Source organism: Providencia sp. PROV236 (assembly GCF_033676985.1).
In the GTDB taxonomy this organism is placed as follows: domain Bacteria; phylum Pseudomonadota; class Gammaproteobacteria; order Enterobacterales; family Enterobacteriaceae; genus Providencia; species Providencia manganoxydans.
This window is the reverse complement of sequence record NZ_CP096297.1, coordinates 1,672,474-1,787,816: the sequence shown is the minus strand read 5'-3', so window position 1 is coordinate 1,787,816 and position 115,343 is coordinate 1,672,474. Positions and strand designations below refer to the sequence as shown.

The window sequence follows — 115,343 nt, the reverse complement described above, 5'->3', positions numbered from 1 at the left end:
ATATCTTTTTGCCGACAGGAACGTCCACCAGAATATGTACAGACAATCATTAATAAAAACAACACGGCTTACACGTCTATTCTATCTCTTTATCCTCTTACTGGTGGTGATGCTCTCACTATCGCTATTTAACTCCTATAATTCATGGTTACTTAGCCGACAAGCCGCTTTAAACACCATGGCGAAGCAGTTAGCTTATCAATTAGAAGATTATCGCTATCAAGCCAATTTGATTTATAAGCTAGTTAATGAAAAATCAAGTGAATCCCCCCCTTCCTATGCAGCAAACTCGCCATCCCATACCACCAAGATCCGTCATGACGTATTTTGGTTAAGTAGTGCGAATCAAACTATTGATGCTATTTTGTTTGGCAGCGATAAGCCCAAAAATACTCAACTTGCCAGTAAACTTGCTGATTATATGGAGATTGTTTGGGGGGCTCGAAATGAATATAACTCAATGTATTTTCTTAACGGCTCAGATAACACATTAGTTTTAGTCACTACACATTCAATTTTAAAACCAGAGTTACGCTATAAAGAAAGCTATTTGACATTAACTGCGGAAGAAAAACGCACTGATATGTTAACGCAGTCAACTTTACTGGATAGAAGAGAGATTGTTTCTAATCTACAAAAGTTAACACCAGATAATATTTATTATTACACGTATCGCTTGATGTTCAATTCACCGGGTCAGCTCACTAGCGTGATCTCTTTTGACATTTCAATAAATTCAATCTTACCTTTTAACTTAAAAGGTGATTATTTATCTATCTCACCACGTAATATTGATACCAGCAAAAGCGAAGATGTTGAAACACGTGGCACGAGCCTCGTCTTTTCTCATCAAATCGAAGGCAGTAATTATCAAATTTATTATAAAGTTCCCCTAAAAGATTTAGTCGTTGGTGTGATTGGCTATAATCTCTGGCTATTAGTCTGCATGTTAGTGATTATAGTATTGGTGCTTTCTACCAGTATTTTCATCCGTAAACGCATCATTTCACCCAACTCCGCTATGCTACACGAGCTAAATCTCAAAGATAATCTCAATCACGATATTATTAATAATATTAGTTATGGTATTTTGGTTTATGATTTCGCCAGCAACAAAAAACTCCTAAGTAATAGTGTGGTTAATCCCCTGCTTTCTTCAATGGATCTCAATCATATTAAGGAATTAGCAATCAACAACCATGATATGATCCAAGTTTCGATTGAGAATAATATTTATGAAGTTGTTTTAGTCCATATCACTATGCTGGAAGACACCTATCTCTTTATTATCATTGATAAAGATAAGGAGGTGTTAACTCAACGGCGCCAAGAACTTGCTAATCGTGAATATAAAAAGAATATTCAGCTCAGAAAAGTCGTTTTTGAAAATATGCAGTCTGAAATTCAGCCATCACTGAATGAGCTAAATAAAGCTGTTGAAGGGCTACTTCATGCATCTGAAACGACTAAGCAAGAATTTATTGAGACTATTCTGCTGCAAACAGGCTATATTAATCGTTGGTTTAATAACATTAATTTATTAAATTCAATTGAATCTTCAACGGGTAAATTACAGTTAGATAAAGTTTCAGTCTCTTTGCTAGTGAGCCAATTTTTAAAAAAAAGCCTTGGGAAGTTAAAACATAAAGGGCTGTCTCTTTACTTTCATAATAATATTAATCCTGACTCATTATTCAGTTTAGATACAAGCTGTCTTGAACATTTATTACAGCTAGTTCTGGATTACTCAATTGATACCACAGCATTTGGCAAAGTATCTGTCACCCTTAATTATCAAGAAGATATAAAAAGTATTGTGATTGATATCAAAGATAGTGGGAATGGTTTAACTAACCAAGAATTGAGTAACTTGCAGCACCCATTCTCTGGTCAAGTATTAAACTCCTCTCAATTTGCACGTTCAGGGGTGACTTTTTACTTGTGTAGGGCAATCAGTAAAAAGATGGGCGGTAATTTTACAATTAATAGTAGTTCTGCTATTGGTTCTCATTACCAAATCACCCTACCCATAAAAACGGCATTAATAGAGAAAAACTATCCGACCTTACTGGAAGATGTTCATATACGTCTAGATATTCACAATCTTGATGCATCCCGCATTGTTAGAAATATCCTAACTAATTATGGTGCCATTTTTCTAGAATTGCATGAAAGTTCGCCTCATACTGATTGGGATTTATTGATAACAGATAATGATGACAGTACATTTAAGAACCTAATAAAAATTTCAGGAACGGCTTCAGGTGTCAACTCAGTCACATCGCGCAACCTTGAAGTAAACTATAACTTTGCAGATGAGCTGATTGATGCTATATCTTTGCTAATTGAATACTCAGAATCTGGAAGCAATAGTTTAGATCACTCTGGTAGCATATCATTTTCCGATTACGATCATGCACCAGCTTCTGATAATTCAATAGAAAACATACTACACACTTATCAAAATATTTTATCAAATAGCGATTATAAGGATTTGTTCATCACGACAGTACCGATAGATATTAATAAACTGTATAATAGCGAAAGTGTTGAGGATTTAACCGAATTGAAAAACACAGCACATCGTTTAAAAGGAGTTTTTGCTATGCTGGATTTTAGGTTCCTTCATAAACTTTGTGAAGATTTGGAACTATACATAGCAGAAGAAAACAGCTTGAAAATAAGTAATTGCATTAGAGAACTGGATATCTCAGTGAGAAGACTAATGCCAGAAGGTAACCAATAATATGAATAACCTAAATGTCATTGTTGCCGATGATCATCCTATTGTTCTTTTCGGTATCAGAAAATCACTCGAACAGATTGAATGGGTCAATATCGTTGGTGAATTTGAAGACTCTACATCTTTAATTAATAACTTAGCACGTTTAAACGCTGACGTTTTAGTCACTGATTTATCAATGCCAGGCGATAAGTACGGTGATGGTATTACGTTGATTAAATATATTAAGCGTCACTACCCTGATCTTTCTGTCATTGTTCTAACAATGAACAATAACCCTGCGATTTTAAGTGCTATTCTTGAATTGGATATTGAAGGGATCGTACTAAAGCAAGGTGCACCTGCTGACTTACCTAAAGCATTAGCCGCATTACAAAAGGGTAAAAAATTCACCCCAGAGAGTGTGAGTAAACTGCTAGAAAAAGTGAATGCAAGTGGCTATGGAGACAAACGTTTATCACCTAAAGAAAGTGAAGTATTACGTTTGTTTGCAGAAGGCTTCTTGGTAACAGAAATCGCTAAAAAGTTAAATCGCAGTATCAAAACAATCAGTAGTCAAAAGAAATCAGCCATGTTGAAGCTCGGTGTCGATAATGATATCGCCTTGCTCAACTACCTGTCTTCTGTCAGCATCGATAATTCATCTTCCGATTAATGGATTGATGTATTATGAATAGTGGCGAAAAACCCGGTTGCACGGGTTTTTCTCTTTCTAAGCTTAACATTAGTTAGAAATACATCTCAGTAAAGTCTCTTTTAACACCGTAATCTTTGTTGGCTTAGATAAGCACTCATCCATACCCGCATCAATACAACGCTGTTTTTCTTCTGCCATCGCATTCGCCGTCAAAGCAATAATGGGTATTGTATGCCCAGACTTTCGTAGCGCTTTAGCTAACTCATAACCATCCATATTTGGCATGTTCACGTCTGTCAATACGATATCAACAGAATGATTTTCTATGTATTTCAGTGCATCAAGGCCATCTACCGCAGTACAAGTGTTAAAACCAATATTGGAAATTTGGTCACTCAATAAAACTCGATTAATTGGATGATCGTCCACTATCAATACTTGATAAGAGCATAGCGAAACATCGATTTCATGTGAGTTTACTTTATTGGTTTCTTCTTTCTGTACATTCCCTAATGCCACTTTTGAAATAATCTTATCGATAACAAAAGGTAATTTTTCATTTTGATAAGTATTGTACAACCACTTATTTATTGAAATCTCGCGCAAATCACCAACATATAGGTTGCATAACTGGATCTCATTTTTACCTTTGACCCCATGCGACTCTTGGTTATCGGTGATCACTAAATCATAACCGGCTGTTTTATCAATTTCATCGTCAATAAATACCATGAAATGGCTATGTTTGAGCAATCTAGCTAAAAAATTGGCTAAAAAGCTGTTTTGACAGACAATCGCTATACGGTAACTCAGACGATATTCAGGAATATTGTGCTCAACATATTTTTGTCCATAAAGGGGAATTCGGACGATAAATGAACTTCCTAAGCCTGTTTGTGAATTAACTTCGATATCGCCATCCATTAAATTAATCAGTTTTTCACAAATCGCTAGCCCTAAACCTGTTCCTTTATGCCCTACATTGTTTTGGTCATAAACTTGAAAGAATGGATCAAATAATTGCAAAACAACTGCATGGGACATGCCTATCCCTGAATCTTTGACTTCAATTTTTAAGTAATTTTGATCACGCCATACATAAAATACGACAAATCCTGAGTCTGTGAATTTAATACTATTATTGATAATATTTGAGATCACCTGCTGTAAGCGTACTGTATCATTAAATAATAAATCAGGTACATCAGGTTCAATGTAGGAATATAGTGCAATACGTTTCTTAGCAATGAGCGGTAAGTAGTTCGCCAAAACAAAAGCAAATACATCGCGGCAGTTGAATAACTTTTTTTCGATCTTCAACTGTTTGGATTCTATTTTTGAAAAATCTAATATATCACTGATTATTTGCAATAACAGCGATGATGAGTTGTCCATTGTCGTGACAAGGCTATTCGCTTTATCAGATAATTCAAGTCGTTGTAATAATTCGATATTACCAATAATCCCATACAATGGTGTTCTTAATTCATGGCTCACCGTCGCTAAAAACATAGATTTAGCATGGTTGGCTTGTTCTGCGGCATCAGCGACATCTTGTAGTGATTTTTCCATTTGCACACGTATGCTAATGTCAATCAAAACACAAATTGCGACATCTTCATTTTGATAGCGTGAATTGACAAAGCTAATTTGTAAATGGGTGCTGCTACTCGTCACTACATCAATATAGTTACTTGATTTTTGACGAATGATAGTCAGTATCCGTTGTTTATCATCTTCGCTTAATAAACGAAAATAATCATGAGCCAGTTCATTACTTAAAATATTCCCACCATCACTCAAGCGTAAAATAATGATACCAACAGGTGCTGAAGCGACGATTTTATGGTTAAACTGTTCATGTTCTTCAAGTCGAATAGCCGTGTTTGCTGCTGGAACTAACATTTTCTTTTCAAGCAACCAGATCAAAGAAAAGATCAAACAGCCGGTAAATATATTAATAATCGTGCTATAAAATATGGTAACTTTAAGCTCAGACAATATCTCAATGGTTGGTACAGCATAAATTACCGTCATCAATGATGGCGTTAGACGTTTTTTGAATATCAGCTTTGAGTAATCTGAGTTAAAACCAAAAAAACTTGGTTCTGTTATTGATAGTAAACTTGAGTTTTTAGGATTCGAATCTGAAGGATAATACAAAACAGGCTGGTTATAAGCATTTACCACTACAGCTTCAATTGATTTGTTATACCGCGGATTAAATTGGTTTAAATTGATCGTTCTTTCTAAACCAATAAACCCTAAAAGCTTACCTTCTGAATAGATAGGTTGAATAAGATACAGCTGCCCCGTATCGGTTTGAACGCCATGGACAATCGTATATAAACTACGTTCCTGACCTTGTAACCTTAAGCTTTGATAAGAACGAACATTTTCATAACCAATTTTTTTGAGTACCTCAATATCTGATACCGTTGTACGGATAGGATAATCCATCATACAGTAGCTTTTAGAGCCAATTACATAAATATGATTGAGCCCTTGCGGAGCCGCAATACTGTCTTTCCAAAAATAGATCAGCTGCTCAAATGCCGTTAAATAAGCACTGGTTTGCGTTTTAAAATATTCGCAATTTGCTTCAGATGATAGTGGATACAGTGAGTAAGAACCTGTTGCTGGCAATCTGACGAAGTCTGGTTGGCTTTCTAACTTATCTTCATGCTGCTCAGTCATAAACTGGATTGACCGCAATGTTGTGCCGGTTTGTAAAATAAACGCCTGCATATTTTCAAAGCCTGAATAAAACTGCTGGCGGATATCAGATTTGCTTTCATTAAACTGAGTGTAGAGAAAGAATAAAGTGATAAAAACACCCATTCCCCATAGCATTAAGCCTAGGATGCGGAATAAATCACGGGATAACCTTAATGATGTCCTAAATGATGGTAAATATCTCAATCTTTATCCTAAATAGGGGCTATATCACTGTTATTGAGTATACTCGTCGTGCTCCAAGTTGCAGCGCTTTGCGTTGAGGTATGGTGACGCCGCACATTCACGCCAGTCATCTACTTTTGTAGGCTCCTAGCGACTCATTCACTTGTCGCCTAGCTGCACCTCGAATAATTTAAAGTATACCTGATACAACTTACAAAAAGCGATAACTGTTAAAGAGGCTGATAGTAGATAGCAAAACGGGCGCCAAAATAGCCGCCCGTTAATTGTAAGCTAATAACCTGATAACTTACTCAGATGTGTTAGCATCTACATCGTTGCTAGAGGTTTCATCTCCCCCTTCTTCATCAGAAGTTTCATCATCCTCTGTTTCTGCGACACGTTGTAGACCAACAACTTTCTCGTCTTCTGCCGTTCTAATCAGGGTAACCCCTTGAGTATTACGACCAACGACACTTACCTCAGCCACGCGTGTACGAACCAATGTACCCGCGTCAGTGATCATCATAATTTGGTCAGTTTCATCAACTTGGATAGCACCAACCACATTACCATTACGCTCACTCACCTTAATAGAGATAACACCTTGAGTTGCACGTGATTTTGTTGGGTACTCTTGCTCCGCAGTACGTTTACCATAACCATTTTCAGTGACTGTCAGAATATGGCCTTCACCTCGTGGAATGATCAGTGAAACGACTTTGTCTTCATCGACTAAACGAATACCACGAACCCCGGTTGCTGTACGACCCATAGGGCGAACCGCATCTTCAGCAAAACGTACAACTTTACCTTGAGCAGAGAACAGCATGACTTCGTTTGAACCATTAGTTAAATCAACACCAATGAGTTCATCGCCTTCATTAAGATTAACGGCAATAATACCGGCGCTTCTTGGGCGGCTAAAGTCTTGCAGAGGCGTTTTCTTCACAGTACCGCTAGCGGTTGCCATAAAGACATAATAACCCTCTTCATATTCGCGAACAGGTAAAATAGCGGTGATACGCTCATCCTGCTCAAGAGGCAGCAAGTTGACGATTGGTCGACCTCGAGCACCACGGCTAGCTTCTGGTAATTGATAAACCTTCATCCAATAGAGACGACCACGACTTGAGAAACATAAAATAGTGTCATGGGTGTTCGCCACCAGTAAACGCTCAATGAAATCTTCTTCTTTGATACGGGCAGCGGATTTACCTTTACCACCACGGCGCTGAGCTTCGTAATCAGACAATGGTTGATATTTCACATAGCCTTGGTGAGATAACGTCACAACAACATCTTCTTGGCTAATCAAGTCTTCGATATTGATATCAGCTGTATTCTCTGTGATTTCAGTGCGGCGGGCATCATTATATATATCACGAATCGCTTCTAACTCTTCGCGGATCACTTCCATCAGACGCTCTGGGCTACGTAGAATAAACAGTAACTCTTCAATTTGTTTCAGAAGGTCACGATACTCTTCTAGCAGTTTTTCATGCTCAAGCCCTGTTAGTTTTTGCAAACGCAAATCCAAAATTGCCTGCGCTTGTTGTTCTGTTAGATAGTACTTACCATCATGAACCCCAAACTGTTCTTCAAGCCATTCAGGACGAGCAGCATCATCACCAGCACGCTCTAACATTGCAGCAACATTGCCCAGATCCCAAGGACGTGCAACTAATCCAGCTTTCGCTTCCGCTGGTGTAGGTGCTTGACGGATCAATTCAATAATTGGGTCAATGTTTGCTAGTGCAACCGCTAATGCTTCGAGGATATGCGCACGATCACGTGCTTTGCGTAGTTCGAAAATGGTACGACGAGTGACCACTTCGCGACGGTGACGGACAAAAGCAGCAATAATGTCTTTTAAGTTAAGGATCTTAGGTTGGCCTTGATGTAAAGCAACCATGTTGATACCAAAAGACACTTGTAGCTGAGTCAATGAGTATAGATTGTTAAGTACAACCTCACCCACCGCATCACGCTTAACTTCAATCACAATGCGCATACCATCTTTATCAGACTCGTCACGCAGTGCGCTGATGCCTTCGACACGTTTTTCTTTAACTAGCTCGGCGATTTTTTCAATCAGGCGTGCTTTGTTTACCTGATAAGGGATTTCATTGACAATAATAGTTTCGCGACCATTTTTTTCGTCAACTTCGACTTCGGCACGAGCACGAATATAAACTTTACCGCGACCTGTTCGATAAGCATCGATAATGCCACGACGACCATTAATGATGGCAGCCGTAGGGAAATCAGGCCCAGGAATGTGTTCCATGAGACCTTCGATGCTGATATTTTCATCTTCAATGTAAGCTAGGCAACCGCTGATCACTTCTCCTAAATTATGTGGAGGAATGTTAGTTGCCATACCCACGGCAATACCTGACGATCCGTTAACCAAAAGGTTAGGGATTTTCGTCGGCATCACTTCTGGGATTTGCTCAGTACCATCATAGTTTGGGACGAAATCAACGGTTTCTTTTTCAAGATCCGCCAACATTTCATGGGCAATTTTCGCCATACGGATTTCCGTATAACGCATCGCAGCTGCGGAGTCTCCGTCAACTGAACCAAAGTTCCCCTGACCATCTACCAACATATAACGCATAGAGAAAGGCTGAGCAAGACGAACAATTGTCTCGTAAACAGCGATATCACCATGTGGATGGTATTTACCGATAACGTCCCCGACTATACGGGCAGATTTTTTATAGGGTTTATTCCAATCATTTCCCAATACATTCATCGCAAATAAAACTCTGCGGTGTACTGGCTTCAGTCCATCTCGAACATCTGGAAGTGCGCGACCGACAATAACGGACATCGCATAATCCAAATACGAACTCTTCAGCTCTTCTTCGATATTGACCGGTGTGATTTCTCTGGCAATGTCGCTCATGGAACCACTGTCCCTCATAACTTCGGATTCAAAGGTTTAGAACTATACCACAATTCGCCAATTTAATAAAAAAAATGAGAAGTGAGTATTTGTCTTTCAAGCCATGTATAATAGCCGAAAAATATCCTTATGTGTCCGCAAGCATCGAGTTTATTGCGTAAGAGCAACAAAAAACCGTTTATGGTACCAATAAATGCCTATTTTATACTCTAAATAATTCAACGTGCCACGAAGTGCTACAAATTGAATATGGTGAGTATAACGTTCGGACAGCTATCTAGAAACAGGAGCTCCACTCATGAATGAGACATCAACCCCAAGCTATCAAAACGTCGACCAACAGGAAATTGAAAAATTTGAAGCTATTGCTTCTCGCTGGTGGGATTTAGAAGGCGAATTTGCACCACTTCATCGTATCAATCCACTGCGTCTTGGCTATATCATGCAGCGTGTCGATGGTTTGTTTGGTAAAAAAGTGTTGGATGTGGGTTGTGGTGGTGGAATTTTATCGGAAAGCATGGCGCGTGAAGGTGCAAATGTCACAGGCCTTGATATGGGTGCAGAACCATTGATGGTCGCTCGATTACATTCATTAGAATCGGGGATCCCTGTTGAATATGTTCAAGAGACCGTTGAACAACATGCCGATAAATATCCACAAGCCTATGATGTAGTCACCTGTATGGAGATGCTTGAGCATGTTCCAGATCCTGAGTCTGTCGTTCGTGCTTGCGCTAAATTAGTCAAACCCGGTGGGCATGTCATTTTTTCCACGATTAACCGCAACAAAAAAGCATGGCTAATGGCGGTTGTTGGGGCTGAATATGTAATGAAAATGGTGCCAAAAGGAACCCATGATGCGAAGAAATTCATCCGTCCTTCTGAACTCATTGGCTGGGTTGATAACACGCAACTAAAAGACAATCATATCATTGGGTTACATTACAACCCTTTGAAGGATAAATTCTATTTAGGACCGAATGTAGACGTCAATTATATGTTGCATACTGTCAGCGAATAAATAGCAAGCGTTGCGTTTAAGAAACCAGCAAACAAACTCCATTTACAAAATTTATTTTTATCACCATGTATCGAGCTTCGATTAATAGAATTCCTTTTCTAGTGCAGCTTACCGACATGGTGATTTTTTTTATCCCAAAAGTTATCCACAGAAGACTCAGATTTGTGCACTTGCTAAAAATGTACATTAACATTATCTTGTTATTGTAAAATCAACAAACCACTACATATAGTATGTAATTCAGTTCTAACACTACAAGCCTCATAGGGTCACACCATGAGTTTTTTTATTGTTAGGGATGTGCTATTTCTATTTGTAGGCCAACCAAGGTGTACTTGCTCATGAACCAGAGTCTGTTAGTCACAAAACGTGATGGACATAAAGAACGCATTGATCTCGATAAAATCCACAAGGTAATAACCTGGGCCGCTGAGGGCCTAAGTAACGTATCTGTTTCACAGGTGGAGTTACGTTCACAGATTCAGTTTTATGATGGAATTAGAACCTCCGATATTCATGAAACCATGATCAAAGCAGCAGCAGACCTGATTACTGGTGATACCCCTGATTATCAGTACCTTGCCGCGCGTCTTGCTATTTTCAACTTGCGTAAAAAAGCGTACGGTCAATTTGAACCGCCAACACTGTATAAACACGTCAAACGCCTAGTTGAAATGGGCAAATATGATAAGCATTTGCTGGAAGACTACTCACAAGCAGAGTTCGAGCAAATGGATGGTTTTATTGACCATTGGCGTGATATGAATTTCTCCTATGCTGCCGTCAAACAACTTGAAGGTAAGTACTTGGTTCAGAACCGTGTTACGGGTGAAATTTATGAAAGCGCGCAATTCCTGTATATTTTAGTTGCGGCATGCCTGTTTTCACATTATCCGAAAGAAACACGCCTTGACTATATTCGTCGTTTCTATGATGCGGCATCAACATTTAAAATCTCATTGCCAACCCCTATTATGGCTGGTGTACGTACTCCTACTCGCCAATTCAGCTCTTGTGTACTGATTGAATGTGGCGATAGCCTAGATTCAATTAACGCAACCTCAAGTGCGATTGTTAAGTATGTTTCACAACGTGCTGGGATCGGTGTTAACGCAGGCCGTATCCGTGCGCTAGGCAGCCCAATTCGTGGTGGTGAAGCATTCCACACAGGTTGTATTCCTTTCTATAAGCATTTCCAAACAGCGGTTAAATCGTGCTCGCAAGGTGGTGTTCGTGGCGGTGCAGCGACACTGTTCTATCCACTGTGGCATTTGGAAGTTGAAAGCTTATTAGTCCTGAAAAATAACCGTGGTGTTGAAGGTAACCGTGTACGCCATATGGATTACGGTGTTCAAATCAACAAGCTAATGTATGAGCGTTTGATCAAAAACCAAGACATCACTCTGTTTAGCCCATCAGATGTACCGGGACTATATGATGCATTCTTTGCTGATCAAGATGAATTTGAGCGCTTATATGTGACTTATGAGCAAGATGAAACTATCCGTAAAACTAGCGTCAAAGCGGTTGAACTGTTTTCATTGATGATGCAAGAACGCGCCTCAACTGGCCGTATCTATATTCAAAACGTAGACCATTGTAATACGCATAGCCCATTTGATCCTCAAGTGGCACCGGTACGTCAATCTAACCTTTGTTTAGAAATTGCATTACCAACTAAGCCATTGAATAACATCAATGATGAAGAAGGCGAAATTGCGCTCTGTACGCTATCTGCCTTTAACTTAGGCGCGATTGATAGCCTTGACGAATTAGAAGAGCTGGCAGTATTGGCTGTACGTGCTCTGGATGCGTTATTAGATTATCAAGACTACCCGATCATTGCTGCGAAAAAAGGTGCAATGGGTCGTCGTACGTTAGGTATTGGCGTTATCAACTATGCTTATTATTTAGCTAAGCATGGCGTGCGCTATTCTGATGGCAGTGCCAATAATTTGACACATAAAACGTTTGAAGCCATTCAATATTATCTATTGAAAGCCTCTAACGAGCTGGCAAAAGAACAAGGGGCTTGCCCTTGGTTCAATGAAACCACTTATTCACAAGGTATTTTACCAATCGATACCTATAAAAAAGAGTTGGATAAACTGACCAATGAACCTCTACATTTTGATTGGGAAACATTGCGTAAAGATATTCAACAATATGGCCTGCGTAACTCAACATTGTCTGCGTTGATGCCATCTGAAACATCATCACAGATTTCTAACGCAACGAATGGTATCGAGCCACCTCGTGGTTATATCAGTATTAAAGCATCGAAAGATGGTATTTTACGCCAAGTTGTTCCTGATTATGAGAATCTGAAAGGCGCTTATGAGTTATTATGGCAAATGCCTTCAAACAGCGGCTATTTGCAATTAGTCGGTATTATGCAGAAATTTATCGATCAGTCGATCTCTGCCAATACTAACTATGACCCAACGCGTTTTACCACTGGCAAAGTACCAATGAATCAATTGCTAAAAGATTTATTGCTCGCCTATAAGTTTGGTGTGAAAACACTTTACTACCATAACACCCGTGATGGCGCGGAAGATGTTCAAGGTGATCTGGAAGAAGTTGTTGAGTCAGCTGATTCAGATTGTGAAGGCGGCGCGTGTAAAATTTAATAGGAATTGTCATGTCACATACATACACAACCTTCTCTCAAAAGAGAAATGACCAATTGCTGGAGCCGATGTTTTTCGGCCAGCCTGTTAACGTAGCTCGCTTTGATCAGCAAAAGTATCCGATTTTCGAAAAGTTAATCGAAAAACAGCTTTCGTTTTTCTGGCGCCCAGAAGAAGTTGATGTTTCACGCGATCGCATTGATTACAATGCACTGCCTGATCATGAAAAGCATATTTTCATCAGTAATTTGAAATACCAAACGCTGCTTGACTCTATTCAGGGTCGCAGCCCTAACGTAGCACTGCTGCCTTTGATTTCAATTCCTGAATTAGAGACTTGGATTGAAACTTGGGCATTCTCAGAAACTATTCATTCACGCTCTTACACTCATATTATTCGTAATATCGTGAATGATCCGGCACTGATTTTCGATGATATCGTTGAAAATGAAGAAATTCTGAAGCGTGCTCGTGATATTTCAGCGTACTACGATACACTGATTGAAATGACTAATTATTACCATATGTTTGGTGAAGGCACTCACACCTGCAATGGTAAGCAAATTACGGTGTCATTACGCGCTCTGAAAAAACAGCTGTATCTGTGCCTAATGAGTGTTAACGCACTGGAAGCCATTCGCTTCTATGTCAGTTTTGCCTGTTCATTTGCTTTCGCAGAGCGTGAACTGATGGAAGGTAATGCTAAAATCATCAAATTGATTGCCCGTGATGAAGCATTGCATCTCACTGGTACACAGCATATGCTAAATTTACTGCGTTCAGGTCAAGACGATCCTGAAATGGCAGAAATTGCCTTAGAATGTGAAGATGAATGCTATAAACTGTTTGTGGATGCGGCTGAGCAAGAAAAAGAGTGGGCTGAATACTTATTTAGCGAAGGCTCAATGATTGGCTTGAACAAAGACATTTTGTGTCAATATGTTGAATATATCACCAACATTCGTATGCAAGCTGTTGGTTTAAAACTACCATTCGAAGCACGTTCAAATCCAATTCCTTGGATCAATGCATGGTTAGTTTCTGATAACGTTCAAGTTGCGCCACAAGAAGTTGAAGTCAGCTCCTATCTGGTCGGTCAGATTGACTCTGAAGTCAATACTGATGACCTGAGTGATTTTGAACTCTAATCATGGCTAGCCATAAAGTCACCCTGCGGCTTTCGCAGGGTGTGCAAGTCCCCTACCATACCGAGATCCACACTAGCTTGCTCGATGCACTTGAAGACAGCCGTATACCTGTCGAGTTTCAATGCCGAGAAGGTTACTGTGGTTCATGCAAGGTCATGCTTCTAAAAGGGAAAGTGGGTTATAAACAAAAGCCTTTGGCCTTTGTCCAAAATGGAGAAATCCTACCTTGTTGCTGCCACCCTCTTTCTGATATTGAAATCAATCAATAAGTAGCACACTGACAGAACCAAGTAAAAAAGTGTTTGATTGTCACCATCGCACTATCCATCGAGCAGTCAAACCTTTCTTAAGGGCACGCTAAAAAACAGCAAAAATTTTGTTTGAGATTAAAGAAATCCCATTAAAATCAATTTATCAAAAAATTAAATGACTACCGTAAAATATCATTTATTCAACGGTAGTCTGACATACTCATATCACTTTAGAAGTGATTATTTTATGCATTATAGGTAGCCGTACAAACCCGCAAATACCCAGCCAAACACACAAGAAACACCCACACCAATCAAACCCGGTAAAATGAAACTGTGGTTAATCACAAATTTACCAATCCGAGTTGTTCCTGAACGGTCAAATTGAATGGCAGCAAGATCGCTCGGGTAAGTTGGTAAAATATAATAACCATAACAAGCAGGCGCAGATGCAATAATATAGGCGGGATCAACACCAATACCTAACGCAATCGGCACTACCGCAGCTAATGCTGCCGCTTGTGAGTTAACAAATTTAGAAACTAATAATAGAATGACTGCGTAAGCCCATGGAAAATCTTTGACTAATGCGCCAAGGGTGCCTTTTATCTCATCCATATGTGCGCCGAACATGGTTTCTGCCATCCATGCGATACCATACACCGCAACAATTGCTATCATCCCTGAACGGAATACTTCGTTTTTAGATATTTGCCCCGGGTTTGTTTTACAAATAATGATAATCAGTGCACCAGCCAACAGCATAAACATTTGGATCACGAGTACCATGGAAAGTGGCTTACCATTAACCAAAGGTCTTAATTCAGAAACTGCGCCCAAAATGGCAACAACAGCGATGGATGCTAAAAAAATCCACATCGCAACCCAATTAATTTTTGGTAATTTCTTATCAAGTAAAGTCGCGCTGTCACCATAAACATACTCATAGTTTTCTGGCACTGAGATGAATTTTTGGAATTCAGGATCTTTATCTAAATCCTTACCTCTAAACCAGCTAAAAATACCAATAGCCAGTATCCCGATCAGCGTAGATGGAATGGTAATTGCTAATAAATCTAAAAATTCTAATGATTTGCCATTAATAGTGACACCATTAAGCATCGCTACTAATGATACCACTGCAACAGAAACAGGACTGGCGATGATCCCCATTTGTGCACCAATGCTACTGGCCGCCATCGGTCTTTCTGGACGGATATTATTTTTGATCGCGGCATCATAGATAATCGGTAAGATGGTATACACCACGTGCCCTGTACCACACAAAATGGTTAAGATACATGTCACAAAAGGTGCCACAATAGAAATGTATTTTGGATTTTTACGTAGTAGTCGTTCTGCAATTTGCAGCATGACATCCAAACCGCCTGATGCTTGTAAGGTTGCTGATGCGGCAACAACAGCAATAATAACAAGCATAACATCAACAGGCGGTTTTCCAGGCGGTAGACCAAAACCAAACACCAGTATTACCAACCCAACACCACCTAACAGCCCTAATGCCATCCCCCCTTTTCTTGCTCCGTAGAACAAGCAGACAAGAATAATGGCGAGTTGTATCAGAAAGTCCATAAGTTCATCCTTTAATTAATGTTTATCTACATTATCAGGATGAAAGATTGGCAAATTGTTGATTTATATTAATTAGTAAAAGAATTTAATCTTATTTTTCAATGCGATTTCGGCATTACATCACAATATTTATCTTAAGTTACTGCCATACTGTTCTGTTAAGTTAAAATATCCATATAAATCAGTCGATTAATAAAGACATATTAACATTATAAACCATATATATTCACCTTTAATGATCTAATTTCATAACTCTAATTAATTAGTTACCTAAAACTATTCGCAGTTATTTTCATCACTTAAGCTCAATAAACCCCATCATCGTAAATATATGTTTACATCAAATGTAATTTAGATTTGACAGAAAAAAGCAGATCGCATAATCTGCACAGCTTATTAATCTATGACTTTTAATCAGAGGAATTTGTGAAAAATCGCACGCTAGGTAGCGTTTTAATCGTTGCAGGAACAACAATAGGTGCAGGGATGCTGGCAATGCCACTAGCCGCTGCGGGTGTCGGTTTCACAGGTATCGTTTGCTTACTTGTAGGCTTATGGATGTTAATGAGTTATACCTCATTACTGTTGGTTGAAGTTTATCAACATAATCCACCTGATATGGGTTTAGGCTCTATCGCTAAAAAATACCTAGGTCCAATAGGCCAAATCGTCACTGGCCTTAGCATGCTATTATTAATGTATGCACTCACGACCGCTTATATTGGCGGTGCAGGCGTATTAATTTCCGACAGTCTTTCGTCTTGGTGGAATATTCAAATTTCAACCGAAAGCGCAATCATTCTATTTACCGTGATTGGTGGTACGGTAGTTTGTATCGGTACCCATTCTGTCGATTTTATTAACCGCTTACTATTTACTGCTAAAATTATTTTTCTGGTAATTATGTTAGCCGTTATGATGCCTCATGTTGAATCTGTCAACTTAGCGTCGATGCCTGTCGAGAAAGGGATGCTCCTAGCCGCTGTTCCTGTGATTTTTACCTCTTTTGGTTTTCATGGCAGTGTGCCTAGTCTAGTTAATTACATGAATGGTGATGTACGTAAATTACGTCTCATTTTTATTACAGGAAGCGCGATCCCTCTGATCGCCTATATTCTGTGGCAAATCGCCACATTAGGTTCAATCCCATCTAGCACCTTTTTAGGTATTTTGGCTCAAGAGGCTGGACTTAATGGCCTATTGACGGCAATCCGAGATGTTGTCGCAACACCACGAGTCAACATTGCAGTGAGCCTGTTTATGGATCTTGCTCTCGCCACTTCATTCTTAGGAGTCGCACTCGGCTTGTTTGATTATTTAGCTGACTTATTCAAGCGTAGTAATCATTTCTTTGGTCGGATGCAAACGACGTTATTAACCTTTTTGCCACCACTACTTGCCGCATTATTTTTCAGTAGTTTTGTGCAAGCGTTAACTTATGCAGCAGTGGCATTGTCAGTATTAGCACTGATCATCCCTGCATTATTAACCATGCGAGTCAGAGCAACAGAAAAGCCAACGGACAAACCTCACTATCAGGTCAAAGGTGGTTCGGCTGTTTTAGGTGTTGTGCTACTTTGTGGTATCGCTGTGATTGTGATCCAATTTGCTATTGTGGCCGGTTTTTTACCTAATGTAGGTTAAATATCTCTCCCATAAAAAAACCTGTACCGTTAATAAAACGGTACAGGTTTTTTCTTTTAGAACAGATTTATTAGAAACTTAAACCTGCACCAACATACCAACCATCAGCAATTTTGTTGTTTGGGTTGTTGTGATTACCTTTAATATCGATGATACGGTAACCTGCATCAACGGATAAAGGTTTAAATACCGTGTAACGAGCACCCACTTTTGCTTCAGTATAAGCATCACTACCCGAAGTTAACGAAGCAGGCGCACCATAAGCTTCGCCATAGATATTTAATGAAGGTAGAGCTTGCCAGCCTAAACCTGCACCAGCCGCTAGTGCCATACCGTTTTTATTATCTTCAGGAGATAAATATAGCGCTTTACCGCCAACATAAGCAGAGAATGGCCCCAGTGGTAAACCAAAAGTTGCACCTAAGCTACCCATTTGACCGTTATGATCACTGCGCGCCCATGAACCATCAAATGCTAGGCCAGAACCTTTAGTACCAATACCAGCGCTTAATTCAGTATAATGTTCACCTGCACTTGCATTTACCGAGATTGCTTGTGCTGTCCCAACAAACATCAGTGATGACGCCGCAGCAGCAGCGAGAAATAATCCTTTACGCATATTATTGCCCCATAAATAGAAGTTATAGTAATAATATTACAATATATAATCACTATTCTCAGCAGTTATTACTGTTTTTTACTTTATGATTACTAAAAAACAACCAATAACTACTGAAATGAGTATCACTTAGCTCAAGCCAATCTCTATTTATAATCATTTTTAATTAGTTATCACAGCAATCGATACGACAAATTAGTTATACTTCAACCAATCAACTATAATTGAATGATAATAATGCATAATTTATCAATTTATATGATATAAACTGCATTAAAAGGATTTATTGGTTTTATTGTCTATAACTCACTGGAGAGTATTGTGATGAAAAAGAAAGGCCTAACGACTGCGTCTGGCGCACCTGTTGTCGATAATAATAATGTAATGACCGCTGGCCCACGTGGCCCAATGTTATTGCAAGATGTTTGGTTCTTAGAGAAATTGGCTCACTTTGACCGCGAAGTGATCCCTGAACGCCGTATGCATGCTAAAGGTTCAGGTGCATTTGGAACTTTCACCGTAACTCATGACATTACCCGCTATACCCGCGCTAAAATCTTTGCTTCCGTTGGTAAGAAAACCGATATGTTTGCACGTTTTTCAACAGTCGCAGGTGAACGAGGCGCTGCTGATGCTGAACGCGATATCCGTGGTTTTGCACTGAAGTTCTATACCGAAGAAGGGAACTGGGATCTGGTTGGTAATAATACCCCTGTTTTCTATTTACGTGACCCTCTAAAATTCCCTGACTTAAACCACGTTGTTAAACGTTGTCCGTATAGCAATATGCGCTCAATGGCTTATAAGTGGGATTTCTTCTCTCACTTACCTGAATCTCTCCACCAGCTAACCATTGATGTCAGTGACCGTGGTTTACCACGTAGCTATCGTAATATGCATGGTTTTGGTAGCCACACCTATAGCTTTATCAATAATGATAATGAACGTTTTTGGGTTAAATTCCATTTCCGCTGTCAACAAGGCATTGCTAACCTAATGGATGAAGAAGCCGAAGCCATTATTGGTAAAGATCGTGAAAGCTCACAACGAGACCTGTTTGATGCGATCAACAAAGGTGATTACCCACGTTGGAATTTGCAGATCCAAATTATGCCAGAAAAAGAAGCATCAACAGTACCTTATAATCCATTTGACCTCACTAAAGTTTGGCCACATAAAGATTATCCACTGATTGATGTTGGTTATTTTGAATTAAACCGTAACCCTGCCAATTACTTCTCGGATGTTGAGCAAGCTGCATTTAGCCCAGCGAACATCGTTCCAGGTATTGGTTTCTCACCTGATAAAATGCTGCAAGGTCGTCTGTTCTCATATGGTGATGCACATCGCTATCGCTTAGGTGTTAACCACCATCAGATCCCTGTTAATACCCCACGCTGCCCGTTCCATAATTACCATCGAGATGGTGCAATGCGTGTTGATGGCAATAGTGGTAATGGTGTGACTTATGAGCCAAACAGTGCTGGCTTATTCCAAGAACAGCCTAATTTCAGTGAACCACCACTGACGATTGAAGGCGCTGCTGACCATTGGAACCATCGTGAAGATGAAGACTACTTTAGCCAGCCTCGTGCTTTATATGAATTACTGGATGATGCAGAACATCAACGCATGTTCAAACGCCTAGCAGGTGAATTAATTGAAGCGTCTGAAGAAACACAAAAACGCCAAATTGATTTGTTTAAAAAGGTGCATCCTGAATACGGTGCAGGTGTTGAAAAAGCGCTTAATGCACTTAAATAACGTTAGATAAAAATTAAGTTCGGGCTCTATGCTCTAAATAGTTCGAGATGCAGGAAGAAGACAAGCGAAGGCTGCTGGGCTGCATAGATAACTCTATGCCTCGGTGAGCGTAGCACGGTCAGCTCCCTGCAACTTGAAATATAAAGAGTATATATTAGAGCCCTAATTATTTAACTCTCATTATTGATTGTATACCCAGTCTCTGACCTGCTTTCGAGAGACCTTAATGCCACTGCTTTTTAACTGACTTTCAAGTCGATAGAAATGTACAGGAAATTGATATGGCGTGAGTTTGTCTTTTAACCAATCCGCAATCTCACTTAATATCTGTGTCTCGCTGACATCCACCACTGCCACTCCTCGTTGCCCAAATTCTTTATCATCAATTGGTATAATAAAGCTCTGTTTTACCGCAGGATGGCTATTAATAACGGCTTCAATATCTTCTGGTTGGACACATTCACCACCACTGATAAACAGATTATCTAATCGCCCAAGCACTTGATATTCACCATCAATATAAGCTCCTTTATCATTAGTTTTCAACCAACCCTCAAGCGTATTGAGTGGTTTTATTTTCCCATCAAACCAATAACCAAGGGCTTGGCTATGCGACTTAATTTGAATTTCATTGTCGACTAATCTGACTTGTTTACCACTAAGAGGCTGGCCGACCCCTTTTCTGCCATCGGCACGTTTAGCACACACCGTTGAAGCCATTTCTGTCATGCCATAACCACTCCAGCAATCAATTCCTTTGCTTGCGGCTAAATCAGTTAATGATGTCGGTATTGTCGCACCACCTAACAAAACTTGTTTTAGGGTTAATGAACGACTTTCTGTTTGCTCAAGCAGTCGCCATAATTGTGTTGGCACCAAAGAGGCATGACTGACCCCTTGTAACGATTCAATTAAACATGCTGATTTAACTGCTAATTTAGCGCCACGCAATAACCAACGCCATAAAATACCTTGCCCAGAAACATGAAATAGCGGTAACGATAACAACCAACAATCATTCATTTGGTAGTCCATTGCCTGTAACACACCATTAGCGCTATCAAAATGCGCATGCATACTATGCAGCGCCGCTTTGGGCAATCCTGTCGAGCCTGACGTTAAGATCAGGGTGGCGGGCTGTTCTATCACATGATCAAAACATGGCAAATGGCTTATCTGCTGCGGATAAGAAGGATTCGTCTCTATAAATTGTAATTCGGGATATGAAAATAAATTGAGTAATCCATCATCAAAGTCAATAACGAAATCAATATCGAGGTGCGGTAATAAATCTTTCAGTAATAATTCAGGTTGTCGTGGATTCAGAGGTAACACCTTTGCACCACAACGTAATATAGCCAATTGGCTTAAGAGCAGTTGTGGACTATTTTTCCCGCGTAAGATAACAGTCTGGCTATTACGTAGCCCCTGCTGATAAAAACACTCAGCAAGCGCGGTAATTTTTTCGGATAACTGCAACCACGTCAAAGCGCTATCATCCGTTAGCAATGCAATAGCACTAGGTTGTTGACTGGCCCAGTGCTGCCAAGGCCAGTCATTAAAACGTGTTAACTCTGCCATTCGATTGTTAATTCATCAAGCTGTGTAACCGGAAGTGAGCTATTAGGCCAAGTTCTAATTAATTGAGATTGAATTAAATCAAGTGTATCTAACCCCGGTATCGTATGCGGTGTTAGCTGATGTGCGATACGAGCTAATTGTGTTAGCCCAAAGCTCGTTTCTATTGATGAGCTGATCACCGCTTGCAAACCATGTTGATGTGCCTCAGTCACCAATTGGCGACAATAGGTTAAACTCCCAGTGAGCGTAGGCTTGATCACTATCGCAGCTACCCCTGCTTGCGCTTCGACTTTGAAATTAGCTTCTCTAACACTTTCATCCCACGCAATGGCAATACCCGTATCTGCGGCATATTGCAGTGACTCTTCCCGAGTTTTGCAAGGCTCTTCAAGAAAGTCGATGCGGTGACGATATTCAGGATTAACGTATTTCGCAAAACCCTCCGCTTTGGCTCTTGTCCAACTGCGGTTTGCATCAAGACGTAATTTCAAGTCAGGTACCGCTTCTAGCAGCAAGTTAGTGACCATACCGTCACGTACCGCTTCATACAACCCAACTTTGACCTTAGCAATCTTTTCACCTTCCATTGCATCAAGGCGTAAAATAAGGTCGTCAGGATCACCACTACACAGTGGCGCTTTACGGTAGTCTGCTTGCTCGGGTAGTTCACCTGACAATTCAGCTAAGGCGCAACTGCAACCAAAAGCAACCGATGGTAAAAGGCTATCTATCAAAAGCTGCCCACTTACCCACTCCGTCAACTTTTGTTTTGCTTCTTCGGTGGCTTCAGCTAATGTTTCTCGACTAAACTCAGGAAGGGGCGATATCTCTCCCCAACCTACGTTCTCCCCATCCTCTAAGCGAACCAGCAACCCATCACGAGTTTTTAGGCGTTGGTAACGCAGGATAACGCCTGCCTCCATCGGCAGGCTAAACGCGTAAAGTGTTGCCTTACGCATTATGGGTTACGCTTATATTTAGAGAAGTCAGGCGCACGTTTTTCATTAAAGGCATTACGGCCTTCTTGACCTTCTTCGGTCATGTAAAACAGCATAGTTGCATTACCTGCAAGTTCTTGTAAACCAGCTTGTCCATCACAATCTGCATTTAAAGCTGCTTTCAAACAACGTAATGCCATTGGGCTATTTTCTAACATTTCACGGCACCAACGCACTGTTTCTTTTTCCAGTTCAGCGTAAGGAACAACCGTATTCACCAGCCCCATATCTAATGCTTCTTGTGCATTGTACTGACGGCATAAGAACCAAATTTCACGAGCTTTTTTCTGGCCAACAATACGTGCCATGTAAGAAGCGCCCCACCCACCATCAAAGGAGCCGACTTTTGGCCCTGTTTGACCAAATACGGCGTTCTCTGCGGCAATCGTCAGGTCACACATCATGTGCAGTACGTGACCGCCACCGATGGCAAAGCCTGCCACCATCGCAACAACCGGTTTAGGGCAAGTACGAATTTGGCGTTGAAAATCCAATACGTTAAGGTGGTGTGTACCACTTTCATCACGGTAGCCGCCGTAGTCACCACGGATTTTTTGATCGCCACCAGCACAGAAGGCTTTTTCACCTGCGCCAGTCAAAATAATGGTGCCTACCGTGTCATCATAACGTGCATCAGACAACGCTTGGATCATCTCTTTCACGGTTTGTGGGCGGAATGCATTACGTACTTGCGGACGGTTAATGGTAATTTTTGCAATCCCTTCAGGTGATTTATGATACAGAATATCATCAAACCCCTCAGAGCAATCTTGCCATTCAATCGGAGCATAGAGCTTTTCTTCGCTAGGATAAATCATTATCAGGTTCCTTTAACCACAAAGTGATAAAAAATGGTGAAGCGCAGTTGCATAGTCATGCGGATTTTCACGATGAGCATTATGCCCTGCATTGTTAATTAGCGTAATCGGCAAAGCATATTGTTGCGAAACGCTTCGAAATTTTTGGTCTCGTTCGCCACAAAAATAGCGAAATGGTATCGAGAGCTCAGATAGCTTGTCGGCTAAAAAAGGTTGTTTGGCTAATGAGGTATTTTCTAAAATATTCGCAACCGATTGAGGATTGTTTTGCTGGCGTAATAATACTAATTGTTGGCGTTCATTAGCGGTTAAATGAGCAAAAACCGCTTGTTGATACCAATCATTTAGCACTATTTCAATCGGCTCAAAACGAAAACGTTGCGCCCATTGATGATCGTTTTTCTCTCTTTGAGCACGCAGAGCAACCTCATTTAGCCCGACATTTCCGCCTTCAATAATCAAACCACATAGTCCATCAGTCTGATAGTAACATGCATAGTGCATTGCTAAACGCGCACCCAATGAGTAACCAATAAGATAATATTGTGAAATACCATGATGTTGTATTACCTGAGCTAGCTGCTGATCAAAATCAGCAAAACCATGACAATCTATGGAGCTAGAGGCTCCGTGCCCCGGTAAATCTATACGCAGAGAGGGATAATTTGGACAGAGATCAACAATAGGTTGCCATTCATCAGCACTGCCTAGTAATCCATGTAGCCAAATCAGCCACGGTCCTGATTGGTGTTGATTATCACGGTAGGCCGCTAACATCAAAGGTTACCTACTTCATCAAGTAACTGTTTGAATGTGCGCGCCCCTTCATCACTATCGACAACTAATTCGATCAATAACGTACCTTGTTGATTATGCCAAAACTGCTCAACAACATTGAGTAATGATAACCAATCTTTTGGTGCCTCATATTGCAAGCCAAACATCAAGGCCGCGTGCTGAAAATGAACGTTTTGTGGCATGCAGTAGTAATCTTGTCGTGTTTTTTCAGGCGTTGGCAGCATCGAAAAAATTTGCCCTCCATTATTGTTCACTACAATCAAAATGGTTGGAGCAGAAGGTTCTCGCAATAATGCTAAACTGTTGAGATCATACAGAGCAGAAAGATCACCAACAATGCCCAATGTCGGTTTTGCTGTTGCTCGTTGTACGCCCGCCATCGTGGCAATTAGCCCATCGATACCACTCGCACCTCGATTACTATAAACCGGATATTCAGCAGGTAATTGAGCAAATGCATCAATTAGCCTAACAATAAGGCTATTACCAACAAATAATTGCCCTTTTGGTGCCAAAAGTTGTGGTAGCTGATGCGCAACCGCAGCTTCAGAAAATTGATGTTGTAATTGCTCTGTGACATGCTGTTGCGTACGTTCTGCTAATGCTAATAAACCATCACACCAAGTACCGCGCGGTTGTGCAGGATGTTCATCAAGCCAGCCTTTGATAGAGCAGGTTAATTTTCGACCATAATGATTTGCTGGGTCAAGACGCCCTTGGATCGTATCAATGATCCAGTATTCTTGTGGATGGCATTGAGCCTGCCATTGAAGTAAGCGTTTACCGGTTAAACTTGAACCAAATTGCACCACTAATTCCGCTTGCTTCAGCCAATCTTGAGCTTGAGGATGAGCTAACCAGAGATCTGCACATGGGTAAGGCTGCCCTGTTTGCGAAAGAACATCACCAATTAATGGCCAGCCAAGCATTTTAGCCCAGTCAGCAACGCGTTGGCCGTCCTGTTCATTCATTCTACCGGCTATCACGACACCTTTTTTTTGGCGCCAAAAGTACCAATCTGAAATATGCGCAACGGTATTTGTTAAAGGTTCACTTAACCAAGGTAAATTTGAATGCCACCAATCACCTAACTGTTGTTGCCACTCATAGGCTCCGTCTGTCTCACCGTATAATGGCTCTGCAAATGGGCAATTAATATGAAATGCACCTTGGTGTAACAAGTTCATGCCATTATCAATAGCACTGACTAGCCATTTTGCAGAAATATCTTCTGTTGGCCTTGGCAACATCAAGCTTTGCGTAGGATGCGAAGCAAATATATGTGTCTGACGAATAGCTTGGTTTGCGCCGCAATCAATGAGCTCTGGTGGTCGATCTGCGGTGAGAAAAACGATTTTTTCACCCGTTAAGCCTGCTTCAATCAAAGATGGATATAAGTTAGCCACTGCGGTGCCTGAAGTTACGATCACACCAACAGGCGCTAAACTCGCTTTTGCTAAACCTAATGCAAGATGCCCTAACCCTCTTTCATCAAAATGCGTGTGACAATGTAATTTGTTATTCTTTGCCGCAGTTAAAGTCAAAGGGGTAGAACGCGAGCCGGGCGCAATACAAATATGTTTCATGCCATGACGGGTCAGCGCTTCGATAATAATCTCAGCCCAACGCATATTAAAAACAGAATTCGACATAATAAGCTCAGTAAGTTATTTATTATCAACAAGTGTAATGCGCTTAATAAAAATTTCTTGATCTTAGAACAATTTTTAGTGAACTAATTGAAAGCAAAAGAAAATAACCACTCTATGAATAAGGATATTAATCCTGTTCAAGCAATGATTTTAAACCCGCAGCCTTATTTTCAATTTCAATCCATTCTTGTTCAGGATCAGAATCGCTGACGATACCTGCACCAGAAAATAGTGACAATTTTTGATGTTCAATTTGAGCGCAGCGTAATGAAACTGCAAATTCACTTTTATTAAGACTAACGAAGCCTCCCGTTCCGGCATACCAACGCCGAGAAAAAGGCTCATGTTCAGTTAAAAATTGTCGTGCAACTGCGCGAGGTAAGCCACACACTGCTGCGGTAGGCTGTAATCGTTGAAGGCATTCGCTATCTGATGAAGAGATCAGCGTTGCCGCAATCGAACGGTATAGATGTTGGATCTTACGTAAGCGAATTATTTTCGCTGGAGAGACGTCAATTCCTGTGACAATACCTTGTAGTTGTTGGCAAATATCATCAACGACAACTAAGTTTTCATGCTGGTTTTTACTGTCTTCCATCAACCATTTTGCATTTTGTGCCGCAATATTGTCATCCATATCATTAGCGACGGTACCTGCTAATGCCTCAGAATTTAATTGGGTTCCTTGACGCAAATACAGGCGTTCAGGTGTAGATGATAAAAAACCCGACTGTTTATCAAACGCCATCATAAAATGATAACATTGATGATTCACTTGTTGGCTAGCCAATAAAAATTCAGCCACTGATACGGATTTTGACAAAGTGAGCTTAGTCTCCCGTGCCATCACCACCTTTTCCATATGGCCAGATTTCATGCGGGTAATTGCATCGCTCAACAATTCACACCATTGTTTTTTTTCTGGTGAATGCTCATAGCTTATGATTCGTGCATCTAAAGGAAGAACTGATGATGTAACAGGTTTAAGCTGCTTTAGAAATTCTATCGCAGCCAAGCGATCCTGTTCCCCCACGATATTAATAGTGATGGTGATTGATGAACGTTGACGAAAAATTTCTAAACGCGGTAAAAAATAATAAGCTGCATTCTGTTTATCAGCTTTTGTGATGCCATCGCCAAATGCATTCCAGCCATTTAGCCCCCATAGACGCATATCAGGGTAATCTGCATTAGCGGAGAGAAAAGCTTCTGCTGCATCAATATCATTAAATTCACATGCAGTGCCAATTGCACTACATTCATCAGTACCAGTACGTTGATACCAGTAAAATTGTGGGTAGCAAGGCTGTTCAGATAGCCATTCAAGCCCTGGAAAAGCTGATTGCCCCTCAACTTTCCAGCATAAACGAGTCAAATTTTGATTATTCAATACCAATTCTGACAGTTGTTGAAGAATTCCAGTTACTAAATTATCTATTTTTTTATATGCCACTTTAGATCCCTACTGCCATCCCCACAAAGACTGTAGGTAATTATATAGTGCAATATAATTTATTGACACATTCATTATTCCTGACAATAGGTGTTACCAATAAAAAAATCAAATTTGCTTTAACAATAGCTTCCTATTTTATCAACAAGATATAGTCTATCTATTTGTATATTATGGCTAAATTTAAAATTGAATCTCTTTGATTTATATCAAATTTCATCACTAACTTAGCATTTATTACCCCAATAAACATGAAAATACGATGACTAATTAATACGCATATCGTAATAAGAATGAGCATTAACCTCCCCTAAATCAAATTAAGTTATCGCTATTAACAATTTTGACAACGATAGCGATTTGCACAATTCAAATAAATCTCAATTATGTTGAGATAAATTATTCAGTGGATGAAGAAAAAATAGACATTTTCATTTTTAAATTAAAATAATAGAGATCTGAGTTAAGTATCACTAACTATATTATAATATATACAATACTCTATTGATTGATTGGAAGTAAAACCAATGATGATTATATTAATACGTCAATTTCTAATATATATTCTCATATTTTATTATCTTCTATTCTACAAACATTCAAGTAGCTTAGTCACTACTCACTGGGTATAAATAAATCTAAATTAATACATTACGTCATAGAGCATAGAATATTAATGTTTTTCTATTTTATTTTTAAATAATAAATAAAAAAACGATTCAAATACAAACTTAAAATATGACGAGTCGCTATGAGTTAAGAGATTATATACCTATTATATTAACCCGTTATTAAATTGGAAACCAATCATTATGAGTGATACAAACTATGATAAAATAATTGAAAAAGAAAATATAGGAAATGTAACGCTTGCATTATTAACTAACCAAGATCCTCTTTCTGCCCGTGCCCCCGGAATTTTCACTCAACTCGATCTTATCAATATTCATAAATACATCAACTTTGCATTAACATTACCCACTTCTTCTCACGATATCTTGTCATGGTTTAAAATTAGTAGCTCAGCAAACTTTCCGCTTGAAATCAGCCACCTCACAAATACTATCCAACTAATTAATAGTCATGCAAAAACTTGGGATAATGTTGAACAACAAGTAAAACAGCAAGCGATTAATCTATCATTAACTAGCCGAAATATTGTTCAAACAGGTAATCAAATAGTCGATTATATTAATCACATGCCAATTGTCCAACAAATAGCAAACAGCTTAGATGAACTCTCTGCGGAAGAACTACGAAATATAAGATATCAAAATGACGATCAGCAAATTGCTACAGAATTACTCAGCATTCTAGGTTTTATAAAAGATGATATTTTAAATCAAGCAGATAAAACATCAAAGATAAAAAATATTATTTCTGATTTTCGAGTACATATTATCGGAGGGAATTTATCTAACAATCAAGAAGTCGATTCTTTACTTTTTAAAATTAAATCGATTTATATGCAATTAGATTCTACTGATGATACTCATACAGAATCTAATCTAATTGAAAAGATCTCAGCGCTTAAACACGAAGTGATGATCCTCGAAAAAGAATATAAACATTTTGTTAAACTCAGTTTTACAGGGCTTGCTGGTGGTCTTATCGGTTTAATCATCACAGGAGGAATATTTGGTAGCCAAGCAGAAAAAGTTCGCCACAGGAAAAATGGGTTAATAAATCAAATTAGTGAATTAAATGAAAAAATTAACCGTGACCGTTTTATGAAGAAAACAATCCTTGATATTCAAATTAATCTACAAAAAATTGAAGGCCATTTTAAAGATGCCCGCTTAGCCATTGACCATTTAGATTATATGTGGCTCGTGATATTAACAGAAATTAACCAATCGATAGAGACATTCTCTCGTATCGATAATGCTGAAAATCTTCTTAAATTCATTGCCCGTTTTAAAAAAATTATCACTGCATGGGTCTCAGTTCAAATATATGCAGATCAACTAGTCGAACTATTTGATGTTCAGCTAACTAAATCTTCTCAGGTTTAATAAAGGTAATCATATGTATACTATTGCAACGACTCCTGTTTTACCTAAAATTGAAATTTATCAAGTAAGAATGCTAACTAATAAAATTAAAAATTATAATCAAAGCATTATTAATTATGACCCTATTATTTTCAATCAAATAAAAAGAATATCTAACCAAGCCAGTCATCTAAATGAGTTAGTTAGAAACTCACTCCCTATCATGAAATTAAAAACTCGCTACATCATAAACAGTACTATGTACAATAGTTTCGCATATCATGAAACCAATCAATATCAAAAAAGCCTCAATGAACTAGAAACCATCGAGTTTATTGATGACCTTGCTGATCTTAAAGATGAAATTATCAAATTAAAGACACCATTGCGTACAACTATCGATTTTCTATCAGTATTGGAACTTGATGAAATAAATCAACTAAAACACCATTATTATACTCAGAAAAAAGCAAATCTTTTAATATCCATTGAAAACAATAATAAAAAGATAGAAGAATTCACTCAAGATATGAATATTATTATTAAAGCTGAAGAAGTCATATTAAATTATCGACTTTCTGATATGTTTGATAAAATTTTTCCAGAGATTTCTGTCATTGAGTCAATGGATATCCCACCGTCCAAGAAAGATTTGATAAAATTAGCGATCGACTGTGCCAAACGTCTTTTAGTTATTATTGATAATGGCTTAGATTTCATGAAACTCGTTGATGCTCGATTATATTTAACCGACCAGTTATTTGTTTTAAGGGAACAAGCTAGAGAATATAGTGAACGTAGTAATAAACTGGATTATTTACTGACATTAGCCGGTGATGTCACGAAAATAGAAAAAAATAAAAACAGTATTATCGAAAACTTCCAACAGCTACAGAGTTATTTACAACAATGGATTGATTATATAAATCATTGTTTAAATGAAGAAATAATGGATATTCATAAAGCGATAAAATCTTGTAATACTTTTATGGATTTTATCCTTGAGACAGAATATCAATATCAGCGCCAATTAGCCGATTAAAAAAAAGCGGCTACTCAAAGGTAGCCGCTCTGTTTAGCAATAATCAACTGTATTAATTACAAACTAATTACTGCTAATGCACTTGAAGCGATATTGATCAGAGGTTGTGGCCATACACCCATTAGGATAACGATGATAGCGCAAATTACTGCTACAACAGTACCAAAAGTGGCTTTTGCAGGACCAGTATAACGATCTGCATGCTCTGCATCACGGCTATATAAGCTTGCCATAAAGCGTAGGTAATAGAACAAACCAATAGCGCTACCAACAACGACTGCACCAGTTAACCACCATAGTTCCGCATTCACCGCAGAGATAATCACATAGAATTTACCAATAAATCCTAATGTAATCGGCACCCCTGCTAAAGAAAGCATCATCACGGTTAGCACAGTGGCTAATACTGGCTTGTGCCAGAACAGACCACGGAAAGCACTTATATCGTCTTGGTCATCACCACGGTACGGGCTAGATACAATACTAATCACACCAAACGCACCTAAACTTGCAAATAAATAGCCTGCTAAATAAATAGCCACTGTCACTTGCGATGCAATTGGGTCAACGCGTAATGCAACTAACGCAACAAGCAGGTATCCCATATGCGAAATTGATGAGTAACCAAGCAGACGTTTTGCACTTTTCTGAGTGATAGCCAACAAGTTACCAAACAGAATAGATGCTATCGCTATCACACTTACCACAATCGCTAAGGTATTACTTTGCGCTGCTGGTGCTTCCATAAAGATACGCATCAATACGGCAAAGATCCCTATCTTACTGCCTGTTGCTAAGAATGCCGCTACAGGAGCTGGTGCGCCTTGATAAACATCAGGTGTCCATAATTGGAATGGGAACAGAGAGAGTTTGAAACCAAACCCAACGATCAGCATACCTAGACCGACTAATACAAGTGGGGCATGGATTTGGCTGTCAGTGAGGCTCTGGCCCACCGCAGAGAAGCTCAGGCTACCTGATTCTGCATACAGTAACGCGATACCAAACAACAAGAAAGAAGAAGCGGCAGCAGATAGCACCATATACTTGATACCTGCCTCCAGCGAACGTTTACGCTCAAATGTGTAAGCCACTAAGCCGAACAGAGGTAACGAAATCAGCTCGATACCAATGAACATTGATGCCATGTGGTTAGACATTGAAAGTAATACGCCACCTGCCACTGCAATTGTCAGCAGCAAATGAAATTCATCTCTGTTGTCGTTGAAACCTTCCAACCAATGGAAGGCGAAGATGCTTGTTGCCATACCCGCAATCAAGACTAGTGCAGTGTAGAACATTGCATAGCCATCAACACGAATAAGCTGAGTGACTTCCATTGGCAAACTATCAGCAATAAAGAACAGTGATAGCAGCGCAACTGCGAAGCCAAATACTGTCAATGTGGCACTTGTTAGATGATCGCGTCGCCACGCAATGGACAGCATCACAACCACCGCCGTCAATCCGACGATCAACAGCGGGAGTATTGCGATCAATTGTTGAGGTGTTATTGTCATGGCGAATTACGGCCTTAATGTTGTAAGTGAAGCAGTGTACAGGTTATGTAATGTTTCCATCGCACCCGCTGAAGTATCTAACAGCGGTTGAGGGAAGAAACCGATGATAACCAGTAATACAGCCAGAGCTAGCAGCACACCAAATTCACGTGCAGTTAACCCTTTCATTTCGCTTTCGGACTTTGGTGTACCATAGTAAGTTTGTTGCATCATCCACAATGAGTAAACAGACGCAAACACCACACCAAAGACCATAATGCAAGTCACTAAGGTGAACTGGCTGAATGTACCGAACAGGATCATAAATTCACCGATAAAGTTACCTGTTCCCGGCATACCTAATGTTGCAGCAGCAAAAAACAGTGACAAACCCGGTAACCATTTGATCCGTTTCCACAAGCCGCCCATCATGCGCATATCACGAGTCTGTGTGCGTTCATACAGCTGGCCACTGATAATAATCAATGCCGCACCTGACAGACCATTGGTGATCATTTGGATCACCGCACCTTGGTACGCAAGTACTGAACTTGCATAGATAGCAACAGTGACAAATCCCATGTGAGACAAGCTACTGTAGGCAGCTAATCGTTTGATATCCGTCTGTTTAAACGCTAACCAAGCACCATAGAAGATGCTGATCACACCGAGTGTCATCGCAATTGGTGTGAATTCAATAGACGCTTCAGGGAACAGAGGTAAAGTGAAGCGCAGCAAGCCATAAGCGGCTGTCTTCAACATGATACCTGAGATATCAACAGAACCCGCCGTTGGAGACTGTTCTTGCGTATCTGCCATCCACCCATGGAATGGAACTAACGGCATTTTCACTGCAAAGGCAATAAAGAAACCTAACATTAGCATAAAGCCAACAGTGCTAGACATCTGAGTGCCAAGCAACTCATTGTAGTTAAATGTCCACACGCTAGTATCACCGAAGTGGACTAATGCTAATCCAACAATCGACACTAACATAATCAAGCCGCTGGCTTGTGTGTAGATAAAGAACTTAGTTGCTGCATTAATATGTTGTCTGTTTTCTGCCCCTTTGTGCCCCCAGTTCGCAATCAGGAAGTACATTGGGATCAACATCATTTCCCAAAAGAAGAAGAATAAAAACAGGTCAACAGCCGTAAAGATCCCCATCACCCCTGCAATAATCCACAACAGGTTAAAGTGATAAGCACCTTGGTTAGCTTGGTTTTCGCTCCATGAACTGAGTACTGAGAAAGCACCCATAATCGCGGTCAATACCACCATCAGTAGCGATAAACCATCAATAGCAAGATGGAAATTAATCCCCAGCGATGGGATCCACGGCATAAAGAATACGGCTTGCCATTGTGGGATGCCTTGTGGGTTTGCCAGAGAATAATCTCCCTGCAACCACAGCTGGATTGATAATATTAATGTTATTCCCATTGAAGCCAGCGCAACCCAACGAGGTGCACGATGGCTGAATCGGTCAGCCTGCCAACTTAGCAGGCCTCCGATGAAGGGAATGAGTATTAGCCAAGGTAATAGCATGGCGCAATGTGTCCCTTAATTAAACCAAAAGCAGCAGAGCAAGAATCAGCACTGCACCCAGCCCCAATGAGGCAACATACCAACGGACTTGACCGTTTTCACTCACTGCTAACCCTTTATTTGCCCAACGAGACAAACAAGCAGGTAAATTCATCAATGAGTTAATTGGATCGCTTTCCAGCAACCATGCTACACCTTTGAAAGGTTTCACAAAGACAACATCGTACAGCCAATCAAAGCCCCACGCGTGATACCACCACGTAGAGAAGAAACGGCCCGGCGCGCTTTTAGCGATGCCTGTTGCGATAGAACGTCTGAACAGATAAATGAATGTCACAATCAACAGACCGATAACCGCGAGACTACCTGAAAGGATTTCCAACTGTAGTTTGCCAGCTTCATGCTCTAGCGGGTTAACAGGGAAAACACCTTCTAGCGGCTGGTGGATTTGTGCACCAATAAATGTTGCTAGAATAGCTAAAATGCCCAGTGGTACAGAGTGAGTAAAGCCTTTGACCTTGTGCGCTTTGATTTTCGCTTCGCCGTGGAAGGCGATGAAAATCATACGGAAGGTATACATTGCGGTTAGCAGTGCACCGATGAGGCCGGCCCATAACAGAACGGTTTGCCCATCAACTTCAGCACCCCATAAAATCGCATCTTTACTGTAGAAACCAGCGGTAAACAGAGGCAATGCCGCCAATGCACTTCCACCAATTAACATCACAGCGTAGACGTAAGGGATTTGCTTACGCAACCCACCCATTTTGAAAATATTTTGTTCGTGATGACATGCAATGATCACCGAACCCGCTGACAAGAACAGTAACGCTTTAAAGAAAGCGTGAGTCATCAGGTGGAAAATTGCCGCATCCCATGCTTGCACACCAAGCGCCAAGAACATATAACCGATTTGACTCATGGTTGAATAAGCAAGTACACGTTTGATATCGGTTTGTACCAATGCAGCACAGCCTGCAAATAGCAGCGTCACACCACCAACAATACCGACTAAATGTAGAATTTCAGGTGCCATCAAGAACAACGCGTGAGTACGCGCGACAAGATATACACCCGCAGTCACCATGGTTGCTGCGTGGATCAGTGCAGAAACTGGAGTTGGACCTGCCATCGCATCAGCTAACCATGTCTGTAGTGGTAACTGGGCAGATTTACCTACCGCACCACCTAAGATCATTAAGGTTGCCCATGTGATTGCTGTGCCGCCTTCCGCCATTTTTTGTGGTGCCAGAACAGCCATTTCGCTGAAATTCAAGGTACCCAGTTCATTCCACAGAATAAACATACCGATAGCTAAGAACACATCACCAACACGGGTTACAAAGAAAGCTTTCATCGCGGCTTTGCCGTTATCTGGATTGGTATAGTAGAAACCAATCAATAGGTAACTGCACAGCCCTACCCCTTCCCAACCTAGATACATCAGCATCATATTATCAGCGAGGACTAAAACCACCATACTCGCGATAAACAGGTTCGTGTAGGTAAAGAAACGTGAATAGCCTTCTTCGCCACGCATATACCAAGAAGCGTACACGTGGATCAAGAAGCCAACCCCTGTCACAACACCTAACATTGTCAGTGAGAGGCCATCAAGGCGAAGACTAAATGGGATATTAAAGTCACCCACTGACATCCAAGTCCAAAGCAGCTCGGTATACGGAGGATATGCGCCGTTTGCAAGTACAGGTTGTTCTAAAAACTCAATACCCACATACAGTGCAACAACTGCTGCAAGGCCGACTACCCCAGCACCAATAATAGCTGAAACATTTTCTGACCAACGACCGCGGGAAAATGCGAGTAGCACAGACCCCAGTAGTGGCAGCAAAATGGTTAAATAGAGTAAGTTCATCCGCGCATCTCACTGACTTTATCAATATTCAGGTTCTGACGATGACGATGGAGTTGCAGTAACAACGCCAATCCAATACTCGCCTCCGCAGCAGCCAGCGCAATGGCCAAAATGTACATAATTTGGCCGTCTGGTTGCCCCCAGAAACTCCCTGCGACAACGAAAGCTAACGCAGTTGAGTTAATCATGATTTCCAGTCCGATCAGCATGAACAGCAAATTACGGCGGATAACAAGACAGCTTAGTCCCATTACAAATAAAATCGCCGCTAAAATCAGACCATGTTGAAGAGGTATCATTATTGTTCCTCCGCATTTGCATTGGCATTGCTAACAATGTCAGCGCCGTTTTCGTAGCGGTCACGACCGACGTGGAACGCAACCACGAGACCAGCAAGCAACAGCAGTGACGCTAATTCAACCGCGAGGACATAAGGTCCAAACAGGCTGATAGCCACTTCTTTTGCACTGATCACCGTACCTGCAATACCTTCTTGGTATGACAAGCTAGTGATGCCATAAATCAGTAGCGCTAATAGAACCAGAGACAAAATTGCCGGCCCGATCCAATTTTTTGGCGCTAACCACTCACGCTCTTGCTCTTGTACAGAGCGTCCGAGGTTGAGCATCATCACGACGAACACAAACAACACCATAATGGCACCTGCATACACGATGATTTCTAATGCACCCGCGAAGTACGCGCCGAGTGAAAAGAACACCATGGACAGTGCCAGCAAAGAAACAACCAGATACAACAACGCATGTACCGGGTTAGTATTGGTTATCACCCTCAAAGTTGCTAATACAGCAACCAGACCGGCGATATAAAATGTAAATTCCATGAATATCGCTCCTTATGGCAACAGGTCTTTGACGTTAATCGGTTTGGCTTCGTTATCCGCTTCACCTTTGTCTTTACCTGCAATCGCCATACCCGATTTACGGTAAAAGTTATAATCAGGATATTTACCCGGACCTGAAATTAATAAGTCATCTTTCTCGTAAACAAGATCCTGACGACGCCATTCACCCATTTCAAAGTCAGGCGTTAATTGGATAGCCGTTGTCGGGCAAGCCTCTTCACACAAACCACAGAAAATGCAGCGTGAGAAGTTAACGCGGAAAAATTCAGGATACCAGCGTCCATCTTCATGTTCTGCTTTTTGCAATGAGATGCAGCCTACAGGGCAAGCAACCGCACACAAGTTACAAGCAACACAACGCTCTTCGCCATCTGGATCACGAGTTAGTACAATCCGACCACGGTAACGGGGTGGCAGGTACACAGGCTCTTCAGGATACATTTGTGTTTCACGTTTTTGGAACGCATGTAATCCAACTAACCAAATACTGCGTACTTGAGTGCCGAAACCGACCAATAAATCTTTCAATGTCATGGTTCAATCACCCCTTACTGAGCATTATATAAAATGACTGCTGCGGTACCCAGCAGGTTAAGCAGCGTCAGTGGCAGACAAATTTTCCAGCCAAAGGACATCACTTGGTCATAACGCGGACGCGGTAAAGATGCACGGATCAAGATAAACATCATCATGAAGAAGGCAGTCTTAATCGCAAACCACAGGAACGACGGCAAGAATGGACCATGCCAGCCACCAAAGAACAGTGTCACGATCAGCGCAGAAACGGTCACAATACCGATATACTCACCCACGAAGAACAGGCCGAATTTCATACCTGAATATTCTACGTGGTAACCATCGGCGATTTCTTGCTCTGCTTCTGGTTGGTCAAATGGATGACGGTGACATACCGCAACACCGGCTATCGCAAAGGTCACAAAACCGAAGAATTGTGGAATAACGTTCCACATGCCTTCTTGTGAATTGACGATATCAATCAGGTTAAATGAGCCTGCTTGAGCAACCACACCCATCAGTGATAGACCTAAGAACACTTCATAACTCACCGTTTGTGCAGATGCACGCATTGCACCGAGCAGTGAGTATTTGTTGTTACTTGACCAACCCGCGAATAGCACCGCATAAACAGCCAGACCTGCCATCATCAGGAAGAATAAGATCCCGATATTCAAGTCTGCAACGTGCCATGTTGGGCTAACCGGAACGATAGCAAACGCAAGGAACAGTGAGCAGAATGCAATCACTGGCGCTAGCGTAAAGATTTTTTTGTCCGCAAACTGTGGGATCCAGTCTTCTTTGAACAACATTTTGAACATGTCGGCAATTAATTGCCCCATGCCAAAAGGTCCAACACGGTTAGGACCGTAACGGTTTTGGAATAAGCCGAGAATACGACGTTCACCCAAACTCATGTACGCACCACAGGTAACGACAACCAATAGGATGACAATCGACTTAAGAATGGAAATTAACACTTCCATCACTTCTGGGGATATCCAATCCATCATGCACCCCTCCGTAGATTATTGACTGACACACCCGCCATTGCTGGTGCAATACCTGGCATCCCCAAAGGCAGACCGATTTGACCACTCGACAGATTTTGGCTTAAACGTACAGTCAAATTGAAAGCTTGACCTTGATGACTGAATTCCGCTTTAGCGCCAGCACCCAAACCGAGAGCTGCTGCATCTTGTGCATTCAACATCACATAAGGCTCAGGCATACGCTCTTGGATCACCTCTGAACGTTGTGACATTTCATCACTGCCGAACAGATGATAATAAGGCGCAACCACCCACTGTGCTTCAGTTGCATGATAAGCCGCTGGAATATCAGTGAAATAAGCCAATTTAGCTTCAGTTGAATTAAACAGACGCACACCCGGATCACCGAAACGTAGATGCCCACCGACTTCGCTTTGGAATTTGTTCCAAGCTTGTGGTGAGTTCCAACCAGGTGCCCATGCAAATGGAATTTGCTGACGTGGTGCCGTTGGGCTGTTGTTACCTTCCATTGAGAAGGCAAACGCAGTGTCTTTATCTTGCGGTTGACGTTGCTCATGGACTGATTGATTTGCCAACATTGCAGTACGACCACTGTAACGATGTGGTTCACGTGCTAACTTCTGGCCACGAATGCGGAAAGACGCTTTCGGTGCTGCATCAACAATACCGGCGAACTGTGGCAGTGCCGCAACACAATCCGCAATCACATGATCAAGTTGAGACCAGTCAGCGTCACGTTCTTGTGCTTCCGTTTGCAGAGAATGCAACCAACGCCAGCTTTCGTTCATCACGATAGATTTGTCGTAGAAAGATGGATCAAACACTTGGAAGAAACGTTGTGCACGGCCTTCTTGGTTGATTAAAGTCCCATCGGCTTCTGCGAAGCTTGCAGCTGGCAAAATCAATGACGCTTTATCCATGATGTCAGTGTGTTGATGATCAGCAACAATCAAGTGTTTCAATTTAGCCAGTGCACTATCAACGACATTGACACTGCTATGACGATAAAGGTCATTTTCCATTACGATAGCAACGTCAGCTTCGTTCGCGTTAATACGCGCAAATGCGCTATCTAATGATTGCGCTTTCATCATGGCTAAACCGAAGCTATTTGCATGCGATGCAAGGTAAGATAAACCAACTTGTGCACCTTTCGCTTTCAGTGCAAAGGCAACGTTTGCAGCGGCTTGGATCATGGCATCACTTGCCGAGTGGCTACCACTGATAATCAATGGTTTTTTAGCCCCTGCCAGCGCTTGTGCGATGGTTTCTACTTTGGCTTTTAAATCAGCTGGTAAATCAGCAACTGCGGGTGCATCACCATTGATCATATTCGCAATGGCGAAACCAAAGCGCGCTTGATCAGCGACTGGCGCACGATAGTTAAATGCCGCAATATCATCTAAGCGAGTATCATCAACGTTAGTGATAAACAGTGGATATTTAGCATGTTGACCGATATTCATGATCGCGGCGATTTGCCAATCAGCGACTTTCTGTGCTGCTGCCATTTCGCGTGCTTTGCCTTTTACAGCTTGGCGAACGGAAAGTGCCATGCGCGCACCAGTTTGAGTTAAGTCTTCACCCAATACCAGCACCGCATCATAGCCTTCAACTTCACGTAGGCTAGGCGTATAAACACCACCGTTTTGTAAGATATTTTGCATCAACTCAAGGCGACGTTGTTCATCAGCCGAAACACCTGAGTAGAAGTTTTCTGCACCCACTAATGCACGTAAAGCATAGTTGCTTTCGATGCTCGCGCGCGGCGAACCAATACCAATCACTTTTTTCGCTTGATTGATTATTTGTGCACCACTTTGCATTGCTTCGATTGCAGAAACAACTTGCTTAACACCTTCTTTATTTAAGAGTGGCTGACGTGGTCTGTCTTTGCGGTTAACGTAGCCGTAACCAAAACGACCGCGGTCACATAAGAAATAGTGGTTTACTGAACCGTTATAACGGTTTTCGATACGGCGAAGTTCACCATAGCGCTCACCTGGGCTGGTATTACAGCCGATACTGCACTGTTGGCAAATACCCGGTGCGAACTGCATATCCCATTTACGGTTATAGCGTTCTGAGTGAGTTTTATCGGTAAAGACACCTGTAGGACAAACTTCAACGAGGTTACCGGAGAATTCGCTCTCTAACGTACCATCTTCCGTACGTCCGAAGTAAACATAGTTATGTGCACCATATACGCCTAAGTCAGTGCCATCAGCGTAGTCTTTATAATAACGCACACAACGATAACAGGCGATACAGCGGTTCATCTCATGACTGATGAAAGGCCCTAGATCCTGATTAATGTGAGTACGTTTCGTGAAACGATATTTACGCATATTATGACCGGTCATCACCGTCATATCTTGCAGATGGCAGTTACCACCTTCCTCACAGACTGGACAGTCATGTGGGTGGTTGGTCATTAACCATTCAACGACACTTTCACGGAATTGTTTGGCTTCTTCATCGTCAATAGAGATGTAAGTACCTTCCGTTGCGGGTGTCATACAGGACATAACGAGACGACCGCGGGTGTCATCCGCGTTTTGATATTGCTTAACCGCACACTGGCGGCAAGCGCCAACGCTTCCCAGCGCCGGATGCCAGCAAAAATAAGGAATATCTAGCCCCAGAGAAAGGCAGGCTTGTAACAGGTTTTCAGACCCGTTTACGTCATATTCTTTGCCGTCTACATATATTGTAGCCATAGTCAGCATGCTTCCCAAAGGCCCGCTCAAAGCAGGCGTTAATCAAAAATACGTTCTTCGTGAAAAATAACTTTTGCGGTTGCTCATTCGCAAAAGCGTTACCAACGCTGTTTCAGCAAGTTGGGTTGGATACCGGCTATCTGGGCAATATTGCGCAGATCTTTTTGCGAGATACCCGCTTCAAATTCTTCACGGAAATATTTGATGGCGCTCTGTAAAGGCTCAACCGCACCCGGTGCGTGAGCACAGAAGGTTTTACCCGGACCTAAGAAACGACACAACTGCTCTAACGTTTCAATATCCCCCGGTTGCCCTTCTCCTTTTTCCAACGCTTGTAAAATTTTCACGCTCCATGGCAAGCCATCGCGGCAAGGTGTACACCAACCACATGACTCACGAGCAAAGAAAGTTTCAAGGTTGCGAACTAAAGAGACCATGTTGATTTCGTTATCAACAGCCATAGCTAATGCAGTACCTAAACGGCTCCCTGCTTTACCGATAGATTCAAAATCCATTGGTAGATCAAGGTGATCACCTGTCAGGAAGTCCGTACCTGCACCACCCGGTTGCCATGCTTTTAGGGTCAAACCATCGCGCATGCCACCCGCGTAGTCCTCTAGCACTTCACGTGCTGTGGTGCCAAATGGCAGCTCCCACAACCCCGGATTTTTAACGCGACCAGAGAAGCCCATCAATTTGGTGCCGGCATCTTTGCTCTTACCTGCGCTTAAGTTGATATACCACTGGTCACCATGCTCTAAAATCGCAGGTACGTTACAGATAGTTTCAACGTTATTTACACAGGTTGGCTTGCCCCATGCACCGGATGTCGCAGGGAATGGTGGTTTTGAGCGAGGGTTAGCACGACGACCTTCAAGGGAGTTAATCAGTGCGGTTTCTTCACCACAAATATAACGACCGGCGCCTGTATGCACAAACAGTTCGAAATCAAAGCCAGAACCCAAAATGTTTTTGCCAAGCAGCCCCGCAGCTTTTGCTTCTTCGATGGCATGACGCAGATGTTTTGCTGCCTCAACATATTCGCCACGCAAGAAGATATAACCACGGTAAGCTTTGAGTGCAAATGCCCCGATGATCATGCCTTCAACTAATAAATGTGGCAGTTGTTCCATCAAAAGGCGGTCTTTATATGTGCCCGGTTCCATTTCATCTGCATTACATAAAAAGTAACGTAGTTTCATGTTTTCGTCTTTTGGCATCAGGCTCCATTTCAGACCAGTGGAGAAACCTGCACCACCGCGACCTTTTAAGCCAGCGTCTTTGACTAAGTTAACCACTTCATCAGGAGCCATGCCTTTAAGTGCACGCTCTACACCTTTATATCCGTTTTTACTGCGGTACTCATCCAACCAAACAGGTTGATTGTCATCGCGCAAGCGCCATGTCAACGGATGTGTCTCGGCAGTACGGATCACGGGTTGAAAGGAGTTTGTCATGGATACTGCTCCAGTAACTTTTTAATATCTTCAGGCTGTACGTAACTGTGGGTATCCTCATCAATCATCATGGTAGGACCTTTATCACAGTTACCCAAACAACAGGTTGGTAGTAATGTAAAACGACCATCTTGTGTTGTTTGACCTGGGCGAATATTGAGCTGGTTAATAATTTCAGCTTCTAATCCCTGATAACCCGTGATGTGACAGACCACACTGTCGCAATAGCGAATAATGTGGCGACCAACAGGTTGACGGAAAATTTGGCTATAGAATGTCGCTACGCCTTCGACGTCACTTGCAGGGATGCCCAGTACTTCAGCAATCGCGTGGATAGCGCCATCTTCAACCCATCCACGATTTTTTTGCACAATTTTCAGTGCTTCAATTGAGGCAGCACGTGCATCTTCATAGTGATGTTTTTCACCTTCAATTTCAGCACGCTCAGCCTCTGTTAATACGAAGCCGTGCTGAGGTGTTGGTTCAAAAACATTAACACCATCAAGACTGGTCTGCTTATTATGTTCATTATGCATGGTTAGCGATCCACATCCGACATTACAAAATCGATACTACCCAGATAGACAATCAAGTCAGAAACCAGACTTCCGCTGATCACCGCTGGAATTTGCTGCAAATGCGCATAACTCGGTGTACGGATACGGGTACGATAGCTCATGGTGCTACCATCACTCGTCAGGTAATAACTGTTGATCCCTTTGGTTGCTTCAATCATCTGGAATGATTCATTGGCAGGCATCACTGGGCCCCAAGACACTTGCAAGAAGTGATTAATCAAGGTTTCAATGTGCTGCAACGTCCGCTCTTTTGGTGGCGGAGTTGTCAATGGGTGGTCAGCTTTGAAAGGTCCTTCAGGCATATGCTTCAAGCATTGTTCAAGAATGCGAATACTTTGACGCATCTCTTCCACTTTAATCATCACACGATCATAACAGTCACCGTTGTGAGCAATTGGAATATCGAACTCAAAGTTTTCGTAGCCTGAATATGGACGCCATTTACGCACGTCGAAATCAACGCCTGTCGCACGCAAGCCAGCACCTGTTACACCCCACGCCAATGCTTCTTCTTTAGTGTAAGAAGCAACGCCGATAGAACGGCCTTTCAAAATGGAGTTTTTCAGTGCGGTCGTCACATAAGATTCAAGACGTTTTGGTAGCCAATCTAATAGCTCGCGTAGCAACTTATCCCAACCACGCGGCAGATCATGAGCTACACCACCGATACGGAACCATGCAGGGTGCATGCGGAAACCCGTAATGGCTTCAACGACGTTATAAACTTTCTGACGATCAGTAAATGCAAAGAATACAGGTGTCATCGCACCAGTATCTTGAATATAAGTACTGATATACAGCAGGTGACTGTTGATACGGAACAGTTCCGATAACATAACACGGATCGTTTTCACGCGATCAGGTACTTCAATACCTGCTAGTTTTTCAACGGCCAATACGTATGGCATTTCATTGACACAGCCACCGAGGTACTCGATACGGTCAGTGTAAGGAATATAGCTATGCCATGATTGACGCTCACCCATCTTCTCAGCACCACGATGGTGGTAACCAATATCAGGTACGCAGTTAACGATTTCTTCACCATCAAGTTGTAACACAATGCGGAAAGCACCGTGTGATGATGGGTGGTTAGGTCCTAAGTTTAGGAACATGAAGTCTTCGTTTTCGTTGCCGCGAGACATGCCCCACTCTTCTGGTTTGAAAGTCAATGCTTCCATTTCCAGATCTTGTTTTTGCTTAGTTAACTCAAACGGGTCAAACTCGGTCGCACGTGCGGGATAATCTTTACGGAGTGGATGACCTTCCCAGCTTGGTGACATCAGTAAGCGACGTAAGTTCGGATGACCTTGGAAGGTGATACCGAACATATCCCATACTTCACGCTCATACCAGTTAGCATTTGGGAACAGTGAAACAAGAGAAGGCACATTGAGATCTTTTTCACTCAATGCCACCTTCAACATAATATCACGATTGCGGTCTATCGAGATTAGGTGATAGAAAACACTAAAGTCCGCCTCTGGCAAACCTTGTCTGTGTATTCTTTGACGCTCATCAACCCCATGTAAGTCAAATAACATGACATACGGTTTTGGCAATTTTTTCAAAAAATCTACAACTTCAAGTAACTGTTCGCGTCTTACCCAGATAACTGGCATGCCAGTACGGGTTGCTTGAACAGAAAAGGCATCCGGCCCAAATTGGTTGCGCAACTCCAGAAGCACAGGATCACTTAAGTGATCTTGTGTCTGCCATCCTGGCTGGGTACTCTCTTGCGCTATCTGATCTGTCATCATTCTTCACCATAACGCTTGATCAGGTTTATTATTTCGCAACACATTGCTCTGTTACGCTGTATGGCTTTAAGCCTTAAATTTCGTCTGGGGTACGCAGGTTAGTCACTGCGATACGTTCACCGTGTTTTCTTTCTCTTTCTGACTGCATATTGGCACGGTAAACGCCCTGATCACCAACAACCCACGAAAGAGGACGACGCTCTTTACCGATAGATTCTTGTAACAGAAGCAGTGCTTGCATATAAGCTTCAGGGCGCGGCGGACAACCTGGGATATATACATCCACAGGAATAAATTTATCAACGCCTTGAACGACAGAGTAAATATCGTACATACCACCAGAGTTGGCACATGAGCCCATTGAGATGACCCATTTTGGTTCTAGCATCTGATCATAAAGACGCTGAATAACAGGTGCCATTTTTGTAAAGCAGGTTCCTGCTACGACCATAAAGTCGGCTTGACGAGGTGAAGCACGAAGTACTTCTGCCCCAAAGCGGGCTACGTCATGAACTGCTGTGAACGACGTTACCATTTCGACATAGCAACATGAGAGACCAAAGTTATATGGCCAAAGAGAATTTTTGCGGCCCCAGTTAACCACATCATGTAATGCATGAGAAAGTTTTCCCATATACACGCTGTTTTTGACTTGCTGCTCAAGTGGATCTGTAACGATTTCTTGAGTTTGCAGGGGGTAACGGTCGTTCTCACCGTTCGGATCTATGCGGGTGAGCGTATAATCCATTGTATAATGCCTCGCTTTTTACTGCGGATGACGATTGCTGATTTTAATAACTTCACTAGGACCTTTAACTGCGCGACGTGAACGGACAGGAGTCCAATCCAATGCACCGACGCGGATCAGGTAAAATAGTCCCGCCAACAATACCAAAATAAAGATTGCTGCTTCGATAAAGCCTAACCAGCCAACTTCACGGACGGCAACGGCCCATGCAAACAGGAACATAGCTTCAACATCGAAAACAACGAAGAACATGGCAACCAGATAAAATTTGGCTGACATACGAAGACGGGCACTCCCTACCGAATCGATACCGGACTCATAAGGTACGTGTTTTGTTCTGGCTTTGGCGCGACTGCCGAGGAAATGACCAGCGACCAACATAAACGAACAAAGGGCGATGGCGCCGACAAAGAATATCGCAAACGCCCAGTTATGGGCTAACGCTAGGATAGATTCAGACATACTCGTTGCTTACTCATTACATATGGTGCGTAAATCTGCTCTTTTTAACATCACGGCAGTATTGCACCATAATTGCCCAGTTAATTGAGAAGAAAGACCAAAAATCATCACCAAACATAAAAATCAGCCTGAAGACTGCGTTTGGTTTGTCCTCTCTCTGACTATTTATTTTGCTTAACTTAAGCAAAATAACCCGTATTTGTTACAAATCCTTGACATTTTAAAAACAAGGTTGAAACAAAAAACACTCAAAAGCAGCTAAAACGTGTCAGTGTGATAATACACCTAGTAAACACAATGACTAGTTTAACTGATTATTCGCTTTTACTACACTATTATCTCAGGAAAAACCTGTCTTACTAGATGAAAACTTGCTCTTTTTATTTGATCTAACGCACAGTTTTATTGAAAATATACTTAGATTGTTTACAGAACATTCAAATTTAGTCTAAGTCGTATTAACTATTTTTTACTCACTAAATCAAGTAACTGTCTGACTAAGCAGCCCAATTTTAGCAATTATTCAAAATATGATTGTTAACAACATAACAACTTCTTAACGAAAAAATGAAATTTCTGTTCTGCCATCCACATCACAATTATTTCACGTTATAATTATTTTAACCATACTTATTAAGTGGTTAATTCGCTTTTTTTACCTACAAACTGCTCAAAAAAAAAGCCGCGACATCATCGCGGCATTCTTATTAGATATATTCTAAATAATTCGAGATACAGGTAGGTGACCCGTGAAGATAGATATTGAACAATTTATAATTAATATAAACCTTCACTTTCACTGACAACTGTATCATCGGCTGTAGGTGCAACTGCGTAAGGAATTTTTTTATTCTCTATGGCACTAAACACCGTCAGCACAAAATCCTTTTGCTCATCCGCATTTTTATATAGCCAATACTGAATATCAGGTAAACGTGGTAAGCCATCTGCTTCATTTAAAATACGTAAATCCGCATTTTGCATTTCCATCGGTCGTGCCGTGACGCCAACTTCTGCATTCACAGCAGCTCTGACAGCTGGCAATGATGCAGCTTCATAGGCAACATGCCAAGACAATCCAGCATCATCTAATGCATCTGTACTCATTTTACGGAATGGGTTTGATTCATCCATTACCACTAATGGGATAGGTTCATTAGCACGCAATTGGAAATCAGGTGCGCTGTGCCATAATACAGGCACTGTTCTCAATGCTGTTTTAGGGTGATGACTAATACGTGCAGTTGTCAATGCTAAATCGATTTCATGATTATCTAACATCGATTCAATAAAATGCGCACGTTTAATTCTTACCTCAACAGCAAGGCGAGGGAAAACAGACGCAATACGATTTAATAAGAATGGCAATAAAATATCGACAGTATCATCCGATGCACCAATGCGCAGCTCACCTTCAGCGTCATTGTAGGTCAATGATGCTGTCGCATCATCGTTAGCACGTAAGATTTGTCTCGCATAGCCAAGAAGCTGTAAACCATGAGCGGTAAGTAATTTATTTCGCCCATGGCGAGCGAATAATTCACGACCTACCAGCTGTTCTAGACGTTGCATTTGCTGGCTCACAGCAGACTGTGTGCGACATACAGCGGCAGCAGCAGCAGCAAATGTATTGAGATCGGCTACCGCAACGAATGTGCGCAGTAAGTCCAGATCGAGATTCATTATTGGACGATTGGAATTTATCATCATTATTCTCTTATATAATTTTATGGTACCTGGTGTTCCTGCTCTCCTCCTTGAGATCAGCTTGTTTAATAACTTAAAATAACTTGCTTAGTGCTTTCCAATCCCTAGGATCGCATTGACTACTCTTTAAATGTGTTGATAGCTCGTAAAACGACAATACCAACCTACGACAAAAAAAGTTTACTAAGTGAGCGATTTAATTTAAATCCCAAATACAACCTTCTTATTTTGTCGCTCCGCAAATAGTAACATATTTAATGTAATTGCAATTATTTTAATGTAAATGCCTATAGGTACATACTCAAAAAGACAATTTTATCATTTAAAATCAATGAATTGAAATCATTTGATTTAATATTTGTGGCTGCTTTTTTACTAGAACAATCAATATTACTAACAAAAAGAGCTCGTTTTTGCTGAAATTTCGTGGAAATTTATTTCTAAACATCTAATTTCGTCATCAATCTTACAATTTGATACAAATTTTTTATTTCTTACTTAACTACATGAAGATTTTTTGTTTTTTCCTCCAAAACTGCGATATTTGACGATATATAAACCCAACTTAACAAATACAAACAGATAACTAGTTTGATATAATAAAAATATTTAGTATTCATCTATCGCATTACGGTATTAGCCAACCTTTTACACCAAAAATTATCTACTATCTTCAAAAGCTTCCGAGGTAGGAGTAGAGTAGAACTGTTCGCCGGAATCCCCCTACTTAAAGCATCCCAAATAGGGTAATGAGAGAAACAATGAATACGATAAAGAAATCTAACAAGCTTGATAATGTCTGCTATGACATTCGCGGGCCTGTCTTAAAAGAAGCAAAACGCTTAGAAGAAGAAGGTAACAAAGTCCTCAAGCTCAATATCGGTAATCCGGCACCGTTTGGCTTCGAAGCCCCAGACGAAATATTGGTTGATGTTCTACGCAATTTACCAAGCTCACAAGGTTATTGTGATTCAAAAGGCTTATATTCAGCCCGTAAAGCCATCGTTCAACACTATCAAGCACGTAATATCCGTGAAATGACGGTTGAAGACGTCTATATTGGCAATGGTGTTTCTGAATTAATTGTGCAGGCGATGCAAGCCCTGTTAAATAATGGCGATGAAATGTTAGTGCCTGCCCCTGATTACCCGCTGTGGACTGCGGCAGTTTCTTTATCAGGTGGTAATGCAGTGCATTACATGTGTGATGAGCAACAAGGTTGGATGCCAGATATTGAAGATATTCGTAAAAAAATTAGTCCTCGTACCCGCGGGATTGTTATCATCAATCCAAATAACCCAACAGGTGCGGTATACAGCAAAGAGCTATTATTAGAAATTGTTGAGATTGCTCGTCAACATAATCTGATTATTTTTGCTGATGAGATTTACGATAAGATCCTTTATGACGATGCTGTCCACCATTCCATTGCTGCTCTTGCCCCTGATTTGTTAACAGTGACCTTTAACGGGTTATCTAAAACATACCGCGTAGCCGGTTTCCGTCAAGGTTGGATGGTTTTGAATGGTCCAAAACAGCAAGCTAAAGGCTATATTGAAGGTTTGGAGATGCTGGCATCTATGCGCCTTTGCGCAAACGTCCCAATGCAACATGCTATCCAAACCGCTTTAGGGGGTTATCAAAGTATAAGTGAGTTTATTCAGCCGGGTGGCCGATTGTATGAACAACGTGAGCGTGCATGGGAACTTATCAACCAAATTCCTGGCGTCTCTTGTGTGAAACCACAAGGTGCTCTATATATGTTCCCTAAAATTGATATTAAGCGCTTTAATATTCATGACGACCAAAAAATGATCCTAGACCTACTACTACAAGAAAAAGTGCTTTTAGTGCAAGGAACCGCATTTAATTGGCCGGAACCTGACCATTTCCGCATCGTTACGCTACCTTATGCAGATGATCTTGAAATGGCAATTAATAAATTTGGCCGTTTTATTGAAAACTACCGTCAATAATCCCCTATATACTCTAAATAATTCGAGATGCAGGTAAGCGACAAGTGAAGATAGGCGGGGAGCATAGATAAACTCTATGACTCGACTAGCTGAATGTAGTCAACAACCCTGCAACTTGAAGTATAACGAGTATATACTCTAAATAATTCGAGATGCAGGTAGGCGACAAGTGAAGATAGGCGGGGAGCATAGATAAACTCTATGACTCGACTAGCTGAATGTAGTCAACAACCCTGCAACTTGAAGTATAACGAGTATTTAACGCTCTTACCACAATGAGAGCATTGCCCCTTTCACACTATAAAGTTCTACAATAACGGTATCAACAATATATAATGTAATGCCCTATTTTATTAATTTAATATAAATGAAATAGGGCATCAATAAAAACATACTGCTATAAACATTCGAAATTTACTTTTATAAACCATCGAGAAAAGATGGTTTTAAATGAAAATTTAAAGTATAGAAATAAAATAAACTGCTGCTAAGAAAAATAGCAATAAAATAATGGGGAAGTATTTCATGGCATTCCTTACTATTATTGAATAATAATGACCTTTTCATTATAGTTTTTTATCACGTCAAATCAAACACTAATTATAAACTTATATAGTTGCAGAACATTATAATCTTAATTTGATTATCCATATTAAACAGACAATGATAATTCTCTTATTATTCCCTCGCAATAAATAAGTTGCCATCACGTCATCAAGCAAAACCTGACAACAACGTTACCTTTTAAAATAATAAGTTAACTAAACACTTCCGATTAAAATCATCTATTTTTAGATTATATTTTTCATCCTCTATATCTGGAAGCACATACTCCATATATGCAGATATTTCATAAAAAGGCATACCTTGCTTATTTTTAGTTTGTAATCACCTCATAAATATCAATGTAAATAATTTATCGACTATCTATCCTATAAAAAATAAATATTCAGCCTTAATCATCGCTATGTTTATTTCTACTAACATTACACGCTTATGCATGTCTTAGGTTTACTTTCACTTATCAGTAAACTGTAACCAATAAATTAATTAATAAGTTCAATAGGATTGATATATAATTTTAAAATTATACATATCAATTTTGAGCCTTCTCCACTACAATATAGCTTTAGCCAATAGGGAGTAATCATGAGCTACTTTTTTGCCCACCTTGCTAGAATGAAACTGATCCATCGCTGGCCATTGATGCGCAATGTACGCACTGAAAACGTTTCAGAACATAGCTTGCAGGTTGCAATGGTTGCCCATGCACTCGCTATCATCAAAAATAAACGATTTGGCGGAAATGTTAACCCTGAGCATGTTGCCTTACTCGCGATGTATCATGATGCCAGTGAGGTGATTACAGGTGATCTACCAACACCCATTAAATATCATAACGAGCAAATTGCTCATGAATATAAAAAAATAGAAAAGTTTGCTCAACAGAAGCTGTTAGATATGTTACCTGAAGAACTCCGAGAGGATTTTAAAGAACTTATCATTGAAGAATTACAAACTGAAGAAGAGCACTTTATTGTCAAGCAAGCGGATTCACTTTGTGCTTATTTAAAATGCTTAGAAGAGCTATCTGCTGGAAATAGTGAATTTAAATTGGCTAAAAAGCGTCTTGAAAAAATTCTATCTGACAGAAAAAGCCCTGAAATGGACTATTTTATCGAAATATTTGTTCCTGGTTTTAAACTTTCCCTTGATGAAATTAGCAACTAATTTACAAGAAGGAATAACATTTTTATTCCTTCCTTGCTGAATTTAATTTATTTCGTTCAATTCGGTATTACATCCTGATGATACCGGAAATGCGACATAAAAAGTTTTAGCATCACCATTGACACCTAATATTACCCTACCATCATCCTGTTCACCTAATGAACAATAAAATCGTCTTTTGCTTTGATACATTTTACCACTTTTTGTGTGTATTTTAATGGTCCAATAATCATAGCGATCCCAAGGCCCCACAGCGTATCGAAACACAAATGCATCCGTTATTTTTGTTTTATCAGGAACATTATGGATGATTTTACTTGTTCCATAGACTTCAGATTGGTCAATAAGTCCCGATACAAAATGAGTAAACTCAACCTCTATCAATTCCTCTCCCCAATAATTTTCGAAGTCACAATAACCTGTAAGATATTCATATTCACCAAAACTTTGTTCTTTTTTCATTTATCCTCACTAAAAAGTGTATTCCAAACAGAATTCATCATCGATGAAATATCAACAATACAGGATAAATTCAAATGTAATATCATAATTGGTATCATAGAATAATAAAAATAAAATTCTGGTAACTGACTAAATAAATGAGTCAGTCACCTTTTATTAAAAATAATTTAGAAGGGAAATAAAATAGGAACAATTAATATACTGATAATCATGACAATAACAGTAAATGGAACGCCGATCTTAATAAAATCACTAAATTTATATCCTCCAGGCCCCAGCACTAAGGTATTAACGGGTGAAGAAACCGGTGTCATAAAGGCTGCCGATGCGGCTATTCCTACTATCATAGCAAACGGTAACGGCGACACATCCATATGACGAGCTGCTGCAATGGCAATTGGCGCCATCAAAACAGCAGTGGCTGTATTAGAAATAAATAAGCCAATTGAGGCGCAAAGTATAAATAAACACAACAACATAACGTGCGGCCCTAACCCACCCGCAATTTTCATGAGAGCGTCAACCGCTAAAGCAATACCACCTGTTTGTTGTAGTGCGATAGCAAATGGCATCATCCCTACAATTAAAATAATACTCGGCCAGTGAATTGACTTATACGCACTCTCCATATCAATACAACGAAATTTACCCATCAATAAACAGGCAATGAGCGCGGCAATAAAATTGGGGATCTCATTGGTTACCATCATGGCAACCATCAAGGCGAGACAAAATAAAGCATGTGGGGCTTGAGATGATGCAGGAGCAACAGCTTCAACTTCCGCGGCTAAGTTTAATACAATAAAATTACGAGGCTTAGTTGAAAGAATACGAATTAATTTCCAGTCACCAATCACTAATAAAATATCACCAAGCCTTAGTGGTTCATCAACTAATTTCCCCCCTATCGCCTTACCATCACGTCGAATACCAACAACGTTTAGACCATAACGAGTACGAAATTTAATATCTCGGAGGCTTTTGCCCAATAGTTCGGAATCCGGGTTCATCGATACTTCAGCCATCCCCACATCACGCGACTGGTCGGAAAAATAATCGCCACGTAAGATCATCGGTTCAAGCTTTTGCTCAAAACAAAACTGTCGCAGAGCATCATCACTCACCGCAATATCCACTAATAAAACATCTTGCTCTCTTAATTCCGTCCCTCCCGTTGCACTCACCATAACACGCCGAAATTTACGCCAACGTTCAATACCAACCACGTTAGCTTCATAACGCGAACGTAAATGTAATTCATCGAGGGAGTGTCCAATTAATGGTGAACCTTTACGAATAGCAAGACGACGAGCCCTACCCGTTAATTTATAATCACGAATTAAATCACGGAAAGTACGCTGATAGCGCTCAGGTAATTTATTAGGCTCACTACTCCCTAGCCAACGACGAGCAACCCACATGTAAGCGATCCCTGCCAGTAAGATCACAATACCTATTGGGGTGATTGAAAAGAATTGGAAGCCTCTGATACCTTCTCGAACTAACTCACTGTTGACCACCATATTTGGCGGTGTTGCGACTAATGTCATCATGCCGCTGATCAAACCAGCAAATCCTAATGGCATCATTAGACGACTTGGGGAAATTTTCATGCGCCCAGCAACGCTAAGCACAACAGGGATAAAGATAGCAACTACACCAGTCGAACTCATAAAAGCCCCGAGCCCAGCAACGGTGATCATCAAAAACACTAACATTTTACTTTCACTGCTACCCGCGACACGAACCAGCCAATCGCCCATTTGGTAGGCTATACCCGTTCGCACTAAACCATCACCAATCACAAATAAAGCCGCAATCAATAATACGTTAGGGTCAGCAAAGCCTGCTGTCGCCTGCTCTAAAGAAAGTGTATCGCTTAGCACAAACGCGACAATCACCAGTAATGCCACCACATCCATCCGTATTTTATTTGTGGTGAACAAAACTATCGCGATCAATAAGAGGGTTAACACCCACAGCAATTCTCCGTTCAAAAACGTCCCCTTTCAACGAAAAAAATAGTGTTAGATATTCCCTTAGTTAACCATGTTTTACGGAGAATTACTTTGATTTAATCGCTGTTAGACATTTTTTGATACATGGAGTGTAAAAACACCATTTTTATCTGGGCCAGTCACCGTAATCTGCGTTAATGAACTGATAATTGCATCAATTTGTTGTCTTCTTGGCATACTCTCTGGCGCGTGCACAGCTACAACTTGACAGCCTGCATCAAGTGCTGAATAAATCCCTGCTTGAGCATCTTCAAAAGCCAGACAATCGTTTGGTGATAAATTGAGGGATTGTGCCCCTAAGAGGAAAGGTTCTGGGTCAGGTTTACCTTTTGATACCTTTTCAAAAGTAACCCAATGTTTTGGTTCAGGTAAACCCGAAGCTTTTTGGCGTCCATGTGCTATTGGTACCGTTCCTGAAGTCACAATCGCCCAAGGTGCACCTATCTCTTCTAAACGTGTCAATAAAGCCACTGCTCCGGGTAATGCGACGACACCTTCCATATCGGAAGCTTCCATTTTTTCTAACCAGCGAAAGCGAGACATAATTTCGTCTTCGCTGGCTTCAGGCATAAAGTGACGTAAGCTAGTTAGCGCAGGTTTTCCATGGATATAGCTAATGATTTCTTCGGGTGAAACCCCTATTTCTTCACCAAATAAACACCAGCAACGTTCAACTACCGCTAATGAATCGGCTAAAGTACCATCAAGATCAAACAGAAAACCTTTTGCTTTTAACTCCACATTTACCCCTTAGAAACACATTTATGCGTTAATAACCTGATTAATTTCCACGGCAGACAAATGGTATTGACGAGGACAAGCACGCCAAATACCTAGCATCCGCACATATTTATCCCACATTGGTGTTTGAGAATTAAAGCCATGAGTTCCACTATCAAAATGGGTATAGCGGCCTTCGGTATTGACCATAAAGCGTACATAGCTCAAGTAACGCGCTTCTGTCGCTGCGTCAAAGCCTAAGAACTGCACACGGCGTCCATCGATACCTTGAGGATCACTCATATTGCCATAAGACACTTGTAATGCATGATACATTTCCATGATATCAATCACGGTGCGACAAGTGCTCTCACTTAATTCGCCGAAGTCTCTATCTAGCTCACGCATTTGTAAGCCGAAGCCACGCTCAATAATAGTTTGCAAACGACGGTAGCGATCTGCATTATCAGGATCCAACATCGTCATCATTTTGTATTGATTTGATAAAATCAGGCGTTGTGCATTAGTCATTTCCATCATGATCCTCCTCGGAAAATTTTTAGCTCATCTTCGCATTCAAAATTCATGATGGACAGTGAAAACACCACTTTTATTGATCTAAACAACCTTTTTACATTACTTGTTGTTAAATCGAACTTTTAATTTAAATATCTTCAATAAAAGACTTATCTAACTGCTTAAATGCGCGTTGTAACAACTGCGCTAATGCCAAGTAATCAGGTTGATGTTCGATAGGCGCCATAGCAATGCCTGCTTGGGTAAATTTGTCGCGGATTTCATAAAACCAACTGAGCAAACTGGCAGGCAGTGGAGTTGCCGCCCTTTTTCCTAACCACCATAGGCCTTGCATTGGTAAACTACAGGCAAACAGAGCTGTTGCGACCGCAGGTCCGAGCTGCCCGCCAAGCGCGATTTGCCAAGCGAGCGTAAAAATAGCGATCGGTGGCATAAAGCGGATACCAAAGCGCGTTGCTTTGATCATGCGTAATTCGGGGAATATTGGAGATAACTTTTTCTCCATTGGAAATGTTTTTAGGTACAGGTTCCCCAGCCTAAATCGTTTGAAAAAACCTGGCGGTGAGTTTTGTAATGTACTCATGGATACCTTCCTATTAAATCTTTGCTTCGCCATCACCATACGCCATTTTATCCGTAATGCCTATACTCATGATACTTCAAATAGCAACACCTTTCGTTAAGGCATAATGACCACGCTCATTCGCACTCATCACCTAGTTATTTTGCCGAAATCAGCTATTCTGATGGATAGGTAATTTTGCATAAAATGCGTATTTTATAGGGCTGTTATGATTTCAATCAATCAAAGCTTCTATTTATAAAAAAAACATACAAAATATAAAATATTTTTAGTAGAATTAGCCGCATTTAGTATTGCTGTCGAAATTTGCTAGCCGAGTAAGGTTATCAATGTTCAACAGGCTTGTTATATATTGGGGTTCTGACGTGTTATTTCAACACCAATGGCTGAATGCATTAAACTATGCACTTAGCCAATAAAAGATACACTCTAAATAATTCAAGATGCAGGTAGGCGACAAGTGAAGATAGGCGGGGAGTATAGATAAACTCTGTGATTCGGCGAGCGTAGCGTAGTCACTTATATCTCAACGAAAGCCCTGTAACTTGAAGGATGACGAGTATAAACACATATAACGTCCCCCTTTTATTGTATCCAATAAATTTTAAATGATTTGAAGTATCACAGACTGTTTACTTCTAAATAATTCGAGGTGCAACTAGGCGACAAGTGAATGAGTCGCTAGGAGCCTACATAAGTAGGTGACTAGTGCGAGTGAACGCAGTCACCATACCTTAACGAAAGGCGTTGCAACTCGAAGTATGACGAGTAAATGACTTGAATCATAAAATTAGGGTACAAAATACGCTAGGCTCTAGCACATTAGATTTTTACAAAGTCTTTTTAGGCAATTTTGCATTTTAAAGGCTTCACTACAACAATTAACAATAGGTATTTCCATGTCAAGTAAGCTGGTACTGGTTCTAAACTGCGGTAGCTCCTCACTGAAATTCGCCATCATCGATCCATCTAATGGCGATGAATATTTATCTGGTTTAGCTGAGTGCTTTAATCTGCCGGAAGCCCGTATTAAGTGGAAAATGGATGGCGCTAAGCATGAAGCTGAATTAGGCGCAGGTGCTGCACACAGTGAAGCGCTGAATTTCATTGTTAACACGATCTTAGCAGAAAAACCTGAGTTGTCTGCACAAATCGCCTCTATCGGTCACCGTATTGTTCACGGTGGTGAGAAATTCACTTCATCGGTATTAATCAATGATGAAGTTGTTGAAGGCATTAAAGCAGCCATCCCATTTGCTCCACTGCACAACCCAGCTCACTTGATTGGTATCGAGGAAGCAAGAAAAGCATTCCCTCATTTGGTTGGTAAAAACGTTGCCGTATTCGATACTGCATTCCACCAGACTATGCCTGAAGAAGCATACTTGTATGCGCTACCATACGAATTATATGAAGAGCATAGCATCCGCCGTTATGGTGCTCACGGTACTAGCCATTTCTATGTGTCTCGTGAAGCCGCTAAAAAATTAAACAAACCTGTTGAAGAATTAAATGTGATCACCTGCCATCTAGGTAACGGTGGCTCAGTGACTGCGATTGTTAACGGTCAATGCGTTGATACTTCTATGGGACTAACGCCACTGGAAGGTCTGGTAATGGGTACGCGTAGTGGTGATATCGATCCTGCGATTATTTTCCATCTTCATGATTCTCTAGGTATGAGCGTTGATCAAATCAATAAGATGCTGACTAAAGAGTCAGGTCTACTTGGTTTAACTGGCGTAACCAGCGATTGCCGTTATGTTGAAGATAACTACGATACTAAAGCAGATGCGAAACGTGCGATGGATGTATTCTGCCATCGTTTAGCAAAATACGTTGGTGCATACAGCGCACTGATGGAAGGTCGTCTTGATGCTGTTATCTTTACTGGCGGTATCGGTGAGAACTCAGCTCAGGTTCGTGAACTGACACTGAAAAAACTGGCTCTGTTAGGCTTTGAATACGATCATGAGCGCAATTTAGCTGCCCGTTTCGGTAAAGAAGGTCTAATCACGACTGATAATAGCCGCCCAGCGCTAGTTATTCCAACGAACGAAGAGTTAGTGATTGCCCAAGACTCTGCTCGCTTAACCGCTTAAGGTCTCGATACCGCCAGCTCTACGCTGGCGGTACTGTTTTATAATTAGAGAGAGGTTCCCGTGTCTCGTACAATTATGTTAATTCCTACCGGCACCAGCGTTGGCCTAACCAGCGTCAGTTTAGGTGTCGTTCGCTCAATGGAACAAAAAGGTGTTCAATTGAGTGTATTTAAGCCTATCGCACAGCCGCGTGTTTCAGGTCAGAAAGACCAAACTACCGAGGTTTTACGTTCTCATTCAAGTATCACATCTATCGTCGAACCATTAGAAATGGGATATGTTGAGTCATTACTGACCTCATCAAAAAAAGACGTATTGATGGAAGAAATTGTTGCTCGTTACCATGAGCAAACTAAAAATGCAGAAGTGGTTCTGATTGAAGGTTTAGTGCCAACCCGTAAGCACTCTTTTGCCCAATCACTAAACTACGACATCGCGAAAACTTTAGGCGCTGAAATTGTGTTCGTTACTGCGCCAGGCAACAGCACAATCACTCAAATGAAAGAACGTTTAGAGTTAGTGCGTAACGAGTTCGGCGGCCCACGTAATAAAAACATCATTGGTGTCATTGTTAATAAAGTCAATGCACCTGTTGATGAACAAGGCCGTACTCGCCCTGATCTGTCTGAAATTTTTGATGACTCAACTAAAGCAACCGTCACTAATATCACACCAAAAGAATTAGAGTGCCTAAGCTTACCTGTACTGGCCTCTATTCCTTGGAACTTTGATCTGATTGCGACTCGTGCCATTGATATGGCAAAACACTTAAATGCTGAAGTGATTAACGAAGGTGAAATTAAAACTCGCCGCGTTAAATCAGTTACATTTTGTGCACGTAGCATCCCTCACATGCTAGAACACTTCCGCCCAGGTTCATTGTTGGTCACATCTGCTGACCGTCCTGATGTATTAGTTTCTGCTTCCTTAGCAGCAATGAATGGCGTTGAAATTGGTGCTTTACTATTAACTGGCGGCTACCATATCGACGCACCGATCCGCCAACTGTGCGAACAAGCCTTCGAAACCGGTTTACCCGTCTTCATGGTGAAAAGTAATACGTGGCAGACTTCATTGAACTTACAAAGCTTCAGCTTAGAAGTTCCAGCAGATGACCATGAACGTATTGAAAAAATTCAAAACTACGTTGCTCGTCATATCAGCAGCGAGTGGATTGAGTCATTAGTGGCTGATTCAGAGCGTCCAAACCGCCTGTCTCCTCCTGCATTCCGTTATCAATTAACTGAATTAGCACGTAAAGCGGGCAAACGCATTGTTCTGCCTGAAGGTGATGAACCACGTACTGTTAAAGCGGCTTCTATCTGTGCTGAACGTGGTATTGCAACTTGTGTTCTACTGGGTAATCCAGAAGATATCCGTCGTGTTGCATCCGCTCAAGGTATCGAATTAGGTACAGGTATTGAAATCGTTGACCCACTGAAAGTACGTGAAGAGTATGTTGCTCGCCTTGTTGAATTACGTAAAAACAAGGGAATGACCGAAGTTGTTGCACGTGAGCAATTAGAAGACAACGTCGTTCTCGGTACATTGATGTTGGAAAAAGGCGAAGTTGATGGCCTCGTTTCTGGCGCGGTTCACACCACAGCAAACACCATTCGCCCACCGCTACAGTTGATTAAAACTGCGCCGGGTAGCTCACTGGTGTCTTCCGTGTTCTTTATGCTATTACCTGAACAAGTTTTTGTTTACGGTGACTGTGCAATCAACCCAGATCCAACCGCTGAGCAACTGTCTGAAATCGCTATCCAATCTGCTGATTCAGCAAAGGCATTTGGTATCGACCCACGCGTTGCGATGATCTCTTACTCTACAGGTAACTCAGGTGCGGGTAGCGATGTAGAAAAAGTACGTGAAGCAACACGTCTGGCACAAGAGAAACGCCCTGATCTGATGATTGATGGCCCACTACAGTATGATGCTGCGGTAATGGCTGATGTTGCTAAGTCCAAAGCACCAAACTCACCCGTCGCAGGTAAAGCAACTGTATTTATCTTCCCTGATCTGAATACAGGTAACACCACTTATAAAGCGGTTCAACGTTCAGCGGATCTGGTTTCTATCGGTCCAATGCTGCAAGGTATGCGTAAACCTGTAAACGACTTATCTCGCGGTGCATTGGTTGATGATATTGTCTACACTGTCGCCTTAACAGCCATTCAAGCTGCACAGAATGAAAATGCTTAATCACTACGATTAACCTTTCATTCGCAAAAAGCCAACTATGATAGTTGGCTTTTTCTTTATCTATAAAATGAATAATATCAACAATAATCAAACACATTAGTTTGAATGGTTTTGATGGCCAAATCTTTATCAATAAAATCATAGATAAGCACACCTTTACCTGCACTTTGTTGCAACATCGTTAATTTGTTAGCAAGGATTGGATTCAGAATATCTGCATACCCCCTAGGATCCCCTAATTTTCCATTGGTTGCGCTGATATGGTTGAGGACTAGTTTATGGCTATAATGCGGCATGGGTAATAATAATGCATCGATGTCCTGTATTTTCTCTTCAATCTCAGGCCCATTCCAATTATCTTGCAATACGATATTGTTATTTTCATGCCAATTATATGCCCAAGTGAGATCCCCCAATGAAGATACCTGCCATATAGGTGCAGCACATTCAATTGCAATAATCTTCCCTCTTACTTCACCCAATGTTGGCCATACATAAATATCACCATTATCATTGAGTTTTGGTAGATAAAGATTATCAAGATAGTCAGCAATAAAGGTTTGAATAGCTGATTTGTATTGCTCGAAATCATCTTTTTTTTCATTGGCATTTTGGATCCGTACCAACACAAACTCAGATGGATTTTGAGCTAAAAATTGCTGTAACTGTTCGAAAATAACTTGAGCGGAAATATCGCTGATCCACTCACGATGCGCAGCAACCAAATCTCGCGTGATCCTTAAATCAAAAAAACGTACCCCAATATTCAGTTGCTCAATCAACGACAGATGCTGAGTTTTATAATAAGCACTGTCACATAAGGCCGTCATCGCATCATGCGTCCCCGGAATGCTCAATTCAGTTATTGACCGGTTATCATTAATATATTTTAACCAACAAGGTAATTTATTATTTATCATCAGGTATACTCACCTTTTATACTCTAAATACTTCAAGATGCAGGTAGTCAACTTCACTGCAACCTGAAGTATGACGAGTATATTATTAAAAATTATCCGAAAGTTTGCCTTCCGGATAATCATCATTATTGTGTTGCTCCAGCGGCCTTTTTCATCTTAATTAACTTCCAAGATAACAACGCCGCAATCAGAGTTAAAATAGATAGACCAATGAATACATGACTGATAATCGTTGTTGGGGTAAGTACTTCACGAAGAATTTTGCCATGTTCATCTAATTGTGGGCTAAAAATAATTTTACCTAATACTAAAGGGGCTAGTAATGCGGGAAGATAACCAATGGTGATCGCCAATGACATTGCTGCCGAGGCATTTTTCTTATCAATATTAGATTCACCAATCGGGGCGTAATAAACACCACGGATCATAAAACAACATGCTGAAGCACATAGCATAAGTACCATAATGCTATTACGTACAATTGGTGTCACAATATCGCCTGGCACTTGTCCCGGCAAAAAATCGGCCACCGCAGCAGGATTCATATAGAAAAGTATGCTGATCGTCGCAAGTAAGATCGCTAACAAAAATGACATAAAGCGCATAAAATGTGCGGTTGATTTAAATGCTAAAGTAACTAATAACGTTGAAAGCAATGGTAGCATCCGCAACGCTATCACAACTGAAGCAAATATTGCTGCAACCGTTGCAGAGGTTCCATAGCCCGCCTGTAAAAAACGCGCAAAATAGGTGCCAGCAGCGACAAATGTTCCATAAATACAAAATACGTTTAGCCCAGTGATCCACACAATTGGTAATTTAATCACTTTAAAAACACCTGAAACGGCCTCTTTCACCGAGCTGGCACTTTCGGTGTCATCACCAACACGTGCGTCTTTAGATACCGCAAGAAAAATAAAGATAGCAGTCGCTAATACAATCACTGATGCGGTGATCATCATGATGCGGCTAGACGCTTCAAAATAAACCATCGCCGCCCAAACTAGACTAAGTAAAAATGCCAATAAACCACGACCAAACTCAAACATACCGAATGCAACACCTTGATGTTCTTTAGTGGTCGACAAACTAACCGCCTTAAAGTTAGCGGGTTTAAATAAAACTTCACTCAATAATAGCATCAAGAAAAAGCACAATAACAATGTTGGCATACTTAAACCTGGTGAGTTTAATGCAATAAATAGTGAAATACAGCCAACCCCGAGTGTAGTTAGAAACATAATATTGCGTACTTTAAAGCGGTCACCAATCCAACCTAACCCTATAGTACCTAACAAAATAACCAAGCCTTGCATTGAATATAACTGCCCTGCCTGTGCATCTGAAATGCCCATCGCAACAGGAAACCCTAGTGGTAAAGAATTACGCAGATCCCAAAAAGCATACAGTAATTGGGCATTTGCAGTGATAAAGAGTAATTGGATAACCGTATGGGATGAAAACCCAAATTTACGCATTAAATTAGTCATTTTTTATATCCATTATAATTATATACTCTAAGTAATCCGAGATGCTGCTAGACAACAAATCAATCCGTCGCTAGGAGCCCACAGCGTTTATGACTGGTGCAAATGGTTGTAGTCAACAACACTGTAACTTGAAGTAAGTCGAGTATATGAATAATACGTTTCATTAGTGGCTATATTTAGATAATCTAAAATTTATTTTATTTATCTAGTAATGTTGTGTAGTACGCTTGCTATCACTGTGTTGTATATAAAATTCAATAAGTCATCATAAAAATAGATAATTAGGTATAAATAACTAGCCTTGTTATGATGAAATTTAGAAACACACAAAATGAATCATGCATTTCAAAATTATTACTTATAAAAAAATTATTCCGTGATCGTTTTCACATATCATTAACCTTCATATTTATTCATGACGGATTTGCTACATAAATAACACAACAATAAAGTGTAATGTCATTAATGCTAAATATTTCAATAGGTTATTTTTATTTATAGAAAGGAAAGTAATTGCTGGTATTTAGACTTAATGCAAGGTGAGACACTCATCAATTTATGACTATATTAATTGAAAAATCATTACGGCTAATAAATAAAAAGCTAGGAGAAATATCCCCTAGCTTTGGTGTTTAGACAATATTTTATTTTTGTCTGTTATTTTTTAACAGTAAATAAAGATACAATCGTAGCAACAAGTATATTTAATATAAATGCAGCAATACCGATATTCATAAACTCAAGTCCCTCGCTTAACCAAGGGAATAATTGAGATAATGAGATATGTTCAATATAAGTGATAGCGAGGAAAAGTACGCCTGCAATAATGCCTGCGATCGCCCCAGCAGCTGACATCGGATTATATTTTCTAAAACTCATTAATAACGCAGGGAAAAACTGCGCAACAATATTGACACCAAGTAGCATTATCGCTACCAAAGTATCATTACTGTGGAAAATAAAATACAAACTGACTAAAGCAACCAGTGGCACCATAAAGCGTGCATAAATACCAGATTGGCGTTTTTCTTCACTGACATTTAACGCTTTTTGCACCACCCCCGCTAACATATTCGATGTTGTCAGCAGCAACATCGAACCTGGAACCAATGCGGTTAACATTCCCGCGGCACCAATTAAACCGACAATGACGGGTGAAAAAGTCGCCTTAGAAATTTCAAATAACGATAAATCAACTTGTGAGCCGTCAAGATGAGGTATTTGTAGGATTGCAGCATAGCCCACAAAGAAAGCAAATAACATGATCAAACTATAAGCAGGAATTAAAATACTATTGCGTTTCAATGACTTTTCATTTTTTGCCGTAAATACCGCCGCCATATAATGTGGCCAACAAAAATAGGCAACTACCGATAAGAAGATAGTGGAAATATACCAAGGAATATTTAACCCTTTTTCTGAAAAGGTTAAAAAGCCAGGGCTTGCGGTATCAATCGCACGGAACATATCACCAAAACTGCCATAATAATGCAGCGGAATATAAATACCGATAAATAACACTACCAGTAATATCATCAAATCTTTTAACGCTGATGTCCATGCAGAACCATGAATACCTGAAATCATCACAAACAAAGTAACAGCAATGATCCCAATCCAAATCGCCATATCAGCAGGAATTGCGCCATAAGAGGCCTGAGACACAATGATCCCCAACCCTTTAAGCTGTAAGACAAATAAAGGTACCATTGCTGCAATTGAAATTAAACTAACTAACAATGCTAAACCTTGACTATGGTATTTCGCCCCAAAGAAATCTGAAATCGTTCTGATATCATTTTCTTTAGCAAATCGCCAAACTCGTGGGTGCACCCAATACAAAAAGATCCCCATAAATGCATTGACGGCTAATGTATATAGAATTGCGGGTCCTTTACCATATGCCCAACCACTTCCCCCTAAAAAGGTAAAAGTGGTATAAATTTCGCCTGCACTGAGTAAAAAAACCAACAACGCACCATAACTACGCCCTCCCACCGACCACCCTTCGTGATCCATGGTTTTACCTTTTTTGGCTCTAAGCGCAAGATAAATGCTAAACAGGAAAAACAGCGTAATAACAACTAATGCTGAGCTCATTGTTCTTCCTTACTGTGTCTAGAGTCTAATACATTAATTAGCAGCATAATAAGTGCACTAACAACCACCCAAGCAACGATCCAAAACATTAAAAACGGCAGTCCCATCACAAACGGTTCTACACGATTGGCATAATAAATACCTACCGTCAGCGCTAGTAAAGGAAAGATGACCAAAAAGTGATACCATTTCATAGATAAGCTCCTTGATGATTAACCACGAGAAACTAAATTTCGTGGTAGATGGCTCAGCATTTCGACTCCATCCTCGGTGATCAACAACATATCTTCGATCATAATACTTCCAACCCCAATGCCGTAATAAGGTGTTTCAAGGCTTATTACCATACCCGCTTTAAACACTTCCTGTGCCGCCGCACTCACAAACGGGGCTTCCTCTAACCCAGTAAAAACACCGTCACCATGACCTAAATGACCACGATTGTAGTGAGGCAAGCCAGAATTACGAATTAATGCCATAGTGTCATTAAAGACATCACTTAATTGCACTCCCGGTGCAACTCGGCTTAACATATATTCATGCCCTTTCTGGATGGTTTGATAAAGCGATGAAACTTTGTCATTTGCTTTACCCACCACAAATGTTCTAGCGATATCAGCGCCATAGCCAGCCACATCAACACCACAATCAAACTTAATTAAATCACCCTCTTTGGCTGGCATATTGTCAGGTAACATTTTGGGTGAAAAATCACTGCCTACCGAGATCAAATTAAAACGGCTATAGTTCGTTTCAGGATATTGCATAACTTTCGCTTTAAACGCTGCGGTTAACTCGGCTGAAGTACACCCAACTTTAATTAACTCACTTGCAGCTTGAATACCTGCTTCGGTAATTTCCGCACTTTTTCTTAGCTGCACTATTTCCCACTCACTTTTAATCATACGCAATTCATTAAATAACGGCGCAGAATCCACTAAATTGAGTTCAGGGATCACTTTGTCTAACCACACTTTGCCTGCGTAGCTAATTTGATTTAACTCGATAGCAACCTGTTTACCATCCCCTTTAACATCTGCTAGAGCGTCTTTTAATAAGCTGAAGATAGCTTCAATTGGGCTATTAATCGGTCGTGGCTTTATCACTTTGCCATGGTCGGGGTTGTACGGATCATCAACATCAACCCAAATAGGGAAAGTTACGATATGTGCATTCGGCATTTCTAATTGCAAATTTGCCGCTTCAAATTCATTCATAATAACCAGTGATTTTATCGCAGGATCACGAAAAATAACGGCAATCGCTGTACCCGTTTGTCTAAAGGTATACATAAAGAAACTCGCAAATCCTGTTAGATGATAGAAGTTATCAGCAACTGTTGCGATGAGCACTTCGATATCATCACGTTCCATGATTTGACGCGCTTTCTTTGTGACATTCTCAAGGTGTTGTTTTTTCAAAAAAGAGATATCTTTATATGTTGTCATTATTTAATTTCTCGGGTGATGTCTAAATATCAATACCACCCCACTCAGTAAGCTTTGCGGGGTGATGAATATAACAATTAATCTTTCTACCATTTATAACTAATAGCTATACATTATTCTAGATAATACTATATAGGAAATAAGTGGAAGCATAATTGAAAAGCCAATACTGACAGTTAACTGATTGAAATAACTTTAATATTTAGCTCTTTCTGCGGAGGGATTATTGATAGTATATGTAAGGATGATTGACCTTTGCTGCTGATCCTTACAACTAAAAAGATAAAACAAAAGTTAAAAAATCGATGATTATCTTGATCAACTCAACTCTCCATTGTTCGAGTTAAGTATTATGCTTACATGTCAGTCTACCAGTACACTTAAAACATGCGTCATTCATATGAGGCAATATTGAGAGGCTATCGCCAAATTCAGTAGACCACGAACCTCTCATCTACCCTACCTAGTTGGCCGTTAATTCGAATAAAAATTCACCGTCAAAATCAACGCCTCTAGCTATCAGCACAAGAAATGGCTTTATCAAATTGATTATTACGCGTTAACCATAAGGAGAGTGCTTTCAGTGAATCTGGAGTGAACTCATCACAACGCGCGCTAATTTCATCAGGTGTTAACCAACTGACTTCAACAATTTCAGATTCCTGTAAAGCAAATGGGCCATGACTAACACAACTAAACAAACCGCCCCAAATACGACAGTTCTCACCTTCGTAATAAAATAAGCCATGCTCAGCAAATGGTACTCCAGAAACCCCAAGCTCCTCTTGTGCTTCACGCTTTGCGGAATCAAGAATATTTTCGCCTTGAGTTACCACTCCACCTGCCGTTGCATCCAAATAACCTGGATAAAAATCTTTGATATCAGTTCGCCTTTGTACCAAAATTTTTCCCATGCCATCATGGACAACAATGTAGGTCGCACGATGACGTAGATTTTCTGCACGCATTTGTCTGCGAGTTGCCTGGGCAATCACCTCATTGTTGTCATCAACAATATCAACCCATTCAACCACTTCGGTTTGTTCATCCATCCTTAAAACCTTTTTTATCAGCCTGTTAAGTACAGTTGTTATGCCATAGAACTTTACCGAAAACGGTCAAGCAAACAGTCTATCTCTCCGATATAACTCAACATTCAACAACACTACAACTCGATGTATGCCGAGCACATAACAAGGTATTCTTTTCATTGCTCCCTTGCAAGCAAACACCAATAAATTTGAGTGTTTATTCCGTACTATTGACGAATTAATCGACATTTCTCATTTCCTTATGAAATTATTTTCACAAAATTGTTAACAGCCTCAGCAAATTTATGAAGCAACTGCTATAGTTAGCACAAATAGGCTCGATATTAGTCCCATTTTTCACAGGAGGCGATTATGCGGATACTTATTACTGGCGGTACAGGGTTAATTGGTACACCCCTCGTGCAACGACTTGTTGCGCGTTCAGATAAAGTAACTGTACTAAGCCGCTCTCCACAAAAAGTTTACAGTCATTTCTGTAAAGCTGTTGAATGTTGGACTTCTCTTCAAGATAAGCAAAACCTTAATCAATTTGATGCGGTAATTAACCTTGCAGGAGAGCCTATCGCCGAAAAACGCTGGAGCGATGAACAGAAAAAAATCTTATGTGAAAGCCGCTGGGTAATAACTCAACGCTTAACGGAATTAATTGCAGCCAGTGATACACCACCACATACTTTTTTATCCGGCTCCGCTGTCGGTTATTATGGCGATCAAGGGCAAGCGGTTGTAGATGAATTTGAACAACCCCACGACGAATTTACCCATTATTTATGTCAACATTGGGAAGCGCTTGCTCAAAATGCCGAATCACCAGCAACACGGGTATGCATATTACGTACTGGGGTCGTCATGTCATTAAATGGTGGAGCATTGGCAAAAGTCCTCCCTATTTTTAAAATGGGCGCTGGTGGTCCTATTGGTCATGGAAAACAGTTTATGCCATGGATCCATATCGATGATATGGTAAATGCAATCTGCTTTTTACTCGATAATCATTCATTATCAGGGCCATTTAATATGACAGCCCCTTATCCCGTTCATAATGATCAATTTTCAGCTATTTTAGGCGAAGTTATTAACCGTCCTGCGTTTATTCGTACTCCTGCCTTTGCCATTAAAGCCATTCTGGGTGAAGCTGCTGCATTAGTTCTTGGCGGTCAACAAGCTATTCCTAAGCGCTTAGAAGAAGCGGGCTTTCAATTTGAATATATTGAATTGAAAATTGCTTTAGAGGATTTATTTAAAACACAATAAAAAATAAGATTTATATTATTAGGCTGAATAATATAATCAAATTCAGCCTTAAAACTTATTATTTACTACCTTGCCAACGGGTAAAGAGATCTTGTTCTAATTGAATATCAAATTGATCTAGAATTCGATTTACTGTTTGATCAACAATATCTTGAATTGTTTGGGGTTGATGATAAAAAGCCGGCATTGGAGGCATGATCACCGCGCCCATTTCGGCTGCTTGTACCAGTAAACGCAGGTGGCCGAGATGTAATGGGGTTTCACGTACGCCTAACACTAATTTTTTGCCTTCTTTTAATACCACATCTGCTGCGCGCGTGACTAACGTATCAGTATAGCTATGTACAATGCCCGACAGTGTTTTCATGGTACATGGCATGATCACCATGCCCGCTGTACGAAATGAACCTGATGAAATCGCAGCCGCGATATCACGGCTATCATAATTATGATCAGCCAGCTGTTGGATATCTTTTACTGTGTAGTCAGTTTCTAACGATAATGTCTGGCGAGCAGCCGCACTCATCACAAGATGTGTTTCCACATGATCCACTGGTTTTAAAACTTCTAATAGCCTAATGCCATAAATGGCACCACTCGCACCAGTTAAACCAATGATTAGCTTTTTCATGCCACCCTCTTTCCAACGAATATATCCAGCGCTAATCATAACAGCTATTGTGATTAAAAACCTTCAAATCTACCGGTTAGATCGCCAAAATCAAAGATGTTAACTTTTCAGAATATCGAAATTTTCAGTAGTATTAAATTAAATAATAGAGATTGTTTTATGTTTAGGAGTAACTTTTAAGCTACGGCTCGCTGAACAAGATATAAACCTTATCTAATAAAAAACCAACCTAAAATGGAATTTCCCATAGGCTGGTTTTCTTCTTAAATCAAAAATGATTAACCTTCGTTATAAATCTCTAGGTTCTCAATCTCATTTTGATCTTTAATTTTTAGCTCATCATCTCTACGTAGATTCTCTAAATAATCTAAGTAGGTTTGATCGATATCTTTTGTGACATAAATACCATCAAACACTGAACATTCAAACTCACTGATTTCCGCATTCTCTTCACGAACAGCGTCGACCAAATCACTGAGATCTTGGAAAATCAAACCATCAGCACCAATGAGCTTACGGATTTCATCAACTTCACGACCATGTGCGATCAATTCATTGGCGTTTGGCATATCAATACCGTACACATTCGGGAAGCGAACTTCAGGTGCCGCAGATGCAAAATAAACATTTTTTGCCCCTGCTTCACGCGCCAGTTCAACAATCTGTTCTGAGGTGGTACCACGTACAATTGAATCATCAATCAATAATACGTTTTTATCACGAAATTCCGCACGGTTAGCATTCAGCTTACGGCGAACTGATTTACGACGCTCTTGTTGCCCTGGCATAATAAATGTGCGGCCAACATAACGATTTTTCACAAAACCTTGGCGGTATGGCTTATCTAAAATATGCGCGATTTCTAAAGCGATATCACAAGATGTTTCAGGTATTGGGATCACCACATCGATATGTAAGTCTTCCCACTCACGAGCAATTTTAGCGCCTAATTTTTGCCCCATACGCAATCTTGCGTTATACACTGATATTTTATCGATAAAAGAGTCTGGGCGAGCAAAATAAACATACTCAAATAAGCATGGCGTTAATTGTGGGTTCTCGGCGCATTGGCGTGTATACAGTTGACCTTTCTCGGTCACATAAACCGCTTCTCCGGGTGCAACGTCACGTAAAAACTCAAAGCCTAGTGTGTCCAATGCAACACTTTCTGAAGCTACCATGTACTCTTCAGCCCCATTTTCCAGTACCCGACGACCTAATACTAATGGACGGATACCGTGAGGATCACGAAATGCCAACATGCCATGACCAATAATCAAGGCCACACATGCATATGCCCCACGCAATCTTTTATGCATGGCAGCAACAGCAGTAAATACATTGTCTGGCTCAAGTGGAAAGTGATCAAAACGGTCTAACTCATAAGCCAATATATTTAATAAAATTTCAGAGTCCGAGGTGGTATTCACATGACGGCGAGCTGTTTCAAATAAACGACGCGTCAGTTCATGCGCATTTGTCAGATTACCATTGTGAGCAAGGGTGATACCAAAAGGCGAGTTCACATAGAAGGGCTGTGCTTCTGATGCGCTTGAACTTCCCGCAGTTGGATAACGTACATGGCCAATTCCCATGCAACCTTGCAGTCGGAGCATATGCCGTGTTTCAAAAACATCTTTTACGAGGCCATTCGCTTTACGTAAACGAATATTATTTTTGCCATCAATGGTAGCAATCCCTGCTGCATCTTGCCCACGGTGCTGAAGCACAGTTAAAGCATCATAAATAGATTGGTTGACCGGTGATACACCGGCGATACCGACAATACCGCACATTTAGTCTTTCCTCATCAGCCAGACGGAGAAATATTCTCCGGTAGGAAACTTGACGCATTTTGCAGGTAGTCAAAGAACCACCTGATTATATGACTGAACTGCGGAATAAGTTCCGAACGTTGCCAATCCTCACTTTGAGGAAGTGGTGTAAAGGTATCAAGAAAAAATAATAACGCAGATACAATTAACACACCACGCAACGCACCGAAGCAGATCCCCAGAACACGATCTGTGCCCGATAAGCCAGTTTTTTGAACCAGAGAACTAATCACATAGTTAACAACTGCACCGACAATTAATGTCGCAATAAATAATGCAGCAATAGCAATACCATTTCTGACTAGTATGTCCTCAAAGCGCGTAAAATACTGTGCTAAGTAAGGATAAAATGTACTAGCAACAAAGAATGCACAGCCCCATGTTATCAGTGATAAAGCCTCGCGAACAAACCCTCGGATCAGGCTTACCAGTGCCGAGAAGCCAATGATGGCAATAATTGCATAATCTAACCAGACCATATTTCATTCCAAAATTCGCACCCACGGCAGTGGCTGGAGTGCATTCTAACAGAAAACGAAAACGTTTGCGTAACCAATTTACATACAATTTAAAAAAACCAACGGCGAAAAGAAAAATTCATATTCGCCGCTACAATTGGTTAAAAACTCAAATTTTTATACTCTAAATAATTCGAAATACAACTAGACGACAAATCAATTCGTCGCCAAGGGCCTACAGCAGTATATGACTATTGCGTTGAGTATAGTCACTATACTTCAACGCAATATGCTATAAATCGAATGATAACGAGTATTTTATTCCTAATTCAATACTATGATTTACTCATGGCTTGAAAGCCCTAATCTCACCTTGCAGCCCCGTTATCGAACGCAACTCAGGTAATGCGCTTTCTAAGCGTTGCCGTGAAGCTTCTGGCCCAACAAAAATACGCGTTAATTGGCCATTCACTGGTCGTGAAGGAACCGTATAAACTTGATACCCAGACAACCGTAATTTTGCGACAATTTCCTCAACCTTCACTGAATTTTTCAATGCACCAAGCTGCACCACAAACGCTTTCCCCTGTGGAGCTTTAACTTCAGGCTTAGGCTCTGGTTTTGGTTCCGGCTTCGGCACTGGCTTCACTTCAGGTTTTGGCGTAGGTTTAGGTTCTGGCTTTTTAGGCTGTTCAGTTGGGGTAACCTCTTTTTCTGGCAATGTTGTGGCAGATTGCTGTTCGCGCTGCTGTTCATCTTGTTTCTGCTCAGAAATCGCTTCAGATATCATGGCTTCCGATACCGCGCCTGACGTCGAAGATTGCGTCAGCGGTGCGATCGCTTCGATATCTTGCTCGTCACCCGGTTTTGGAATAATAGGTATGGCCGCAAATTCATTTTCATTGTATTTCTTATCGCCATCAAGTAATGCGGGTAACACAATGATCCCCGCAGCAACTAAAACAATGGCGCCGACAAGACGATTTTGAAATTTACTTGCCACCTACGCTATCCTTTTGTTTGATCTAACAACATCATTACATGAGCAACAGTATGGAAAGAACCACAAACAATCACAATATCCTTCTCTGTTGCATCAACACAAGCTTGCTGCCATGCTTCATCAACCGAATCAAATACCTTTGGCGAATCTAGATATTGGCTTAATTGAGATGCTGATGCACCACGAAACTCAGTTAATGACGCCACATACCAATCCGTCACTTGCTCAGATAAACGCGTTAATGTGCCTTGGATGTCTTTATCGCCTAACATACCAACTACCGCACGGATCCGTCGCCCTTCAACCGAAGGAAGTTGCGCTAAACGAGTCACCAGATAACCTGCTGCATGTGGATTATGCGCCACATCCAGTATCATCAACGGTTTCTCACCAATAATTTGAAAACGCCCAGGGAGTTGAGCAGACTTCAAGCCCTCTCTCACCGCCTGATCAGTAATTTTATTGGCTAGTTGATGGTTAGTTTCTTTGAGACAACAAATAACCCCTAAAGCAGTCGCTGCATTAGCGAGCGGTACATTAGGTAACGGTAAATTCGCCCACTGGTATTTATCGCTTTGCCATGACCAATTATTTTCGTGTTGCTCAAAAGACCAATCTTTATCACGACGAAACAGCAGAGTACCAATTTCATTGGCATATTGACCGATCGATTCAGGCATGTCAGGTTCACCGACTACACCATAACGACCACCACGAAAGATACCCGCTTTCTCGAAACCAATGTGTTCTCTGTCAGAGCCTAGCCAATCAGTGTGATCGATAGCAATACTGGTGATTGCCGTGACATCAGCATCGACGATATTGGTCGCATCTAAACGCCCACCTAACCCTACTTCAAGGATCACCACATCTAACGCAGACTGTTTAAACAACTTCAGCGCTGCCAATGTGCCGTACTCAAAATAAGTTAATGAAATATCGCCACGTTCCGCTTCTATATCAGCAAATACACGACAGAAATCCGCTTCAGCTAGCTCTTGACCTTGAATACGTACCCGCTCGGTGTAGCGAACTAGATGTGGTGAACTATAAACTCCCACTTTGAGGCCAGCCGCCATTAAAATAGATTCAAGAGTATGGCAGGTTGTCCCTTTACCATTAGTGCCTGTCACGGTGATCACGTGAGGTGCGGGTTGAAGCAACCCCATTTGACGAGCAACTTGTCCGACGCGCTCTAGCCCCATATCAATATTTTGGCTATGCAGGTCTGTAAGATATGAAAGCCAAGTCTCCAATGGAGACTCGGCATTTGGAATAGTAAATTGATTACTCATCATCTTTTTTATGCTTAGCAGAGTCCTTTACTTGCTCATGAGCATCGATGACAACATCGTCTTTAGCGATATCGATTTTCACTTCCTCTTCAATCACTGGTACAAACTCTTCTGTATTGAAGCTCGGTTTATTGGTTAACATTGCTAATACATCAGCTAACGTATCACGCATATCAGTACGGCGAACGATCATATCGATAGCGCCTTTCTCTAACAAGAACTCACTACGTTGAAAGCCTTGAGGCAATTTTTCACGTACCGTTTGCTCGATAACACGTGGGCCTGCAAAACCAATTAACGCTTTTGGTTCAGCGACGTTGATATCACCTAACATCGCTAAACTTGCCGATACCCCACCCATGGTTGGGTCAGTTAATACAGAGATGTATGGCAGACCACGTTCTTGCATTTTTGCTAACGCTGCACTGGTTTTCGCCATTTGCATCAGTGACAACAGCGCTTCTTGCATACGCGCGCCACCACTTGAAGAGAAGCACACTAATGGGCAGTTATCTTCTAGAGCTTGTTCAACTGCACGAACAAAGCGAGCACCAACAACGGATGCCATTGAGCCACCCATGAAAGAGAATTCAAATGCCGCCGCAACAATTGGCATTTCTTTTAACGTCCCTTTCATTACCACGATAGCATCTTTTTCACCCGTCTCTTTTTGAGCCGCTGAAATTCTATCTTTATATTTTTTTGAATCACGGAACTTGAGTATATCTTTTGGCTCAAGTTCACTGCCTAATTCCGTTGTAGAGTCTTCATCAAGAAAAGCTTCAAGGCGCTGGCGTGCATGAATGCGCATATGATGATCACATTTAGGGCACACTTGTAAGTTACGCTCTAACTCAGCCCCATACAATACTTGTCCACAACTATCACATTTAGTCCAAACCCCTTCAGGGATATTGACTTTAGTTGATTGGGTCAAGTTACCTTTCTTTAATATTTTTTCAATCCAGCTCATTAATAGACCTTTTCGTCTGATTGATCTCTGGCTACTTCCTTGAGAAGCCGCATATAACGCCTCTCAGGTAAAACACCAGTATGTAATTTTGTGCCATTAAACCACAATGGTACTCCACTGTGGATAAAAAAATTTAAAATCCGTTACGGATTATCACTGTTTTGCGTAGCGACACGCTTTTCTCTCGCTGCTGCACGGCGATGACGGATCACTTCAATCACCCCCGGAAGAATAGAAATAAAGATAATGGCGACTATCAATAATTTCAAATTCTGCTGTACGAACGGTAAATCACCAAACAGGTAACCTGCATAAGTGAATGATAACACCCATAATAACGCACCTGTCACATTATAAAAGGCAAAATGACGATAAGACATTTTGCCCATTCCTGCAACAAATGGCGCAAAAGTTCTAACAATCGGCACGAACCGCGCCAATATAATGGCTTTACCACCGTGTTTTTCATAAAACGCATGGGTTTTATCTAAATAAACACGACGGAAAATTTTTGAATCGGGATTTTTAAATAATTTTTCGCCAAATATACGACCGATTGTATAGTTAATTGCATCACCTAAAATGGCCGCGATGATCATCAGTGTAACCATTAAATGCACATTCAAATCATTGCTATCTAATGCGGAAATCGCTCCTGCAACAAACAATAATGAATCACCAGGTAAGAATGGGGTTACTACCAGCCCAGTCTCACAAAACAAGATCAGAAATAAAATACCGTACACCCAAGTACCATATTCAGCAACCAGCTCTGCTAGATGCACATCGATATGCAGAATGAAATCGATAATAAAACTGATAAACTCCATAAGTGTCCTCGTGATTTATGAATAGCGTCCCTGCTATATCTAAGATTCTTAAGATTAGATTTACATCAGCTCATCGGCTAAAAAAAGCGGCCCCATCACATTCGATGGCAGAGCAAATTTCTCAGGATAATCAACCGCAACTAAGTACAAACCTTCAGCTTTAGCGGTCGCCGCAGCTTTTGTTCTGTCCTTAAGTTCCAGTAATTCTGCCATCCAATTAATATCTTGATTACCGCAACCAATTTCTAGCAGACTTCCAACAATATTTCTGACCATGTGATGAACAAATGCATTGGCTTTGATATCCACCACCACATAGTTACCATGGCGGCTAACTTGCACGTGCATTACATTACGCCAAGGCGTCCTTGACTGGCACTGGACTGCTCTGAATGAGGTAAAATCATTTTCCCCCAATAGAACTTGCGCCGCCTGATGCATTCTTTTTTCATCCAATGGATAATGAAAATGCGTGACGCCATTCGATAAAATCGCAGGTCGATAGCGATGATTAAAAATGACATAACGATAACGACGTGCTGTTGCACTGAATCTCGCATGAAATTCTTCATCAACACCTTGGCACCAACGCACGGCAATATCGTCAGGCAAATGGGTATTAACGCCCATTGTCCACGCTGCCTCTTTGCGCACTACTGGCGAATCAAAGTGCACCACCTGCCCTGTCGCATGTACGCCTGCGTCAGTACGCCCCGCACAAAACACACTAATCGGCTGATTAGCCACTTTAGACAGCGCTTCTTCGAGACAACCTTGTACACTTTTTACTTCTTGTTGGCGTTGCCAGCCATAATAGCGACTACCGTTATATTCAATGCCTAACGCAATGCGAGACAACTGGGTTGACTCGGACATCAGTAAGATAGCTCCTGAGCCAGTTTTTCTGCGGTTTCAACTGCCATCAATGCACCACCAAAACGCACATTATCGGCAACAGACCAAAACTGTAAGATTTCAGGAATACCGTAATCATTACGGATACAACCAATACTCAAATAATCGTTGCCAGAGGCATCAGTCACTTGAGTTGGATAATCGCCTTCTTCTGAGACCTGAATATCATCAAAACGTTCAAGTTCATCGCGAGCTTCTTCCATACTGACTGGTCGCAAGGTTTCAAGGTAAACTACTTGGGCATTACCATAAAATACTGGTGATTGAATAAAGCTCACAGCAACGGGTAGTCCATCGTCCTGCAATACTTTGCGTACTTGCTCAACCAGACGGCGCTCTTGCTGTACACTGCCTTCTTCATCGGCTAATGTTGGTAACATATTGAATGCGAGTTGTTTAGTAAAACGGCCTTCTTCAGCTGGGATGCCATTTAACAAACGGGCACTTTGTCCTGCGAGTTCATCCACTGCCGATTTACCATAAGCAGAAACAGATAACATATTTGTCAGCGTAATACGTCCCACTCCTGCCGCATCAATTAATGGCTTAGTGGCACTCAATAATTGGCTCACATAGCTATCTGCAACAGCAATAATATTACGATTGCGATAATCAGCTAAGACATGCGGGTTTACACTCGGTACAACTAAAGGGACATCTGGTTCGAGAGCAAACACACCACTGCTATCAATCACAATACAACCTTCTTGTGCCGCTTGTTCCGCATATTGCAAGCTGACTTCATCACTTGCAGCAAAGAACGCCATTTGAGCTTGCGACCAATTAAAGTCGGTAGCATCTTGGACTTGATAACTTTTGCCATTAAAACGAATGCTCTCCCCTGCTGTTCGCTCGCTGGCTAACAAGTACAATTCGCCAACCGGAAATTCGCGTTCTTGTAATAATGCTAAAATGGCTTCACCGACAGCGCCGGTTGCACCCAATAACGCAATATTCCAACCTTCAGTCATTGCTGTTTCTCCAAAAAATAACGATTAAATGAAATAATTAGCAAATAATAAGTTAATGATGTAATCATCAACTTATCATCGTTGTTTGCTGTATTCACTTAATTAAATGTGCATTAAAACCCAGTGCAGATAGTTGTGATGCAACCTGATCATCATCACAACGAATGTTGAGAGACGACCACTCACGGCGCTCCTGATAGTGCTTGCGTAATTTGTCAAACTCACCGGGTATTGCGGCGACTTCACGCAATGCAGCGTCGTCGCGACGCACATCATACACGAGATGAACCAGCCTTTTGAGCTGACTTTGCGATAATTTACCTTGAAATGTTAGTGCGCTAATTTCAGGTGTAGGTAATAAAGAAGACAGCGCGATATTGTCTGGTTTGCCTAAGAATTGGCAATACGCCTCGTAGACTTGGGTTGTACCACGTGCCTTACCTTCAAGGGTATAACCTGCAATATGTGGTGTGCCAATGTCTACCCATTGAAGTAATTCAATATCTAAATCTGGCTCGGGCTCCCACACATCTAAAACGACAGAAAGCGATTTACCTTGTTTCAATAGTGATAACAAAGCTTGATTATCAACAACTTCACCACGACTAGCATTAATAAGGATCGTGCCATCACGTAGCTCAGCCAAACGTTGAGTATCCATTAAATGGTAGGTTTTATCCGCACCATCCATATTCAATGGGGTATGGAAAGTCAAAACATCCGCTTCCGCCAGTACTGTTTCTAAAGGTAAAAATTCGCCCTGACCTTCTGCTTGCGCACGAGGAGGATCGCATAATAATGTTTTTATCCCCCAAGCTGCCAAGCGATTGGCTAAACGGCCTCCAACATTACCAACGCCAATAATTCCGACTGTTTTATCACGCAAATCAAAATGATCGCGTTCCGCTAACATTAATAATGCAGAAAATACATATTCAACCACAGCGATTGCGTTACAACCCGGTGCTGAAGAAAACGCGATCTTGGCTTGGTTGAGCCATGCTGTATCGACGTGATCAAAGCCCGCTGTTGCCGTACCCACGAATTTAACTGGTGTATGGCTAAGTAATGCGCTGTTAACTTTGGTAATTGAACGTACCATAAGTGCGTCGGCATCAAGCAATTCACCTTCAGGTACTGGGCGGCCTGGCACAGCAGTAACTTTACCTAGCTTGCTAAATAATTGCTGAGCATATGGCATGTTTTCATCAACTAAAATTTTCACTGAATTCGCCCCAATATCATCACGCGTCTTTTAAATAAAAATGCAAAGTATACTCTAAATCATTCAAGGTGCAGCTAGGCGATAAACGAACGCTCAGCTAGAAGTATAGAAAACACTGTAGCTAGCGTCAGTGAGTGTAGGTACCCTATATTAATGAGAAGCGCTGCAATTTGAAGTATGACGAGTATGTCATCTATTTTGCCACGTTCCAGCACCATTTCCTATGTACGATTTACTTCGTTTAACGATTCTTTAGTACGAAAACGATCGGGGGTCACACCCGATATTTGCTGAAACATTGCAATAAATGCCGATGCGGAGCTATAGCCCACATCCAGCGCGACCTCATGCACACTTTTTCCGCGTTCTAACCCAGCTACCGCATGCAAATAACGTAAACGCTGACGCCATTCACTAAACGACATCCCTAGCTCTTGCTGACAACGACGCGATAACGTTCGTTCTGAGGTGTAACTGCGTTTAGCCCACTGCGCTAAAGTCGAGTTATCAGTGGGGTCTCTCTGTAAGGCATCTAAAATGGGAGCTAAAAATTTATCTTTTGTGATAGGAAGATAGGTATCTTGGCAAGGTGAAAGTGCAAATTGGTCAACCAACACACTGGCTAAACGCTTATCTTCATCGGTTTGAGGCTCAACAATTCCCCTTTGATAAAAATCGGACATAATCGTCTGAAAAATGGGGCTTAGTCGAACTACGCAGGCACGAGAGGCTAACTTGCCGCTGAGGTGTTGTGCAAAATCGATGATCCGAAATTTAACACTTTGTTTATTAAAACTCGCATGCTGGACATCGGCAGGTATCCAAATGCAAAATTCAGGTGGCGCTAGATAATGCTTACCGCCAACTTCCATTTCCATGATCCCACACACCACATAGAGCAATTGCCCAAACGAATGAGAGTGAGATTTATACTCTGTCTGGGTATCAATTTGTTCATGCCGTAAGGCAATAAACGCAGGTTCAATGATATTGCACTCATTAATTAGTCGTTTCGATGTGTTTGTAATTTGTTTCATGAATGTTGTCTGAAAACCGTTATCGAATGTCTGAATATCAGTATATATAAAAAATCTGACAAGGCTATACTATTGCCATCATTAGGGAGAAGCATTTGATGAAAAATTTAATCTTTCCGTTAATAGCGGTTTTACTGTGGTCAATCAATGCGATTGTCAATAAAGCGGCTGCAACGGCCATCGATCCTGCGGCAATATCTTTTTACCGTTGGGCATTAGCACTATTAGTCATGACTCCATTCGTACTGCGTTCAGTTCTTAGGCATTGGTCGGTTGTCAAAAAACATTGGTGGCAATTAGCCATTTTAGGGGCACTAGGCATGATGCTTTATCAAAGCCTTGCTTATTATGCGGCCCACTCAGTCAGCGCAACCTTTATGGGGATCATGAACTCACTTATCCCATTGCTAACCGTGGTAATTAGTATATTTGTCCTACGAGTCATTCCAACGGTCGGTATTTTTATCGGTACACTACTGTCATTGGTTGGGTTAGTTTGGCTAGTGAGTCAAGGAAACCCTGCCACTCTATTTTCTCAAGGACTTGGTACAGGTGAGCTATTGATGTTAATTGCCTCCGCAGCCTATGCTTTATATGGCGTACTGACTAAACGTTGGGCAATTCAGTTATCAAGTTGGGATTCACTGTATGTGCAGATTTTCTTTGGTGTGCTCCTATTAATACCTAACTTTTTATTGGCTGACGATGTTTCACTCAATAGCCATAATATTGGTCTTGTGGCCTTCGCAGGGATTGCAGCATCAATTATCGCCCCTGCGATGTGGATCCAAGGTGTGATGCGCTTAGGTGCCAATACAACATCTATCTTTATGAATTTAGCGCCAGTATTTACAGCAATTATCGCGATTTTTGCGCTCGGCGAAGAATTAAAAAGCTACCATCTATTAGGCGGCGGAGTGGTCTTACTTGGTGTAATGTTAGCACAACAATTACGCACGCCACTGACTGATCTTTTCAAGAGTAAAAAACACATTGAGCAGAAAAAAGATTGCGTAAACGATAACAGCCAGTAAAATTAGCTTTCAAGCAATGCAATGTCGTAATCCATATGCCCCACTTATGTGGGGCTATGTTTTTTTATTTATACCCATTAATTATTAAATGAATCATCTTAATTTAATTTATTTAATAAAATACCAATATATTAAATATTACATTGTTGAAAACATTATGGATTAGGTAACTAATATTATGATGAATATGTAAAAGGATAGTCATGCTCCCTAATATTAAGCCATTTCGAATAGCCACCGTGACTTTAGCTACACTGATAACTTTGTGCTTTACGTCTTCAAAACTTCATTTATCACCATTAGCAACAAGTTATGCTTTTTCTCAATCCGATGACACTCAAAAGGATTTAGTGTCATTGGCTAAAAATGAGCATAATGACTTGCCATCAACGGTGAGTCTTCCTACGATTTTCTCAACCATTGTTAATGATGATTACGCCAAAAAAGCGTATTTATTGTATCAAATCTATCATGGTGATGAGTATCGAGAAAATTTAACACCTGACTGGTTACAAGCTCAAAAATACCTTGAGCTTGCGGCTGAATTAGGCCATCAAGATGCATTGATTGAAATGATTGAACAGTCAACTTTCCGTTTTAATTTTCCCGGAAAGTACCTTGATGAACTAGCGCAAAAATATATTAATACTCTGTTAGATAAATACCCTGATTCTCCGAAAGCCCTTATTGCTTTAAGCGATCTTTATGCAACATATACAACACATTTTTATAATCCTGAAAAATCATTTGAATTAATTCAAAAAGCGAGTGAAATATCACCATCAGCAGAGAACAACTATAAACTTGCTCAAAAATACGCTCTCGCTCTAGGTACAGAGCAAAATTTAAAACAAGCTATCAGTCTTCTACAAGAAAATATTGCTAACGATAAATTAGTAAAAGATAGCCAATATGCATTAGCACGACTCTATTTTCAATTTGATGTATCCGATGAAATTGAAAAAGACTTCGTTATTGATATACTCAAAGAAGGTGTTGAAAGAAATAAAACTTCTTTATTTCCAGATTATAGCTTAGCACATTACTATGCAGACTATCTTTTAGAGCAAGACCCAATTAATAATAAAGAATATGCTTTTTCATTATACAAAAAAACAGTCAACTATTTTACTGATGCAAATATACATCATGCATTAGCGCTAATAAAATATAAAGAACACGAAAAAGATCAGGCCATGGCCCTTATTTTATTAACGCTAGAATCAGATAAAGAGCGTCATTATCTCACCACAAGAGAGCGTCAAAATGCTTATGACCTGCTCTTTGAGCATGCTCTTGAGTATCCTAGAGCAATTCAATTTCTTATTGAAGAATCATTTAATAATGAACGAGCAAGAACTTTCATCCTTCCTTTATTAGATCAAAATCCTGACGTAAGGTTTAAATATGCCATAGCTAATGTTAGCCGTATGAGTATTGAGAATAAAGTTGATGAGAATAAATTAACCTCACATTATCTAGACATAATTGAAGCCGCAGAGTTAGGTTCCATTGATGCTATGCTGTTTATTATTCATGGGAAAATTGATGATAACCTCATTTCTGGAAGCCTTTATTACAATAATAAATTTGATCAACTCACAGGGACAACACAAAATGATCGTTTGATGTGGCGTAACAAGTGCGCAGAACAAGGGAGTAATCGCTGTTTAGCCGAGCTGGGTAAACTCTACCAATATGGGCAATCTGGTGTTGAAAAAAATTATCCGAAAGCACTGGAATATTATCGACAAATTCATGTCATACCTGATAAGTATGAATTTTTGGATTATGAGTCCGATATGAAGCTTATTGAAAAAGAGCTACAAGAATTCAATGAGCTGCTCAATCAATATCATAATAATGACTCCCAAGCCGCTTACAGACTAGCCAATACTTATCGGCTCGGTGAGTATGGGCAAAAGAAAGACAATGTTAAGTGGCTTAAATATCTCGATCAAGCAGCAAACTTAGGCAGTTATACAGCATTAAGTGATCTACAGACATATTATGAGAACGAAGGGTTACTCGAAAAAAATAGCGCTAAAATCATGCGTTATTATAAGCAGCAAATCTCTTCAGGTAATCAATCAGCCACCCTAAGCTTAGGCTTAAATTATTTATACGGATTGCACCTTGTTAATGCAGATCGAACAAAAGCTCGTGAATTATTGAAAAAATCAGGCAAAGATGGCGAGCGCTATCTCTCTGAAATGGATAGTTTCGATGCAAAATACAATATAAAAAATAAAGATGCAGATACCAATCTTCAGCTAGGTATCGCACATACATCCGGTAAAGGAACCAACATTGATCATTTAAAAGCTCGACAATATTTTAAAGCCGCTGGAGAACAAGGGGATCAAGATGCCGCTTATACCTATATTAGATCGTTACAAAATGGTATTTATGATTATAAACAAAACCGCTGGATAGTAGAGCCTAATTGGGATGAAGCTATTTCATGGTTAAAAAAATACCCACTGGCCTGTTGTGAGGAAGATGAGTTATTTCGTTATAATACACTGGTATTACCCGCGTTAAATAATGATATTAATGCAACACTCCGATTGTCCCATTGGTATATTGAGCAACAGCAACATACTGCGGCAGCCTATTGGTATAACAAAATACTGGATAAAGCAGATTTAAATATCATCATCCCTGCTCTTGATAAAATAATTACCAATACAGACAAAAAACGCGAATTATATTCATTTGGAACATTGAAGAACAATCAATATTCTAAAGTCCATTTTGCATCTTTAGCGCTAAGTAACAAAAAAGTAGCCGCAAACCCACAGCTCTACCAGTCTCTCATTCAATACCTGCATGAAGGATTAGACTCAAAAGATCCTGTGATTGCAGATCTTGCATTTGATTCTTTGTTGACTGCATATAGAGATGGAACTGAACGGTATAGTTATCGAAACCTTCATCCAAAACATGAAAAAGCGTACGTTGAATTATTAGAGTCACAGTCTAAGAAACGTACTGATGTGCTAATGCTATTGGCTGAATATTATACAAAAAAAGATCCGCAGAAAGCGCTAGCATATGCCAAAGAATCTGATGAAAAAGGTAATATTAAAGCAGCTAATTATCTATTTAACTTTTATCTTGCTCAACATGATGCTGAAGATGAGAATTTTGAGCGTGCGGTTCAATATCTCAAGAAATATTTAAATATGAGGGAAGCTGCTGATAAAGAGAAAATTAAAGAGCTTACTGTTCCTACTCTAAAGATAACCTACATTGCCAATATTTATTTCGAAGGCTTTGACGATATAGCGCGAGATCTAGATAAGGCGATTGAGATGTATCAATATTTATTAAAATATGAACCTGAAATTGCATTAGAAAAACTTTATGAGGCACATATCTTAAACGGAAATGCCAATGAAGCTTATTACTATGCATTAATTCTTGATAAAGATATTGATAATGTCATCATGTTTAATACGCTAACCGATGCACAGCGTGAAGCTATCAAGATACGTGCACAAAATTATATCGATAGTCAAAATACTAAAAAATAAATCATAACCGTAGTCCAGACTTTCATAGTATCCGTCTGTACTGATTGATCTGCGACTGACAAGCTTAGCTTCCTATGCACTTTGCTTGAAAAATAGCTGCGCTGGTTGACCTGAGAGTACTCATCAATCAGCCAGCGTCTGCAAGGAAGCATCCCGCATATTACATAAACCGGTCAGCACCGCCTGAAGCCTCAATAGTCTGACCGGTAACAAACTGATTCCGATCAGAAAGTAAGAATGCGGTGATTGCCGCAATATCTTCTGGTAATCCAAAACGACCTACAGGCGTTTTCTCTTTGCCCAATAATGTCATGATCTCTTTATCCGTTTTATCAGTCAGCTCAGGACGACGATCACGGACATTCGGCAGCATATTCCTAGCCCAGTTATCCGTTATGACAGCACCTACCCCCACCGCGTTAACCAAAATCTCATCAGGCGCAACACTCAGTGCCAGACTACGAGTTAGATTATTGATTGCAGCGCTCAGAGCATGCGAAACCGTCAGTTGGGGGTTTGGATAGATCCCACCAATAGAGGAAATGTTGACAATGCGTCCCCAATTTTGAGCCTGCATTCCGGGTATGACAACCTTACAAAACCGTCGCATTGCAGAAAACTTAGTCTCTGTCATCGACTGCCACTCTTCTTCTGATGTAGTCAGCAGTGTGCCTGTGTGGGCTCTTCCTGCATCATTTACCAGCAAATCAATGCGCTGAAAAATACTTTCGGCCTGCTTTACCACCAGCTCAGGCAGTTCAGGATCCGTCACGTCCCCAGCAATCGGCAGTACGGTTACTCCGTATTTATCTGCAATTTTTTGTGCTGCTAATATCAATTGTGCTTTTTGTCTAGCAACCATGATCAGATGCACACCATTCGCGGCCAATTCTTCGCAAATACTGAAACCAATACCGGTTCGAGCTCCAGTTACTAGAGCCACTTTACCCGTCAGTTTTAAATCCATTTTCAACTCCTTAGATTATGTTTAGTGATTAATGTGAATAACATGAGTAGCAATTTTTTGTTTCAAACACTTGGGGAATAAAATTCAGACGTCTGAATAAAGTGGTCAAAGAATCGGGAATAGATATTGCCTAGAGTAGACAACATTACGTTTAGAACGAGGTGTGAACATGTGTACTGATAGCGAGGAACTTTCTTCGGTCAAGATCCTAATACTGGCAATTATTTGCTGTATCGTTGTCGCTAATATCTATTTTAATCAATCCGTTATGAATCTGATTGCGGGTTCTTTTCCTAATGAATGGAAAGCCGTCTCTTTGATCCCCATGGCCACCCAGTTAGGCTATGCGGCAGGCTTGTTCTTGCTGATCCCGCTGGGCGATTATATAGAACGTCAACGGCTTATCCTACGTCAGGCACAAGTGCTGTTTTTGGCACTGATTGGCATGATATTGTCTCCAACTGCATCAGCGCTGGTGTTTTTCTCTTTCCTGACTGGCATTGCTGCCACCGTTGCCCAACAGATTGTGCCGCTTGCTGCTTCACTCTCGAAAAGTTCTTCACGCGGTAAAACAGTGGGAACGGTAATGAGTGGTGTTTTGGCAGGAATTCTAGCGGGACGGGCTATTGGCGGCTTTATCGGTGAATATTTCGATTGGCGAGGAGTCTTTTTGTCTGGCGCAGTCATGACACTGTTCGCGATATTTTTCATCGCCCGTATGTTGCCTTCTCAGTCGTTATCCACTCCGAAATTTAATTATCTCACAGTACTGCGTTCCTTAGGCCAGTTGTGGAAAAATGAACCACAGCTGAGAAATGCGACACTGACACAAGCCCTGTTATTTGCCTCCTTCAGCATATTATGGACAGCCCTCCCTTTCTGGCTAGCCTACCGCTACCATTACGGGACAGGCATAACTGGGTCTCTGGCAGCACTGGGGTTAATCGGAATTCTCTGTGCGCCTCTGGCAGGAAGTATCAGCGATCGTCAAGGCCCTTTTAGAATGGTTATCTTGGGCATAGTTCTGATGCTGCTGGCCTGGATTGTTTTCTGGGGTTGGAACAGCATAGCCGGCATGGTGGTGGGCATCCTGTTACTGGATGCGGGGGAACAATGTGTCCTGATCGCGAATCAGCACACCATTTATTCTTTGTGTCTAGAGGCCCGAAACCGTCTTAACACACTTTTTATGTGCATCATGTTTATCGGTGGCGCATGTGGCTCACTGACGGCTACTTGGCTATGGGAAACCACGCATAACTGGATGTTGATTGTGGCTGCTGGGGCGGTGCTCGTGATGTTAGGTATGTTAATCGCCATCAGATACAACCCTTCATCCCCCCAAACGGGCACATAGCTCTCGCGCATTTCTGATGTCTGTTGAGTGTTGAGAATCATCGATGTGGCTTAACACCTCCGTGATTAACTGTTTTGCCACCACACGCTCACCGATTTCAATCAGCAGCGTTGCTAGCGAGCAAACAATGCGCAAAGCCCAGCCATATGCCTGTTGCTGGTATGCTTTATTCAGTGCCAGTTCTAATTGCTGGCGCTGAGCGCAGATCGGTAAATGTATCACGGAAAGACGCATCAGTTCGGGCGTACACCAGTTTTCATGCAGGGTTTGCTGCGAAAGTCTGGCATCCATTTCTGATAATAAAGGAGAGTACTGCCAGTCTAATCCCATGCCTCGCAGCGATCTAAATAACATAGTTTGCTTGATATTCGGCTGACTGAACTGCTCAGCCCAATGGAGAAATAACTCACCGTAGGTTTTCCAAAAATAGAGGTCATGTTTTTCAGCCAGTTCAATAAGCCAAAGAGCGGCCTTTCTTACCCAGCGCGGATTGCGATCGAGCGCCGCTGTCATGCAAGCACCTTCCGCCAAGGCGCAACACAACGAACAAATATGTTGTAAACGCGCCGCTTTTTTCACTGCTCGCCATGCAATCTGCTTAGCGGTTTTATACTCACCCTGTACCCAAAGTACACGGGATAAAAATGCCTCACCAGCAGTTTCCTGATCGAGTCCAAAACGGAAAGCGTGGTCGGAACCGTCAATGGCAAGCCGATCCAGAGATTGTTGCAAATAATCGCGACCGAGAGCATGCTTCCCCAAAAAATGCCAAGATACCCCCAAAATTCGCAATCCTGTAGCCAGCGCGTTTGTATCATTAATCGTCTGTGCAAGCGTGCACATTGACTGCGCATGATGAAGCGATTGGTCGAGTTTTCCGGTGCGCAAGTAATACAACCATAGCCCGTAATAAGCTTGTAAGCGAATTTCGTTATCGTCGAGTTGTTCAGCAAGTGACAATGCTGTTTGCCAAGTGGATCGCGTTTCAGGAGTGGGACCTTTTGCCCAAGTCGATGCTTTACCCGCAGCTGCACTGAGATCCATTCTCTGATGTAATGTTAAAACTCCCTGCAAACGCGCTTCACTGAGCAACGGATAAATATGACGCTGACATTCATGATAAAGTGAATATTCAATCCAGAATGGCGTCATGGCCTGTAATATATCAAGTCCTTTTGCAGGGTTAGCTCCTTCAGTTAAGGTGTGCTGTAAAACACTGCGTAAATCATTAAGGATAGAGTCATAACGTGCTCGCCACTGTTTTGTTGGCAGCCTATACCAATCGAGCTGAGCTTGCTCCGCTTGACGATGGCAATAGTCAGCAAACTGAGCGGCAAGCCTTGGATAGACTCCTTGCTGCCTGAGTTTATCGCAAGCGAACTGACGAAGGGTTTCCAGTAAACGAAAACGGGTAACGGGTACCTGAGTAATCACTTGGATCAGTGACAGGGAGACCAATCGTTGGAGATCATCGACAAGCTGCCAACTATTTTCTTCGGGAGTCTGTAAGAAGTCGGTCACGGTGTTCACGGAAAATATATCGGTGAAAATCCCCAAAGAGCAGAATAATTTCTGTTCACGCGGATTGAGTAATTGATAAGTCCACTCTAGCGTAGTCTTGATTTTTTGATGTCGAGATACCCGAACGCTTTGCCTATTGCTCAAAAGCTGAAAACGATCTTCCAGACCATAATAAATCTCACTGACGCTCATAATCGATAACCGAGAGGCTGCAAGTTCAATTGCTAGGGGGAGCCCGTCAAGATGACGGCATAATTCAGCTATCACTGGTAGCTCAGCATTTGATGGATGGTAATCAAATCGCTGAGCCTGAGCGCGTTCAATAAATAGGCGAACGCAGGGAAACAGCAGCAATCGTTGAAAATCGGCCTCTTCTTTTTCTGGAACCACTAGTGGCGGTAGGAGGTACTGTTGCTCACCTGCAATTCCTGTTGCCGCCTGACTAGTAAGTAACATGGTAATATGTGGTGCTGCATTCAGTAGCAAGGTAATCACCGGTTTTAACTCTTTGATAACATGCTCACCATTATCAATCATCAACAAGCACTGGCGTTGGGCGAGCTAATGCGATAAATCAGAATCGTTATGAACAGCAGTTAATGGCAGATGCAAAGCCTGTGAGAAAGCGGAGAGAAGACTGGAAGCGTCAGAGATGTGGGCCAGTTCAACCACACAAACACCATCTGGATACTTTGCCCGAACAAAATTAACGACTTCCCAAGCCAAACGCGTCTTACCCACGCCGCCTAGACCAGTGATAGTGACAAGTGGGTGCTGACGTATTAAGGCGCATACCTCCTGCACTGCTTGATCACGCCCTAAAATCGAGGTTAGAAAAGGAAAAACAACCGGGGATTTTCTGCTATGTTCTGACGATACGACTTGATGACTGGGCAAAAGGTCAAAACGGTAGCCAGCACCAAATTCGGTCGTTAGAAGATGACGATCGTTGCCAAGCACGCGACGGATGGCAGAAATCTGCGCTTGAAGATTATTTTCCTCAACAATTTCATTCCCCCATACCTGAGTAACTAATCGGTCTTTACTGACGACTTGGCCTTGTGCACTGACCAGAGCAACCAGCACATCAAAGGCTCTGGCAGAAATTTTAACCGGTTTACCGCGATGCAGCAGGATCCTCAATTGAGGACAAATTTGCCACTCAGCAAAGCGGATTTCATCGGTAGATTTCATGATGTCACTCTCTTTTGTCGGGATCCTCTGTCGCAGGTCAGCGGTAGTATAAAATCAGGGGCAGCGTTCCTCATAACACAATAGTTAATTCAGCAATCATAACATAGGGGATTTCTCATCACAGTCAGATGAGCGATATAAAGTACAATACATTGAATTAAACATTTTGACACTAAACAGCCCTCAAACAGCGCTCAAGTGTCTAATTTAAGTGAAGAGCTGATGCACGTAACAGTGCAACAAAGATGATTTTTTGAATGAGATCGTTCATATTGATTGGAAAGAGTTCACTTCCACTAAGAAGATTAAATTAACAAAGGCTGAAAATGACAAAGCTCGAAGAATTAAAAAATATTTATCCCGATGCACTTGTATGGCAATTTGGTGATAGCCCAGAACTTGCTGACGAACTCGTACAACTGGTTTTGAGTGGAATTAAAACAGCGACATGTTCTTCGATAGCATCTTTTCAGCATGAATATAAGCGAGGCGAAGCCCCCTACGTTGGCAGTTATAATATCATTCTTAACGGAGCCGGACAGCCAATGTGCGTAATCAGAACCCTCAAGATGCAAGTCATCCGCTTCAATGAAATGACCCGTGAACTCGCCAGTAAAGAAGGTGAAGGTGATTTAAGTCTGGAGTATTGGCAAGAAGGCCATAAGCGTTATTTTGAACGTGAAGGCTCTTATTCTGAAGAAATGGAGCTTATCTTTGAGGAATTTGAACTTATAGAAATTTTGTAACAGCCCGCTTTGGCACAGGACTACCCTAAGCGAGTTTCAGCGGTCAGCCATGAGCGAGAAGCGGATAACAAATTAGTCGGCAAGCCATGGGGAAATTTTAATGCTTCTATTCAGGCCAGCCATCGGATCCTACTGGCCATTATTAAAACAGGAAGCATATTCAAAATGCTCAGGTCATCGGATCTTCACTTTTAGTCCAATAACGAGCGTGGCAAGAAACATTACGCAACCAGCGGTGATGAAAACCCCTATCACGCCGCTGATGCTAAAGAGTAAGCCTCCTAGTGCAGCTCCAGCAGCAATTGAAGACTGTACTGCTGCCACTACCATACCCCCTGCTGTTTCAGCCTGATCGGGAACGGAACGTGCTACCCAGTTTGACCACGCCACGGGAACGCCACCAAAAGCCATCACCCATAACGCAACAAACAATATCAATCCATTTTCGTTCAGGGGCAATAAAATCATGCCCAGTGCTGCCAAACCGACAAGTGCTGGCATCAGTATCAGCGTAAAACGCAAACTTCTTTCCATTAGCCAACCAGTCAGTAGCGTTCCGATAAAATTAGCCACGCCGAATCCAAGCAGGATTAAAGATAAATGATCTACATCAAGCTGAGTAATATTTTCAAGAGCCGGTCGAATATAGGTAAACATCGCATACTGACCAGTATGTACAATAACACATCCAGTCATTCCGATCGCAACGCCTGGGCGGCGAAGCACATCCAAGATAGTCGCAGTTGCCATCATTCTACGTGGAGCCATTCTAGGAAGCGTAAACAACTGAAAAATGAGTGTCAGCACGCCTACTCCAGTTGCAGCGATAAAAGCACTGCGCCATCCATAAAGCCCACCTAAGTAGCTTCCCAGCGGAATCGAAACGACTGTTCCGACGGCAATACCACTAAAAATAATGGAGAGAGCACGCGGCACTCTTTTTGCAGGAACCAGCCGCATAGCTACGGCAGCTGCCATACTCCAGAACCCACCCAGAGCTATACCCAACAGAATGCGCATTACAAGTAAGATTGACAGGCTCGATGAAAGTGCCACAAGCAGGTTGGAAGCAATCATTAGCACGGTAAAACCAAGCAAGACATTTCGGCGATCATAATTGCGCGTCAGACGGGGAACTATCAGGCCAGCAAACAGTGCTACCACTGCTGTTATCGTCACAGCCTGACCTGCAAGGGCTTCGGTAACACCAAGATCAGCGGCCATAGGTGTCAGCAAGCTAGCTGGGAGGTATTCTGCGGTCAGCAATCCAAACACCCCCATCGTCAGCGAAATAACAGCCATCCATGCGGATTCTTTAGGCTCTGAACTATTCAGACTAGCAGATATGGCTTCAGGTGCTTCATTTCTCATAACATACTCTTTTCAGGAAAAAATTTAGGTTCCAAGTCTAGAGCTGTGAAGCCGGATGCTCTATGATGTTACATCCTGATTTTTTACCCGAAACGCCGGAAATACATGTGAATAAACATTTTGCTCTGTCATCCGAACTCATCAGTGAACTATTGCTTGAAATGCGCCTACGTGGCGTACAGTACCGCCGCTTACTGACTGGAACTGAATTTGGTGTCGGTTTTAGTAATAAACCGGGCCATGCCTATTTTCATTACATCGCTGTGGGAACTGCTTTGCTTCGTACAAACGATGGTGTGCTTCACAAGCTGAAAGCCGGAAGCATGGTATTTATGCCACAGGGTGAGGAGCATCAGCTTATATCGGATGTCAGCTGTGCAATTCAACATATCGATACGTTAGGCTCTGCGCCTTTAGGAGAGGCTGTCAGCGGAATCAATACCTGTCCCAGTACGCATCCGACTCCCAGCACAGTTCTGTTTTATGGCTGTATGGAGTTCGATCTTGGTGGAATGCAGGGCTTGGGTAAACTGATGCCGCAAGCCATAGTGGTGGAAGCAAACGAAAAGGTATATCCGGGACTGGTTCCCATTCTGGATGCAATGAAATTTGAAATTTGTTCCGGGCGTGCTGGCTTCGCGGGCATTCTGGCACGCCTAGCAGAAGTGGCTGCTGCCATGATCGTTCGTGGATGGATAGAAAACGGCAGTGAAAATGCCGCTGGCCTTATCGCCGCGCTACGTGATCCGCGGCTTGCCCGTGCCATTCTGACCATCCATCGCGATACAAGTCGAGAGTGGTCTGTTGCAGAGCTTGCTGCCCAGTCTCATGTTTCACGTTCTGTTTTCGCTGAACGCTTTACATCAATCATTGGAATACCTCCCCAGCGCTATGCAAGGGAAGTACGAATGTGCCTCGCTGTTCACTGGATTATTCACGATAAAGTCTCAATCGACACGGCAGCTTTACGTCTCGGCTATGCCTCACAGGCAGCATTTAGCAGAGCTTTTAAGCGTATCATTGGGTATCCACCGGGTGTTATGCGAAGCAACCAATTAAAAGCCATTCAGAGTTAATTCACTGAAATTATGAATATTATTGATTCGGTTCTGCACTGAATTCTGCATATAACACGGAGAACTGAGCATAAACTGACCATCATCAATTAACGCATCACATTTTCTCTAATGTCCGTTTCTGACACAACAGTTACTGGAACGCTAATATCTACAAGCTACCTGAGTAAACATTTTAGTTAGATATTTAATGCATCCAGCCTTTCGAAGCCACTAAGTCCGCTTTTCGCAGTCAGATTAGATTGAGTTTTGTGCCATAACGGTATCCGATCAAACCCGAACTATTACAGCGAATTTAATGCTATTAGTGCTCTATCCCCTATTCATCACGGGCTAGTTTGAAACACCACCCTAGCCAGTAGCCCACCCAATTCCGTCCCTTTCAATAATTGCAATTCCGTGCCGTGGTAAATCGCAATATCTTTTACCAATGCAAGGCCAAGTCCAGAGCCTTCCATCGCTAATGCATTATTTAATCGTGTAAATGCTTCCATAGAACGCGTTATTTTTTTATCGGGAATACCGGGGCCTGAGTCTTCTACTTCCAAAATAGTATGCTGCTTGTCTTCACTGAAGAGTATTCGTACCGTTACTATGCCATTGGTAGGGGTATATTTAATCGCATTATCAATTAAATTGGCGCACATTTCAGAAAGCAAAATTGGCTCTCCTTTGATCCATGATTGTTCTTCCCCCTCATAACCTAAATCAATACCTTTACTTTCAGCTTGCCCTAGGCGAGTAAAACAAGCCTGCTGAACCAACTCAACAAAATTGATTGCTCGATATTGGCGGATAGCTTCTTTTTCATGTGCTTTTAAACGTGCTAGCTGCAATAACCTATCAGTTAAGGCAATAGTACTATCCAACGTGTTATTAATGGCATGTAAACTTTGCTGTCGTTGTTGTTCATCATTGCTATTCAATGCCACAGACACTTGTGTTTTCAAAACGGTTAAGGGCGTTTTTAATTGATGAGAGGCATCGGCACTAAAACGCTCTTGGCGCTTCACCATTCTTTTTAATCTTTCAATATAACGATTTAATGCATCTACAAGCGGTGATAACTCTGACCATGGTAATACATCGGGTATAGGTGTTAGGTCATTTGCAGAACGCCCCATCATCAAATAAGATAATTTTTTGAGTGGGGTTAATAGGCGGCTCAATAATAGATAAGCTAGAACCAAGGTCAAAAATACCACAGTTCCTTGGCTCATTAAGGATGAAATGAGTAATTGGCGTGCAAATTCGTGTCGTGATGCGACTGTCTCTGCCACACGGATCTCTACCATTCCCATCATGCCGCCTTCATTCACGGGTTGATAAAATGAGGCAACACGGATCGGTAAACCTTTGTATTCAGCATCGTAAAAATAAACCAGTGCCGTATACAGCTGAGAACGCAACCAATGCGGGGGGATCTCAGGTAAATCATTATAACCTGAAATGGTTTCACCACTTGGAGAGATGACTTGATAGAATAAGCGGTCATTAATGTTGCGCTCAAAACTGTCTAAGACAACATAAGGCACATCAACGATTAAATGACCATCTTGCACTTGTATACGTTCAGCCACTGTCCTCGCGGAAGAAAGCAAAGTGCGATCATAAGCTTGGTTCGCCGCATTTTTGGCGCTGTAATAATGGGTGTAGACTGTAAAAGCCCCCAAAATAATAAGGGGGATACCGAAAAAGAGCAGCAACTGATGAAAGAGAGAGTGTGGATGAGAGACTAATTTCATACACTACACTGCTCTAGTCGGTATCCTAATCCGCGAAGAGTACTAATATTGACATCTGTCCCCGAAAGTTTTTTTCTGACGCGATGCACATATAATTCAATACTCTGTAAATTAGCTTCATCGGAGAGGGAAAAAACCTGCTCAAACAATTGTGTTTTTGAAACAGGACGCCCACGGCGATTGAATAAGGTATTGAGTACAGCAAACTCCCTTGGTGTTAAGGCAAGTGGTTCTTGGTTAAGCAAAAAATAGCCATCTTCATGATAGCAAAGTGAACCAAAACGTTGCTGTTCATTGACCTGCCCTTGACTACGACGTAACAGCGCTCTAATTCGTGCTTCCAATTCAGCTAAATCAAAAGGCTTAGTCACATAATCATCAGCACCTGCATTGAGCCCTTTGACTCTATCTGCAACATCCGAGTTGGCTGTCAATAATAAAACGGGCAGCTCTTGTCCACGTTTACGCATTTGTGCCAGTACCTCTAAGCCATTTAGTCTTGGCAAAGAAACATCCAACACCACCAGCGAATAACTTTCTGTTTGTAATAGTTGATCGGCTATGGCGCCATCACTCGCGATATCCACCGCAAACCCTGTCGAGCTAAGTGCTTTTTGTAACCACAATGACAACTCATCGTGATCTTCCACTAGCAAAATTCTCATTGTTCATGCACTCATTTAAGCAGATTTTGCGTATACGTTCGCATTAACCTCTACGTAATGAAAGACTTAAGCATAATATTTCCAATCCAGCTCACAGGAATACCTCACGCACATAAATTAACATTAAATTAACAATTAAAAATAATTAATAATAAACAATCTGATATTCATCACAAAAAAATAACTTAGTTTGTTAATGAAAGGTAAATGAAAGCTTAGTGAGCCCATGATGTTGGCGAGAAAAACAACAATGACATCTCTTTATTTGATTTCGTGAGGAAAAAAAATGAAAAAATTATCATTAACCACTGTTGCGACCGCCCTATTTTTTGCCAGCTTACAGCAAGCCAGTGCCCTACCTGATCGTACAGAGTGTATTGCTCCAGCGAAACCCGGTGGTGGTTTCGATTTAACCTGTAAATTAGTTCAAGTATCTATGCTTGAAACAAAAGAAATAGAAAAACCAATGCGGGTCACCTATATGCCCGGTGGTATTGGTGCTGTTGCTTACAATGCTATCGTAGCACAACGCCCAGCCGAGCCAGGTACCATTGTCGCATTCTCTGGCGGTTCTTTACTTAATCTCGCACAAGGAAAATTTGGCCGTTATAACGAAAATGATGTGCGTTGGTTAGCCAGTGTTGGTAGCGATTACGGCATGATCGCGGTTCGAGAAGATTCACCCTATAAAAATTTGCAAGATTTAATGGAAGCGTTCAAAAAAGATCCTAACAGTATCGTTTTCGGTGCTGGTGGTTCAATCGGCAGCCAAGATTGGATGAAAACTGCTCTGCTCGCTAAACAAATCGATGTCGACCCGCGCAAAATGCGTTATGTCGCCTTTGAAGGGGGTGGTGAAACATTAACAGCATTACTCGGTAACCACATTCAAGTCATGTCTGGTGATATGAGTGAAATGGCACCTTACCTTAACGATGGCAAAGTACGCGTACTGGCGGTTTATGCTGATAAACGCCTCAGTGATGGGCTTGAAAATATCCCAACGGCGAAAGAGCAAGGTTATGAAATTGTCTGGCCAATTATTCGTGGTTTCTATATGGGACCCAAAGTTTCAGATGAAGACTATAACCAATGGGTCGAAGCCTTCCAAAAACTACAACAAACCGATGAATTCAAAAAACAACGCGAACTACGCGGGTTATTTGAATATAACTTAACCGGTCAAGAACTGGACAATTACGTTAAAAAAGAAATCGAGCAATACCGAGAACAAGCTCGCTCATTTGGTTTAGTGAAATAACGGGGGCCGATGATGAGCCAGCGCATATTTGCCATTGTTTGGCTGATATTGTGTGGGATCGGTCTTTACATTGGTTGGGGCATCCAAAGTGAGTTCTCATACGAACCTCTGGGGCCTCGGCCTTTCCCGATAGCCATACTCTCCTTAATGGCTTTGTGTGCCTTACTGTTACTTTTAGGCAAACAAGAAGCTATTGAATGGCCAAAACCTTATGTTTTACGTCGCTTAGCACTGCTGATCTTGTCATTAGTGATCTATGCATGGGTATTCGAATGGTTAGGGTTTCCATTATCAACCAGCTTACTGACCATCAGTGTTGCATTGCTATTTGGCGCGACACCAATTGCCGCAATTATTTCAGGACCAATACTGGGTGTTGTACTGTTTTATGCCTTCGACAAGCTACTTGATGTCACCCTGCCTATTGGCAATCTGTTTAATTAAGTAAGGAAATAGCCATGGAAACTTGGATGTATCTTTCGCAAGGGTTTGAAGTCGCATTAATTCCTCAAAACTTGCTGATCGCCCTTATCGGCTGTTTTATTGGCACCGTCGTTGGCATGCTACCCGGTTTAGGGCCAATCAATGGTGTTGCGATACTGCTTCCTTTAGCATTCGCATTAAAACTGCCTCCAGAATCAGCGTTAATATTATTAGCAACCGTATATTTAGGCTGTGAATATGGTGGGCGTATATCTTCTATTTTACTGAATGTTCCCGGTGATGCCGCTGCCATTATGACAACTTTAGATGGCTACCCGATGGCAAAACAAGGTAAAGGTGGGGTTGCACTATCTATCTCAGCAGTCAGCTCATTTATTGGTTCAAGTATCGCGATTGGCGGTATCATTTTATTTGCACCACTTTTGGCACAATGGGCTTTAGCATTCGGACCGGCTGAATATTTTGCGCTTATGGTATTTGCGATCGCTTGCCTTGGCAGCATGATGAGCCAAAATCCCATTAAATCACTATTAGCCGCGCTAATTGGTTTATCTTTTGCGACCGTAGGCGTAGATGCAAACTCAGGTGAATACCGTTTTACTTTTGATAGCGTTCATTTATCCGATGGGATCCAATTTATCGTCGTTGTCATTGGATTATTTTCTGTTAGCGAAATTTTGTTAATGCTAGAAGGTACCGCTACAGGACAAGGACTGATCCGCAAAACAGGTCGTATGCTATTTAATCGCAAAGAAGCTAAACAGTGTGTAGGTCCAACATTACGTTCTTCATTTGTTGGTTTTTTTATCGGTGTGCTCCCCGGCGCAGGTGCAACAATAGCCAGTGCTATCACCTATATGACTGAGAAAAAAATCAGTGGTGCAAATAACCAATTTGGTAACGGTGATGTACGTGGGGTCGCGGCTCCAGAGGCTGCTAATAATGCCTCAGCCTGTGGCTCTTTTATTCCAATGTTAACCTTAGGCGTCCCCGGTTCAGGAACCACGGCAGTCATGATGGGGGCATTAACGCTATATAACATCACACCCGGTCCAGGTATGTTTACAGAGCAACCTGATATCGTCTGGGGGCTAATTGCCGCATTACTGATTGCAAACGTGGTTTTATTAGTCATGAATATCCCATTAATTGGCTTATTCACTCGTATGCTTACCGTACCGCTGTGGTTTTTAGTACCCGCGATCGCTACGGTTTCTGCTGTTGGCGTCTATGCTGTTCACAGTACAACGTTTGACTTATTACTGATGATGGGACTCGGCGTATTTGGCTATATATTACGGAAAATGAATTTCCCACTATCCCCTCTGATTTTAGGTTTTGTACTTGGTGAGATGCTTGAGCAGAACTTGCGCCGCTCTTTATCAATCAGTAATGGTGAGTTCAATATTTTATGGAGCAGCACTATCTCACAATGCTTACTGGCTATGGCAGTGCTAGTGCTAATATTACCGCCAATTATTAAACTTATTCGCAGAAAACGTCAACACCAGTCCCACATAACTGAATAATCTTACTCGCAATCAATTCTCTGTAACATTTTGCCCCAGTTCTATTTTGGGGCATTTTTTATTCAGTTTATTCCATTGATTTTATTAAAAATCAGACAATCTCTATATAAAAACAGCCTTGGCTTTTTATATTATTTTTGTATTATCTCACTTTAGAACACCATTACTCTTAATATGTTTATTAAAATATTTACGCGTCTATTTAACTGGCAACCAAAACCACTTACTTATAACCAATATGCCAAGGTTTTAAATGATAATTACCAAATTAGTAGCCAAAATCCAGCGACCTTGACTTATAAAGAAAGCGGCTATTTATTAATTAAATCTCAAGGTGAAGTACATGTACGCTGTAATGGATTATTAGTTTTACGTTTAAAACGCAATATTAATATTATCACGATTGGTTGGATTGGTAATAAAACCCAGATCCTCGATATCAAACACAATATTTTCACGTCATCACGCGGCTTTACCTCCTCAAATAGTCGCCATTATTCAACGACGACAACCTCTTCTGAAAGCAGCTCTTCAAGCCATGAGCAACGTTCAAGCAATAGCAATGATAGTTATGAGTGTAGTTCGTCCGGAAGTGACTCATGTGGTGGTGACTCAGGAGGTGGTGGTGATTAAATATTCCAGTCACCCAATAAAAAGAGCGAAAACCTAATCGTTCTCGCTCTTTAAAAATTTATTTAGCTAATTAAATAAATTAAGCTTTGTATTTGCTCATCACTAACGTTGCGTTAGTACCACCGAAGCCAAAGCTATTTGACATTACAGTCTCTAGCGCTTGTTCAGTTGGTTTAGTCACAATATTCAAGCCTTCTGCTTTAGGATCTAACGTCTCAACGTTGATGCTTGGCGCGATAAAGCCATGTTCTAACATTAGCAGGCTATAAATCGCTTCATGTACACCCGCAGCACCCAGTGAATGGCCGCTCATTGCTTTAGTTGCAGAGATAGCCGGAGAGTCGTTGCCAAAGACTTCTTGAATAGCTTCAAGCTCTTTCGTATCACCGACAGGTGTTGATGTACCATGAGTATTGATGTAATCAATTTTACCATCGATACCCTGCATTGCCATTTGCATACAACGTACAGCACCTTCCCCAGATGGAGCAACCATATCAGCACCATCAGAAGTCGCGCCATAGCCGACGATTTCTGCATAAATGTGCGCGCCACGCGCTAATGCATGCTCAAGTTCTTCAACAACGACGATACCGCCACCACCTGCAATAACAAAACCATCACGGTCAACATCATACGTTCTTGATGCTTTGCTCGGGTCTTCATTGTATTTGGTAGACAGTGCGCCCATCGCGTCGAATTCACAAGTCATTTCCCAACTAAGCTCTTCACCACCACCGGCGAAAACAACATCCTGCTTACCTAATTGGATCAATTCCACTGCGTGACCAATACAGTGCGCTGATGTTGAACATGCTGAGCTGATTGAATAGTTAACACCTTTAATTTTAAATGGCGTCGCTAAGCAAGCAGAGATACCCGATGCCATCGCACGAGTGACCATATAAGGACCAACACCACGTAGGCCTTTTGCTCGCATACCATCTGAGCCTGCAACTTGGTTACGAGGAGAACCACCACCCGACCCCACAACAAGGCCAGTACGTAAATTAGAAACTTGTTCGTCAGTTAAACCCGAATCACTAATTGCCTGCTCCATAGACAAATAAGCGTAAACTGAGCAATCGCTCATGAAACGGCGGATCTTACGGTCAATTAAACCGTCTGTATCCATTTTTACATTACCCCAGACGTGGCTACGTAGCCCCGCCTCTTTGAATTCTTCTGAAAAAGTGATCCCGGAACGACCTTCCTTCAGAGAAGCCAGTACTTCTTCCTGGTTATTACCAATACTGGAAACAATACCCAGGCCAGTGATGACTGCACGCTTCATTCATTACCTCATGTCTTTTAATAATGTGAGTACGGGATTTATAGTGTGCCACTTTAGCTTACACTTGTACGCTGAACAAGTCCGATCAGGGTAAATATTTGTATTTTTTTCTTATCTAACATAACAACATTTTTGTTCAAAGGTAGCCTTGGTGCCTGTTCAGCGCTAAAATTCAGCTATTATTTGGATAATATTAGGCATAAGCGTGAAAAAGTCAGCAGTTCAAACAGCCCGCCTTAGCTGGAACGACGAAGGCACTCCGATTTCAGAACAATTTGATGACGTCTATTTTTCTAATCAAGATGGTTTAGCAGAAACCCGTTATGTTTTTTTACAGGGAAATCAATTTCCAGCACGCTTTGAGAGTCATCCATTTGAAACCTGTGTTATTGCGGAAACGGGTTTTGGTACAGGCTTAAACTTTCTCACTTTATGTCAATCTTTTGAAGAATTTAACCGTAATCATCCACATGCAATGTTACAGCGATTACACTTTATTAGTTTTGAAAAGTATCCACTTAGTGGAGATGACCTTAAAATGGCACATGGCCGTTGGCCTGAGCTTGCTGCGCTCTCAACCATGTTGTGTGAACAATGGCCTCAACCACTCCCCGGAAATCATCGAATTGTATTAAAAAATGGGCTAATTACACTTGATTTATGGTTTGGTGACATAAATGAACAATTACCCCAACTTAATAGCAATTTAAACAATAAGATAGACGCTTGGTTTTTAGATGGATTTGCACCTTCAAAGAATCCTCAAATGTGGAGCGAACAACTGTTCGCTGCAATGGCTAAATTTGCTCGTCTAGGAGGAACGTTTGCCACCTTTACCTCTGCTGGTTTTGTTAAACGAGGTTTGCAACAAGCAGGGTTTACTATTAAAAAAATTAAAGGATTTGGTCATAAACGTGAGATGCTTACGGGTAACTTAGCCGATAAAAATGACAAAATGATGACGCCTTGGTTTGCCAGACAAGCTGCATCAACACCCGATGACATTGCCATTATTGGTGGCGGCCTCGCCAGTTTAACAACCGCCTATGCACTCATACAACGAGGTGCGCATGTTACTGTTTATTGTAAAGATGAACACGTGGCACAAAATGCATCAGGTAATCGACAGGGAGCGGTTTACCCACTGCTTAACGGTAAGGCGAATGCATTAGAACAATTTTTTGTCAGCGCGTTTCCTTACGCACATCGTTTTTATCATCAGCTCAGCCGTCAAGGGATCGAATTTGATGGGCAATGGTGTGGTGTTTCCGAATTGGCTTACCATGAAAGAAGTCGCCGCAAAATTGATTCCATGTTACAAACCCAATGGCCAGAGCAATTTGCCGCAGAAAAAAGCCGTGAACAGCTGAGCCAATTAGCAGGGTTGGATGTCAATCATTCAGGTATTCATTACGCCAATGGCGGCTGGCTGTGCCCTGCTCAACTTTGTGAAAATCTTATGCGGCACCTCAGTGAGAAAGGGGTTAAGTTTCACTTTAAGCACAACATTAAAGAACTACAACACACTGAAAAAGGCTGGTTATTACACGCCGAAGTTGAAGAACAACAACAATCCTTTATACATCAAACCGTAGTGATTGCTAATGGGCATCTGCTGAGCCAATTTTCACAAACGGAAAAACTGCCTGTGACCCCAGTCAAAGGACAAGTCAGCCATATCCCAACAACGACCATACTAGGACAGTTAAATAATGTGCTCTGTTATGAAGGGTATTTAACACCAGTTAACCCTGCGGATCAGCAGCATTGTATTGGTGCCAGCTATCAGCGCAATCAACTCGACTTTGATTACAGTGAAGCTGACCAACAAGAAAATCGTCAAAAATTACGGGATAGTTTGCCTGATATCACATGGACTGAAGAGATTGATGTTTCAGGAAAGCAAGCACGACAAGGGATCCGCTGTGTTATTCGCGATCATATGCCGCTAGTCGGTAATGTTCCCGATTTTACACAACTCATGACTCTGTATGAAAATCTATCTGAACAAATGACACAACCAGAAGATATTCAAGCTGCTCCTGTTCATCCTAATTTATTCATATTAGGTGCGCTTGGCTCTAGAGGGCTCTCGACCGCGCCTTTATGCGGTGAATTACTTGCAGCACAAATCTTTAATGAGCCATTACCATTCAATGATGAAACGCTAGCAGCACTACACCCCAATCGATTTTGGGTCAGAAAATTATTAAAAGGTCGCGAAGTAAAAGTAAAACCATAGACGATCAAATTAACCAGCAGTTAAAAAAGCCTCTTGCAACATAGAGGCTATCATTGTGTATTGTCTCTAAACTAACTACTTTTGGTTGTTTTTTCTACGTTTACAGTACCAACGACTAAACCAATTAGTGATGTAGATATAGCAGAATATGATCAACGTAATGGTCAAAATATCCATATTTAACGTATTCGTATCGAAACCAATAATGCTAATAAACAGGGTTGGCGATAAGATTAATAATAATAAATCAAAAAATAGCTGTAGACGATATGGTTTAGCTGAAATAACATTCCAAATCGTTTTATGAATACTCATTAAAGTAACCTCTTATTCTGAAATCAAACGCTATGATTAGGGTTATTTTTACACTGCTTGCTGCCTAATATATAACCGAAATAGATAACAATAAACCCAACGACTACACTCAATATTAAATATACGACGCCAGTCCATAAATATTGAGGGTATTTCATTATCTCTACTGCTCCGTACACAAAACTAGAAAAAGTAGATAACCCGCCCATCACTCCAGTAGCAAAAAAAGCATTCATTGATTGGCCAATGCGTTTACTGGTGAGCAACCCTGCAACAATACCCAATAAAAACGAAGCACTAATATTGGCAATGAAAATATCTAAAGGAAACTGGTCTGCCATTTTCGGTACAGAAATCATTAATAATTCACGAAAAATTGCGCCAATAGCACCACCGATAAAAACTAAGATTGCAATATTCATATTTTTATCCTTTAGTTAATCAACCATGCACCAAAAAATGCAGCCATCAGACCTGCAATAATTGACAATAATAAATAAAACAACGCTAACTGACTAGTCCTGATATAGGTTGACAACTTTTCAGGTATAAAATGCTCGATGAACCTCATCGGGCGTTTTATAGTTTAATGATAAATGAGGTCGCCTTTCATTATAAATCTGTATTGATTCTTCAACCAACCTCCTAGCCTGTTCTAAATTTCTCGGCTTTATTAACAAATATTCCATTTTTAATATCCCATTGACTCGCTCTGCTAATGCATTTTGATAACAGTCATAGCCATCCGTCATAGAACATTGAATATTATGTTTTTTATGGATTTCCTGATATTCCGACGAACAGTATTGTAAGCCTCGATCTGAATGATGGATCAAGGTCGTGGTTGAACTTCGTTTTTTTAATGCTTGTACAAATGATTTCTTGACGGCTTTTGTTTTCATATTGTCATCAAGATGATAACCCACTATTTTTCGCGAATAAGCATCGGTGATCAGACTTAAATAAGTATCTCCTTCGTGTGTGGATAAATACGTAATATCAGCAACCCACAGTTGCTCCGGTTGTGAAGGGATAAACCCTGATTTAATTAAATTTGGATGTCGATGAAATCGATGATGACTCAATGTTGTTCGATGATATGACCGCTTATTAGGCACTAATAAGCGATGTTCTCTCAACAAAGAAAATAATCGGTCACGACCAATAATTAATTGTTTTTGTTTCAAAAGAAAGTGTAATTTTCTCACCCCAAGCCTAGGGTGAACTGTTCGCTCAGATTTCACAGCACAAACAATAATTGCATCTAATTTTTTCCGCTTATCAGACGTATCTTGACGTTTGTAATAGGCTTGCCGAGTGATTTTCATAAAACGACAAGCTTTGGTTACGGTGAGTTTTTCAACCGTTTTTTCCTTAATAACTCGGCTTTGCGCTTTTTTGAGAGGCGAACTCCAAAATCCCTATCCATCACTTTGACAACCGCCTCAAAAAAATCAGCTTTGAGCTGCATCTCCTCAAGCTCTTTTTCAAGGGCTTTAATGCGTTGTTCAGGTGTTTGTTGCTCCGAGGTTTGGTTCATAGCAGCACCTTTATAAAGAGTATTGGGCGTACCTTCCGACCAATCTAATCTACCATGCTTACGTAACCAAACCAAAACAGTTGAACGCCCCTGTATGCCATATCGATATTGAGCTTGTTTATAGGTGAGCTCGCCTTTTTCTACTTGGTCAACAACCGCCAGTTTAAAGGCAAGAGAATAATCACGTTGAGTTCGTTTACCTATTGGTTTCATTACACTCTCCAATTTTAGATTGGAAAAGTGTCAACTTTATTTAGGACCGGTCATATTTATAAAATAAGCCCATTTGTAATATTAACCTACCTATATAATAGAATAAGCACAACGATTATCAACAATATTATTTAGATCATTCAAGATTCATCTTCAACGATCATCTCAATGTAATAATCATTACAAATACAAGGGAGTTATCATGATAATACTCACATTATGTTAATAATAAGTTATATTAATTAAATTAATGTGCCTAATGGCTAAAAAAGAACAAACAAGTCTATTTTAGACTGTCTTTATTGGACCAATAAAGGATAATGAAAGTCTATTCTCTTAAAATAATTAAATGAAATCTAAACTAAATAGTGAATAAGTTTCATTCATTGTTAAAAGAGACAAAATAACATTTTGTCTCTGCTAGATTAAGAATTTAATAACGATATTTAGATTATTTCATAATTACCCTAATAAAAAACTAGAGCATACACAAATAACAACATATATGCGTACAGATTAGATAAATCACTCGATAGATTTAATACGCAAAAATAAACTTGATATATATCAAAAATAAGTATTCTTATTAAATATATTATTATTGTGTTTGTATTATTGATATAAAAATAAATATATTAACAATATTACTCTGTTGTTCTCTTGTAAAAAATTAAATATAGTTTAATTATTTTAATAGAATAAATGCTTGATAATTGCCATTATCCAGATACTAATAATTGAGTATTAAAATCATCTATTCTAACCCCTAAAAACAGAAATAACTAAACTGTTTATTTTAAATAGTCTATATATGACTAAGATGGCTATATTACTTCAATATAGCCTAGCCATGGAGTGTATTATCAATACCTATCTAAACTATCTAATAATATTAAGACGCATCGCACATCGTTGTTCAACGTTAAAACCTGCGTTCACTTCTTGTTGCAATATAGATGCTAAGTCAGTAGTTAATTCACTCGCTTCTACTATCGAAAAACCTAATCGCTGGTAGTAAGGTGCATTCCATGCAATCTCGCGGAAAGTGGTTAGCGTGACAGAACGAACCCCTTCCAGTAATGCGAACTCTACTACTTGTTGGATCAATCGACGTCCGACACCTTTCCCCTGCCAAGACTGACACACCGAGACTTCACAGATATGAAGGCTCTCTTGCAATCGTTCGATATTGATAAAAGCGACTGGCTGATCGTTATTATTGACAGCCACCCACTCCATTTCTTGAGCTATATAATTAAGATGATCTTGTTCTGACTGCACATCATCATCAGCAATCCAACCTAATTCAGGGTGACCACGAAATGTTTGTGCTGCTGAATGTTCAATAGTAGGTAAGATTGCAGCATCAGAAGGAACGGCTTTACGAATTGAAAACATTTTTTGCTTCATAATAAAAAAGAGGGTGCCCCCCTCTATACTCGTCATACCTCATGTTGCGGTAATTTTCGTTAAGGTATAGTGATCGCGTTCACTCACATTAGTGATCTAACAACGCATTCACTACTTGTCTAGCCGCACCTCGAATTATTTAGAGTATAGGGGGTGTTGACGAAGCGAATAAAAGCCTGTTTTTTCCGCTTCTTTATTTAAAAAAATTAGATGTGTTTAGCGCACTTCATCTAAAAGTGATTTCCACATGCCTAGTACTAATACTTGATCTGGAGGGGTTAACTCGCCACCTTTAATCGCTTGTTGAATACTGTCTTCTACACGTTGATAGAGAGCATCTGCGCTAGTTTCTTGTTCTTCTTCAAGTTCAGCTACAGCAAGGGTTAAATGCCCACGCAAATAGCCACCGGCAAATAATTCATCGTCACTTGCGTGTTCGACCATATCATCAATTTTTGTCAGTATGCGTGTTTCAAAATCCGCAAGCATGCTTTATCCTTACTGTCGTTAGTGTATCTATATTCATCATACTTCAAGTTGCAGAGCTTTACGTTAATACAAGGTAACTGCGCTCATTTGCACCAATCATCGACTTGTGTATACGCCTAGCCACACCTCAAATTATTTTGAGTATATTAGGAGAAGATATCTTCCGGATAAGGAAAATCTTCTGCGCAAAGAGGTGGGGTATTGTAAAACGTTTGTAGCGCCTTCACAAAGCGTAATGGCCTTTCAGGAATACCATTTGCTAAATATTCCATCACTTGACGATGAACTTTGCGTTGAAATGCGATACGGTCAGGCTCAAAATCCCCTTCTAAGTTATCGCAACTCACATTAAAAGGGATCCCAGCGGCAACACAAAATAGCCAATCGAATGATTGAGGCTTAACCTCAACCACCTCAAACTCGCCTTGTGTTTTTTCATCACGGCCATCAGGGCAATACCAATAGCCATAATCAACCTGTTGGCGCCGAGCCTCTCCCGCAATACACCAGTGAGAAATTTCATGCAAAGCACTCGTAAAGAAACCATGAGCAAAAACAACACGATGATATGGCGTATGCTCATCCGCAGGTAAATAAACAGGCTCGTCATCACCTTTAACTAATTTCGTGTTGTACTCTTCTCCGAAGCATTCTTCAAAAATATCTATCAACTGCTGATAATGATGTTTAGTCATGAAATTCAAATCATTTTAAAATAACGAAATAACCCAAGCCTTGATTGCATCACCATGACTATCATGGAGCAATTTAATACTCATTAACAAAGAGATGATCACTATCATCGGTCGGATCAGTTTTTGTCCTTTAGTCAGCACTAAGCGAGCACCCAATCTCGCGCCAACCATTTGGCCAACAAGCATAACAAAGCCTAGTGCCCATAAAACATGACCTCCGATAATAAAAAATATCAAAGATCCAGAATTTGATGCAAAATTAAGTAATTTCGCATGGGCTGTCGCTTTCGCAAGGTTGTAACCTAACAATAAAACATAGCCTAGTGCTAAAAATGATCCCGTTCCTGGTCCAAAAGCACCGTCATAGAAGCCGATTGTCATCCCAATAGCCACACCAAAAATCGGAATACTAATACGCTGTTGGCGGTCTTGAGCGCCCAATGATGGTGTTAACAAGAAATACAGCCCGACACAAATCACCATGATGGGTAATAGCTGCTTCAGAAAGTCAGTATTAATCATTTGGATAACAATAGCACCAGCCATAGCGCCAATGACTGTCATAATGAAGGGAAATATTTGCTCGCGTAAATTGATAGCTCTACGCCTGACAAAGTACAACGTAGACGAAAAAGAACCGCCCACCGCTTGGAGTTTGTTGGTGGCTAACGCTTCGACAGGCGTGATCCCCACAGACAGTAATGCAGGTATGGTTAATAAACCGCCCCCACCTGCAAGCGAATCAATAAATCCCGCAAACAACGCAACACAGAACAGCAGCAAATAGACTTCAGGTGCAACAGCGGTCAACCAATCCATTTTTAATCCAAATAACAATATTGCTAGCAATATGTAATATACATTATGATCTATGATCACTCAGTATTACTGCCTAGATGAATATGTTTAAGCAGGTATCATCCAAACCTTTATACTGTAATCCTTCAAGTGCAGCACCTTGAGTTATCAGAGTATACACCGTATAGACTCTAAATAATTCTATACTCGTCATACTTCAAGTTGCAGGGTTGTTAACTACGCTCAGCTAGGCGACAAATGAATGAGCCACTAACAGCATAGTCACCATACCTCAACGCAAAAGCGGCGATTTTGAGTATGACAAGTATAATGATAATTAAGCAAAAGGCTTCATCGTCGGAACAACATCTGCACATTGTCCACGGTGACGCAAATAGTGATCCATTAATACAATCGCCATCATCGCTTCCGCAATTGGCACGGCACGAATACCAACGCATGGGTCATGGCGACCTTTAGTGATCATTTCAACTTCTTCACCATCACGGTTTAACGTTTTACCTGCTACCGTAATACTCGATGTCGGTTTCATTGCGATATGTGCAATGATTGGCTGACTACTGCTGATCCCACCAAGAATACCGCCAGCATGGTTTGAGCTAAAGCCGTCACGAGTAATTTCATCGCGATTTTCACTGCCTTTAAGGCCAATAACCCCAAAACCATCACCAATTTCTACACCTTTTACTGCATTGATACTCATCAATGCATGGGCAAGATCGGCATCTAAACGATCAAATACAGGTTCACCTAACCCAGCAGGCACATTTTCAGCCACCACGGTTACCTTTGCACCGATAGAATCCCCTTCTTTCTTTAAGCCACGCAATAGCTCATCTAATGCATCAAGCTTACTTGGATCAGGGCAAAAGAACGGATTTTCCTCAACGATAGACCAATCTTTGATTTCGCACTCTACTGTCCCCATTTGGGTTAAGCAGCCTCGAATAACAATACCCAGTTTTTCATGTAGGTATTTTTTGGCAATCGCACCTGCCGCAACACGCATCGCGGTTTCACGGGCCGAGGAACGGCCACCACCACGATAATCGCGCTGGCCATATTTTTGCTCGTAGGTGTAATCTGCATGACCCGGTCTGAATACATCTTTGATCGCACTGTAATCTTGTGAGCGCTGATCGGTATTTTCAATCAGTAGACCAATACTGGTACCTGTTGTAATACCATTAAACACACCCGATAAAATTTTCACCTGATCCGGTTCACGACGAGCCGTAGTATAACGCGAAGTTCCGGGACGACGGCGATCTAAATCCCCTTGTAAATCTGCTTCTGTCAGCGCTAATCCCGGCGGTACGCCATCAATGATACAACCTAAAGCCAAGCCGTGAGATTCACCAAATGTGGTCACACGAAACAGTTGCCCTATTGAATTTCCAGCCATGCCAAATCCCTAGTTCTTATTAAGCGATTGTTATTGTGATGTTGTGATTGTTTAGAATGCCGCGCAATATCCACTTAATCAATATAAAGTTGGAATTGAGCATGATGTTCCAATAATTGATCACGGGTTAACATAAACACACCATCACCACCATATTCAAACTCTAACCAAATAAACGGAACGTCTGGATATTGTTCGATAAGATGCACCATACTATTACCGACTTCGCAGATCAGTACCCCTTCATCAGTGAGGAAACGTGGTGCATTGGCTAAAATACGGCGCGCAAGTTTCAACCCATCACTGCCTGCTGCCAATGCTAATTCAGGCTCAACACGGAACTCTTCTGGCAAGTCATCCATATCTTCCGCATCCACATAAGGTGGGTTAGTCACGATCAAATCATATTTAACTTCTGGCATATCCCTAAATAAATCAGAACGAATTGGGATCACGCGATGTTCTAACCCATGATTAGCAATATTTTGCTCGGTGACAGCCAGTACATCAGCTGAAATATCGACGGCATCCACTTCTGCTTCAGGGAACTCATATGCACAGGCGATAGCAATACAACCACTACCAGTGCACATATCAAGAATAGTTTGTGGCTCGTCCGCAACCAAACCAACAAAATGGTTATTTATCAATTCGCCAATTGGTGAGCGGGGAATTAACACTCGCTCATCAACATAGAATTCGTGGCCACAAAACCATGAGCGATTAGTCAGGTAAGCCACAGGGATACGCTCATTGATTCGACGCAGTACACGTTCAATAATACGATGACGCTCCGTTGGTGTCAGGCGCGATGTAAGTAGTTCATCCGGTATATCAAGCGGTAAATAAAGCGTTGGTAGTACTAATTGTAACGCCTCATCCCATGCATTATCGGTACCGTGACCATAATAAACATTGGCTGCATTAAAGCGGCTCATTGTCCAACGCAAAATATCCTGAATGGTATGAAGCTCAGCAACAGCTTCATCAACGAAGATCTTTTCCAAGAAGTGTTTCTCCTGACTGTATATCGAAAGTCTTCAAGTTTGCCACGAAGTGAGACACAAATCAGCAGATTAATATAATTAAATCGTGAAGGAATAGATAAAGAAGACAATTAAAAAAAGCACATGCCCTCATAGGATGAGAGCATGGCCAAAATTAAATAAAGAGATTAATTATTCGACTGGTTCAGCGTTATAATTTGGCTGAGTATCCGCTTCTGGTTTTTTCACCCACAAAGCATATGCACCTGTTAAAATAACTAGCCAAACAATACCAACATATAAGGCAATACGGGTATCTTCGAAATAACCAAGCACCCCAAATATGAACAGCATAAAAATTATGGCAACTACAGGGCCGACAGGCCATAGCGGTACAGGGAACTTCAGTGAGGCAACTTGTTCTGGCGTCATTTTTTTGCGCATCGCCACCTGTGATACTAATATCATTAACCAAACCCATATAGTGGCAAAGGTAGCAATTGAAGCAATCACTAAGAACACTTTTTCTGGGATCAGATAGTTAAGTACCACACCCACTAACAGGACAAGCGACATAACCAATACCGTCATCCATGGCACACCATTTTTGGTTAACTTAGTGAACGCTTTCGGTGCTTGCCCTTCATGAGCCATACCAAACATCATACGACCTGCGCCAAAGATATCACTATTGATCGCGGATATCGCTGCGGTGATCACCACGACGTTTAAAATATTCGCCGCTGAAGAAATACCTAAGCTATCAAATATTTGCACAAATGGACTACCTTGAGAGCCAATTTGATTCCATGGGTAAATACACATTAAAACAAACAGTGTCAGAACATAGAATAGCAGGATACGAATCGGTACCGCATTGATAGCACGAGGGATCGTAACATCAGGATTTTTAGCTTCACTTGCCGTGATCCCAATCACTTCAATTCCACCAAAGGCAAACATCACCACAGCAAAGGATGCGATCACACCTCCAATTCCATTTGGCATAAAGCCGCCATGCTCAAACAAATTTGAAATTCCAACGGCGTGATCGGAAGCCTGACCAAAACCAAACATCATGATTGCAGCACCACCGACAATCATTGCGACAATCGCCACAATTTTGATGATAGAGAGCCAAAATTCCATTTCGCCAAACACTTTTACATGGCACAAATTAATGGCGCCGATAAAACAGATAATACCTAGCACCCAGATCCATTGAGCGACCTCAGGGAACCAAAGCTTCATATAAAAACCAAATGCGGTTACGTCAGCTAAGCAAACAATTAGCATTTCAAAAACATAGGTCCAACCTGCAAAAAAACCTGCACGTGGCCCCAAATAATGGCTCGCATATTGTGAAAAAGAACCTGCAATCGGGTTATGAACCGCCATTTCCCCCAATGCCCGCATAACCATAAAAACCGCAGCTCCACCTATAATATAAGCAATTAATACCGCAGGGCCTGCGGTTTCAATTGCCTTGGCTGAGCCGTAAAACAGACCTGTACCAATCGCTGCCCCGAGGGCCATAAACCGGATGTGACGCGCAGAAAGTCCACGCGTAAGTTTTGTTGTGCTTTGCATGATTTATCCTTCGTATTATAGTTTTAATTACGTTAGTGCAGATAAATACCACAAGCGGTCGATACATTGCCGACCGCTTATTATTTGCGTGATGTATTATTTAGAGAAGACTGCTCCCTCAGAGAACAGAGTTGATAATTTGTGTTCTGCAATCAGGTTGATTGCAGCATCGATATCGGGTGCAAAGTAACGGTCTTTATCATAGTACGCCACTTTATCACGCAATGTTTTACGCGCTTTTTCTAATGTTTCACTTGATTTTAGTCCCTCACGGAAGTCCATTCCTTGACATGCTGACAGCCATTCAATGGCTAAAATACCTGTCACGTTTTTGGCCATTTCCCATAAACGGCGGCCTGCCGCTGGAGCCATAGACACATGGTCTTCTTGGTTAGCTGATGTTGGTAAGCTATCCACACTCGACGGATGTGCTAATGCTTTATTCTCACTCGCCAATGCCGCAGCGGTGACTTGTGCAATCATAAAGCCTGAGTTAACACCACCGTTATTCACCAGAAACGGCGGTAACTGCGACATATGTGTATCCATTAATAACGCGATACGGCGTTCCGATAATGCGCCTATTTCAGCCAATGCTAAGGCAATATTATCTGCCGCCATCGCGACTGGCTCTGCATGGAAGTTACCACCTGAAATAATGTCACCATTATCAGAAAAGACTAATGGGTTATCAGACACCGCATTTGATTCAATTAAAATCACGTCAGCAGCTTGGCGAATTTGAGTCAAACAAGCTCCCATCACTTGTGGCTGACAACGTAATGAGTATGGGTCTTGTACTTTGACACAATTAGCATGTGATTGAGATAGCTCACTCGTCGGCGTTAGAATTTCACGGAATAAGCCAGCAACATCGATTTGTCCTTTCTGCCCCCTCACTTCATGAACTCGAGCATCAAACGGTTTACGAGATCCTAATGTTGCTTCAACACTCAACGAACCACAGACAATACCGCTGAGCAGGAGATTTTCCGCCTCAAACAACCCTTTCAAAGCGAAAGCTGTCGATACTTGAGTCCCATTTAACAGTGCCAATCCCTCTTTTGCTTCCAATTTTAGAGGCTTCAGTCCTGCTTTTTCGAGTGCCGATTTCGCACTGATCCATTTACCTTGGTATCGTGCTTTACCTTCCCCCAGCAACGTTAAACTCATATGCGCAAGAGGCGCTAAGTCACCAGATGCTCCTACAGACCCTTTAGCAGGGATCAGAGGATAAACTTGATGATTGACCAAGGCGACCAAAGCTTCAATCACCTCCAAGCGAATACCTGAAAACCCACGAGCCAAACTATTAATTTTTAACACCATAATCAGACGAACTAACTCATCATCAAGTGGCTCACCAACCCCAGCGGCATGTGACATAACAATCGAGCGTTGCAACGATTGGAGATCTTTCGTCGCAATACGGGTGTTGGCTAGCAAGCCAAACCCTGTATTGATGCCATATGCCGTTTTATCTTCTGCAATAATTTTATTAACAGTGGCAACACTTTTTTCTATCGCAGAGTGTGCACGTTTATCTAATGTGACAGTTACTGGTTGTGCAAGAACAAGGCGCAAGTCATTCAGTGTCATTTTTCCTGGATGGATAGTTAACTTAGTCATTAATTGCACCTCTTAGCGTGTTTTGATCATGGGTAAATTAAGATTTTTTTCTTGCGCACATTTAATCGCAATATCATAACCAGCGTCAGCATGGCGCATAACACCGGTTGCAGGGTCGTTATGTAGAACTCTTGCGATACGTTCAGCAGCTTCATCGGTACCATCGCACACAATAACCACCCCAGAATGTTGTGAGAAGCCCATACCTACACCACCACCATGGTGTAATGATACCCATGTTGCACCACTTGCTGTATTTAATAGCGCATTCAGTAATGGCCAATCTGATACCGCATCGGAACCATCTTTCATTGCTTCAGTTTCACGGTTTGGACTTGCAACTGAGCCTGAATCAAGGTGATCACGACCAATAACGATAGGTGCTGATACTTCACCACTGCGTACCATTTCATTAAATGCCAAGCCTAGTTTTGCTCTATCACCTAAACCAACCCAGCAAATACGAGCTGGTAAGCCTTGGAAACTAATGCGTTCACGAGCCATATCTAACCAACGATGAAGGTGTTTATCATCAGGTAATAGCTCTTTGACTTTGGCATCCGTTTTATAAATATCTTCAGGATCACCCGATAACGCTACCCAGCGGAATGGGCCTACGCCACGACAGAATAACGGGCGAATATACGCAGGTACAAAACCAGGGAAATCAAATGCATTTTTAACGCCCATTTCAAGGGCCATTTGGCGAATATTATTACCATAGTCAAACGTTGGAATACCTTGTTTTTGGAACGCTAGCATGGCTTTTACATGCTCAGCCATTGATGCTTTGGCTGCTTTTGTGATGCCTTCAGGATCTTTCGCACTGCGCTCGCGATACTCTTCCCAGCTCATACCAATTGGTAAGTAACCATTGAGGGGGTCATGGGCGCTGGTTTGGTCAGTGACCATATCGGGACGAACACCACGTTTTACTAATTCAGGAAGTACTTCAGCCGCGTTAGCACATAACGCGATCGAAACCGCTTTTCCTTCTGAGGTGTACTTTTTAATACGCGCTAATGCATCATCCAAATCAGTCGCTTGCTCATCGACATAGCGCGTGCGCAGGCGAAAGTCGATACGGCTTTGTTGGCATTCAATGTTTAATGAACATGCACCTGCCAATGTTGCCGCGAGTGGCTGAGCGCCGCCCATACCACCTAATCCAGCGGTCAATACCCAACGCCCCGTCAGATCATCATTAAAATGTTGGCGCCCTGCTTCAACAAAAGTTTCATATGTCCCTTGAACAATCCCTTGGCTACCAATATAAATCCAGCTTCCCGCAGTCATTTGACCATACATCGCTAGGCCTTTTGCATCCAATTCATTGAAATGCTCCCAATTGGCCCAATGCGGTACAAGGTTTGAGTTCGCAATTAATACACGAGGTGCATTTTCATGGGTTTTAAAAACCCCCACGGGTTTACCTGATTGCACTAGCAAGGTTTCATCGCTTGCTAATTCTTTTAGAGTTTCGACAATTTTGTCGTAGCACTGCCAGTTGCGTGCTGCTCGGCCAATACCACCATAAACCACTAACTCATGTGGGTTTTCTGCAACGTCAGGATCTAAGTTATTCATAAGCATGCGCAAAGGGGCTTCGGTTAACCAACTTTTTGCGTTGAGCGTGTTGCCTCTCGGAGCTCTGATATCACCATTTCTGTATTTATTATTTATCGTTGTCACATTCATACCCTCTTTCGATAGATTCAGTCTGTACTGATAATGTCTTGCTATAGGTATAGTTGTATATACATGTACAATCAATACCCATTTTAACATTAAATTTAGGATAGGAAGATGAGTAAAGTAAAATAAGTTATTATTTATTAGCTAGTTATAATGATTTTACTCAAAGTTGATGGTGAATAATTCTTCTAAATCTGCCAGTGAGATCACATTAGATTTACAATTAATTCACATTAATAAATTGAATGACCTATTGGAGGAATTCAGGAAAGTAAACTGAAGTGAGTTTAATTGACAGATAATTAAATGCACTATTTTTCAAAAAGATAAATAGCAAGCAACCTTAATATCAAGCGTTGCTTACTATTCCTAAGAGGTAAAATGCCCTTTTAGCTTATAGCGATTTCCGGGAAATAATAATTTTGTACTTGTCACAACAAATGATTGAGACCACGTACGTCGCGATATCAATAAGCAAGAGGAGCCGATAGCAATGTTCAACAATTTGGCGGCTCGTTCATCAGCTTCTATCGCTTCAACAATATGTTCTCCTTCCGTCAAGGGTGCAACCATTGACAAATAATCATGAGGGGTAATAGCTGAAAAATTTTGTTTTAAATAATCAGGAGCCGCTAGCGCATTAACATAGCGATCTTCTATCTGTACGGCTACCTCATTTTCATAGTGAACAATGATAGAATGAAATACCATTGTATCCGCTGAAATGTTCAACTCAGCAGCAAGGGAAACCGATGCAGGAACCTGTTCTAATCTTATGATTTTACAACTGTAGTTATGGCCTCTCGCTAATATTTCCGCTTCAATGCTATGGATCTCAAATAACGCTGATTGCCCCTTTGGCTCGGCAACAAATGTACCGACCCCTTGCACACGCACCAATAACCCTTCAGCAGTTAATTCTCTCAATGCTCGATTAGCCGTCATGCGACTACATTCAAATTGTTTTACCAGTTCTGATTCGGAGGGGACACGGTCATTAGGTTGCCATTCTCCATTATGGATCTTTTCCGTAATCAGCTGTTTTACCTGTAAGTAGAGCGGAACAGGGGTGTCCCTAGGACTTTTTTTATTTGCCGTCACAATTTTTTCCATTAAAAAAGTAAAATATTAAGCTCGCAATAAAATTGGCAAGAGCTACCTTGGCACTATCGAGTTATATACTCGCCATACTTCAAGTTACAATACTTTTGTTAAAGC

91 protein-coding genes are annotated in these 115,343 nt (G+C 41.2%); 25 read left to right on the top strand and 66 right to left on the bottom strand.

What is annotated here, in order from left to right; all coding sequences use genetic code 11:
• Positions 1-34 precede the first annotated feature (34 nt).
• Complete coding sequence (gene rcsD / locus M1E96_RS07700; RefSeq protein ID WP_319066609.1) at positions 35-2,746, top strand: phosphotransferase RcsD; 2,712 nt, start codon at positions 35-37, stop codon at positions 2,744-2,746.
• Position 2,747: 1 nt separating this feature from the next.
• Positions 2,748-3,398, top strand: coding sequence for a response regulator transcription factor RcsB (gene rcsB / locus M1E96_RS07695; protein ID WP_070929256.1), 651 nt, complete (start codon positions 2,748-2,750; stop codon positions 3,396-3,398).
• Between the two features lie 69 nt (positions 3,399-3,467).
• On the opposite strand, the gene rcsC is transcribed toward rcsB, so the two are convergent.
• The gene (rcsC, locus tag M1E96_RS07690; RefSeq protein ID WP_272579951.1) at positions 3,468-6,302 is read right to left on the bottom strand and encodes a two-component system sensor histidine kinase RcsC; all 2,835 of its coding nucleotides are present in this window, start codon (positions 6,300-6,302) and stop codon (positions 3,468-3,470) included.
• Positions 6,303-6,588: 286 nt separating this feature from the next.
• Positions 6,589-9,192, bottom strand: coding sequence for a DNA topoisomerase (ATP-hydrolyzing) subunit A (gyrA, locus tag M1E96_RS07685; protein ID WP_369427452.1), 2,604 nt, complete (start codon positions 9,190-9,192; stop codon positions 6,589-6,591).
• 298 nt (positions 9,193-9,490) lie between these two features.
• Between gyrA and ubiG the strand changes: the two genes are divergently transcribed.
• The 4 genes from ubiG (at position 9,491) to yfaE (ending at position 14,263) form a co-directional block, all read left to right on the top strand.
• The gene (gene ubiG, locus M1E96_RS07680; RefSeq protein WP_070929253.1) at positions 9,491-10,213 is read left to right on the top strand and encodes a bifunctional 2-polyprenyl-6-hydroxyphenol methylase/3-demethylubiquinol 3-O-methyltransferase UbiG; all 723 of its coding nucleotides are present in this window, start codon (positions 9,491-9,493) and stop codon (positions 10,211-10,213) included.
• A 341-nt stretch (positions 10,214-10,554) separates the two neighbouring features.
• A complete protein-coding gene (gene nrdA / locus M1E96_RS07675; RefSeq protein ID WP_070929252.1) occupies positions 10,555-12,846 on the top strand; it encodes a class 1a ribonucleoside-diphosphate reductase subunit alpha in 2,292 nt (763 codons plus the stop codon).
• Between the two features lie 11 nt (positions 12,847-12,857).
• Positions 12,858-13,994, top strand: a complete 1,137-nt coding sequence (nrdB, locus tag M1E96_RS07670; protein ID WP_070929251.1) for a class Ia ribonucleoside-diphosphate reductase subunit beta — start codon at positions 12,858-12,860, stop codon at positions 13,992-13,994.
• Between the two features lie 2 nt (positions 13,995-13,996).
• A complete protein-coding gene (gene yfaE / locus M1E96_RS07665; protein ID WP_070929250.1) occupies positions 13,997-14,263 on the top strand; it encodes a class I ribonucleotide reductase maintenance protein YfaE in 267 nt (88 codons plus the stop codon).
• Positions 14,264-14,497: 234 nt separating this feature from the next.
• On the opposite strand, the gene M1E96_RS07660 is transcribed toward yfaE, so the two are convergent.
• Positions 14,498-15,838, bottom strand: coding sequence for an anaerobic C4-dicarboxylate transporter (locus M1E96_RS07660; RefSeq protein WP_070929249.1), 1,341 nt, complete (start codon positions 15,836-15,838; stop codon positions 14,498-14,500).
• A 426-nt stretch (positions 15,839-16,264) separates the two neighbouring features.
• Here M1E96_RS07660 and tyrP point away from each other — a divergent pair, with 426 nt between their 5' ends.
• Positions 16,265-17,482, top strand: coding sequence for a tyrosine transporter TyrP (gene tyrP / locus M1E96_RS07655; protein ID WP_337979912.1), 1,218 nt, complete (start codon positions 16,265-16,267; stop codon positions 17,480-17,482).
• 70 nt (positions 17,483-17,552) lie between these two features.
• Here tyrP and M1E96_RS07650 read toward each other — a convergent pair whose 3' ends face one another.
• A complete protein-coding gene (locus M1E96_RS07650; protein ID WP_070929247.1) occupies positions 17,553-18,101 on the bottom strand; it encodes a YfaZ family outer membrane protein in 549 nt (182 codons plus the stop codon).
• Positions 18,102-18,425: 324 nt separating this feature from the next.
• Between M1E96_RS07650 and M1E96_RS07645 the strand changes: the two genes are divergently transcribed.
• Positions 18,426-19,865: a catalase gene (locus M1E96_RS07645; RefSeq protein WP_272579964.1), complete on the top strand. Its 1,440-nt coding sequence runs from the start codon at positions 18,426-18,428 to the stop codon at positions 19,863-19,865.
• A 180-nt stretch (positions 19,866-20,045) separates the two neighbouring features.
• Here the strand turns inward: M1E96_RS07645 and menE are convergent, their stop codons facing one another.
• From menE to M1E96_RS07615, 6 genes are all read right to left on the bottom strand, one after another.
• Positions 20,046-21,446, bottom strand: a complete 1,401-nt coding sequence (gene menE / locus M1E96_RS07640) for an o-succinylbenzoate--CoA ligase (protein ID WP_272579948.1) — start codon at positions 21,444-21,446, stop codon at positions 20,046-20,048.
• A complete protein-coding gene (gene menC / locus M1E96_RS07635; RefSeq protein ID WP_272579947.1) occupies positions 21,434-22,405 on the bottom strand; it encodes an o-succinylbenzoate synthase in 972 nt (323 codons plus the stop codon). Before menC ends, menE begins: the two co-directional genes overlap by 13 nt.
• A complete protein-coding gene (gene menB / locus M1E96_RS07630) occupies positions 22,405-23,262 on the bottom strand; it encodes a 1,4-dihydroxy-2-naphthoyl-CoA synthase (protein WP_140178631.1) in 858 nt (285 codons plus the stop codon). Before menB ends, menC begins: the two co-directional genes overlap by 1 nt.
• A gap of 12 nt (positions 23,263-23,274) precedes the next feature.
• A complete protein-coding gene (menH, locus tag M1E96_RS07625; RefSeq protein ID WP_070929244.1) occupies positions 23,275-24,039 on the bottom strand; it encodes a 2-succinyl-6-hydroxy-2,4-cyclohexadiene-1-carboxylate synthase in 765 nt (254 codons plus the stop codon).
• On the bottom strand, positions 24,039-25,712 hold the full coding sequence (menD, locus tag M1E96_RS07620; RefSeq protein ID WP_272579946.1) for a 2-succinyl-5-enolpyruvyl-6-hydroxy-3-cyclohexene-1-carboxylic-acid synthase: 1,674 nt from the start codon (positions 25,710-25,712) through the stop codon (positions 24,039-24,041). Before menD ends, menH begins: the two co-directional genes overlap by 1 nt.
• A gap of 127 nt (positions 25,713-25,839) precedes the next feature.
• A complete protein-coding gene (locus M1E96_RS07615; RefSeq protein WP_140187283.1) occupies positions 25,840-27,165 on the bottom strand; it encodes an isochorismate synthase in 1,326 nt (441 codons plus the stop codon).
• Between the two features lie 812 nt (positions 27,166-27,977).
• Between M1E96_RS07615 and M1E96_RS07610 the strand changes: the two genes are divergently transcribed.
• Together M1E96_RS07610 and M1E96_RS07605 are read left to right on the top strand one after the other, a co-directional pair.
• Positions 27,978-29,180, top strand: a complete 1,203-nt coding sequence (locus M1E96_RS07610) for an alpha-xenorhabdolysin family binary toxin subunit A (RefSeq protein WP_319066618.1) — start codon at positions 27,978-27,980, stop codon at positions 29,178-29,180.
• Between the two features lie 13 nt (positions 29,181-29,193).
• Positions 29,194-30,201, top strand: coding sequence for an alpha-xenorhabdolysin family binary toxin subunit B (locus M1E96_RS07605; RefSeq protein ID WP_140178639.1), 1,008 nt, complete (start codon positions 29,194-29,196; stop codon positions 30,199-30,201).
• A 56-nt stretch (positions 30,202-30,257) separates the two neighbouring features.
• Here the strand turns inward: M1E96_RS07605 and nuoN are convergent, their stop codons facing one another.
• The 14 genes from nuoN to M1E96_RS07535 all read right to left on the bottom strand — a co-directional run bounded on the left by nuoN (position 30,258) and on the right by M1E96_RS07535 (position 46,950).
• Positions 30,258-31,721 (bottom strand): NADH-quinone oxidoreductase subunit NuoN, encoded by a 1,464-nt coding sequence (gene nuoN / locus M1E96_RS07600; protein WP_272579944.1) that lies wholly within the window; start codon positions 31,719-31,721, stop codon positions 30,258-30,260.
• A gap of 6 nt (positions 31,722-31,727) precedes the next feature.
• Positions 31,728-33,248 carry an NADH-quinone oxidoreductase subunit M gene (gene nuoM, locus M1E96_RS07595; protein ID WP_070929239.1) on the bottom strand — a complete coding sequence of 507 codons (1,521 nt, stop codon included), beginning with the start codon at positions 33,246-33,248 and terminating at the stop codon, positions 31,728-31,730.
• A 19-nt stretch (positions 33,249-33,267) separates the two neighbouring features.
• Positions 33,268-35,124 (bottom strand): NADH-quinone oxidoreductase subunit L, encoded by a 1,857-nt coding sequence (gene nuoL, locus M1E96_RS07590; RefSeq protein WP_070929238.1) that lies wholly within the window; start codon positions 35,122-35,124, stop codon positions 33,268-33,270.
• Positions 35,121-35,423, bottom strand: coding sequence for an NADH-quinone oxidoreductase subunit NuoK (nuoK, locus tag M1E96_RS07585; protein ID WP_004921109.1), 303 nt, complete (start codon positions 35,421-35,423; stop codon positions 35,121-35,123). The genes nuoL and nuoK overlap by 4 nt, the downstream gene beginning before the upstream one ends.
• Positions 35,423-35,968 (bottom strand): NADH-quinone oxidoreductase subunit J, encoded by a 546-nt coding sequence (gene nuoJ, locus M1E96_RS07580; protein ID WP_070929237.1) that lies wholly within the window; start codon positions 35,966-35,968, stop codon positions 35,423-35,425. Before nuoJ ends, nuoK begins: the two co-directional genes overlap by 1 nt.
• Positions 35,969-35,980: 12 nt before the next feature.
• Positions 35,981-36,523 (bottom strand): NADH-quinone oxidoreductase subunit NuoI, encoded by a 543-nt coding sequence (nuoI, locus tag M1E96_RS07575; protein WP_070929236.1) that lies wholly within the window; start codon positions 36,521-36,523, stop codon positions 35,981-35,983.
• A gap of 14 nt (positions 36,524-36,537) precedes the next feature.
• Positions 36,538-37,515 (bottom strand): NADH-quinone oxidoreductase subunit NuoH, encoded by a 978-nt coding sequence (nuoH, locus tag M1E96_RS07570; protein WP_070929235.1) that lies wholly within the window; start codon positions 37,513-37,515, stop codon positions 36,538-36,540.
• Positions 37,515-40,238, bottom strand: a complete 2,724-nt coding sequence (gene nuoG / locus M1E96_RS07565) for an NADH-quinone oxidoreductase subunit NuoG (RefSeq protein WP_272579942.1) — start codon at positions 40,236-40,238, stop codon at positions 37,515-37,517. Before nuoG ends, nuoH begins: the two co-directional genes overlap by 1 nt.
• Positions 40,239-40,336: 98 nt before the next feature.
• Positions 40,337-41,695 carry an NADH-quinone oxidoreductase subunit NuoF gene (gene nuoF / locus M1E96_RS07560; protein WP_070929234.1) on the bottom strand — a complete coding sequence of 453 codons (1,359 nt, stop codon included), beginning with the start codon at positions 41,693-41,695 and terminating at the stop codon, positions 40,337-40,339.
• The gene (gene nuoE, locus M1E96_RS07555; RefSeq protein WP_070929233.1) at positions 41,692-42,231 is read right to left on the bottom strand and encodes an NADH-quinone oxidoreductase subunit NuoE; all 540 of its coding nucleotides are present in this window, start codon (positions 42,229-42,231) and stop codon (positions 41,692-41,694) included. Before nuoE ends, nuoF begins: the two co-directional genes overlap by 4 nt.
• A 2-nt stretch (positions 42,232-42,233) precedes the next feature.
• On the bottom strand, positions 42,234-44,033 hold the full coding sequence (gene nuoC, locus M1E96_RS07550) for an NADH-quinone oxidoreductase subunit C/D (RefSeq protein ID WP_272579941.1): 1,800 nt from the start codon (positions 44,031-44,033) through the stop codon (positions 42,234-42,236).
• A gap of 73 nt (positions 44,034-44,106) precedes the next feature.
• On the bottom strand, positions 44,107-44,781 hold the full coding sequence (locus M1E96_RS07545; RefSeq protein ID WP_004921127.1) for an NADH-quinone oxidoreductase subunit B family protein: 675 nt from the start codon (positions 44,779-44,781) through the stop codon (positions 44,107-44,109).
• 18 nt (positions 44,782-44,799) lie between these two features.
• Positions 44,800-45,243, bottom strand: a complete 444-nt coding sequence (locus M1E96_RS07540) for an NADH-quinone oxidoreductase subunit A (protein WP_070929231.1) — start codon at positions 45,241-45,243, stop codon at positions 44,800-44,802.
• Positions 45,244-46,020: 777 nt separating this feature from the next.
• Entirely contained in the window at positions 46,021-46,950 is a 930-nt protein-coding gene (locus tag M1E96_RS07535) for a LysR family transcriptional regulator (protein WP_140178741.1), read from the bottom strand.
• Between the two features lie 761 nt (positions 46,951-47,711).
• Between M1E96_RS07535 and M1E96_RS07530 the strand changes: the two genes are divergently transcribed.
• Together M1E96_RS07530 and yfbR are read left to right on the top strand one after the other, a co-directional pair.
• A complete protein-coding gene (locus M1E96_RS07530) occupies positions 47,712-48,926 on the top strand; it encodes a pyridoxal phosphate-dependent aminotransferase (protein WP_070929229.1) in 1,215 nt (404 codons plus the stop codon).
• Between the two features lie 1,149 nt (positions 48,927-50,075).
• A complete protein-coding gene (yfbR, locus tag M1E96_RS07525) occupies positions 50,076-50,657 on the top strand; it encodes a 5'-deoxynucleotidase (RefSeq protein WP_140178645.1) in 582 nt (193 codons plus the stop codon).
• Positions 50,658-50,699: 42 nt separating this feature from the next.
• On the opposite strand, the gene M1E96_RS07520 is transcribed toward yfbR, so the two are convergent.
• The 5 genes from M1E96_RS07520 to yfbV form a co-directional block, all read right to left on the bottom strand.
• Positions 50,700-51,119: a hypothetical protein gene (locus M1E96_RS07520; protein WP_369427451.1), complete on the bottom strand. Its 420-nt coding sequence runs from the start codon at positions 51,117-51,119 to the stop codon at positions 50,700-50,702.
• 167 nt (positions 51,120-51,286) lie between these two features.
• On the bottom strand, positions 51,287-53,116 hold the full coding sequence (locus M1E96_RS07515; protein WP_140178649.1) for an SLC13 family permease: 1,830 nt from the start codon (positions 53,114-53,116) through the stop codon (positions 51,287-51,289).
• 87 nt (positions 53,117-53,203) lie between these two features.
• On the bottom strand, positions 53,204-53,878 hold the full coding sequence (locus M1E96_RS07510; protein ID WP_272579938.1) for a sugar phosphatase: 675 nt from the start codon (positions 53,876-53,878) through the stop codon (positions 53,204-53,206).
• A 21-nt stretch (positions 53,879-53,899) separates the two neighbouring features.
• Positions 53,900-54,394 (bottom strand): YfbU family protein, encoded by a 495-nt coding sequence (locus M1E96_RS07505; RefSeq protein WP_140178743.1) that lies wholly within the window; start codon positions 54,392-54,394, stop codon positions 53,900-53,902.
• Between the two features lie 127 nt (positions 54,395-54,521).
• Positions 54,522-54,977 (bottom strand): terminus macrodomain insulation protein YfbV, encoded by a 456-nt coding sequence (gene yfbV / locus M1E96_RS07500; protein ID WP_070929223.1) that lies wholly within the window; start codon positions 54,975-54,977, stop codon positions 54,522-54,524.
• Positions 54,978-55,876: 899 nt separating this feature from the next.
• Between yfbV and ackA the strand changes: the two genes are divergently transcribed.
• Both ackA and pta read left to right on the top strand, forming a co-directional pair.
• Positions 55,877-57,079 (top strand): acetate kinase, encoded by a 1,203-nt coding sequence (gene ackA, locus M1E96_RS07495; protein WP_070929222.1) that lies wholly within the window; start codon positions 55,877-55,879, stop codon positions 57,077-57,079.
• Between the two features lie 75 nt (positions 57,080-57,154).
• A complete protein-coding gene (gene pta, locus M1E96_RS07490) occupies positions 57,155-59,284 on the top strand; it encodes a phosphate acetyltransferase (protein WP_272579963.1) in 2,130 nt (709 codons plus the stop codon).
• Between the two features lie 77 nt (positions 59,285-59,361).
• Here the strand turns inward: pta and M1E96_RS07485 are convergent, their stop codons facing one another.
• The 6 genes from M1E96_RS07485 to yfcD form a co-directional block, all read right to left on the bottom strand.
• A complete protein-coding gene (locus tag M1E96_RS07485) occupies positions 59,362-60,204 on the bottom strand; it encodes a phosphatidylinositol-specific phospholipase C domain-containing protein (protein WP_272579937.1) in 843 nt (280 codons plus the stop codon).
• A 125-nt stretch (positions 60,205-60,329) separates the two neighbouring features.
• Positions 60,330-61,694, bottom strand: coding sequence for an MFS transporter (locus M1E96_RS07480; RefSeq protein ID WP_272579936.1), 1,365 nt, complete (start codon positions 61,692-61,694; stop codon positions 60,330-60,332).
• A gap of 657 nt (positions 61,695-62,351) precedes the next feature.
• Positions 62,352-63,794 (bottom strand): sodium:solute symporter, encoded by a 1,443-nt coding sequence (locus M1E96_RS07475; RefSeq protein ID WP_272579935.1) that lies wholly within the window; start codon positions 63,792-63,794, stop codon positions 62,352-62,354.
• The gene (locus M1E96_RS07470) at positions 63,791-63,988 is read right to left on the bottom strand and encodes a DUF3311 domain-containing protein (protein ID WP_272579934.1); all 198 of its coding nucleotides are present in this window, start codon (positions 63,986-63,988) and stop codon (positions 63,791-63,793) included. Before M1E96_RS07470 ends, M1E96_RS07475 begins: the two co-directional genes overlap by 4 nt.
• A gap of 18 nt (positions 63,989-64,006) precedes the next feature.
• A complete protein-coding gene (locus tag M1E96_RS07465) occupies positions 64,007-65,224 on the bottom strand; it encodes a M24 family metallopeptidase (RefSeq protein ID WP_319066679.1) in 1,218 nt (405 codons plus the stop codon).
• 530 nt (positions 65,225-65,754) lie between these two features.
• A complete protein-coding gene (gene yfcD, locus M1E96_RS07460) occupies positions 65,755-66,294 on the bottom strand; it encodes an NUDIX hydrolase YfcD (RefSeq protein WP_070929216.1) in 540 nt (179 codons plus the stop codon).
• 351 nt (positions 66,295-66,645) lie between these two features.
• Here yfcD and M1E96_RS07455 point away from each other — a divergent pair, with 351 nt between their 5' ends.
• A complete protein-coding gene (locus M1E96_RS07455; RefSeq protein WP_272579933.1) occupies positions 66,646-67,548 on the top strand; it encodes a TIGR01777 family oxidoreductase in 903 nt (300 codons plus the stop codon).
• Between the two features lie 58 nt (positions 67,549-67,606).
• Here the strand turns inward: M1E96_RS07455 and M1E96_RS07450 are convergent, their stop codons facing one another.
• From M1E96_RS07450 to M1E96_RS07400, 11 genes are all read right to left on the bottom strand, one after another.
• Positions 67,607-68,179, bottom strand: coding sequence for a UbiX family flavin prenyltransferase (locus M1E96_RS07450; protein WP_140178666.1), 573 nt, complete (start codon positions 68,177-68,179; stop codon positions 67,607-67,609).
• A gap of 278 nt (positions 68,180-68,457) precedes the next feature.
• Positions 68,458-69,975 (bottom strand): amidophosphoribosyltransferase, encoded by a 1,518-nt coding sequence (gene purF, locus M1E96_RS07445; protein ID WP_272579932.1) that lies wholly within the window; start codon positions 69,973-69,975, stop codon positions 68,458-68,460.
• 14 nt (positions 69,976-69,989) lie between these two features.
• Positions 69,990-70,493 (bottom strand): colicin V production protein, encoded by a 504-nt coding sequence (cvpA, locus tag M1E96_RS07440; protein WP_070929212.1) that lies wholly within the window; start codon positions 70,491-70,493, stop codon positions 69,990-69,992.
• Between the two features lie 325 nt (positions 70,494-70,818).
• Complete coding sequence (gene dedD / locus M1E96_RS07435) at positions 70,819-71,475, bottom strand: cell division protein DedD (protein WP_272579931.1); 657 nt, start codon at positions 71,473-71,475, stop codon at positions 70,819-70,821.
• 5 nt (positions 71,476-71,480) lie between these two features.
• On the bottom strand, positions 71,481-72,770 hold the full coding sequence (gene folC / locus M1E96_RS07430; protein ID WP_217495506.1) for a bifunctional tetrahydrofolate synthase/dihydrofolate synthase: 1,290 nt from the start codon (positions 72,768-72,770) through the stop codon (positions 71,481-71,483).
• Positions 72,763-73,743 (bottom strand): acetyl-CoA carboxylase, carboxyltransferase subunit beta, encoded by a 981-nt coding sequence (accD, locus tag M1E96_RS07425; RefSeq protein ID WP_319066644.1) that lies wholly within the window; start codon positions 73,741-73,743, stop codon positions 72,763-72,765. Before accD ends, folC begins: the two co-directional genes overlap by 8 nt.
• Before the next feature lie 143 nt (positions 73,744-73,886).
• Positions 73,887-74,573 (bottom strand): DedA family protein, encoded by a 687-nt coding sequence (locus M1E96_RS07420; protein WP_272579929.1) that lies wholly within the window; start codon positions 74,571-74,573, stop codon positions 73,887-73,889.
• 60 nt (positions 74,574-74,633) lie between these two features.
• Positions 74,634-75,449 carry a tRNA pseudouridine(38-40) synthase TruA gene (truA, locus tag M1E96_RS07415; RefSeq protein ID WP_070929207.1) on the bottom strand — a complete coding sequence of 272 codons (816 nt, stop codon included), beginning with the start codon at positions 75,447-75,449 and terminating at the stop codon, positions 74,634-74,636.
• Positions 75,449-76,459: an aspartate-semialdehyde dehydrogenase gene (locus M1E96_RS07410; RefSeq protein ID WP_272579928.1), complete on the bottom strand. Its 1,011-nt coding sequence runs from the start codon at positions 76,457-76,459 to the stop codon at positions 75,449-75,451. Before M1E96_RS07410 ends, truA begins: the two co-directional genes overlap by 1 nt.
• Before the next feature lie 94 nt (positions 76,460-76,553).
• Positions 76,554-77,684 carry a 4-phosphoerythronate dehydrogenase PdxB gene (gene pdxB, locus M1E96_RS07405; RefSeq protein ID WP_337979909.1) on the bottom strand — a complete coding sequence of 377 codons (1,131 nt, stop codon included), beginning with the start codon at positions 77,682-77,684 and terminating at the stop codon, positions 76,554-76,556.
• A gap of 221 nt (positions 77,685-77,905) precedes the next feature.
• Positions 77,906-78,721 (bottom strand): helix-turn-helix transcriptional regulator, encoded by an 816-nt coding sequence (locus tag M1E96_RS07400; protein WP_070929204.1) that lies wholly within the window; start codon positions 78,719-78,721, stop codon positions 77,906-77,908.
• Between the two features lie 98 nt (positions 78,722-78,819).
• Here M1E96_RS07400 and M1E96_RS07395 point away from each other — a divergent pair, with 98 nt between their 5' ends.
• Both M1E96_RS07395 and M1E96_RS07390 read left to right on the top strand, forming a co-directional pair.
• On the top strand, positions 78,820-79,755 hold the full coding sequence (locus tag M1E96_RS07395) for a DMT family transporter (protein ID WP_283125344.1): 936 nt from the start codon (positions 78,820-78,822) through the stop codon (positions 79,753-79,755).
• Between the two features lie 572 nt (positions 79,756-80,327).
• A complete protein-coding gene (locus M1E96_RS07390; RefSeq protein WP_369427450.1) occupies positions 80,328-83,294 on the top strand; it encodes a sel1 repeat family protein in 2,967 nt (988 codons plus the stop codon).
• 160 nt (positions 83,295-83,454) lie between these two features.
• On the opposite strand, the gene M1E96_RS07385 is transcribed toward M1E96_RS07390, so the two are convergent.
• Positions 83,455-84,261 carry an SDR family NAD(P)-dependent oxidoreductase gene (locus M1E96_RS07385; protein WP_349485276.1) on the bottom strand — a complete coding sequence of 269 codons (807 nt, stop codon included), beginning with the start codon at positions 84,259-84,261 and terminating at the stop codon, positions 83,455-83,457.
• A 169-nt stretch (positions 84,262-84,430) separates the two neighbouring features.
• On the opposite strand from M1E96_RS07385, the gene M1E96_RS07380 reads away from it, so the two are divergent.
• The gene (locus M1E96_RS07380) at positions 84,431-85,618 is read left to right on the top strand and encodes an MFS transporter (RefSeq protein ID WP_369427449.1); all 1,188 of its coding nucleotides are present in this window, start codon (positions 84,431-84,433) and stop codon (positions 85,616-85,618) included.
• Here the strand turns inward: M1E96_RS07380 and M1E96_RS07375 are convergent.
• Both M1E96_RS07375 and M1E96_RS07370 read right to left on the bottom strand, forming a co-directional pair.
• Entirely contained in the window at positions 85,595-87,676 is a 2,082-nt protein-coding gene (locus tag M1E96_RS07375) for a transcriptional regulator (protein WP_369113612.1), read from the bottom strand. The genes M1E96_RS07380 and M1E96_RS07375 overlap by 24 nt on opposite strands.
• Before the next feature lie 24 nt (positions 87,677-87,700).
• Complete coding sequence (locus M1E96_RS07370; protein WP_272579922.1) at positions 87,701-88,333, bottom strand: winged helix-turn-helix domain-containing protein; 633 nt, start codon at positions 88,331-88,333, stop codon at positions 87,701-87,703.
• A gap of 326 nt (positions 88,334-88,659) precedes the next feature.
• On the opposite strand from M1E96_RS07370, the gene M1E96_RS07365 reads away from it, so the two are divergent.
• Entirely contained in the window at positions 88,660-89,079 is a 420-nt protein-coding gene (locus M1E96_RS07365; RefSeq protein WP_070929198.1) for an ASCH domain-containing protein, read from the top strand.
• Positions 89,080-89,253: 174 nt separating this feature from the next.
• Here the strand turns inward: M1E96_RS07365 and M1E96_RS07360 are convergent, their stop codons facing one another.
• A complete protein-coding gene (locus M1E96_RS07360; RefSeq protein WP_272579921.1) occupies positions 89,254-90,450 on the bottom strand; it encodes an MFS transporter in 1,197 nt (398 codons plus the stop codon).
• A 62-nt stretch (positions 90,451-90,512) separates the two neighbouring features.
• Here M1E96_RS07360 and M1E96_RS07355 point away from each other — a divergent pair, with 62 nt between their 5' ends.
• Positions 90,513-91,526 carry an AraC family transcriptional regulator gene (locus M1E96_RS07355; protein ID WP_369113611.1) on the top strand — a complete coding sequence of 338 codons (1,014 nt, stop codon included), beginning with the start codon at positions 90,513-90,515 and terminating at the stop codon, positions 91,524-91,526.
• A 326-nt stretch (positions 91,527-91,852) separates the two neighbouring features.
• Here M1E96_RS07355 and M1E96_RS07350 read toward each other — a convergent pair whose 3' ends face one another.
• Complete coding sequence (locus M1E96_RS07350; RefSeq protein WP_369427448.1) at positions 91,853-93,271, bottom strand: sensor histidine kinase; 1,419 nt, start codon at positions 93,269-93,271, stop codon at positions 91,853-91,855.
• Positions 93,268-93,936, bottom strand: coding sequence for a transcriptional regulator TctD (gene tctD / locus M1E96_RS07345; protein ID WP_070929194.1), 669 nt, complete (start codon positions 93,934-93,936; stop codon positions 93,268-93,270). Before tctD ends, M1E96_RS07350 begins: the two co-directional genes overlap by 4 nt.
• 286 nt (positions 93,937-94,222) lie before the next feature.
• On the opposite strand from tctD, the gene M1E96_RS07340 reads away from it, so the two are divergent.
• The 4 genes from M1E96_RS07340 to M1E96_RS07325 all read left to right on the top strand — a co-directional run bounded on the left by M1E96_RS07340 (position 94,223) and on the right by M1E96_RS07325 (position 97,803).
• Complete coding sequence (locus tag M1E96_RS07340) at positions 94,223-95,197, top strand: tripartite tricarboxylate transporter substrate binding protein (RefSeq protein WP_070929193.1); 975 nt, start codon at positions 94,223-94,225, stop codon at positions 95,195-95,197.
• A gap of 12 nt (positions 95,198-95,209) precedes the next feature.
• Positions 95,210-95,641, top strand: coding sequence for a tripartite tricarboxylate transporter TctB family protein (locus tag M1E96_RS07335; RefSeq protein WP_070929192.1), 432 nt, complete (start codon positions 95,210-95,212; stop codon positions 95,639-95,641).
• Positions 95,642-95,655: 14 nt separating this feature from the next.
• The gene (locus tag M1E96_RS07330; protein WP_369427447.1) at positions 95,656-97,170 is read left to right on the top strand and encodes a tripartite tricarboxylate transporter permease; all 1,515 of its coding nucleotides are present in this window, start codon (positions 95,656-95,658) and stop codon (positions 97,168-97,170) included.
• Positions 97,171-97,344: 174 nt separating this feature from the next.
• Positions 97,345-97,803 carry a hypothetical protein gene (locus M1E96_RS07325; RefSeq protein ID WP_272579918.1) on the top strand — a complete coding sequence of 153 codons (459 nt, stop codon included), beginning with the start codon at positions 97,345-97,347 and terminating at the stop codon, positions 97,801-97,803.
• A gap of 79 nt (positions 97,804-97,882) precedes the next feature.
• Here M1E96_RS07325 and fabB read toward each other — a convergent pair whose 3' ends face one another.
• Positions 97,883-99,097, bottom strand: a complete 1,215-nt coding sequence (fabB, locus tag M1E96_RS07320; protein WP_070929190.1) for a beta-ketoacyl-ACP synthase I — start codon at positions 99,095-99,097, stop codon at positions 97,883-97,885.
• Between the two features lie 205 nt (positions 99,098-99,302).
• Here fabB and mnmC point away from each other — a divergent pair, with 205 nt between their 5' ends.
• Complete coding sequence (mnmC, locus tag M1E96_RS07315; RefSeq protein ID WP_337979905.1) at positions 99,303-101,339, top strand: bifunctional tRNA (5-methylaminomethyl-2-thiouridine)(34)-methyltransferase MnmD/FAD-dependent 5-carboxymethylaminomethyl-2-thiouridine(34) oxidoreductase MnmC; 2,037 nt, start codon at positions 99,303-99,305, stop codon at positions 101,337-101,339.
• Between the two features lie 75 nt (positions 101,340-101,414).
• On the opposite strand, the gene M1E96_RS07310 is transcribed toward mnmC, so the two are convergent.
• From M1E96_RS07310 to hutC, 13 genes are all read right to left on the bottom strand, one after another.
• Entirely contained in the window at positions 101,415-101,654 is a 240-nt protein-coding gene (locus tag M1E96_RS07310) for a hypothetical protein (protein WP_070929188.1), read from the bottom strand.
• A 23-nt stretch (positions 101,655-101,677) separates the two neighbouring features.
• Positions 101,678-102,076: a CrcB family protein gene (locus tag M1E96_RS07305; RefSeq protein ID WP_070929187.1), complete on the bottom strand. Its 399-nt coding sequence runs from the start codon at positions 102,074-102,076 to the stop codon at positions 101,678-101,680.
• Positions 102,077-102,196: 120 nt separating this feature from the next.
• A protein-coding gene (locus M1E96_RS07300; protein ID WP_319069321.1) for an IS3 family transposase occupies positions 102,197-103,407 on the bottom strand; the annotation gives its coding sequence in 2 pieces (ribosomal slippage) (positions 102,197-103,059 and positions 103,059-103,407; 1,212 coding nt in all).
• An 879-nt stretch (positions 103,408-104,286) separates the two neighbouring features.
• On the bottom strand, positions 104,287-104,805 hold the full coding sequence (locus M1E96_RS07295; protein WP_272579912.1) for a GNAT family N-acetyltransferase: 519 nt from the start codon (positions 104,803-104,805) through the stop codon (positions 104,287-104,289).
• A gap of 228 nt (positions 104,806-105,033) precedes the next feature.
• Positions 105,034-105,306 (bottom strand): YfcL family protein, encoded by a 273-nt coding sequence (locus M1E96_RS07290; RefSeq protein ID WP_070929173.1) that lies wholly within the window; start codon positions 105,304-105,306, stop codon positions 105,034-105,036.
• Positions 105,307-105,452: 146 nt separating this feature from the next.
• Positions 105,453-106,001 (bottom strand): elongation factor P hydroxylase, encoded by a 549-nt coding sequence (locus M1E96_RS07285; protein WP_070929172.1) that lies wholly within the window; start codon positions 105,999-106,001, stop codon positions 105,453-105,455.
• Between the two features lie 15 nt (positions 106,002-106,016).
• Positions 106,017-106,820: a TSUP family transporter gene (locus M1E96_RS07280; RefSeq protein WP_140178704.1), complete on the bottom strand. Its 804-nt coding sequence runs from the start codon at positions 106,818-106,820 to the stop codon at positions 106,017-106,019.
• A gap of 316 nt (positions 106,821-107,136) precedes the next feature.
• The gene (gene aroC, locus M1E96_RS07275; protein ID WP_070929170.1) at positions 107,137-108,225 is read right to left on the bottom strand and encodes a chorismate synthase; all 1,089 of its coding nucleotides are present in this window, start codon (positions 108,223-108,225) and stop codon (positions 107,137-107,139) included.
• Between the two features lie 74 nt (positions 108,226-108,299).
• Complete coding sequence (gene prmB, locus M1E96_RS07270; protein WP_070929169.1) at positions 108,300-109,232, bottom strand: 50S ribosomal protein L3 N(5)-glutamine methyltransferase; 933 nt, start codon at positions 109,230-109,232, stop codon at positions 108,300-108,302.
• Between the two features lie 171 nt (positions 109,233-109,403).
• Complete coding sequence (locus M1E96_RS07265; protein WP_140187295.1) at positions 109,404-110,801, bottom strand: amino acid permease; 1,398 nt, start codon at positions 110,799-110,801, stop codon at positions 109,404-109,406.
• A gap of 96 nt (positions 110,802-110,897) precedes the next feature.
• Positions 110,898-112,430: a histidine ammonia-lyase gene (gene hutH / locus M1E96_RS07260; RefSeq protein WP_070929168.1), complete on the bottom strand. Its 1,533-nt coding sequence runs from the start codon at positions 112,428-112,430 to the stop codon at positions 110,898-110,900.
• 12 nt (positions 112,431-112,442) lie between these two features.
• Entirely contained in the window at positions 112,443-114,128 is a 1,686-nt protein-coding gene (hutU, locus tag M1E96_RS07255; protein WP_175442559.1) for a urocanate hydratase, read from the bottom strand.
• A 366-nt stretch (positions 114,129-114,494) separates the two neighbouring features.
• A complete protein-coding gene (gene hutC / locus M1E96_RS07250) occupies positions 114,495-115,238 on the bottom strand; it encodes a histidine utilization repressor (RefSeq protein WP_070929167.1) in 744 nt (247 codons plus the stop codon).
• Between the last annotated feature and the right edge of the window lie 105 nt (positions 115,239-115,343).

Excerpts from the sequence above, each read along its gene's own strand:
- M1E96_RS07530 (WP_070929229.1), top strand. The coding sequence starts at position 47,712 with ATGAATACGATAAAGAAATCTAACAAGCTTGATAATGTCTGCTATGAC.
- M1E96_RS07650 (WP_070929247.1), bottom strand. The coding sequence starts at position 18,101 with ATGCGTAAAGGATTATTTCTCGCTGCTGCTGCGGCGTCATCACTGATG.
- M1E96_RS07420 (WP_272579929.1), bottom strand. The coding sequence starts at position 74,573 with ATGGAGTTTATCAGTTTTATTATCGATTTCATTCTGCATATCGATGTG.
- M1E96_RS07285 (WP_070929172.1), bottom strand. The coding sequence starts at position 106,001 with ATGACTAAACATCATTATCAGCAGTTGATAGATATTTTTGAAGAATGC.
- rcsB (WP_070929256.1), top strand. The coding sequence starts at position 2,748 with ATGAATAACCTAAATGTCATTGTTGCCGATGATCATCCTATTGTTCTT.
- M1E96_RS07450 (WP_140178666.1), bottom strand. The coding sequence starts at position 68,179 with ATGAAAAAGCTAATCATTGGTTTAACTGGTGCGAGTGGTGCCATTTAT.
- rcsD (WP_319066609.1), top strand. The coding sequence starts at position 35 with ATGTACAGACAATCATTAATAAAAACAACACGGCTTACACGTCTATTC.
- nuoF (WP_070929234.1), bottom strand. The coding sequence starts at position 41,695 with ATGACAAACTCCTTTCAACCCGTGATCCGTACTGCCGAGACACATCCG.
- M1E96_RS07455 (WP_272579933.1), top strand. The coding sequence starts at position 66,646 with ATGCGGATACTTATTACTGGCGGTACAGGGTTAATTGGTACACCCCTC.
- hutH (WP_070929168.1), bottom strand. The coding sequence starts at position 112,430 with ATGACTAAGTTAACTATCCATCCAGGAAAAATGACACTGAATGACTTG.
- M1E96_RS07410 (WP_272579928.1), bottom strand. The coding sequence starts at position 76,459 with ATGACTGAAGGTTGGAATATTGCGTTATTGGGTGCAACCGGCGCTGTC.
- menH (WP_070929244.1), bottom strand. The coding sequence starts at position 24,039 with ATGTTAGCGGCCTACCGTGATAATCAACACCAATCAGGACCGTGGCTG.
- M1E96_RS07280 (WP_140178704.1), bottom strand. The coding sequence starts at position 106,820 with ATGGATTGGTTGACCGCTGTTGCACCTGAAGTCTATTTGCTGCTGTTC.
- hutC (WP_070929167.1), bottom strand. The coding sequence starts at position 115,238 with ATGGAAAAAATTGTGACGGCAAATAAAAAAAGTCCTAGGGACACCCCT.
- M1E96_RS07470 (WP_272579934.1), bottom strand. The coding sequence starts at position 63,988 with ATGAAATGGTATCACTTTTTGGTCATCTTTCCTTTACTAGCGCTGACG.
- tctD (WP_070929194.1), bottom strand. The coding sequence starts at position 93,936 with ATGAGAATTTTGCTAGTGGAAGATCACGATGAGTTGTCATTGTGGTTA.
- M1E96_RS07605 (WP_140178639.1), top strand. The coding sequence starts at position 29,194 with ATGTATACTATTGCAACGACTCCTGTTTTACCTAAAATTGAAATTTAT.
- M1E96_RS07330 (WP_369427447.1), top strand. The coding sequence starts at position 95,656 with ATGGAAACTTGGATGTATCTTTCGCAAGGGTTTGAAGTCGCATTAATT.
- gyrA (WP_369427452.1), bottom strand. The coding sequence starts at position 9,192 with ATGAGCGACATTGCCAGAGAAATCACACCGGTCAATATCGAAGAAGAG.
- M1E96_RS07400 (WP_070929204.1), bottom strand. The coding sequence starts at position 78,721 with ATGAAACAAATTACAAACACATCGAAACGACTAATTAATGAGTGCAAT.
- M1E96_RS07485 (WP_272579937.1), bottom strand. The coding sequence starts at position 60,204 with ATGATAAATAATAAATTACCTTGTTGGTTAAAATATATTAATGATAAC.
- M1E96_RS07610 (WP_319066618.1), top strand. The coding sequence starts at position 27,978 with ATGAGTGATACAAACTATGATAAAATAATTGAAAAAGAAAATATAGGA.
- yfcD (WP_070929216.1), bottom strand. The coding sequence starts at position 66,294 with ATGGATGAACAAACCGAAGTGGTTGAATGGGTTGATATTGTTGATGAC.
- nuoH (WP_070929235.1), bottom strand. The coding sequence starts at position 37,515 with ATGGATTGGATATCCCCAGAAGTGATGGAAGTGTTAATTTCCATTCTT.
- M1E96_RS07370 (WP_272579922.1), bottom strand. The coding sequence starts at position 88,333 with ATGAAATCTACCGATGAAATCCGCTTTGCTGAGTGGCAAATTTGTCCT.
- M1E96_RS07290 (WP_070929173.1), bottom strand. The coding sequence starts at position 105,306 with ATGCTTGCGGATTTTGAAACACGCATACTGACAAAAATTGATGATATG.
- M1E96_RS07305 (WP_070929187.1), bottom strand. The coding sequence starts at position 102,076 with ATGAATATTGCAATCTTAGTTTTTATCGGTGGTGCTATTGGCGCAATT.
- nuoE (WP_070929233.1), bottom strand. The coding sequence starts at position 42,231 with ATGCATAATGAACATAATAAGCAGACCAGTCTTGATGGTGTTAATGTT.
- menE (WP_272579948.1), bottom strand. The coding sequence starts at position 21,446 with ATGGCAGAGTTAACACGTTTTAATGACTGGCCTTGGCAGCACTGGGCC.
- hutU (WP_175442559.1), bottom strand. The coding sequence starts at position 114,128 with ATGAATGTGACAACGATAAATAATAAATACAGAAATGGTGATATCAGA.
- nuoJ (WP_070929237.1), bottom strand. The coding sequence starts at position 35,968 with ATGGAATTTACATTTTATATCGCCGGTCTGGTTGCTGTATTAGCAACT.
- M1E96_RS07540 (WP_070929231.1), bottom strand. The coding sequence starts at position 45,243 with ATGTCTGAATCTATCCTAGCGTTAGCCCATAACTGGGCGTTTGCGATA.
- nuoM (WP_070929239.1), bottom strand. The coding sequence starts at position 33,248 with ATGCTATTACCTTGGCTAATACTCATTCCCTTCATCGGAGGCCTGCTA.
- M1E96_RS07350 (WP_369427448.1), bottom strand. The coding sequence starts at position 93,271 with ATGAAATTAGTCTCTCATCCACACTCTCTCTTTCATCAGTTGCTGCTC.
- menB (WP_140178631.1), bottom strand. The coding sequence starts at position 23,262 with ATGATTTATCCTAGCGAAGAAAAGCTCTATGCTCCGATTGAATGGCAA.
- accD (WP_319066644.1), bottom strand. The coding sequence starts at position 73,743 with ATGAGCTGGATTGAAAAAATATTAAAGAAAGGTAACTTGACCCAATCA.
- purF (WP_272579932.1), bottom strand. The coding sequence starts at position 69,975 with ATGTGCGGTATTGTCGGTATCGCCGGTGTATCACCGGTCAACCAATCT.
- nuoN (WP_272579944.1), bottom strand. The coding sequence starts at position 31,721 with ATGACAATAACACCTCAACAATTGATCGCAATACTCCCGCTGTTGATC.
- pta (WP_272579963.1), top strand. The coding sequence starts at position 57,155 with ATGTTAATTCCTACCGGCACCAGCGTTGGCCTAACCAGCGTCAGTTTA.
- nuoI (WP_070929236.1), bottom strand. The coding sequence starts at position 36,523 with ATGACATTGAAAGATTTATTGGTCGGTTTCGGCACTCAAGTACGCAGT.
- M1E96_RS07310 (WP_070929188.1), bottom strand. The coding sequence starts at position 101,654 with ATGAGTATTCATAAAACGATTTGGAATGTTATTTCAGCTAAACCATAT.
- M1E96_RS07645 (WP_272579964.1), top strand. The coding sequence starts at position 18,426 with ATGAAAAAGAAAGGCCTAACGACTGCGTCTGGCGCACCTGTTGTCGAT.
- M1E96_RS07380 (WP_369427449.1), top strand. The coding sequence starts at position 84,431 with ATGTGTACTGATAGCGAGGAACTTTCTTCGGTCAAGATCCTAATACTG.
- ackA (WP_070929222.1), top strand. The coding sequence starts at position 55,877 with ATGTCAAGTAAGCTGGTACTGGTTCTAAACTGCGGTAGCTCCTCACTG.
- menC (WP_272579947.1), bottom strand. The coding sequence starts at position 22,405 with ATGCGTAAGGCAACACTTTACGCGTTTAGCCTGCCGATGGAGGCAGGC.
- ubiG (WP_070929253.1), top strand. The coding sequence starts at position 9,491 with ATGAATGAGACATCAACCCCAAGCTATCAAAACGTCGACCAACAGGAA.
- M1E96_RS07375 (WP_369113612.1), bottom strand. The coding sequence starts at position 87,676 with ATGATTGATAATGGTGAGCATGTTATCAAAGAGTTAAAACCGGTGATT.
- yfaE (WP_070929250.1), top strand. The coding sequence starts at position 13,997 with ATGGCTAGCCATAAAGTCACCCTGCGGCTTTCGCAGGGTGTGCAAGTC.
- M1E96_RS07545 (WP_004921127.1), bottom strand. The coding sequence starts at position 44,781 with ATGGATTATACGCTCACCCGCATAGATCCGAACGGTGAGAACGACCGT.
- nuoC (WP_272579941.1), bottom strand. The coding sequence starts at position 44,033 with ATGATGACAGATCAGATAGCGCAAGAGAGTACCCAGCCAGGATGGCAG.
- M1E96_RS07505 (WP_140178743.1), bottom strand. The coding sequence starts at position 54,394 with ATGGAAATGACTAATGCACAACGCCTGATTTTATCAAATCAATACAAA.
- yfbV (WP_070929223.1), bottom strand. The coding sequence starts at position 54,977 with ATGAGTACATTACAAAACTCACCGCCAGGTTTTTTCAAACGATTTAGG.
- folC (WP_217495506.1), bottom strand. The coding sequence starts at position 72,770 with ATGAGTAATCAATTTACTATTCCAAATGCCGAGTCTCCATTGGAGACT.
- M1E96_RS07395 (WP_283125344.1), top strand. The coding sequence starts at position 78,820 with ATGAAAAATTTAATCTTTCCGTTAATAGCGGTTTTACTGTGGTCAATC.
- M1E96_RS07385 (WP_349485276.1), bottom strand. The coding sequence starts at position 84,261 with ATGGATTTAAAACTGACGGGTAAAGTGGCTCTAGTAACTGGAGCTCGA.
- M1E96_RS07365 (WP_070929198.1), top strand. The coding sequence starts at position 88,660 with ATGACAAAGCTCGAAGAATTAAAAAATATTTATCCCGATGCACTTGTA.
- nuoL (WP_070929238.1), bottom strand. The coding sequence starts at position 35,124 with ATGAACTTACTCTATTTAACCATTTTGCTGCCACTACTGGGGTCTGTG.
- nuoG (WP_272579942.1), bottom strand. The coding sequence starts at position 40,238 with ATGGCTACAATATATGTAGACGGCAAAGAATATGACGTAAACGGGTCT.
- nrdA (WP_070929252.1), top strand. The coding sequence starts at position 10,555 with ATGAACCAGAGTCTGTTAGTCACAAAACGTGATGGACATAAAGAACGC.
- menD (WP_272579946.1), bottom strand. The coding sequence starts at position 25,712 with ATGTCGAATTCTGTTTTTAATATGCGTTGGGCTGAGATTATTATCGAA.
- M1E96_RS07520 (WP_369427451.1), bottom strand. The coding sequence starts at position 51,119 with ATGAAAAAAGAACAAAGTTTTGGTGAATATGAATATCTTACAGGTTAT.
- M1E96_RS07355 (WP_369113611.1), top strand. The coding sequence starts at position 90,513 with ATGATGTTACATCCTGATTTTTTACCCGAAACGCCGGAAATACATGTG.
- M1E96_RS07535 (WP_140178741.1), bottom strand. The coding sequence starts at position 46,950 with ATGATAAATTCCAATCGTCCAATAATGAATCTCGATCTGGACTTACTG.
- fabB (WP_070929190.1), bottom strand. The coding sequence starts at position 99,097 with ATGAAGCGTGCAGTCATCACTGGCCTGGGTATTGTTTCCAGTATTGGT.
- M1E96_RS07335 (WP_070929192.1), top strand. The coding sequence starts at position 95,210 with ATGAGCCAGCGCATATTTGCCATTGTTTGGCTGATATTGTGTGGGATC.
- M1E96_RS07480 (WP_272579936.1), bottom strand. The coding sequence starts at position 61,694 with ATGACTAATTTAATGCGTAAATTTGGGTTTTCATCCCATACGGTTATC.
- M1E96_RS07475 (WP_272579935.1), bottom strand. The coding sequence starts at position 63,794 with ATGAGCTCAGCATTAGTTGTTATTACGCTGTTTTTCCTGTTTAGCATT.
- M1E96_RS07660 (WP_070929249.1), bottom strand. The coding sequence starts at position 15,838 with ATGGACTTTCTGATACAACTCGCCATTATTCTTGTCTGCTTGTTCTAC.
- truA (WP_070929207.1), bottom strand. The coding sequence starts at position 75,449 with ATGTCCGAGTCAACCCAGTTGTCTCGCATTGCGTTAGGCATTGAATAT.
- M1E96_RS07390 (WP_369427450.1), top strand. The coding sequence starts at position 80,328 with ATGATTGAACAGTCAACTTTCCGTTTTAATTTTCCCGGAAAGTACCTT.
- M1E96_RS07360 (WP_272579921.1), bottom strand. The coding sequence starts at position 90,450 with ATGAGAAATGAAGCACCTGAAGCCATATCTGCTAGTCTGAATAGTTCA.
- yfbR (WP_140178645.1), top strand. The coding sequence starts at position 50,076 with ATGAGCTACTTTTTTGCCCACCTTGCTAGAATGAAACTGATCCATCGC.
- aroC (WP_070929170.1), bottom strand. The coding sequence starts at position 108,225 with ATGGCTGGAAATTCAATAGGGCAACTGTTTCGTGTGACCACATTTGGT.
- cvpA (WP_070929212.1), bottom strand. The coding sequence starts at position 70,493 with ATGGTCTGGTTAGATTATGCAATTATTGCCATCATTGGCTTCTCGGCA.
- M1E96_RS07295 (WP_272579912.1), bottom strand. The coding sequence starts at position 104,805 with ATGTTTTCAATTCGTAAAGCCGTTCCTTCTGATGCTGCAATCTTACCT.
- M1E96_RS07325 (WP_272579918.1), top strand. The coding sequence starts at position 97,345 with ATGTTTATTAAAATATTTACGCGTCTATTTAACTGGCAACCAAAACCA.
- nrdB (WP_070929251.1), top strand. The coding sequence starts at position 12,858 with ATGTCACATACATACACAACCTTCTCTCAAAAGAGAAATGACCAATTG.
- M1E96_RS07265 (WP_140187295.1), bottom strand. The coding sequence starts at position 110,801 with ATGCAAAGCACAACAAAACTTACGCGTGGACTTTCTGCGCGTCACATC.
- M1E96_RS07340 (WP_070929193.1), top strand. The coding sequence starts at position 94,223 with ATGAAAAAATTATCATTAACCACTGTTGCGACCGCCCTATTTTTTGCC.
- nuoK (WP_004921109.1), bottom strand. The coding sequence starts at position 35,423 with ATGATACCTCTTCAACATGGTCTGATTTTAGCGGCGATTTTATTTGTA.